103 protein-coding genes and 4 pseudogenes (1 of these 107 running past the window's edge) are annotated in these 113299 nt (G+C 62.8%); 45 read left to right on the plus strand and 62 right to left on the minus strand.

Annotated features, from left to right (window positions below):
• Positions 1–342 (minus strand): annotated as a pseudogene (locus AC0L3O_RS02120) (hydantoinase/oxoprolinase family protein); the annotation flags it as partial.
• Positions 343–398: 56 nt separating this feature from the next.
• On the opposite strand from AC0L3O_RS02120, the gene AC0L3O_RS02125 reads away from it, so the two are divergent.
• Positions 399–1097, plus strand: coding sequence for a HisA/HisF-related TIM barrel protein (locus tag AC0L3O_RS02125; RefSeq protein WP_128173316.1), 699 nt, complete (start codon positions 399–401; stop codon positions 1095–1097).
• Between the two features lie 265 nt (positions 1098–1362).
• Here the strand turns inward: AC0L3O_RS02125 and fae are convergent, their stop codons facing one another.
• From fae to AC0L3O_RS02160, 7 genes are all read right to left on the minus strand, one after another.
• Positions 1363–1869, minus strand: a complete 507-nt coding sequence (gene fae, locus AC0L3O_RS02130) for a formaldehyde-activating enzyme (RefSeq protein ID WP_023797737.1) — start codon at positions 1867–1869, stop codon at positions 1363–1365.
• 168 nt (positions 1870–2037) lie between these two features.
• The gene (locus AC0L3O_RS02135; RefSeq protein WP_473614642.1) at positions 2038–2907 is read right to left on the minus strand and encodes a triphosphoribosyl-dephospho-CoA synthase; all 870 of its coding nucleotides are present in this window, start codon (positions 2905–2907) and stop codon (positions 2038–2040) included.
• The gene (locus AC0L3O_RS02140) at positions 2904–3872 is read right to left on the minus strand and encodes an ATP-grasp domain-containing protein (RefSeq protein WP_128173315.1); all 969 of its coding nucleotides are present in this window, start codon (positions 3870–3872) and stop codon (positions 2904–2906) included. The genes AC0L3O_RS02135 and AC0L3O_RS02140 overlap by 4 nt, the downstream gene beginning before the upstream one ends.
• 86 nt (positions 3873–3958) lie before the next feature.
• Positions 3959–4915, minus strand: coding sequence for a methenyltetrahydromethanopterin cyclohydrolase (gene mch, locus AC0L3O_RS02145; RefSeq protein ID WP_473614643.1), 957 nt, complete (start codon positions 4913–4915; stop codon positions 3959–3961).
• Complete coding sequence (locus AC0L3O_RS02150; protein ID WP_287180476.1) at positions 4912–6048, minus strand: ATP-grasp domain-containing protein; 1137 nt, start codon at positions 6046–6048, stop codon at positions 4912–4914. The genes mch and AC0L3O_RS02150 overlap by 4 nt, the downstream gene beginning before the upstream one ends.
• Entirely contained in the window at positions 6038–6931 is an 894-nt protein-coding gene (locus AC0L3O_RS02155; protein WP_287238754.1) for an NAD(P)-dependent methylenetetrahydromethanopterin dehydrogenase, read from the minus strand. Before AC0L3O_RS02155 ends, AC0L3O_RS02150 begins: the two co-directional genes overlap by 11 nt.
• A gap of 41 nt (positions 6932–6972) precedes the next feature.
• Positions 6973–7941, minus strand: a complete 969-nt coding sequence (locus AC0L3O_RS02160) for a beta-ribofuranosylaminobenzene 5'-phosphate synthase family protein (protein ID WP_128173312.1) — start codon at positions 7939–7941, stop codon at positions 6973–6975.
• A gap of 159 nt (positions 7942–8100) precedes the next feature.
• On the opposite strand from AC0L3O_RS02160, the gene AC0L3O_RS02165 reads away from it, so the two are divergent.
• The 5 genes from AC0L3O_RS02165 to AC0L3O_RS02185 all read left to right on the plus strand — a co-directional run bounded on the left by AC0L3O_RS02165 (position 8101) and on the right by AC0L3O_RS02185 (position 13164).
• Entirely contained in the window at positions 8101–8481 is a 381-nt protein-coding gene (locus AC0L3O_RS02165) for a 4a-hydroxytetrahydrobiopterin dehydratase (RefSeq protein WP_128173311.1), read from the plus strand.
• Between the two features lie 264 nt (positions 8482–8745).
• Entirely contained in the window at positions 8746–9837 is a 1092-nt protein-coding gene (locus tag AC0L3O_RS02170; protein ID WP_287238751.1) for a molybdopterin-binding domain-containing protein, read from the plus strand.
• Positions 9831–11462 (plus strand): formylmethanofuran dehydrogenase subunit A, encoded by a 1632-nt coding sequence (locus tag AC0L3O_RS02175; RefSeq protein WP_287364401.1) that lies wholly within the window; start codon positions 9831–9833, stop codon positions 11460–11462. The genes AC0L3O_RS02170 and AC0L3O_RS02175 overlap by 7 nt, the downstream gene beginning before the upstream one ends.
• Positions 11450–12358 (plus strand): formylmethanofuran--tetrahydromethanopterin N-formyltransferase, encoded by a 909-nt coding sequence (gene fhcD, locus AC0L3O_RS02180; RefSeq protein WP_128173308.1) that lies wholly within the window; start codon positions 11450–11452, stop codon positions 12356–12358. Before AC0L3O_RS02175 ends, fhcD begins: the two co-directional genes overlap by 13 nt.
• The gene (locus AC0L3O_RS02185; protein ID WP_473614645.1) at positions 12355–13164 is read left to right on the plus strand and encodes a formylmethanofuran dehydrogenase subunit C; all 810 of its coding nucleotides are present in this window, start codon (positions 12355–12357) and stop codon (positions 13162–13164) included. Before fhcD ends, AC0L3O_RS02185 begins: the two co-directional genes overlap by 4 nt.
• A 61-nt stretch (positions 13165–13225) precedes the next feature.
• On the opposite strand, the gene AC0L3O_RS02190 is transcribed toward AC0L3O_RS02185, so the two are convergent.
• From AC0L3O_RS02190 to AC0L3O_RS02200, 3 genes are read right to left on the minus strand one after another with little or no spacing between them, the layout of a single operon-like run.
• Positions 13226–14050: an alpha/beta hydrolase gene (locus AC0L3O_RS02190; RefSeq protein ID WP_473614647.1), complete on the minus strand. Its 825-nt coding sequence runs from the start codon at positions 14048–14050 to the stop codon at positions 13226–13228.
• Positions 14051–14061: 11 nt separating this feature from the next.
• Complete coding sequence (locus AC0L3O_RS02195; RefSeq protein WP_473614648.1) at positions 14062–15549, minus strand: NAD-dependent succinate-semialdehyde dehydrogenase; 1488 nt, start codon at positions 15547–15549, stop codon at positions 14062–14064.
• An 18-nt stretch (positions 15550–15567) separates the two neighbouring features.
• Positions 15568–16794: an iron-containing alcohol dehydrogenase gene (locus AC0L3O_RS02200; protein WP_473614649.1), complete on the minus strand. Its 1227-nt coding sequence runs from the start codon at positions 16792–16794 to the stop codon at positions 15568–15570.
• A gap of 137 nt (positions 16795–16931) precedes the next feature.
• Here AC0L3O_RS02200 and AC0L3O_RS02205 point away from each other — a divergent pair.
• Together AC0L3O_RS02205 and AC0L3O_RS02210 are read left to right on the plus strand one after the other, a co-directional pair.
• Positions 16932–17633, plus strand: a pseudogene (locus AC0L3O_RS02205) (GntR family transcriptional regulator); the annotation flags it as partial.
• Between the two features lie 125 nt (positions 17634–17758).
• Positions 17759–18352, plus strand: coding sequence for a DJ-1/PfpI family protein (locus AC0L3O_RS02210; RefSeq protein ID WP_023797753.1), 594 nt, complete (start codon positions 17759–17761; stop codon positions 18350–18352).
• A gap of 87 nt (positions 18353–18439) precedes the next feature.
• Here AC0L3O_RS02210 and AC0L3O_RS02215 read toward each other — a convergent pair whose 3' ends face one another.
• From AC0L3O_RS02215 to AC0L3O_RS02225, 3 genes are all read right to left on the minus strand, one after another.
• A complete protein-coding gene (locus tag AC0L3O_RS02215; protein ID WP_473614651.1) occupies positions 18440–19963 on the minus strand; it encodes a xylulokinase in 1524 nt (507 codons plus the stop codon).
• A gap of 82 nt (positions 19964–20045) precedes the next feature.
• Positions 20046–21014, minus strand: coding sequence for a shikimate dehydrogenase (locus AC0L3O_RS02220; protein WP_473614652.1), 969 nt, complete (start codon positions 21012–21014; stop codon positions 20046–20048).
• A gap of 73 nt (positions 21015–21087) precedes the next feature.
• Entirely contained in the window at positions 21088–21729 is a 642-nt protein-coding gene (locus AC0L3O_RS02225; RefSeq protein WP_473614654.1) for a glucose-6-phosphate isomerase, read from the minus strand.
• Between the two features lie 105 nt (positions 21730–21834).
• Here AC0L3O_RS02225 and AC0L3O_RS02230 point away from each other — a divergent pair, with 105 nt between their 5' ends.
• From AC0L3O_RS02230 to AC0L3O_RS02255, 6 genes are all read left to right on the plus strand, one after another.
• The gene (locus tag AC0L3O_RS02230) at positions 21835–22608 is read left to right on the plus strand and encodes an orotidine 5'-phosphate decarboxylase / HUMPS family protein (RefSeq protein WP_419694065.1); all 774 of its coding nucleotides are present in this window, start codon (positions 21835–21837) and stop codon (positions 22606–22608) included.
• Positions 22593–23099 (plus strand): SIS domain-containing protein, encoded by a 507-nt coding sequence (locus AC0L3O_RS02235; protein WP_473614655.1) that lies wholly within the window; start codon positions 22593–22595, stop codon positions 23097–23099. The genes AC0L3O_RS02230 and AC0L3O_RS02235 overlap by 16 nt, the downstream gene beginning before the upstream one ends.
• A 307-nt stretch (positions 23100–23406) precedes the next feature.
• Positions 23407–24879: an ABC transporter substrate-binding protein gene (locus AC0L3O_RS02240; protein ID WP_091596667.1), complete on the plus strand. Its 1473-nt coding sequence runs from the start codon at positions 23407–23409 to the stop codon at positions 24877–24879.
• Between the two features lie 73 nt (positions 24880–24952).
• Complete coding sequence (locus tag AC0L3O_RS02245) at positions 24953–26089, plus strand: carbohydrate ABC transporter permease (protein WP_473614657.1); 1137 nt, start codon at positions 24953–24955, stop codon at positions 26087–26089.
• Positions 26086–27132, plus strand: a complete 1047-nt coding sequence (locus tag AC0L3O_RS02250; protein WP_023797762.1) for a carbohydrate ABC transporter permease — start codon at positions 26086–26088, stop codon at positions 27130–27132. The genes AC0L3O_RS02245 and AC0L3O_RS02250 overlap by 4 nt, the downstream gene beginning before the upstream one ends.
• A 2-nt stretch (positions 27133–27134) precedes the next feature.
• A complete protein-coding gene (locus tag AC0L3O_RS02255; RefSeq protein ID WP_473614736.1) occupies positions 27135–28214 on the plus strand; it encodes an ABC transporter ATP-binding protein in 1080 nt (359 codons plus the stop codon).
• A 90-nt stretch (positions 28215–28304) separates the two neighbouring features.
• Here AC0L3O_RS02255 and AC0L3O_RS02260 read toward each other — a convergent pair whose 3' ends face one another.
• The 6 genes from AC0L3O_RS02260 to AC0L3O_RS02285 form a co-directional block, all read right to left on the minus strand.
• A complete protein-coding gene (locus AC0L3O_RS02260; protein WP_027151366.1) occupies positions 28305–29813 on the minus strand; it encodes a tripartite tricarboxylate transporter permease in 1509 nt (502 codons plus the stop codon).
• A 10-nt stretch (positions 29814–29823) separates the two neighbouring features.
• Complete coding sequence (locus AC0L3O_RS02265) at positions 29824–30285, minus strand: tripartite tricarboxylate transporter TctB family protein (RefSeq protein ID WP_023797766.1); 462 nt, start codon at positions 30283–30285, stop codon at positions 29824–29826.
• 101 nt (positions 30286–30386) lie between these two features.
• Positions 30387–31361: a tripartite tricarboxylate transporter substrate-binding protein gene (locus tag AC0L3O_RS02270; protein ID WP_128246209.1), complete on the minus strand. Its 975-nt coding sequence runs from the start codon at positions 31359–31361 to the stop codon at positions 30387–30389.
• Positions 31362–31620: 259 nt separating this feature from the next.
• Positions 31621–32853 (minus strand): mannonate dehydratase, encoded by a 1233-nt coding sequence (uxuA, locus tag AC0L3O_RS02275; protein WP_473614658.1) that lies wholly within the window; start codon positions 32851–32853, stop codon positions 31621–31623.
• A 264-nt stretch (positions 32854–33117) separates the two neighbouring features.
• Complete coding sequence (locus AC0L3O_RS02280) at positions 33118–34224, minus strand: glycosyltransferase (protein ID WP_287259124.1); 1107 nt, start codon at positions 34222–34224, stop codon at positions 33118–33120.
• Between the two features lie 8 nt (positions 34225–34232).
• Positions 34233–35798, minus strand: a complete 1566-nt coding sequence (locus AC0L3O_RS02285) for a GumC family protein (protein WP_128173290.1) — start codon at positions 35796–35798, stop codon at positions 34233–34235.
• 171 nt (positions 35799–35969) lie between these two features.
• On the opposite strand from AC0L3O_RS02285, the gene AC0L3O_RS02290 reads away from it, so the two are divergent.
• Positions 35970–37346 (plus strand): VpsF family polysaccharide biosynthesis protein, encoded by a 1377-nt coding sequence (locus AC0L3O_RS02290; protein WP_287225747.1) that lies wholly within the window; start codon positions 35970–35972, stop codon positions 37344–37346.
• On the opposite strand, the gene AC0L3O_RS02295 is transcribed toward AC0L3O_RS02290, so the two are convergent.
• Complete coding sequence (locus AC0L3O_RS02295; protein ID WP_473614659.1) at positions 37295–38737, minus strand: glucosamine inositolphosphorylceramide transferase family protein; 1443 nt, start codon at positions 38735–38737, stop codon at positions 37295–37297. The genes AC0L3O_RS02290 and AC0L3O_RS02295 overlap by 52 nt on opposite strands.
• A 198-nt stretch (positions 38738–38935) precedes the next feature.
• Between AC0L3O_RS02295 and wecB the strand changes: the two genes are divergently transcribed.
• Genes wecB through AC0L3O_RS02310 form a run of 3 tightly spaced genes read left to right on the plus strand, consistent with a single transcriptional unit; the run spans position 38936 to position 42214 of the window.
• On the plus strand, positions 38936–40090 hold the full coding sequence (gene wecB, locus AC0L3O_RS02300) for a non-hydrolyzing UDP-N-acetylglucosamine 2-epimerase (protein WP_091596635.1): 1155 nt from the start codon (positions 38936–38938) through the stop codon (positions 40088–40090).
• Positions 40083–41414: a UDP-N-acetyl-D-mannosamine dehydrogenase gene (gene wecC / locus AC0L3O_RS02305; RefSeq protein ID WP_287342127.1), complete on the plus strand. Its 1332-nt coding sequence runs from the start codon at positions 40083–40085 to the stop codon at positions 41412–41414. Before wecB ends, wecC begins: the two co-directional genes overlap by 8 nt.
• Entirely contained in the window at positions 41411–42214 is an 804-nt protein-coding gene (locus AC0L3O_RS02310) for a WecB/TagA/CpsF family glycosyltransferase (protein WP_287395704.1), read from the plus strand. Before wecC ends, AC0L3O_RS02310 begins: the two co-directional genes overlap by 4 nt.
• Before the next feature lie 104 nt (positions 42215–42318).
• Here the strand turns inward: AC0L3O_RS02310 and AC0L3O_RS02315 are convergent, their stop codons facing one another.
• Positions 42319–43758, minus strand: coding sequence for a lipopolysaccharide biosynthesis protein (locus AC0L3O_RS02315; RefSeq protein WP_287342129.1), 1440 nt, complete (start codon positions 43756–43758; stop codon positions 42319–42321).
• 165 nt (positions 43759–43923) lie between these two features.
• On the opposite strand from AC0L3O_RS02315, the gene AC0L3O_RS02320 reads away from it, so the two are divergent.
• Both AC0L3O_RS02320 and AC0L3O_RS02325 read left to right on the plus strand, forming a co-directional pair.
• Positions 43924–45042, plus strand: a complete 1119-nt coding sequence (locus AC0L3O_RS02320; protein WP_287342130.1) for a glycosyltransferase family 4 protein — start codon at positions 43924–43926, stop codon at positions 45040–45042.
• Positions 45039–46457: a phenylacetate--CoA ligase family protein gene (locus AC0L3O_RS02325; RefSeq protein WP_287395706.1), complete on the plus strand. Its 1419-nt coding sequence runs from the start codon at positions 45039–45041 to the stop codon at positions 46455–46457. Before AC0L3O_RS02320 ends, AC0L3O_RS02325 begins: the two co-directional genes overlap by 4 nt.
• Here the strand turns inward: AC0L3O_RS02325 and AC0L3O_RS02330 are convergent.
• The gene (locus AC0L3O_RS02330) at positions 46451–47695 is read right to left on the minus strand and encodes a glycoside hydrolase family 5 protein (RefSeq protein WP_287342132.1); all 1245 of its coding nucleotides are present in this window, start codon (positions 47693–47695) and stop codon (positions 46451–46453) included. The genes AC0L3O_RS02325 and AC0L3O_RS02330 overlap by 7 nt on opposite strands.
• 117 nt (positions 47696–47812) lie before the next feature.
• Here AC0L3O_RS02330 and AC0L3O_RS02335 point away from each other — a divergent pair, with 117 nt between their 5' ends.
• The 3 genes from AC0L3O_RS02335 to AC0L3O_RS02345 all read left to right on the plus strand — a co-directional run bounded on the left by AC0L3O_RS02335 (position 47813) and on the right by AC0L3O_RS02345 (position 52075).
• On the plus strand, positions 47813–49717 hold the full coding sequence (locus AC0L3O_RS02335) for a heparinase II/III family protein (protein ID WP_287238713.1): 1905 nt from the start codon (positions 47813–47815) through the stop codon (positions 49715–49717).
• Positions 49718–49958: 241 nt separating this feature from the next.
• Entirely contained in the window at positions 49959–50948 is a 990-nt protein-coding gene (locus AC0L3O_RS02340; protein ID WP_287342133.1) for a sterol desaturase family protein, read from the plus strand.
• Positions 50945–52075 carry a GNAT family N-acetyltransferase gene (locus tag AC0L3O_RS02345; protein WP_287342134.1) on the plus strand — a complete coding sequence of 377 codons (1131 nt, stop codon included), beginning with the start codon at positions 50945–50947 and terminating at the stop codon, positions 52073–52075. Before AC0L3O_RS02340 ends, AC0L3O_RS02345 begins: the two co-directional genes overlap by 4 nt.
• Before the next feature lie 92 nt (positions 52076–52167).
• Here AC0L3O_RS02345 and AC0L3O_RS02350 read toward each other — a convergent pair whose 3' ends face one another.
• The 7 genes from AC0L3O_RS02350 to AC0L3O_RS02380 all read right to left on the minus strand — a co-directional run bounded on the left by AC0L3O_RS02350 (position 52168) and on the right by AC0L3O_RS02380 (position 59918).
• Positions 52168–53487, minus strand: a complete 1320-nt coding sequence (locus AC0L3O_RS02350; protein ID WP_473614737.1) for a PQQ-dependent sugar dehydrogenase — start codon at positions 53485–53487, stop codon at positions 52168–52170.
• Between the two features lie 64 nt (positions 53488–53551).
• Complete coding sequence (locus AC0L3O_RS02355) at positions 53552–54637, minus strand: c-type cytochrome (RefSeq protein WP_287171166.1); 1086 nt, start codon at positions 54635–54637, stop codon at positions 53552–53554.
• Positions 54637–55260: a cytochrome c oxidase assembly protein gene (locus AC0L3O_RS02360; protein ID WP_023797787.1), complete on the minus strand. Its 624-nt coding sequence runs from the start codon at positions 55258–55260 to the stop codon at positions 54637–54639. The genes AC0L3O_RS02355 and AC0L3O_RS02360 overlap by 1 nt, the downstream gene beginning before the upstream one ends.
• Entirely contained in the window at positions 55257–55637 is a 381-nt protein-coding gene (locus AC0L3O_RS02365; RefSeq protein WP_128166553.1) for a hypothetical protein, read from the minus strand. The genes AC0L3O_RS02360 and AC0L3O_RS02365 overlap by 4 nt, the downstream gene beginning before the upstream one ends.
• Positions 55638–55644: 7 nt before the next feature.
• Positions 55645–58161: a cytochrome c oxidase subunit I gene (gene ctaD, locus AC0L3O_RS02370; RefSeq protein ID WP_473614661.1), complete on the minus strand. Its 2517-nt coding sequence runs from the start codon at positions 58159–58161 to the stop codon at positions 55645–55647.
• Complete coding sequence (gene coxB / locus AC0L3O_RS02375; protein WP_473614662.1) at positions 58158–59147, minus strand: cytochrome c oxidase subunit II; 990 nt, start codon at positions 59145–59147, stop codon at positions 58158–58160. Before coxB ends, ctaD begins: the two co-directional genes overlap by 4 nt.
• 300 nt (positions 59148–59447) lie before the next feature.
• A complete protein-coding gene (locus AC0L3O_RS02380) occupies positions 59448–59918 on the minus strand; it encodes a nucleoside deaminase (RefSeq protein WP_473614664.1) in 471 nt (156 codons plus the stop codon).
• 164 nt (positions 59919–60082) lie between these two features.
• On the opposite strand from AC0L3O_RS02380, the gene AC0L3O_RS02385 reads away from it, so the two are divergent.
• Entirely contained in the window at positions 60083–60520 is a 438-nt protein-coding gene (locus AC0L3O_RS02385) for a DUF2267 domain-containing protein (protein WP_091596603.1), read from the plus strand.
• A 35-nt stretch (positions 60521–60555) separates the two neighbouring features.
• Here AC0L3O_RS02385 and AC0L3O_RS02390 read toward each other — a convergent pair whose 3' ends face one another.
• Complete coding sequence (locus tag AC0L3O_RS02390) at positions 60556–60735, minus strand: hypothetical protein (RefSeq protein ID WP_023797793.1); 180 nt, start codon at positions 60733–60735, stop codon at positions 60556–60558.
• 423 nt (positions 60736–61158) lie between these two features.
• Between AC0L3O_RS02390 and AC0L3O_RS02395 the strand changes: the two genes are divergently transcribed.
• The 4 genes from AC0L3O_RS02395 (at position 61159) to AC0L3O_RS02410 (ending at position 67209) form a co-directional block, all read left to right on the plus strand.
• Complete coding sequence (locus tag AC0L3O_RS02395) at positions 61159–63108, plus strand: PrkA family serine protein kinase (protein WP_023797794.1); 1950 nt, start codon at positions 61159–61161, stop codon at positions 63106–63108.
• A 19-nt stretch (positions 63109–63127) separates the two neighbouring features.
• Positions 63128–64438: a YeaH/YhbH family protein gene (locus AC0L3O_RS02400; RefSeq protein ID WP_023797795.1), complete on the plus strand. Its 1311-nt coding sequence runs from the start codon at positions 63128–63130 to the stop codon at positions 64436–64438.
• A 9-nt stretch (positions 64439–64447) separates the two neighbouring features.
• Complete coding sequence (locus AC0L3O_RS02405) at positions 64448–66070, plus strand: SpoVR family protein (RefSeq protein WP_128166565.1); 1623 nt, start codon at positions 64448–64450, stop codon at positions 66068–66070.
• A gap of 548 nt (positions 66071–66618) precedes the next feature.
• Positions 66619–67209: a DUF1772 domain-containing protein gene (locus AC0L3O_RS02410; RefSeq protein ID WP_287062108.1), complete on the plus strand. Its 591-nt coding sequence runs from the start codon at positions 66619–66621 to the stop codon at positions 67207–67209.
• Between the two features lie 21 nt (positions 67210–67230).
• Here the strand turns inward: AC0L3O_RS02410 and AC0L3O_RS02415 are convergent, their stop codons facing one another.
• Together AC0L3O_RS02415 and AC0L3O_RS02420 are read right to left on the minus strand one after the other, a co-directional pair.
• Positions 67231–67437: a hypothetical protein gene (locus tag AC0L3O_RS02415; RefSeq protein ID WP_023797798.1), complete on the minus strand. Its 207-nt coding sequence runs from the start codon at positions 67435–67437 to the stop codon at positions 67231–67233.
• 118 nt (positions 67438–67555) lie between these two features.
• Positions 67556–69550: a protein-L-isoaspartate(D-aspartate) O-methyltransferase gene (locus tag AC0L3O_RS02420; RefSeq protein WP_473614665.1), complete on the minus strand. Its 1995-nt coding sequence runs from the start codon at positions 69548–69550 to the stop codon at positions 67556–67558.
• 260 nt (positions 69551–69810) lie between these two features.
• On the opposite strand from AC0L3O_RS02420, the gene AC0L3O_RS02425 reads away from it, so the two are divergent.
• The 3 genes from AC0L3O_RS02425 to AC0L3O_RS02435 are packed head-to-tail and all read left to right on the plus strand — an operon-like array spanning position 69811 to position 73836.
• Positions 69811–72222 carry a phosphoketolase family protein gene (locus tag AC0L3O_RS02425; protein ID WP_473614667.1) on the plus strand — a complete coding sequence of 804 codons (2412 nt, stop codon included), beginning with the start codon at positions 69811–69813 and terminating at the stop codon, positions 72220–72222.
• Positions 72222–73394, plus strand: a complete 1173-nt coding sequence (locus AC0L3O_RS02430; RefSeq protein ID WP_473536817.1) for an acetate/propionate family kinase — start codon at positions 72222–72224, stop codon at positions 73392–73394. Before AC0L3O_RS02425 ends, AC0L3O_RS02430 begins: the two co-directional genes overlap by 1 nt.
• The gene (locus AC0L3O_RS02435) at positions 73360–73836 is read left to right on the plus strand and encodes a hypothetical protein (protein WP_473536816.1); all 477 of its coding nucleotides are present in this window, start codon (positions 73360–73362) and stop codon (positions 73834–73836) included. The genes AC0L3O_RS02430 and AC0L3O_RS02435 overlap by 35 nt, the downstream gene beginning before the upstream one ends.
• Positions 73837–74016: 180 nt before the next feature.
• On the opposite strand, the gene pdxR is transcribed toward AC0L3O_RS02435, so the two are convergent.
• The gene (pdxR, locus tag AC0L3O_RS02440; RefSeq protein ID WP_473536815.1) at positions 74017–75525 is read right to left on the minus strand and encodes a MocR-like pyridoxine biosynthesis transcription factor PdxR; all 1509 of its coding nucleotides are present in this window, start codon (positions 75523–75525) and stop codon (positions 74017–74019) included.
• Between the two features lie 170 nt (positions 75526–75695).
• On the opposite strand from pdxR, the gene AC0L3O_RS02445 reads away from it, so the two are divergent.
• From AC0L3O_RS02445 to AC0L3O_RS02455, 3 genes are read left to right on the plus strand one after another with little or no spacing between them, the layout of a single operon-like run.
• On the plus strand, positions 75696–76328 hold the full coding sequence (locus AC0L3O_RS02445; RefSeq protein WP_473614668.1) for a LysE family translocator: 633 nt from the start codon (positions 75696–75698) through the stop codon (positions 76326–76328).
• A 12-nt stretch (positions 76329–76340) separates the two neighbouring features.
• Positions 76341–77261 (plus strand): dihydrodipicolinate synthase family protein, encoded by a 921-nt coding sequence (locus AC0L3O_RS02450; protein ID WP_473614670.1) that lies wholly within the window; start codon positions 76341–76343, stop codon positions 77259–77261.
• A 23-nt stretch (positions 77262–77284) separates the two neighbouring features.
• Positions 77285–77926: a LysE family translocator gene (locus AC0L3O_RS02455; protein ID WP_473614671.1), complete on the plus strand. Its 642-nt coding sequence runs from the start codon at positions 77285–77287 to the stop codon at positions 77924–77926.
• A 68-nt stretch (positions 77927–77994) separates the two neighbouring features.
• Here the strand turns inward: AC0L3O_RS02455 and AC0L3O_RS02460 are convergent, their stop codons facing one another.
• From AC0L3O_RS02460 to AC0L3O_RS02490, 7 genes and pseudogenes are all read right to left on the minus strand, one after another.
• On the minus strand, positions 77995–78240 hold the full coding sequence (locus tag AC0L3O_RS02460; RefSeq protein ID WP_473614673.1) for a hypothetical protein: 246 nt from the start codon (positions 78238–78240) through the stop codon (positions 77995–77997).
• 46 nt (positions 78241–78286) lie between these two features.
• Positions 78287–78586, minus strand: a complete 300-nt coding sequence (locus tag AC0L3O_RS02465) for a methyltransferase (RefSeq protein ID WP_473614739.1) — start codon at positions 78584–78586, stop codon at positions 78287–78289.
• A complete protein-coding gene (locus AC0L3O_RS02470) occupies positions 78471–78713 on the minus strand; it encodes a hypothetical protein (protein ID WP_473614674.1) in 243 nt (80 codons plus the stop codon). The genes AC0L3O_RS02465 and AC0L3O_RS02470 overlap by 116 nt, the downstream gene beginning before the upstream one ends.
• A gap of 100 nt (positions 78714–78813) precedes the next feature.
• Positions 78814–79386 (minus strand): annotated as a pseudogene (locus tag AC0L3O_RS02475) (methyltransferase family protein); the annotation flags it as partial.
• Positions 79387–79584: 198 nt separating this feature from the next.
• Entirely contained in the window at positions 79585–80262 is a 678-nt protein-coding gene (locus AC0L3O_RS02480) for a DUF6064 family protein (protein WP_473614676.1), read from the minus strand.
• An 85-nt stretch (positions 80263–80347) separates the two neighbouring features.
• The gene (locus AC0L3O_RS02485) at positions 80348–81265 is read right to left on the minus strand and encodes an aldo/keto reductase (RefSeq protein WP_473614678.1); all 918 of its coding nucleotides are present in this window, start codon (positions 81263–81265) and stop codon (positions 80348–80350) included.
• 213 nt (positions 81266–81478) lie between these two features.
• The gene (locus AC0L3O_RS02490; protein WP_287225796.1) at positions 81479–81979 is read right to left on the minus strand and encodes a hypothetical protein; all 501 of its coding nucleotides are present in this window, start codon (positions 81977–81979) and stop codon (positions 81479–81481) included.
• Between the two features lie 238 nt (positions 81980–82217).
• Between AC0L3O_RS02490 and AC0L3O_RS02495 the strand changes: the two genes are divergently transcribed.
• A complete protein-coding gene (locus AC0L3O_RS02495; RefSeq protein ID WP_473614679.1) occupies positions 82218–83063 on the plus strand; it encodes an alpha/beta hydrolase in 846 nt (281 codons plus the stop codon).
• A 28-nt stretch (positions 83064–83091) separates the two neighbouring features.
• Positions 83092–84678, plus strand: coding sequence for an ABC transporter substrate-binding protein (locus AC0L3O_RS02500; RefSeq protein WP_084833638.1), 1587 nt, complete (start codon positions 83092–83094; stop codon positions 84676–84678).
• Positions 84679–84944: 266 nt separating this feature from the next.
• Here AC0L3O_RS02500 and AC0L3O_RS02505 read toward each other — a convergent pair whose 3' ends face one another.
• Together AC0L3O_RS02505 and AC0L3O_RS02510 are read right to left on the minus strand one after the other, a co-directional pair.
• Complete coding sequence (locus AC0L3O_RS02505; protein WP_287225802.1) at positions 84945–85112, minus strand: type 2 periplasmic-binding domain-containing protein; 168 nt, start codon at positions 85110–85112, stop codon at positions 84945–84947.
• Positions 85113–85220: 108 nt separating this feature from the next.
• Entirely contained in the window at positions 85221–85403 is a 183-nt protein-coding gene (locus AC0L3O_RS02510; protein WP_473614681.1) for a hypothetical protein, read from the minus strand.
• 249 nt (positions 85404–85652) lie between these two features.
• On the opposite strand from AC0L3O_RS02510, the gene AC0L3O_RS02515 reads away from it, so the two are divergent.
• On the plus strand, positions 85653–87590 hold the full coding sequence (locus AC0L3O_RS02515) for an adenylate/guanylate cyclase domain-containing protein (protein ID WP_473614682.1): 1938 nt from the start codon (positions 85653–85655) through the stop codon (positions 87588–87590).
• Positions 87591–87618: 28 nt separating this feature from the next.
• Positions 87619–87855, plus strand: coding sequence for a hypothetical protein (locus AC0L3O_RS02520; protein WP_128166583.1), 237 nt, complete (start codon positions 87619–87621; stop codon positions 87853–87855).
• A 225-nt stretch (positions 87856–88080) separates the two neighbouring features.
• Here the strand turns inward: AC0L3O_RS02520 and AC0L3O_RS02525 are convergent.
• The 6 genes and pseudogenes from AC0L3O_RS02525 to AC0L3O_RS02550 form a co-directional block, all read right to left on the minus strand.
• Positions 88081–89968: pseudogene (locus AC0L3O_RS02525) on the minus strand (adenylate/guanylate cyclase domain-containing protein).
• Between the two features lie 451 nt (positions 89969–90419).
• On the minus strand, positions 90420–91172 hold the full coding sequence (locus AC0L3O_RS02530; RefSeq protein ID WP_473614684.1) for an MOSC domain-containing protein: 753 nt from the start codon (positions 91170–91172) through the stop codon (positions 90420–90422).
• Positions 91173–91179: 7 nt separating this feature from the next.
• The gene (locus tag AC0L3O_RS02535; RefSeq protein ID WP_473614740.1) at positions 91180–92811 is read right to left on the minus strand and encodes an ABC transporter ATP-binding protein; all 1632 of its coding nucleotides are present in this window, start codon (positions 92809–92811) and stop codon (positions 91180–91182) included.
• A 41-nt stretch (positions 92812–92852) separates the two neighbouring features.
• The gene (locus AC0L3O_RS02540) at positions 92853–93680 is read right to left on the minus strand and encodes an ABC transporter permease (RefSeq protein ID WP_128173112.1); all 828 of its coding nucleotides are present in this window, start codon (positions 93678–93680) and stop codon (positions 92853–92855) included.
• Positions 93677–94618 carry an ABC transporter permease gene (locus AC0L3O_RS02545; protein ID WP_023797824.1) on the minus strand — a complete coding sequence of 314 codons (942 nt, stop codon included), beginning with the start codon at positions 94616–94618 and terminating at the stop codon, positions 93677–93679. Before AC0L3O_RS02545 ends, AC0L3O_RS02540 begins: the two co-directional genes overlap by 4 nt.
• Entirely contained in the window at positions 94600–95799 is a 1200-nt protein-coding gene (locus AC0L3O_RS02550; protein ID WP_023797825.1) for a C45 family autoproteolytic acyltransferase/hydolase, read from the minus strand. The genes AC0L3O_RS02545 and AC0L3O_RS02550 overlap by 19 nt, the downstream gene beginning before the upstream one ends.
• A gap of 140 nt (positions 95800–95939) precedes the next feature.
• Between AC0L3O_RS02550 and AC0L3O_RS02555 the strand changes: the two genes are divergently transcribed.
• Positions 95940–96872, plus strand: a complete 933-nt coding sequence (locus AC0L3O_RS02555; protein WP_023797826.1) for a GntR family transcriptional regulator — start codon at positions 95940–95942, stop codon at positions 96870–96872.
• Between the two features lie 181 nt (positions 96873–97053).
• Here the strand turns inward: AC0L3O_RS02555 and AC0L3O_RS02560 are convergent, their stop codons facing one another.
• The gene (locus AC0L3O_RS02560; RefSeq protein WP_084833640.1) at positions 97054–97233 is read right to left on the minus strand and encodes a hypothetical protein; all 180 of its coding nucleotides are present in this window, start codon (positions 97231–97233) and stop codon (positions 97054–97056) included.
• Positions 97234–97530: 297 nt separating this feature from the next.
• On the opposite strand from AC0L3O_RS02560, the gene AC0L3O_RS02565 reads away from it, so the two are divergent.
• The gene (locus tag AC0L3O_RS02565; RefSeq protein ID WP_084646611.1) at positions 97531–97965 is read left to right on the plus strand and encodes a hypothetical protein; all 435 of its coding nucleotides are present in this window, start codon (positions 97531–97533) and stop codon (positions 97963–97965) included.
• Positions 97966–98164: 199 nt separating this feature from the next.
• Here the strand turns inward: AC0L3O_RS02565 and AC0L3O_RS02570 are convergent, their stop codons facing one another.
• Together AC0L3O_RS02570 and AC0L3O_RS02575 are read right to left on the minus strand one after the other, a co-directional pair.
• Positions 98165–98329 carry a hypothetical protein gene (locus AC0L3O_RS02570; protein WP_023797828.1) on the minus strand — a complete coding sequence of 55 codons (165 nt, stop codon included), beginning with the start codon at positions 98327–98329 and terminating at the stop codon, positions 98165–98167.
• Between the two features lie 42 nt (positions 98330–98371).
• Positions 98372–98656: an acylphosphatase gene (locus AC0L3O_RS02575; RefSeq protein ID WP_023797829.1), complete on the minus strand. Its 285-nt coding sequence runs from the start codon at positions 98654–98656 to the stop codon at positions 98372–98374.
• A gap of 164 nt (positions 98657–98820) precedes the next feature.
• Between AC0L3O_RS02575 and AC0L3O_RS02580 the strand changes: the two genes are divergently transcribed.
• A complete protein-coding gene (locus AC0L3O_RS02580; protein WP_023797830.1) occupies positions 98821–99633 on the plus strand; it encodes a nucleotidyltransferase family protein in 813 nt (270 codons plus the stop codon).
• The gene (locus tag AC0L3O_RS02585) at positions 99626–100378 is read left to right on the plus strand and encodes a metallophosphoesterase family protein (protein WP_023797831.1); all 753 of its coding nucleotides are present in this window, start codon (positions 99626–99628) and stop codon (positions 100376–100378) included. Before AC0L3O_RS02580 ends, AC0L3O_RS02585 begins: the two co-directional genes overlap by 8 nt.
• A 16-nt stretch (positions 100379–100394) precedes the next feature.
• Here the strand turns inward: AC0L3O_RS02585 and AC0L3O_RS02590 are convergent, their stop codons facing one another.
• Both AC0L3O_RS02590 and AC0L3O_RS02595 read right to left on the minus strand, forming a co-directional pair.
• A complete protein-coding gene (locus AC0L3O_RS02590; protein WP_128166599.1) occupies positions 100395–101585 on the minus strand; it encodes an NADH-quinone oxidoreductase subunit D in 1191 nt (396 codons plus the stop codon).
• Between the two features lie 101 nt (positions 101586–101686).
• Positions 101687–102124, minus strand: coding sequence for a hypothetical protein (locus AC0L3O_RS02595; RefSeq protein ID WP_473614685.1), 438 nt, complete (start codon positions 102122–102124; stop codon positions 101687–101689).
• A gap of 221 nt (positions 102125–102345) precedes the next feature.
• On the opposite strand from AC0L3O_RS02595, the gene AC0L3O_RS02600 reads away from it, so the two are divergent.
• The gene (locus tag AC0L3O_RS02600) at positions 102346–102783 is read left to right on the plus strand and encodes a CBS domain-containing protein (RefSeq protein WP_023797834.1); all 438 of its coding nucleotides are present in this window, start codon (positions 102346–102348) and stop codon (positions 102781–102783) included.
• Between the two features lie 181 nt (positions 102784–102964).
• On the opposite strand, the gene AC0L3O_RS02605 is transcribed toward AC0L3O_RS02600, so the two are convergent.
• The 4 genes from AC0L3O_RS02605 to AC0L3O_RS02620 form a co-directional block, all read right to left on the minus strand.
• Complete coding sequence (locus AC0L3O_RS02605; RefSeq protein WP_473614687.1) at positions 102965–103324, minus strand: YybH family protein; 360 nt, start codon at positions 103322–103324, stop codon at positions 102965–102967.
• A 112-nt stretch (positions 103325–103436) separates the two neighbouring features.
• A complete protein-coding gene (locus tag AC0L3O_RS02610) occupies positions 103437–103661 on the minus strand; it encodes a hypothetical protein (protein WP_023797836.1) in 225 nt (74 codons plus the stop codon).
• Between the two features lie 72 nt (positions 103662–103733).
• Complete coding sequence (locus AC0L3O_RS02615; protein ID WP_473614688.1) at positions 103734–104897, minus strand: NAD(P)/FAD-dependent oxidoreductase; 1164 nt, start codon at positions 104895–104897, stop codon at positions 103734–103736.
• A gap of 2 nt (positions 104898–104899) precedes the next feature.
• Positions 104900–105025, minus strand: a complete 126-nt coding sequence (locus AC0L3O_RS02620; RefSeq protein ID WP_287249441.1) for a hypothetical protein — start codon at positions 105023–105025, stop codon at positions 104900–104902.
• Positions 105026–105169: 144 nt separating this feature from the next.
• On the opposite strand from AC0L3O_RS02620, the gene AC0L3O_RS02625 reads away from it, so the two are divergent.
• Positions 105170–106537 (plus strand): aspartate aminotransferase family protein, encoded by a 1368-nt coding sequence (locus AC0L3O_RS02625; protein ID WP_473614690.1) that lies wholly within the window; start codon positions 105170–105172, stop codon positions 106535–106537.
• Between the two features lie 641 nt (positions 106538–107178).
• Here the strand turns inward: AC0L3O_RS02625 and AC0L3O_RS02630 are convergent.
• The 4 genes from AC0L3O_RS02630 to AC0L3O_RS02645 form a co-directional block, all read right to left on the minus strand.
• Positions 107179–108276 (minus strand): alcohol dehydrogenase family protein, encoded by a 1098-nt coding sequence (locus tag AC0L3O_RS02630; protein ID WP_473614691.1) that lies wholly within the window; start codon positions 108274–108276, stop codon positions 107179–107181.
• 158 nt (positions 108277–108434) lie between these two features.
• A complete protein-coding gene (locus AC0L3O_RS02635) occupies positions 108435–109814 on the minus strand; it encodes an aminotransferase (RefSeq protein WP_473614692.1) in 1380 nt (459 codons plus the stop codon).
• A gap of 34 nt (positions 109815–109848) precedes the next feature.
• On the minus strand, positions 109849–111342 hold the full coding sequence (locus AC0L3O_RS02640) for an NAD-dependent succinate-semialdehyde dehydrogenase (RefSeq protein WP_473614694.1): 1494 nt from the start codon (positions 111340–111342) through the stop codon (positions 109849–109851).
• 306 nt (positions 111343–111648) lie between these two features.
• Positions 111649–112131 (minus strand): Lrp/AsnC family transcriptional regulator, encoded by a 483-nt coding sequence (locus tag AC0L3O_RS02645; RefSeq protein ID WP_236391383.1) that lies wholly within the window; start codon positions 112129–112131, stop codon positions 111649–111651.
• Positions 112132–112221: 90 nt separating this feature from the next.
• On the opposite strand from AC0L3O_RS02645, the gene ehuR reads away from it, so the two are divergent.
• Positions 112222–113299: the 5' portion of a MocR-like ectoine utilization transcription factor EhuR gene (ehuR, locus tag AC0L3O_RS02650; protein WP_023797845.1), read on the plus strand. The gene runs 308 nt beyond the window's last position; the window shows 1078 of its 1386 coding nt (coding positions 1–1078); its start codon is at positions 112222–112224; its stop codon lies beyond the right edge, outside the window.

A 113299-nucleotide genomic window follows, 5' to 3' on the forward strand; every position in this document is an offset into this window, starting at 1 on the left:
CCGCCGCGCTGCCTTCACCCCCCCAAAAACGCCGGACGGTCCGGCAAATATAATTTTTGCGCGGGGCCCCCGCGATAAACCCACACCCAGCTGGGCCGCGACGCGGGCGCCGCGAGACGGAAAGATATCAGCCAGTTCGCCGGTCATGGTGAATGCGTTGAGATCGGCGCCGGCATAGATCGGAGCGGTTTCCTCGAATGCCGAGGTCAGGGTATGGAGCCCTAGCCAAAGCGGCGTGGCGATCGTTACAGCCTCAACGATGCGGCCGTCTTGCGCACGCGTCACCTTCAGATGGGCGCCGCCAATATCGAAGCCGGCAACGATGCTCTTTCTTTTTTCCACACTTCAAGCTTTCATCATAGTTGGTCAGGGGCAGTTGGTCAGCGAGAAAAAGAGCGTTGCGTATCATTCCGGTTCTTGACCTGAAAGGCGGCGAGGTGGTGCGCGCCCAGCAAGGAAAACGCGATCGCTACAGGCCGATCGTCACGCCGCTTAGCCAAACTTCCGATGTCGTTGCGGTCACTGAGGGCCTGCGCCGGCTTTACCCTTTTCCGACCTTCTATATCGCCGATCTCGATGCCATCGAAGGCGGAACGCCAAACAGCGGCGCGCTTGCCCGGCTGAAGGCGATGGCGGAGCCGCCGGAGCTTTGGGTCGATGCCGGCGTCACCGACGAGAAAACACTTTCGGCGGCACTTGCCGAATCTTGGCTTTGCCCGGTCGTGGGGTCCGAATCGCAGCAGGACGACGCGCTGTTGCGGCGTTTTTGCGATCATCCGGAGCTTATCCTGTCGCTGGATTTCTTCGACGATGGGTTTCGCGGTCCGGCATCATTTCTCGACGAGCCGGCGCTTTGGCCGCAAAAGGTGATCGTCATGACATTGGCCAAGGTCGGTTCCGCCACCGGTCCCGATTTCACGCGGCTCAAGGCCATCAAGACGAAGGCTGGAAGCCGCTCCGTCATCGCGGCCGGCGGGGTGCGCAATGAGGCTGACATTCGCGCCCTTTCGTCACTCGGTATCGCCGCGGCGCTGGTTGCGACCTCGCTGCATGACGGCACGCTCACGCCGGGGCACCTCGCAGCGCTTGTCACCTGACAAACGCTGGGCACCTGACATTCGTGTGGCCTCGAACTTCGGCCGCGGAAACAGGGCCTTGTAGAGCGGCGGGCCGTCAAGTCGATCGTCTCGCCGCTCTATCTCTTTGCTGGAGCATCGGATTTCCCAAAACCGGTCCACCCTCGGGTCAGGCCCGAGGGCAGGCTCTTTGTCCGGTGCTCTAAAGGCCCAGAAGCTTTTTCAGGCGGCGCAACAGACCATCCGGCTCCGCGGAGGGTTTTGCCTGTGCGGGGCTGTCTCTTGTCTAAGCCGCGAACGGATGCTTCACTTGGTCCCGCTTATCCGTGGCTTCGGCGGCCGTTGGCGTTCCTGCAACGGCGCGTTGGATGGCTTCCTTCGTCGCTTCGTAATTGTACTTCTGGATCTTGGCGTCGTCGGCGGCGTCCCAATGGATGAAAACGCCGACGCAGATGAACAGGTCGTCCGCCTCATTGGCAGGAATGGTCCCATCGGCGACGCTGTCCTGCACGGCCTTTGCGACTGCATGCTGGGCCGGGCCGAACATCTGCACCGCCTGCTTGGCGCCCTTGATCGTGACCTTGTTGAACATCACGGTGTTGGGCTTGCACTGAAGATTGGGCGCGATCACCGCCAAAAGGGACGTAAAGCCGTCCTTGTTGTTGGTCAGCGCGTTGCAAAATGCTGTTTCGACTGCGCTCCCCCGTGGGCCGATGAGCAGGTCGACATGCGCCACTTCGTTGCCGTCTCCTACGAGCGATTCACCAACCATTACTTTCGAGATCTTTGCCATGCCAATTTTCCTCCAAGACACAGTTATGGTGTCCAAAGACGCCGCAAACCGAGCGAGCGCTCGATGGACAGCTATCCTTGTTGGCAGCGCCCGGGGATCCGGACCGGTTGGCTGGATAGCCGCGGAAGCCCAGCTTCCGCTCCTGAAAGTCAACCACCAACGTTGCGATTATGCAAGCTGAACGCCGAGAGTGTGGACTAAAAGAGTAGCCACGGTCAGGTCGGCCGAGGTGCCGGGGTTGACGTTGTTCGCTTTCAGCCGGCGGTCGAGCTCCATGAGCAGACGAATGCGTGACGCCTCGTCGTCATTGCCATGCAGTGCCGCCTCAACGGCAAGGGCTTGTTGCCGCGCCTGATTTGCGACTTCAGCGCCATGGTTGCGCACCACATGACTGTCCGGGAAGACGGCGAGAAACGCCATATAGGCGAACACCGTCGGCCACATGCCGCCTTCGCCGCGTGCCAAGGCCGCTTGCAGAGCCGCAAGCCCGACGCCGAACACGTCGCCGAAACCGGTAACATATTGGCGGGCGATCATGTCGCGGTCGGCCGCCTCCCACATGGCGTCGAGCAGATGAACCTTCGGCTCCTGCCGCACATCGTTCTCGGCCTCTCCGAGGCCGCCCGGCGCGGCGGCGACGATCGCCTCGAATACAGCCCTGGTATCGTCGATGCTCATCGCGCGCAGCACCGCGTCGAGATTATCGCGCAGGCGATTGTCGTGCAGTTGGGCGCCCGCCATTTCGGCGGCGCATAGCAGAGGCCCAGCAAGAAGGATGATGCCGAGATTGGTATTGGTCGCGACCGCCAGGCGCGTCGCGCGGACCGCTTCCAGCATGCGCTGTCCGACCGGCAGGCGCGGATCGGTCAGCGGGACGGACGAGACCTCGGCGCTGGTCATGAACTGGGCGGCGGACATGCCGTGCCCGTCGGCGAACAGATGGACGTTGCCCGGTTTCAGCGCCTCGATCTCCATCCGGCAGGCGTCCTTGTAGGCAGCCCGGAGGCGTTCTCGCGAATGCGCCATGCCGTCGGTCACGAATTCGCCGGCGCGGTGAGGCGGTAGGGTCGCGCCGCCGCCGCCTCTGGGTGATCAGCTGGGCGATCAGCCAGGAATTTCAGCAGGGCGTCGGCAATCGCATCGGCGATGTTGACCGCGACCACCGATTGAAGCCCGGACCAGGCGGGCATGCTGTTGACCTCCAGCACCAACAGCTTGCCGTCTGCCGCCGGCACGATATCGACGCCGGCGAAATCCGCTGAGATAGCGGCGGCGGCGGCCCGTGCCAGCGCCGCCAGTTCGGTTTCGCCATGCCCCGAAACCTGCCCCGAGACTTGCTCGGGCACCGCCCCGCGATTGACATTGGTGATCCAGTCGTCGCCACGGCGGCTCATCATCGCCAAAACCTCGCCGGCGCAGACGAAAACGCGAAAATCGCGGAAAGGAGGGCCAGAACGCGGCACGTAATGCTGGAGATAGTAGACGCCGTTCACCTCGTCCTCGGCGGGGAGGTCGGACAGTGTTTCGATCAGCCGGATGCCGCGGCCCTGGGCGCCGAAAAGCGGTTTTAGCACCAGTGGCGCGAACGGCAGTTCGCGTCTGGCGACCGCTTCGGCCATGGCAAGACCCTCGACCGCGAATGTCGGCGGCGTCGGCAGGCCGGCATTCTTCAGGAGGAAGGTCGTCATCGACTTGTCGACGCAGCGTTCTATCGCCTGCGCGGAATTCCACACCGGAATGGAAAGCTTGCCGAATGCGTGCAGCACGCCGAGACGCCGGGTGACCGCTTCGAACGATCCGGCGGCGATCGAACGGACAAGCACGGCGTCGGGCAGCGCGCCGTCGAAACCGGGGATCGACAGTCCGCTCGGGCTGCCGGTGTCGAACGCGATCGCCGCCAGCGGCACGGTTGCGACCACGGCGCCGCGCCGCTCCAGCCTTGCCGCCAGGCCCTTGGAGCGGGCGTCCGAGACGTCGCTGACGATCAGGATGCGAGGGATCATGTCACGCCTTGGATACCGGTATACGGAAAGCCGGAACGAATGCCCCGGCAGGCGGATGACAGACCGATCCATTGCAGCGCCATGGTCTAACCGAGGCTCCGTTCGAGCATCTGCAGATCACGCTCGCCGGCGCGGAACGTATCGCCGGTCTCGATCGCCGTGACGATCACTTCGGCCGGGCTGAACAGCAGCGGATCGATGGCATAGAAATCTCCCTTGAACCGCTTGAAGACTTCGGCGAAGGGGTGGCCGTGGTCGCGCGAGGCGCGGCTCGGCAATCGCTCCGCGAGTTCGCTGGCGTCTTTCGCCGAGCCTTTTACGAAGAGCTGGACGCTGCCGCCATAGATGATGGCGTCGTTGGTTCTGCCCATGGCGGTCAGAAAATCCGGATGCGGGGCGGGGATGGGCGCCGTGCCGATGCCGTCGACAACGTTCTCCAGCGGAAATTTGAGATCGTTGGTCTTGTGCAGGGCAACCTCGAGCGCGCGCGCAACGATCTGCACGCCGCCCGCCAGGCTTTGTGTCGGCGCATAGAGGAAGGTGAGCTTTTCGGGTGCCAGTCCGGTTGCCCTGCTGACCTTCTCGACGATCGCCTGGGGCGGCGGTTTTGCCGTCTCCAGGATCAGCACGGCGGACGACGCGGTGTCGCGATAGGAGAGTGTTTCGAACAGCGGTTCGACGCGGGCGCGCGCCCGCGCCGGTCCCGATCCCATGGCAAAATAATCCTGGCTCGACAGGTTCCAGCCCGCATACTGGCTGCCCAGGCAGGCAAGCACCGGCTGCGACGACCGCACTTCGATGGTGAACGGCCATTTTGGCGACGCACGGTCCATGCACACCGAAATGCTGCCGAGGCCGCCCATCGCGGCTTCCGCCATGCGCAGCCCGGCCTCGACGCCGCCGGCGGCCTTGGCGCCGGCGTCGATCAGGCACTCGCCCAATGGCCCGGTGGAAACGCCGATACGCAGGCGTTCGGCGTCGCCGATCATGCCGTCGATGATGCGCTGCGCATTGTCGTTGAGGAATGCCGAACCGTCTTTCATGTCCGGTCTCCTTCCCATTGGTGTTGCAATCGGCTGGCTTGTCCCTTGATCAGCCGCCTGGTCAGATCGGCGCTCGGACCGCGCGCGAAGATGGTGCAGACCGGATCGCCGGCGATCAGTCGGGTGCCGGGCGACTGATGGTCGGCAGTCCATTCAGGCCAGGCAATCGATGGAAAGCGGGCGATCGGCGCCGCCGCATAGGTCACCATCGACGCCATCGAATCGACGAAGCGCGGCAGACGGTATTTCTTGCCCGCCGCGGCGCGCAGATGCGCTTCGATCAATGGCGCGTCGGCATCGTCGAAAATGTCGAGCGTGGCGCCGGGCCGCGGATTGATCTCGATGAGCTTGTAGCCATCCGGTCCGCGAATGAGATCGGCGCTGCACAATCCAACCAGGCCGGCGCGACGCGCCAGACCTGAAAGCCAGCCGCGGATCATCGCCGCCCGTCTGCGATCGAAGCGCCTCAACCGCACGGCGCCGCCATAGCGATAGGGCGCTGCCGGGGCAGGCGACGCCCATTGTTGGCTGAAGCCGACGATGTCAGCGCTTTGGCCGTCGCCGACGAACAGGGCCGAGATGCTGCGACCGGCAACGAAACGCTGAAAATAGCGGCCGCTAGGAGCCTGACACTGTAATATCGGGGTTTCTCCGGCGGCCCGCCTGATATGCGCGCCGCCGGCGCCGCCTGCGGTCTTGACCACCCAGTTCTCCGGATCGGGCGGCGGGTCCCATCGGAAGTCCGGATGCGGGATGCCGAGTTCGGCGCAATCGGCGGCCAGCAATTGCGGGTCCTTGATCCTGCGGATCGCGGCGCCGCTGTTGCCGGCGAGCGGAAAATGGCGCGCGAACTCGTCGACGGTCTCCGTCATCCGCTCGAAGCCCGAGCCCAGGACAATGGCGACCGGCTGGTCGTCTCCGGCCAGTTGCCGAAGCGTCTCGATGATGCGCTCGCCGTCGATGCCGCCTTGCAGGTCGCCCGGCAGCATCGTCGCGCGCTCGGCAAGCGCGACCGTGTCGGTATCGCAAAAGAAATCGGCGACCAGCGGACGATAGCCGGCGCGGCGCGCAGCGGCAGCCAGCGCCCGGCCTGAAATCGCCGCGATCAGGAGAGATCCGGCGTTATTTGGCAATCTCGCGTGCAAGGGAAAATGCTTCCTGGAAATCGAGCGTGATGGTTTTTTCGGATTCGATCATTCTTTTGAAGAGGCCGAATTCGACCTTGTATTTCACGTTGCCGATGGCGAGCGGACCAATGCCGACAGCTTTTGCCGCTTCGAGCGGATCGCCATTGGCATTGACGGCCACGCCTTCGATGCCGGCCGGCGGGACCGCATTGACGTCGGCGGCAATGAGCAGGCCGTCGCCTTTCAACTGGGCTTTTGAGACCACCTGGACGCCGGCCTTGGCGCACGCCAGGATCACCTCGCTCGCCTCGACCAGCTTCGTCTTGCGGGCGTCGCTCGATCCGTCGGCCGCATCGACGGCGGTGTTGAACCGGCTTTTGATCTCGGCCGCGATCTGCTTGACCCTTTCGATGCCGTCATGGCCGACCAGGGTCACCCGGGCGCCTTCCCTGGCGGCGATCACGGCGGTGCAGAAGCCGACGACGCCGGTGGCGCCGAAAACAGCGATCCTGGTGTCTTTCAGCCCGCGCTCGAATTTCTTCTCCAGCGCTTTTTCGACCTTGGCCACCATCGCCGCGGCCGTGGTGAACGAGCCGGCCGGATCGGCGAATACCGAGACCTGGAAAGGCGGCACCATCGCTTTTCGCGCTGCCTCGAACATGTCAAGCGCCAGCGAGGCATCCTTGCCGGCGATAAAAATGCCGGTATCGACGCCCACATCGGGCGGGCGCGAAAAGATCGCGTCCTGCACGAGGCCTGTCACCTCTCCCAGGCTTACATCGACATAGGGGACGACGGCGTCGAAGCCTGCATCGAGCGCCATGTTCACGTCGAAAGGGCTCATATGCTTCAACGGCGTCAGCATGTGTAGGATATGTTTGCGGGCCATTTCTCGCCTTTCTTCTTGAACCTGATCGCGTTGCCCAGCCGTCAGCTGCCGACGAGGTCAAGTCTGGTCGAACTGATCTTCGCGCCGGAATTCCTGCCCTTGACGATCCTGATCTCGATGCCGTCTTCAACTGTCTGCCGAACCGCGTTGACGAAGCTGACTGCAGCGTCTTGCGATGGGGCAAAGGCAAACCCTGTCGGCCCCCACGAGCTCTGGCCGATGCCGACAGCGCCTGCTTCGTTGAGAGCGTGGGCCACGTTCTCGACCCGCCTGGAGGTGAACACGCCGCCTTGCGCCGGGGCGAAATGGGTGCCGATCAGCATCTGGATCGCGGTGACGGCGGCGCCGAAAGCCGGCAGGTCGTGCTCGACAAGAGCCGGCATGATGCCCATCAGCACCCGCCGGCAGATCTCGCCGCTGCCGGATGCCGGGAAGGGCGGCAGCGAACGAAATGCCGCGATCTCGGCATCGCCATGCAGTCCATGCCCGCTATGGTCGAGGATCAGGATAACGCGCCACTCTTCCGGAAACGGCAGTCGCGCCACGACCGGCGGCGGCCTGCCGCTGTCGTCCTTGCCAGCGTCGACAATGACGCCACCGCTTTCGAAGCTGGCGATGCCGATGCCGGATCGTCCGCCGCGATCGAGCAGGGTCGCATCGCTGCCGATATCGAGCGGCAGTTTGTGGAGCGTGCGCAACGCCGCGGCGACGGCAAGGGCGATCTGCGTGCCGGAGCCCAGGCCGGCATGGCTCGGGATCGACTGTTCGACCACCAGACGGTGCTGACCGCGAATGCCGAGATGGCTGCAGAGCGTCGACAGATGTTCGCCGGCGCGCCGACTCTCGGCACCTTCGACGATGGTCTCGCTGGACCGTGACAGGGTGACGATGGTTTCGGGTTCGCTCAGCGGCAGCCCGACGCTGCCAAAGCGACGCCCGGTATCGCCGTTGAGATCGAGGAAGCCAAGATGCAGGCGGGCGGGCACTTGTAAGGTGACAGAATTCGACATCTACCCCCCGATGGGTGCATCATAGACGCATCATGGAAGTTTAGGTGCCCGTCGCCATGATAGCTGTTTTCGTCGAAGGGGCAAGCCGCAGAGAGTGCATTCGTTTTATCTTCTTTTGGCTCGGGGCGAGAACGGACCGGGCAATTCGCGGAGGTCGAGATGAACGAGACGCCCAAGGAAAAGGTCTATTCGGAAGCCGAGATTGCCGACCGGCTCGAGAAGGAACTGCCGAAATGGTATTACGAGAACGGCTGGATCCGGCGCAAATATAAGACCCACAGCTGGAAATCGACACTGATGGTCATCAACACGGTCGGCCATCTCGCCGAGGCGGCATGGCACCATCCCGACATCACGGCTTCCTATGCCTGGGTCGAGGTGCGCCTGATGAACCATGCGGCCAAGGGCATCACCGACAAGGACTTCGAGCTGGCCAAAAAGATCGAGGAGGTCGTCCAGTGGCAGCCGGCCCGGGAAGGCGGCGCGCTGGAAGGCACTCCGCCGACCGATCAGCGCTTCGCTTACATCAAATATGATTAAGCGCGGTCGGAATTTGTTGATGGCGTATAAAAACATTCGCTAATCTGCTGAGAGACTGTTTGGAAACTCTACTCTGGCGGCCATCTGATGGCGTTTTCTGCGCTTCCGGTGCTCACGGATCCAAATGTCCGCTGCGCTCCGGTTCTCGAAACCACCACCATATGACTCACCAGAGCGAATTTCGAAACAGTCTCTGACAGGCGGGGTTCACGGCCGATCCAGTTTCGTCTAGGATCGGGCCGGCACCAGAAAGTAGCGTAGTGAATGGCGGTTGCTTGGATCGGCAACCGGGAAACGCTGGTCGAGCGCGCGGCCGCACATGCCGCCGCGCTGTTGGGGTCAAGCCGGTGCCCGGTTTTCAGCCTGGATACGGATATACACGGCACCAGGGCGGCGATCGCGCTGGCTGAGCGGGTTGGCGCGGCATACGATCATGCCGATGGCGCGGCAGTTTCCCGGGAGGCCGCGCTTTTTACCGACAAAGGCGCGATGACCGTCGCGCCCGGCGAAACGCGCCGGCGCGCCGATGTCGTGGTGATCGTCGGCGAACTCCCGCAGATCCATCATCAATTTGTCGGCGAGCTTGCCGAGACGGTTCCCGACCTCTCGGCCAAGAATCAGCGCGAGATCTTTCTGGTCGGGTCGAAAGAAACGTCTGCGCCGCGGTTGAGCAACGGGCGGACGGCGACGCTGCTGTCCTGCGGCGAGGCAGGCCTCGGCGCGACGCTGGCGGCACTGAGGGCGCAGTGGAGGGGGCGCCAGACATCGCAGCCGGTGTCGAATTTCGACGATTTCGCCAAAGCCCTGGAGGCTGCGCATTTTCCCGTCTTCCTGTTTTCAGGCGACGCAACCGAAGGGCTGGCGCTGGAGATGCTTCAGGGACTGGTCAGCGATCTCAACCGCAAATCACGCGCATCCGGCCTGCATCTGCCGGCGAGCGAAAATGGCTGGGGAAGCGCGCTCGCCTCGACCTGGATGACCGGTTTTCCGCTGCGCACCGGCTTTGCGCGCGGCTTCCCGGACTTCGATCCCTGGCGTTACGATGTCGCGCGCATGATCGCCGCCGGCGAAGCCGACCTGCACCTGCGGATCTCGTCCTCGATTGTCCAGCCGCAGAAGAAAAGGAACCGCATGGCGCTGATCGCCCTGGCGAAAACGCATGAGCCGGTCGCGGGTGCTGCGGTCACCATCGCCATCGGCGAAGCCGGCGTCGATCACCAGGCGGTGGCCTATTCCAGCCGCACCGGTTCGCTAAGGTCGGTCGCGGCGCGAGCGGCGTCGGAACTGCCCTCCGCTGCGACCGTTATCCGGCTGGTTGCCAGTCATGTCTCCGCCGAGGCGGCGTTGCCATGCTGACGAAAATCGCCGGCGGCGACATCATCGATCCGGTCAACGGCCGTCTCGGCAAGGGCGACCTGTGGATCAGCGACGACAAGATCGCTGCGGCGCCGGCGGCGGGCGCTGCCGACCGGACCATCGACGCAGCCGGCTGCATCGTGATGGCGGGCGCCATCGACATCCATTCCCACATCGGCGGCGGCAACGTGAATACGGCACGGCTGCTCCTGCCCGAGCAGCATGCGGCGCACCAGGCGCGACCGGCGACGACGCCGCTTTCCAATGCCGGCTGGTCGACCTTCCAGACCGGGTGCCTCTACGCCAAGATGGGTTTCACCACGGTGGTCGAGCCGGCGATGTCGCCGGGAGCCGCGCTTCACACCCATCTCGAACTGGCCGACATCCCGATCATCGACAAGGCGACGCTCGCCATTCTCGGCAACGACGATTTCCTGCTGTCGATGATCCGCGACGACGCCTCCTCAACGATGATCGAGGACTATGTCGCCTGGACGGTCGCCTCGACGCGGGCGCTTGGGGTCAAGGTGATCAATGCCGGCGCGGCGGCCGCCTTCAAGGAAAACGTCCGCACCTTCTCGCTGGACGATGTGGTGCCTTCCTATGGCGTCAGCTCGCGCAAGATCGTCAAGACGCTGCAGGCGGCCGTCGACAGCCTTGGCGTCCCGCATCCGCTGCATGTCCATTGCAACAATCTGGGCAGCCCCGGATCGGCGGACACGGCGGCCGCCACGATCGCAGCGGCGGAAGGATTGCCGCTGCACCTCGCCCATCTCCAGTTCTATGGCTACGGCACGGAAGGCAAGCGCAGGTTTTCCTCGGCCGCGGCGCGCCTTGCCGAACTGGTCAATGCGACGCCGGAAGTCACCATCGATATCGGCCAGGTGATGTTCGGCCAGACGGTCACCATCTCCTCCGACGTCATGCGGCAGTTTTCGGCGCGTGGCAGTGCGCAGCCGAAGAAATCCGTCATTCATGACGGCGACGGTAATGGCGGCGGCATCGTGCCCTACCGCTATGGCAAGGATTTCTATGGCACGATGCAGTGGGCGATCGGGCTCGAGCTTTTTCTCCTGATCGACGATCCGTGGCGTGTCTTCTTCACCACCGATCATCCCAACGGCGCGCCCTTTACCGCCTATCCGGCCCTGTTCGAGCTGCTGATGAGCCGGGAAGCGCGCACCGAAATGATTGCCGGACTTCCAAAATCCGCCATAGCGCTCTCCACCCTGGCCGCAATCGACCGCGAATACACGTTCGAGGAAATCGCCATCATGACGCGTGCTGCCCCGGCCAAGCTGCTCGGGCTGACGGATCGAGGCCATCTCGGCGCCGGCGCTATCGCCGATATCGCTGTCTACCGCAGGGAGGACAATATCGCGAAAATGCTGGGGCAGGCGGCGTATGTCTTCAAGGATGGCGATCTCGTCGTGCAGGACGGAGAGATCACCCATTACCGCTGGGGCAAGGCGCTCAGGCTCAATCCGCCGCCGGACAAGGCGATGCTGCGGCGCTTGGAGGATTATCACCAGCAGCGCTACGGCCTGTCGCTGGACTGGTTCAATTTCCCGGAATCGGCGATCGCGCGAGAACAGCCATTCGGCGAGGTTGCATGCCGAACGTGAGCGTAAATGGCATAGTGATCGACGATACCTTTGCCGAGGCCTTCGGCATGCGCGCGACCGCCATCATCATCACCGCGCCGAACCGGAAATGGGCGCGCCAGGCGGCGATCACCATGACCGGCTTTGCCACCTCGGTGATCGGCTGCGGCTGCGAAGCGGCAATCGATGTCGAACTGGCGCCATCGGCCACACCGGATGGCCGGCCCGGCTGCCGCGTGATGATCTTTGCGATGGGAACAGACGAACTGCAGAAACAACTGCTCAATCGCGTCGGCCAGTGTGTCTTGACCTCGCCGGGTTCCGCCTGCTTCGCCGGACTGCAGGGCAGCGCCGAGCTGAAGCTCGGTTCGGCGCTGCGTTATTTTGGCGACGGCTGGCAGATCTCCAAGAAAATCGGCGGCAGGCATTTTTGGCGCGTTCCCGTCATGGATGGCGAATTCCTGTGCGAAGCGACGACCGGGCTGACGAAGGGCGCCGTCGGCGGCGGCAATTTCTTCGTCATGGCTGAAAGCAGCGCCAGGGCCTTGGCTGCCGCCGAGGCCGCGGTTGCCGCGATCGGCCTGGTGCCGGGCGCGATCGTGCCGTTTCCGGGCGGCATCGCTCGTTCGGGTTCCAAGATCGGCGGTAAATACAAGGGCATGATCGCCTCGGCCAACGAAGCCTATGCGCCGACACTGCGCGGTGTCGTCAGGAGTGAGCTCGGTGCCGACATCAACGCCGTCCTGGAAATCGTCATCGACGGCGAGACCAACGATGCCGTTGCCGCCGCGATGAAGGCCGGCATCAAGGCCGTCATCGAGCTTGGGCCGAAGCGAGGCGCGGTTCGCATAAGCGCCGGCAATTACGGCGGCAAGCTCGGCAAGTTCATCTATTCGCTGAAGGATATGCTGCCGTGAAAGCGCTGACCTTCACCCTTGTCGCCGAGCCGCCCGAGCGCCTTGACCTGTCGGCGCTGACGCCGGAGCGGCTTGCCGGGATCGAAAGGCGCGATATCGAAAAGATCCAGATCGGCACGTCGAAGCATGGCTCGAAGGTCGGCGATATCTTTCGCGTCGCCGGCAACGATCCGCTGGACATCGTCTTCGAAGGCGGCAGCGCGCGCCTCGACCGTGTGGCGGAAGCCATGCGGGGCGGTTCGGTTCGCGTCGTCGGCAATGCCGGCGCCCAGGCCGGGCACGCCATGCGCGGCGGCATGCTCACGATCGAAGGCAATGCAGGCCCGCATGCCGGCTCCGGCATGCGCGGCGGCAGGCTTGAAATAACCGGCAACGCCGGTGATCACCTTGGGGCGCCGCTCGCCGGGGAACTGGCCGGCATGAATGGCGGCGTGCTGATCGTCAGGGGCAAAGCCGGCGCTTTTGCCGCCGACCGCATGCGGCGCGGCCTGATCGCGGTGCTGAAAGGCTCGGGCGACAATGCCGGCAGCCGCATGATCGCCGGCACGCTGGTGGTGGCCGGCGGCACCGGCGAGATGCCCGGCTATCTGATGCGTCGCGGTTCGATCCTGCTCGATCGCGCGCCGAAAAGCCTGTCGCCGAGCTTCGTCGAATGCGGCGCGCCGGAGAGCGTCTTCGCCGCCGTCATCGATCGCCATCTGATCGCAAGTGGTATTTTGAAACGGCCGCTGCTGGGCAACGCGCCGCAGAAATACGGCGGTGACAACGCGGTGCTTGGCATGGGTGAGGTTCTTTTCCCCCCCTGAGGCGTGCTGCTGACGCCCTTGCGGTAAGCCGCGATGGATGATGGCCGGCATGTCTGCTGGGTCAACGATCGTCGTTGGCAATCAGTTTCGTCAGGCAATCCCCCGCCTGGCTCTCCGGCAGGCCGAGATCTCTGACACTGTCCATGTGGTTGCGGTTGGCGAGAACAAGCGACGTTACCGGCAAACCCTGCTGCAGCAGGTGGACTTTGAATCGATCTGCTTGCTGATGGAAAGCCGGCGTCTCGTTGGCTCCGACCAGAACCATCGCCCTGGTTTGAGGGTCATGCCGATGGGCAAGCGGTGTAAACCTGGCGACTTCCTCATCGGTGATTGCAATCTCGTTGGCGAGAAAGGAGTTTTGGAGCGGTTTCAAATCGTAGAGCCCGCCGAGCAGAAGGGCGGCCCGCACATTCGAGGGGCTACGCTCGCTGTTGAACAGGAACGTTGCAAGATGGGCTCCAGCCGAATGACCGCTGACGGTGAGGTCTGCCGGGTTTCCGCCATGGTCGGCGATATGGGCCAGAACCCACTGCTTGGCGCGGCGCACCTGGTCGACGATCGTCGCCATCCTGACCTTGGGCATCAGAGCATAGTCGACGATGGCGGCAATCGCACCGGCCTGGGTAATCGTCGCCGCGACGTATGAGTAGTCGCGCTTGGAGAACATCCTCCAGTAGCCGCCATGGATAAACATGTGCACCGGCAGGCCGCTTGTTTTGCCCGGGGGAAAGAACAGGTCGATGGTTTCGGTCTGATCCGGCCCATAGGCAATGTCCGCTGTCATCGGGATGGTTGCGCGGACGGCCTGGCTGCGGTGAACGATGTCCTGGACGATTTTGTCAAAATCGGCGACATGGTTGCGGATGCGGAACGGATCGTTTTGCACTCTTCCTCCGCTCAGATGCTGATGGCGAGGTATTTCGCCTCCATGAACTCGGCAATGCCGTGATGCTGGCCGCCCTCGCGGCCGAGGCCGCTCTGCTTGACCCCGCCGAACGGTGCTGCCGGATCGGACATCAAGCCGCGGTTGAGAGCGACCATCCCAGCTTCGATCCTGGATGCCACCCGCATTCCACGCGCAAGATCGCGCGTGTAGATGTAGGCGGCAAGACCGTATTCGGTGTTGTTGGCACGCGCGATGATTTCGGCTTCCGTTTCGAAGCTCGAGATCGGCGCCACCGGCCCAAAAATTTCCTCGTGCGCCATCTCCGCCTCGGCCGGGACGTCGCAGAGCACGGTCGGCGGATAATAGTATCCCGTTCCGGAGCCTGCCTTGCCTCCGCACAGCACCCGCGCGCCACGGGCGACAGCATCGTTGACCAGGCGGTCGATCTTGTCGACTGCCTTCCTGGTGATCATCGGTCCGCACTCCGTGGCCGCGTCCGTGCCGGCGCCGATCGTGAGTGCCGACATCCGCCTGGTGAGGCTTTCGCAAAAGGCATCGTAAACGCCGGACTGGACATAGATGCGGTTTGCAGCCGTGCAGGCCTCGCCGGCGTTGCGCATCTTCGCTACCATCGCCCCATCGACCGCCGCGTCGAGATCCGCGTCATCGAACACCAGGAATGGCGCGTTGCCGCCAAGTTCCATCGAACACGAAACCACGTGCTTTGCGGCCTCGGCCAGCAGAACGCGCCCGACTCCGGTCGAGCCGGTGAAGGAGAGTTTGCGCACCCGCGGATCGGCCAGCATCGCGGCCGTCACCGGGCCGGGATTGGAGGTTGTCAGAACGTTGACAACCCCTGGCGGAACACCTGCTTCCTGGTAGAGCGCGGCGAGCGCGTAGGCGGTGAGCGGGGTCTCGCTGGCCGGCTTCAAAATCACCGTGCACCCGGCAGCCAGGGCGGGCGCGATCTTGCGCGTCGCCATGGCGGCAGGAAAATTCCAGGGTGTGACAAGGACGCAGATGCCGATCGGCTCGTAGTCGACGACGATGCGGTTGGTGCCGGAAGGCGCCATCCCGAATTCGCCGGTGATGCGAACGGCTTCCTCGGCATTCCAGCGAAAGAATTCCGCAGCATAGGCGATCTCGCCACGCGCGTCCCGCAGTGCCTTGCCGTTTTCCAGCGAGATCAGGGTGGCCAGCGTCTCGCAACGCTGCGTCATCAGCTCGAAGCAGCGTCTGAGGATTTCGGAGCGCTTGCGGGGCGCCGTCGTGCGCCAGCCATCGGCGGCCTTGGCTGCAGCCTCGACGGCGGCTGCGGCATCTTCGATCGTCGCATCGGGAACCGCAGCGATCACCGCTTCCGTGGAAGGGGCGACGACCTGGATTTCCCTGCCGTCGGCGGATTGCCGCCATTGGCCGCCAATATACAAGCCGTGGGAGAATCTATGGAAGCCGGCAGTGTCCTGCTCGTCCTCCAGCAGCTGATGAGATATGTTCATGGCCTGCTCCTCAATTGCTCACATGACACAGGCGGCGAGGTCGCCATCATAGGCGGCCTGGATCAGGCCGCGCATGGCTGCCGGATCGAAAGGACGCGGATTGTTCTTGATGAGACGGTCGATGCCGAGCGCCTGTTCTGCCGTCCAATCGAGCTTGTCGGCGGGAAGCCCGAGCCTGGCCAGCGTAGGCGTGATCCCGATCGCTGCAAACAGCCGGCCGATCTCGTCGATCGTCGCGTCGGCCATCTCGGCGGTGCTCCGGTCCTTGCCGTCGAGACCAAGGGCAAGGCCGATCTCGGTCATCTCGGCGGCCGCGGCGGCCCGGTTGTACTTCATGACATACGGCAGCATGGTGGCGACACCCAGCCCGTGAGCGGTGTGGGTAAGGGCGCCGACCGGATATTGCACCGCGTGCGCCGCCGCCGTTCCGGCCGTCCCGAACGCGCAGCCGGCTGCAAGCGCGCCCATCATCACATCGGCGCGAGCGTCCTCGTCGGCGGGGGCGCGGCAGGCCTTCTCGAGACTGCGGCCAAGCAGCTTGATCGCGAGCAGCGCAAAATGATCGGTCAGCGCGCTCTTGCCGATGAAGACATGCTGTTGCGGCAGGCTGGGGTCAGTGCCGCGCCTGGCGGCGGTAAAAGCCTCGACCGCATGGGTCAGCGCGTCTGCGCCGGCGATCGCCGTCAGTCCCGGGGGACATGTCATCGTCAGTTCCGGGTCGCAGATGGCGGCTGCCGCGATCAGATGCGGGCTGGAGATGCCTACTTTCATGGTGCGATCCGGATCAGAAATCACCGCGACAGGGGTCACTTCCGAGCCGGTGCCGGCTGTCGTTGGCACCGCGATCAGCGGCAGCGTTGGACCAGGCACCTTGAACTCGCCGTAGTAGTCCTGGAGCAGGCCGCCGTGACTGATGAGCAACGCGGCGCATTTGGCCATGTCGAGACAACTGCCGCCGCCGATGCCGATCACCATGTCGGGCGCAAAATCCCGCGCCTCCTCGACGCAGGCGGCAACCGTGTCGCGTGGCACATCGGGCTGCACACGGTCGTGCACCAGCACAGCGATCGATGCGCTCTTGAGCGCCGCGATGATCTCGGCGAAGGCGACGGTTGCGGCAAAGCGCTCGTCCGTGCAGACGAGAGCGCGCTGGCCGTGCCTGGCCGCAACGGTTGCAATGACATGGCGCTGGCCCTTCCCGAAGAGGATTTCACGCGGCAGCCTTATGGCAGCGAAAAGGCTCATGGTCTTGCGTCCCTCGATGATGGTGGAAAGGCGAAAGCTCGCCGAGCTCCCAAGGTATCCTCTATTAAATCGTATAGGATATAGGATTGTATTGAGCGAAGCATCGTGTTAGCCAGTGATCCTGTCAAGAGGCAAAGATGCAGGTCACGAACGCAACCAATGCCCGAGAAGTCGACCCCGCCAGCGGGCGCATCCAGCGATCCACCAGCCTGGTGGAGGACGTCTATGAAGCGATCTTCGCGCAACTCATGTCGCTGAAGATCGCGCCTGGCTCACGGATCACCGTCGACAGCCTGGTCAAGGAACTCGACGTATCGCACACGCCGATCCGTGAAGCGCTTGGCCGCCTCGAAGGCGAAGGCCTTGTGCTGAAGACACATTTGATCGGCTACCGCGCCGCGCCGCAGATAACCAGGCGCAGATTTGACGAACTCTATGAGCTTCGCCTGCTGCTCGAGCCGCATGCGGCGGCCAAGGCAGCCGCATTGATGGATGAGACGAAACTTGCGGTGCTTGAGGAGTCCGCAGGCGGCATGGCGCGCCGCGAAGGCAAGGATGAACGCCTGCGTTACTCCAACTTCGCGCGGCAGGACGCCATTTTCCACGACCGGATCATGGAATTTGCAAACAATGAACTGGTGCGCGAAACCCTCGCGTTCCAGCATACGCACTTCCATATCTTCCGCCTCATGTTCCATTCGCGCGTCACCGAGGAAGCGCTCGACGAGCATCAGGCCATCCTGGCCGCCTTCGCTGCCTCTGACCCCGCTGCGGCGGAACAGGCGATGCGCCGTCATATCGAGCATTCCCGTGATCGTTTGCTGCCGGCGTTCGATGAGGCTGGCACGATGTTTGCCACCGTCGGGAGCGGCGCCGTCAAGTTGAATTCACCGTTTATCAACGCGAGCAAACGTCCGGGAGATCCCGGATAAAACCCTTCCATCCAAAAAACGAGGAGCCGACCATGCCAGGCAAGAAAATACTGATGTTGACCGGTGAGTTTACCGAAGAATACGAGATCTTCGTCTATCAGCAGGCGATGGAGGCGGTCGGCCACATCGTCCATGTCGTCTGTCCTGACAAGAACGCTGGCGACCTGATCAAGACGTCGCTTCACGATTTCGAGGGTGACCAGACCTACACCGAAAAACCCGGCCACTACGCGTTGCTGAACAAGACCTTTTCGGAGGCGGAAAGACAGCTCGACCAGTATCATGCCGTCTATTGCGCCGGCGGCCGTGGCCCCGAGTACATCCGCACCGACAAGCGTGTGCAGGCGATGGTTCGCCATTTCCACGAGACCAGGAAGCCGATCTTTACCATCTGTCATGGCGTCCAGATCCTGATCGCGGTGGACGGCGTCGTGCGTGGCAAGAAGGTCGGTGCGCTGGCTGCCTGCGAGCCGGAAGTGACGCTGGCCGGCGGAACCTATATCGACCTGTCGCCGACCGAGGCCTATGTCGACGGGACGATGGTCTCGGCAAAGGGCTGGACCGCACTTGCCGCGTTCATCCGCGAGTGCCTGAAGGTGCTGGGAACGGAAATCCGCCACAGCTGAAGTCGATCGTCCGATGCATCCCAAACGGGATGCATCGTGATTGCCAGATCTGTCGCTGCAGTCAGGGCTCGGCAGGCCTGAGATGCGTTACGGCTGCTTCGGCCGCGTGGCGGCCGCCAGTGCGTCGATGTCGTCGTAGAGCGCCTGGCTGTGATGGTAGAGCTGCTCGAAAACCGGTTGGGTGCGGCTGTAGATCTCGACCCATCCGGGGTCCGGCAGGATTTCGGCGCCGTAGCTCACGAAGCGCTCGGCCGCCTGGTCGACGCGCGAGAAGCGGCCTGTCGCCGTCGCGGCCATCGCGGCACAGCCGACAATGCCGCATTCGGGCTCCCGCGGGACCAGGATCGGAATGTTGAAGGCACTGGCCTTGATCTTCAGCCAGAGTTCGGTGCGCGCCCCGCCACCGGCGGCGATAACGCGCTCCAGCGGCCTGTTTGACGCCTGTTCCATGATGCGGATGTGGCGGGTCATGGCAAAGGCGATGCCTTCCAGGATCGAGCGGTGCAAATGCTCCATGCCATGCCCGGCGCCCAATCCGAAGAACTGTGCGCGGGCGTTGCGATGGCGCCCCAGGCGTTCGCCGGTGAGAAAGGGCATGAAGAGCAGCGCGTCGCAACCGGCCGGCGTCTCGGCGGCGCGGGCGACGATCTCGTCATAGGACAGCGCGTTGCCGTGGAAGGCACGGCGTGCCCAGCGCATGCCGTCGCCGCCGGTCTCCAGCAGCACGAATTGCCCCCAGTTGCCTTCGACCGTCGCAACGTTCGAGATTTCCGGGTCAAGCAGCGGCTTCTCCGCGATAACAGTGATGATGGCGCCCGTGCCGGTGCTGTCGGAACCCATTCCCGGGCGACAGGCGCCTGAGCCGAGCAGTGCCACCGGATAGTCGGCGCCACCGACCAGCACCGGGGTTCCAGGGCGCAGGTCGGTGTCGAGCGCCGCCTGTTCGGTGACGTGGCCGACGACGTCCAGCGGGTTGCGGATCGGCGGCAGCTTGGCGGCGTCGAGACCCATGCGCTCAATCATCACCGGCGACCAGTCGAGCCGCTCTGGGTTCATCAGGAAGCTGCAGGACGCGTCGCCTGTATCCATGGCGACCTCGCCGGTCAGCCGGTAGTTGATGTAATCCTTCGGCATGATGGCGACTGCGCTGCGGGCGTATGCGGCGGGATCGTTGTCTCGGACCCATTGCAGTTTGAAGCCCGGCCATGCCGGGGTCGGCGTGTTGCCGCTTTCGGGCAGGTAGCTGTCCGGCTGGTTCGCTTGCTCGAAGCGACGGACGAGATGGACGGTGCGCTTGTCGTTCCAGAGCGGTGCCGTGTCGCGCGTCAGCGCTCCGTGCGCGTCGAGCAGGACCAGCCCGTGCATCTGCCCGCAGACGCAGATGGCGGAGATGTTTTCGCGGGCGCCTTCGACGCGGTCCAGCACCGTCTTGACGCTCGCTCGCGCACCCTCCCACCAGTCGAGTGGCCGCTGTTCGGCCCAGCCGAATTCCGGCACGATCTGGTCGTGCTCGCGCGACGCAAGCTCGAGGATCTTGCCGGCGACATCGATCAGTGCGGCGCGGACGCTGCCGGTGCCGACGTCGATGGCGAGGAAAAGCTCGCCGCTCATTTCGGAAGAGTCCTGAGATGGGCAAACATGTGATCCTCTGTCTATCGGTCAGAGTGAGCGCGGCGTGACGAGACCCACGGCATCAGCCTTTCGCCGCTTCGATGGCGATGCGCGACATCTCGTCGAAATCCGGTCCCGACACCGGGATCGCGATGTCGAAGACCTCTGCGATCACCTGCGTCCAGCCATGCAGGAAATATGTCCAACCATCCTCGATCTGCAACTGCTGTCGGGCCTGCTGCCGCCTTGCCTGGTCGAGGAAGATCAGGTCGCCGCGATAGTTGAGATCCCAGGCAATGCCGCGCTTGGGGAAAACGCCGTCACCGGTAATCGGCGAGCCAGGCGCGTCCTTGCCAAGTCCGGTCGCGTTGATCGCCAGCGAGCCTGGTTTCAGCGCCGCCAACGTCTCGTCATTGACCTCGGGTCGGTCTGCCAGGACATATTCGATCTCGACCGTCGACATCATGTCTTTGTGGATGCGCTCGATTTCATCGAGACGCGGCTGCCAACGGTCGCTGACAATGATGCGCGAAGGCAAGTCGGCGCCACGCTCCTTGCGCATCAGGTGCCAGGTGATCGCTATCGTCGATCCGCCGGCGCCCATCGACAGGACCTCCGCGCTGGTGTCCGCAAAATATCCCGCCGGAATGAAACCGTCTATCGCAAGGCCCGAAGAGATCGGATCCTTGGCATGGCAGACGAGTTTTCCGCCCCGCTTCGACAGGCAACTGGTCTCGTGCATCAGGCAGGCGTGCGGATCGATCACATCGAACAGGTCGCGCGCTGCGTTGAAAAGATCGATCTTGTGCGTGGTGACCAGCGCGCCAAGCGACTGCGGGTCGGATTTTATGAAGGAGACGACCTCACGGTAGGCCTCCGGATCGGCATGGAGTGGAAAGTCGATGCCCCTGAGAACCGCATCCTTGAGAACCGCTTCCTTCAGCCCGAGGTGGCGCGCCCATGCCGGGAAAACCCGCATGATCGAGCTGCTCCTCGTCGTGACGCCGATAAAATAGAATGTCGGCTGGGTGGCCGGCCGATAGCGGCTCATTTGCCATTCTCCCGGATTTTCTCCGCGCGCAGTGCAGCAATGCTAAATGAAGCAGCGATCTCGTAGCGAGCCTTCATGCCGGCGCCGTGCCGGATTGTTGCCCATAGAGGGCAGAGATCAGCTTTGCGTCACGCGGTCGCCAATCCGGGTTGTCGACTTGCCTCCAGCCTCCATCGCCGGCGACCACGCGCGAGCGCATGCCTCCCGATCTCGCGATGATCTCGTAGTCCTGCCCTGAATCGGCGGGGTAGCAGAACAGCATCACCAGATCGCCTTCCCCGACATTGATCGAGCGGTGGATCCAGAACGGCGGAACATAACAGACGGTCTGGGCGTCGATCGGCAGGATGCGAACCTCGCCCTCCGGCGACTCCATCAGCATGAGACCGTGTCCTTTCTGGCCATAGTAGATCTCGGGCCGGTCGGCCTGCCTGTGGATGTGACCGCGCGTCATGAAATATTCGTCGCCGACCTTGCCTGGCCCCATGTGCGTGACGCCGAAAATCAGGTCGCCCGACTGATCGGTTGGTCGGAACTCGGAGACCTCGTAGACGATGCGCTCACCCCATGTCACGCGCATGGCTTCGAACGCCGCGGCGTCAGCATAGAGCCCGTCCAGATCGCGGAAGCGCTTCTGGTAGCTGCCGGTTGCATTTGCCATCGCACCAGTCGACAGGTCGACCTTGCATCCAATGGGCTCAAACAGTCTCGTCAAAGGACTACCTCATACTGCATTGCAGGTGGCGTCGGCGCTGATCTGGCCCGCACCTCCTGCTATCGACAAGACCACTTGCTTTGCAGGGCACGATTTGCTCTCCCTGTGCAGACCAGCCTGGAGGTTGCTGGATTATGGCAGATTTCGACCACGAAGCACACGACAGTGGGTTGGGCGGCATGCCGCATCCGCTGTCTTAAGCAATCCGGGAGAGCCGCCTTGCTCCTCCAAGTCGCCTTCGACAAGCCTGAACACCTGGCTCTGCTCGCGCAGATGAAGGAATTTGCCGACATTATCGAGATCGGCACGCCATTGCTGAAACGCCTCGGCCTCTCGGCCATCACCACAGCGCGCGAGCTCTGCCCTGAAGTCATGGTGTTGGCTGATACCAAAACCGTCGACGCCGGCCGGTTCGAGGCTGATATGGTATTCGGCGCCGGCGCCGCATTCATGACGGTGCTGTCGTGTGCTTCGCCCGCCACGCATGAGGCGGTCGGAAAACGTGCCGCAGCCTTCGGCGCGACGGTCGTCGTCGACACCATCACCGAGGCGGGCAAGGCAGAATTGATTCCCTTGAATGCTGTCTTCCCCGAAAGCTTCGGCTACATCGCGGTCCACTCGCCAACCGATGCGCGGCTGGCAGGCAACACCTCCACCTCACATATCGACGCCGTGAGAAAGATGCATGATCGCGGCTTTCTGGTTTCGCTCGCCGGCGGGATCGGCCCCGACACGCTGGAAGCGGTGATCGCAGTCGAGCCTGAAATCCTCGTGGTTGGCAGCGCCATCACAGAATCCGCAAGCCCGAAAGAGGTAGCCCGATGGATTCGCGACAGATTGCCCAATCCAGGCCGTGGCTGGCCGTGGGACAGGAGATAACCGAAGTTCTTGGCCGGATCGACGCCGACGCCTTTGCATGGCTGGTGCAGGCGTTCGATGATCCCGATCAGCGATGGTTCTTTTCCGGGCAGGGACGCTCCGGCCTTGTCGCGCAGATGGGTGCGATGCGCTTCATGCATCTTGGCCGAACGGTGCATTTCGTCGGTGAGGTATCGGCGCCATCGATCCGCGAGGGCGATGCGCTGCTGATCATCTCCGGCTCCGGGGAAACGCCGGTCAGTACAGGCTTTGCCCGCATCGCCAAGGCGGAGGGCGCCAAGGTCGTTACGCTGACGCATCAGCCGGCCGGGACCCTGGCCGGCATTGCCGATGTCACGCTGCATGTCCCTGTCGAGGGTTCGAAACAGTTTGGCGGCAGCCTGTTCGAGCAGTCCTGCCTCATCCTGCTCGACAGCATTGTGCTCTTCATGGCCCAGCAGATACCCGACGCGCGCAGACTGATGCTGCACCGCCACACCAACTTGCAGTGACCATGCCGACGGTGGTGAGCATCGGTCACGGGGATTGTCGATGCGGTGGAATATTCCCCAGGCAAGATCGAGCGGTTTTCTGGCGACTCCGCGCTAAAACCGATGCGCGCTTTTGGGCGACATGCATTAGCCGGGAAGCCCGTGGGGCAGCTCACCTTCCGTCGCGGCAAGGCACTGGACTCGCTGCGCGATGCCGATATTGTGCTTGGCAAGCGTTGGTGCCGTGCTCTGGCGACGGCAACCGACGGGGAGATACCGGCGGCTTGGTTCGCAGGAACATGTCCCGGTCAACACGGGAGGAAGTCTGATGAGAATTGGGGTCTTTCTGGCCGGCTTTTCGGCTTTTGCCGCGCTGGTTGGCGCGCCTGCCTTCGCGCAGGACAAACCGTTTGCGGGCGTTACCGTGAACGTCATTACGCAGACCGGTGCGATTCAGGAGCCGCTACAGCGGCGCGCGCCCGAGTTCGAAGCGCTCACCGGCGCCAAGATCAATGTCATCGCGGTGCCATTCTCGGATCTCTATCAGAAGATTCTCACCGACTGGGCGAGCGGCACCAACTCGGTCGATGCCGGCGTGTTCGCCCCACAGTGGATGGTCGACTACATTGCCGGCGGCTATCTCGAGGACCTGACGCCGCGAGTCGAGGCCGACAAGGACATCCAGCAGGACGATGTGGGCGCGTTCTTCCGGGACTTCTCCGAGAAGTACAGCGGCAAGACCTACATGATCACGCTCGATGGTGACTTCCACATGATGTACTACCGCAAGGACGTGCTGGAAGCGGCCGGCCTGGCGGTGCCGAAAACCTGGGACGAGTATCTCGAGGTCGCCAAGGCCACGCATGGCAAGGACATGAGCGGCGATGGCACGCCGGATTTCGGCTCCTGCATCGCCAAGAAGCGCAACGCGCAGAGCTATTGGTTCGTCACCGATGTGGTCGGCTCGATGACCCAGTCCAAGGGAACCAGCCAGGGCACCTTCTTCAACACCAAGGACATGACGCCGCTCGTCAACAACGACGCCTTCCGCAAGGCGCTCGACTTCCTGTCTGAATCGACCAAGTACGGCCCGCCGGACGAGTTGAACCTCGACGTCAGCGATACAAGGCCGCTCTTTGCTTCCGGCCGCTGCGCGCTGAACCTCGACTGGGGTGATGTAGGCACGATCTCGATAGATCCGAAGCAGTCCAAGGTGATGGGCAAATGGGGCGCTGCGATCATGCCCGGATCCAAGGAGGTCCTGAACTGGGACACCGGCAAGCTAGAGGCCTGCACGGCAGAAAACTGCCCGCACGCGATCGACGGCGTGAACCATGCACCATTCGCCGCCTTTGGCGGCTGGGGCGGCGGCATCAACGCGGCGGCCGATCCGAAGGTGAAGGACGCCGCCTACGCCTACTTCTCGTTCATGACGCAGCCAGCGCAGTCGAATGCCGACGTTACCGTCGGCGGCACCGGGTTCAACCCGTACCGCACCTCGCAGCTCGGCTACAGCGACCTTTGGAAGAAGGCCGGGATGAGCGAGGAGGAGGCCAAAGTCTACCTGGGCGCGATCAACGACAGCATGAGCAGCCCGAACATGATCCTCGACCTGCGCATCCCACAAAATCAGAAGTACCAGCAGGTCGTGCTCGACGAGGCGGTCTCGCGCTTCCTCGCCGGCGAAATCGACAAGGAAGCGACCGTCGCGGCGGTCGAGGAAGGCTGGAATGAGCTGAACGAAGAGGTTGGCAAAGACGAGCAGCTCAAACTTTACAAGGCGACCATCGGCGCCAAATAGGCAGCCAAGCAAACAACCCGGCGTGGCATCGTCCGCGCCGGGTCTGATGCCTGCCCCACTTTCTCAGGGTATGATGACCGCAACCGACACGATGCCAGACGCTGCCGACCGCCGCAGCTGGGCCGAATGGCTGGACGGTCACTCAGGCCGGATCATGGTGCTGCCAGCAGTCGTCGTGCTTCTCTGCTTCGCAATTTTTCCGCTCATCATCTCGGCCTATCTCGCTCTTTCGCGCTTTGCGCTCGCGTCGGGCGGATTCACGTTGAAATTCATCGGACTTTTGAACTTCCGCAAGCTGCTGGTCGGCTCGCAGCAGTATCACCTGCTCGGCAAGTTTGGCACGTTCGGCTTTGTCCAATCCGCTTTGCTGGCCTTGATCGCGGCAGGGCTGTTTTTCCTCCTCGCCCGCTACTTGTTGCGTGGCAGGCCGACCGTCGTCGGCACGGTTGGTCGGCTTCTCGCGACCTCGATGGCGATGGGCCTGGCGGTTCTTGCGCTGGCCACCATGGCGCCGGGCGGCGTGCCGGGGACTGTCGTCAACACGCTTCTCTACGTGTTCGTCGGCGTGTCCGTGCAGTTCGCACTGGGGCTGGGCCTCGCGCTGCTGTGCGGCCAGCCGATCCGCGGCCGGAATTTCTTTCGCGTCCTCTTCTTCATCCCGCTGATGGTGACCCCGGTCGGCATCGCCTACACGTTCCGCATGCTCGCCGACATGCAGAAGGGGCCCTTCGCCCCGCTCGTGCGCGCTTTCGGCATCAGCGAGTGGTCGTGGGCCACGGAGGCCTGGTCGGCGCGGCTGATGGTGTTGGTCGGCGACACCTGGCAGTGGACGCCGTTCATGTTCATCGTGCTGCTGGCGGCCATCGAAAACCAGCCGCGCGATCAGGTCGAGGCGGCACGGCTCGACGGCGCCAACGGCTTCCAGATTTTTCGCGACATTACCTGGCCAGCGATCGCGCCGATTGCCGCTACCGTCGTGCTGATCCGGCTCATCGAGGCTTTCAAGATCATCGATCTGCCGAACGTGCTCACCGGCGGCGGCCCCGGCCTGGCGACGGAATCGATGACGCTCCATTCCTTCATTTCCTGGCGCACCCAGGATCTCGGCGGCTCGGCCGCTATCGGCTACATGCTGCTCTTCATCTCGACCATCGTATGCGTCTCGTTCTTCAACTTCGTGGTCCGGCCGGCGCGCCGGTTCGAAGCATGAGCACCGAGCCGCGCTCGCTGGCGCGCCGGCTGTTCGAGCCGGCCTCGATCGACAGCCAGGCGCCGGTCGCCAGGGTGCTGACCTATGTGCTGTTGTCCCTGTGGACGCTGGTTGTGGTGATTCCTCTCTACTGGGTGTTCATCACGTCCTTCAAGGGGCCTGGCGAGGTCGACAACGGGCCGTTCTATCTCCCGTTCGTCGACTTTGCTCCGTCGCTTCAGGCATGGGACTTCATGCTGGTGCAGAATTACACGCTGCGCCCTTACATGAATTCGGTCGTTGTCGCCGTCGCCAGCACGCTGCTCGCAGTCCTGATCGGCTCGCTGGCGGCCTACGCGCTCGTGCGTATCCGCTTCCAGGTGAAACTCGCCGCCGTTGCAATCTTCTTGATCCTGCTCACTGCAATCATCGTGGCGGTGGCCACTTTCGGCGTGCGGTGGGAGATCGCTATTGTCGTGGCGGCAGCCCTCTTCGTCATTGCGCTGTTCACGCTCGTTGGACGCACGAAGCTTGCGGTCGGCAACAGCGACATTGAGTTCTGGATCATCTCGAACCGTATCATGCCGCCGATCGTCGCCGTATTGCCGATCTACGTGATGTTCCAGCAGATGCGCCTGCTTGACACGCAGGTGGCGCTGATCGCCACCTACACCGCCATCAACCTGCCGATCGTCGTGTGGCTGACGCGCGATTTCTTCGCCGGCATCCCGCTCGACCTCGAGGAGAGCGCACAAATAGACGGCGCCTCCAAGTTCCGCGTTTTCTTCACCATCGCGCTGCCGCTGGTGCGGTCCGGCCTGGTCGCGACCTTCCTGCTGGTGCTGATCCTTGCCTGGAACGAGTATTTGCTGGCCCTCTTCCTCTCCAATGCCGATGCGCAGACCATGCCGGTGCTGGTATCGGCACAGAACACGACCCGCGGGCCGCAATGGTGGAACATGTCGGTGTTGATAACCGTGATGATCGCCCCCGTGATCATCATCTCAAGCATCCTGCAGAAGCATATCGCGCGCGGACTGCTGGTCGGCGCAGTGAAGGGCTAGTCATTATGCGGGTCACCCTGTCCGATATCTACAAGTCCTTCGGCGCGGTCGAGGTGGTCAAAGGGCTAGACCTGGAGATCGAGGACGGCGAGTTCCTGGTGCTGCTCGGCCCTTCAGGCTGCGGCAAGACGACAGCGCTGCGCATGGTGGCCGGGCTTGAATCGGTGAGTTCCGGCCGCGTCCTCATCGGCGACCGCGACGTCACCCATGTGCTGCCCAAATATCGCGACGTGGCGATGGTGTTCCAGTCCTACGCGCTCTATCCGCACATGACGGTTGCCGAGAACATCGCATATCCGCTGAAGCTGCGTGGCGTGCCGCGCACTGAACGCGACGCCGCCGTGCGCAGCGCCGCCGTCAAGGTGCATCTCGAGGAGTTCCTCGACCGCTATCCACGGCAGCTTTCCGGCGGTCAGCGGCAACGCATCGCGCTCGCCCGCGCCATGGTGCGGCGGCCGAGCGTCTTCCTGATGGACGAGCCGCTCTCCAATCTCGACGCCAAGCTGCGCGGCCACATGCGCTCGGAACTGAAGCGCCTGCAGGCCGATCTGGGCGTGACGACGATCTACGTCACCCACGATCAGATCGAGGCCATGACCCTGGCGCACCGTGTTGCCATCATGAACCGCGGCGTCGTGCAGCAGATCGCGACCCCCCGTCAGATCTACGACGATCCGGCGAACCTGTTCGTCGCCGGCTTCATCGGCTCGCCGCCGATGAATTTTCTCCACGGCGAGCTGGTCGAGGGTAGCTTCGCCTGCGCGGAAGGGCGATTTGCGACCAGCGTTGCCGAAAGCCGGAAAAAGGTCACTGCCGGGCTCCGGCCCGAGGATTGCCGGGTCACCGGCCCATCGGAGGGCGAGATTGCGGCGCGGGTCTATGCCGTGGAACTGATCGGCGATCATACCTTGATCACCTGCCAGTTCGGTGGGGCCACAGTAACCGTCAAGGCCGACAAATCGGCGCACTACGACATGGATGAGCCGATCGGCATCACCTTCCAGGATGCCGCCGTCTTTCTGTTCGATGCGGAAACTGGGGCCCGCATTCGCGGCCGCGCCGGTAGACAGGCGGCCGCGTGACTTAAGTTCTTGTTTTTATGGATGTCGTTATCGCAAAACCGCTGCGTACCCTCGGGTCAGGCCCAAGGGCATGCTTTTGCGCGACATACATTAATTCTCCTCCACGAACACCTCTTCGCGCTTCTTCTTGACCGCCGGCAGGAAGACGATGACGAGCACGGCGAAGGCGATGAACAGCAGGCCGGCGCTGATCGGCCTCGTCACGAAGGTGGTCGGGTCGCCGCGCGCGAGAATCATGGCGCGGCGCAGGTTTTCCTCGAGCAGCGGGCCGAGCACGAAGCCGAGCAGCAGCGGCGCCGGTTCGCAGCGCAGCTTTGTCAGGAGATAGCCGAGCAAGCCGAAGAAGGCGACGGCGTAGAGGTCGTAGATGTTGGTGTTGACGCTGTAAACGCCGATCGAGCAGAACGCCATGATGATCGGGAAGAGCACGTAGTAGGGGATCGTCAGGAGTTTCACCCAAAGCCCGATCAGCGGCAGGTTCAAGATGATCAGCATCAGATTGCCGATCCACATCGAGGCGATGATGCCCCAGAACAGCGCCGGCTGTTCGATCGCGACATTGGGGCCGGGCACGATGCCCTGGATGATCATCGCGCCGATCATCAGCGCCATGACCGGGTTGGCCGGAATGCCGAGCGTCAGCATCGGGATGAACGAGGTCTGCGCACCGGCATTGTTGGCCGATTCCGGTCCGGCGACGCCTTCGACGGCGCCCTTGCCGAATTCCCCGGGGTTTTTCGAGATGCGTTTTTCGACCGTGTAGGAGGCAAAGGCTGCAAGGATGGCGCCGCCTCCCGGCAGGATGCCTAGCGCCGAACCGATGATGGTTCCGCGCACGATCGGCGCCGCCATGCGGCGAAAGTCGTCGCGGGTGGGCATCAGGCCGGAGACGCTTCGGATCATCACCGAGCGCTCGTGCTCGTTTTCGAGGTTGCGCAGGATCTCGGCGACGCCGAAGACGCCGACCGCCACCGCGACGAAATTCAGCCCGTCGGCATATTCGCGGATGCCGAGCGTGAAGCGCGGCGTGCCGGTGTAGATGTCGGTGCCGACGATGCCGAGCAGCAGGCCAAGCACGACCATCGCCAGCGCCTTGACGATCGAGCCGTGGGCGAGCGCGACGGACGAGACGAGGCCGACGATCATCAGCGAGAAATACTCGGCCGCGCCGAATTCCAGCGCGATCGCCGTCAGCGGTGGGGCAAAGACGGCGACGAGGAAGGTCGACACCGTGCCAGCGAAGAACGAGCCTATCGCCGCGATGGCGAGTGCCGCCCCGGCGCGGCCGTTCTTGGCCATCTGGTAGCCGTCGATGGCGGTGACGGCCGACGAGGATTCGCCAGGCATGTTGATGAGGATGGCGGTGGTCGAGCCGCCATATTGCGCGCCGTAATAGATGCCGGCGAGCATGATAAGGGAGGAAACCGGGTCGCCGATCTGGAAGGTGATCGGCAACAGCATGGCGATGGTGGCGGTGGCGCCGATACCGGGCAAAACGCCGATCAGCGTGCCGAGAAGGACGCCGATCAGGCAGAAACCGAGATTTGCCAGCGACGAGGCCGTCGAAAAACCCAGCGCGAGGTTGTCGAGGAGTTCCATATTCATCTCCTCAAAACTGCAGCCACGGGCCGAACCGCCGGAACGGCAGGCCGAGCGCATAGCTGAAGACGAGGAACGCAAACAGCGTCAGGCCGGCGGAGAGCACGAGCGCGGTCAGCGGCCTCATGCGACCGCTGGCAAAGGATGCAATCAGCGCCGTCAGGAAGATCGAGGGGAGGAAGCCGAGGCCGCGCACGGTCAGGCCGAAGAAGATCGGGGCAGGCAGGATGAACAGCATGCCGCGCCAGGCTACATGGCCGATCGGCTCGCTCTCGAAGCGCACCGCTTCGACGAGGATGACGGCGCCAAGCAGGATCAAAACGATTGCCAGGACCAGCGGGAAATAGCCCGGTCCCATGCGGAAGGCGGTACCGATTTCGAGGTCGAGCGACTGCAGCGCGAAAAATCCGCCGAGAAAGATGAACAGCGCGGCGCATATGCCGTTGGTCGTGTCGATTGTGAAGGGTTTCATGACGTCCTCCCAGGCCCGCGCCGCGGGCGCGCCGATGCCGGTGTGAAAATGGGGCCGGTGTAAAAAAAAACGGGGCGCTGGTGGGCGCCCCGTTCAAAATCTCAGTCGGCGTACTGGCCGGCGGCTTCGATGATCGGCTTCCAGCGCGCGATCTCGCCCTCCAGCTTGGCCTTCAGCGCGGCCGGAGTCGCATCAGCTTCAGGCGATGGCTTGGTGCCGAGTTCGGCGAAGCGGGCGACGACATTCGGGTCCTTCAGCGCGACCTGAAGCGACTTCGACAGGCGTTCGGTGACCTCGGCCGGCGTGCCCTTGGGCGCGTAGAGGCCGTGCCAGATGCCGACCTGCACCTCCGGGAGACCGGCTTCCGTCGTCGTCGGGACGTCCGGCAGAACATCGAGGCGTTCAGCCGAGGTGACGGCGTAGACCTTGATCGTGCCGCCCTGGATCTGCTTGGTGGTGTTGGTCGACTGATCGCACATGATGTCGACCTGGCCGCCGAGAAGGTCGGTCATGGCCGGTCCGGTGCCCTTGTAGGGCACGGTGACCAGCGGCGTGCCGATCGCGCTCATGAACAGCATGCCGCACAGATGCGAGGCCGCGCCTATGCCGGCATTGGCGACGGTGACGGTATCCTTGTTGGCCTTGGCGTAGTCGACCAGCCCCTTCAGGTCGGTCGGCTCGAGGTCCTTGCGGCCGACGACGGTCATCGGCACCTCGGTGACGAGGCCGACATATTCGAAGCTGTTCAGCGTGTCGTATGCGAGCTTTCTGTACAGCGTGGCGCTTGTCGCCATGCCGATATGATGGAGGAGAAGCGTATAGCCGTCGGGCTCGGCGCTCGCGACGCGACCGGCGCCCAGCGTGCCGCCGGCGCCGCCGACATTCTCGACGATGATCTGCTGGCCGAGATCCTTCGACATGGCTTCCGCGACGAGGCGCGTGACCGTGTCGGTCGGGCCGCCGGCCGAAAACGGCACCACCACGGTGATGGTGCGTTCGGGATAGGTTTGCGCGCCCGCGGCGAACGAATACAGCGTGACGGCGGCGGCGGCCAGAGCGGCGGCGAATCTTCTCATCTCAACTTCCTCCCAGGATATGAATTCCCAACCGCCTCCTGGAGTTCTTCTCAACACCGGCTGCGGGTGGACCAATAACTAGCGTAACCTAGCGGATTGCAATCGGACTCAAGCCGCATGGTGCTATTATACACAAGTCCGCGCAAATGGGTGAAAAGGTGCCGTCAGGCCGGAGGCGGACTGCCGGACGCCCAGCGGTCGAAGATGGCATGTTTAACGAGCACAGGTCGCGGACCGGCCTGTGGCATTTCCCTCTGGATTATGCGGTGTAAGTGGAGATCGGCTCTCCTGATGTCGACCTGCGAATGGCATGTTCGACGCCGCGAAGCTCGGCCAATCCCTTGAGCCGGCCGATGGCCGGATAGCCGGGCTGCGCCCCGCGCGTCAGGTCATCGAGGATATCCTGGCCATGGTCGGGGCGCATCGGGATGATGGCGTCCGGGCGGCCCTTCACTTTGCGCCGCGCTTCCTCGTGAAGCAGCGCCGCCACCACCGCCACCATGTCGGTGTCGCCGGCAAGGTGCTCGTCCTCGTGGAACGAGCAGGGGGTGCCGGCCGCTTCCTTGCGCACATTGCGCAGATGGGCGAAGTGGATTTTTGGCCCCATCCGCTCGATCATGCCGGGCAGATCATTATCGGGTCTCGCGCCGAGCGATCCGGTGCACAGCGTCGCGCCGTTGGCCGGGCTGTCGACTGCGTCCAGAACGTAGCTGTAGTCGGCCTCGGTCGACATGATGCGCGGCAGGCCGAGCAGCGGAAACGGCGGGTCATCGGGGTGGCAGCAGAGTCGCAGGCCGAGGCGTTCGGCCGTGGGCACGACCTCCGCCAGGAAATCGACGAAATGCCGGCGCAGGGTTGTTGCGTCGATACGGTCATAGTTTGACAGTTGAGCCGCGAGGCCGTCGAGAGACGTGTCTTCGGTCGAGCCCGGCAGGCCGGAATTGACGCTTCTTGCCAGAATCTTGCGCGCATGGTCATCCATTTGCGCATTTCGGCGCGCCGCCTCGGCGGCGATCTCCGGTGTGTAGTCGCCGGGTGCCGCCTGGCGTTTCAGGATATGGATGTCGAATGCGGCGAAGTCGATCAGATCGAAGCGCATGGTGGTGCCGCCATGCGGCAGGCGCCAGGCAAGGTCGGTGCGGGTCCAATCGAGCACGGGCATGAAATTGTAGCAGATGACCGAAATGCCGGCTCGCGCCAGGTTTTCCAGCGATGTCCTGTAGTTGGCAAGATGGCTGCGCCATTCGCCGACCTGCGTCTTGATCGATTCGGAAACCGGCAGGCTTTCGACAATCTCCCAGGTCAGTTCGCTTGCGCTTCCATCCGGCAAGGATGCGACTTCGCGCTGACGCCTTTCGATTTCGGCGGGCAGCCAGACGGCGCCGTGAGGAACGTGGTGAAGGGCCGTGACGATGCCTTGCGCCCCGGCTTGACGCGCGTCCGCAATCGTCACCTTGTCGACCGGGCCGAACCAACGCCACACATGTCTCATTCGAACACTCCTTTAAAAAGAATCGCCGTGCGGCCCGCCCGCGCTCCTGCCGCGGTGTGACCGACCTGCTGCTTTTCTTCATTCGCTGCTATCAGATTCCGGTGTCGGCGCGAATGGCGATAGTGGCTGACGGCAATCGACGCCAGCGCGAAGTTCTAGGCTAAAGCGCGTCGTGTCTGAAGGGATTCATGCGACGCGCTTTAAGTCTTTGTTTTTGTGCATGTCGTTGACCCAAAACCGCTGCGCACTTTTGGGCGGCGTGCATTAGAGCAGCGCTTCGTACAGATCGCCGATCTTTTCAACTTCGAAATCCGCCGCCCTGCTTTTCAGGATGGCGGCAGAAGTGGGGTGGTCCAGCATGTCAGCCATCGCCTTTGCCATAGCCGCGGCATCGCCGACCGGCACCAAGGCGCCGAAACGGCCGTCACCGAGAATCTCGCGCGGGCCATGTGGCGCATCCGTGGAGACCACCGGGACGCCCGCAGCCATGGCCTCGACCAACACATTGCCAAAGCCTTCGCTCGTCGAGGAAAGCACGAACAGGTCGGCTGCGGCATAACAGGCGGCTGGGTCGTTGACGTAGCCAGCAAAGAGCACGTCCGCGCCGATACCGGTTCCCTCGGCATAGGCGCGCAATTCGACAGCCAGCGGACCTTCGCCGAAGATGATAAGCCGAGCGCGGCCGCCGGCGCGCAGGATGGCGAAAGCCCGCAGCAAGGTCCGATGGTCCTTGACTGGCACCAGGCGCCCGGCGGTCGCGATGACCGGGCCATCGCCCATCGTTGACAGCTGTGCCTGCCATGCTTGGGAATCTTGTTCGAGCGCCGCAACCGGCGGCAGCGGATTGTTGATGACGACAATTTTGGATTTGGGAAAACCGCGGGCCGCAAGGTCGCGGCCGACACCCGCTGAGACGGCGATGGCTTTGGTTGCGCGCGCTGCAACCAGTGCGGAAAGCCAGACCGCTATTCTCGCGCCGAGGCTGCTGGAAGGCAGTGAGGCGGCTGCGTGGAAGCTTGGAAAGAACCGCGCCCGGCTTCGAGCCAGGAGAAGCGCCAGCGCCACGACCAGATTGGCAAATTCCGGGGCGCTGTAGACCGCATGCGGACCAAGGCGGCTGAACAAACCTGCGCTTCGCACGATGCCTTTCAGCGTCTCCCACTTGCCGTAACCCTCGCCCTGGATGGGAAGGTCGAAATCGACCAGATGCACGGCGGGGGATCGCAGCGCGGCGTTGGGTCCTTGCGCGTTCCAGGTAAAAAGGGTGACATCGTGCCCACGCGATGCCAATTCATTTGCCATGAGGACGAAGACACGCTCGGCGCCGCCGCCCCTGAGACTGGCGATGTGAAAGACAATGCGCTTCGCCATGCCTGGATTCAGGCTCGGCTGACGCCGATGCCTGATCGGTTCGGCGGCTGGCGCATGTCGCGAACGATACCCATGGCAATGGCCAGCAGCATGCCCAGAGCAAAGCCGGCGAAAGCTCCCAGGCCTGCCGTCACAGGGGTGCGGGGCGGCCACGAGCGACCCGGTGGCGGCACGGCGGTGGAAATCACCTGCACATTGGTGGTGTCGATCTGCTCGCGCTCGGTGATTTGGCGCGCGCGAGACAGGAAGCTTTCATAGACCGCCCTTCTCGAGGCGGCGTCGCGTTCAAGCTCACGCAGGGCGACCTGGGACTCGCTGTCGGTGAAAACGTTGTTCTTCAGAGCGTTCATCCTGGCGGTGAGAGAAGCCAACGAGGCGTTGGCCTTGTCCAGGTTGGCTTTTGCCGTGCCGACCGTGCGGGAGAACTCCGCCCTGAGTTGAGAACTGACGGTTTCGAATTCTGTCCTGAGCCGGACGATCGTCGGGTGGCGCGGACCAAAGGTCATGGACTGAGAATCGATCTGCTGCCGCAAGCCATTCGCCTTGTCGCGCAGCACTGAGAGTGCTGCCGAAACCGCGGGGTCAGGATTGGCCCCATTGACACCGGAAGCAACCAAGGCGTCGTAACTTGCCTGCGCCGCGATAACGCGCGATTGCGCCTCGCCAATTTCGCTATTGAGCTGCGTCATCGTCTGCGAACTGACAAGCTGGCCATTGCTGGCCGACAAATTGTGGCTGCGCCTGTAGCTCTCGACCTTCTCTTCGGCTGCCTGCACGTCGCGCTTGAGTTGGCCGAGCCGGCCCTCAAGAGCAGCTGCGGCACGGCCGGCGCCAGCAGCTTCGGCCGTGGCCAGTTCTTCCTGGAAAGCCTTCACCATGGCTTGCGAGATCAGGATCGCCTTGCCGGTGGTTTCTGCCGATACCGCGAGGGTTGTGACGAACGAGGTTTCATCTGCAGCGACGCTGACCCGCTGCGCCAGGCTTTTCTGGGCGACAAGCTTCGGATCGGACTTGCCGCCACTCACTGCAGCACCAGAGGTGGAAGCGGTCTGGTCCGGATCGAAAAACTCCGGATCGTTGGCGAGACCGAGTTCGTCCACCACACGTGCAAGCACGTTGCCGGAGGTCAAGATGCGCTGCTTGCTGCGCGCGTTCAGTATTTGGCTGTCGACCTGGCCCGGTTGCGAGTAGACATCGTTTTCCACAACCTGCAAATTGGCAGGATTGATGAGGATTTCCGTCGTGACGGTATAACGCTGTTTGCTCAGCAATCCGTAGGCGGCGCCGATGACGCCGCCGGCCACCGCCAGCATCAATGCCAGGACGAGCCCGGCACGCAGCCAGACAAAAAGGCGTCGAAAATCGAGCTCGAGGAAATCGCCGATCTTGTCGAGCGTCACCGTCGGGACAGGCTCGGGCGTGGGCGGAGTGACAGGGGCGGAGGGGCGCGCCGTGACCGGAGCATCCTGTTGCAGCCTTGCCCTGCTGGCGCGCCGCGCATTGGCGATCCGCTCGAATGCGCTGATATTGGAATCCGCTGTAGGGGGAGGGGTTGTGCCGGAAGCGGCAGACATGGCGCTAACTCTGGTTATTCGCTACGCGGACCAGCACTACAGAAAGATCGTTAACATGTCATTTTCCAAGTTGGCATATTTTGCCGAGTCAGGCACCGCGTCTGTTCAGCGGTCCCTTGAATGGATCTCGTTGGCCAGAATGGCGTCTGAATACCCTCACTTGGATCGGCGATGAGCTATCCCGCCGCCGTATCGGAACGAACCAGCCAGGCGCGCCGTCAGAACGCGCTGTCGCTGCTGTTTTTCCTATGCGCGGCGTTGGCGTTCCTGCTCCGCTTCACGGTGTCGCCGCAGATCATGAACATGGTCGTCGACTATACCGCCGACGGCGGTTCATTCTACGAGAAACTGCATGTCGGCACCTATGCCATCTTCCTGCTGCTTCCTGTCGTTCTTTTCAGCCGACCGTTTCTGCTGCAGGGCGACGAAATTGGAATCTTCAAGGCCTTGCTGCTCTATTCTGCGGTGATTTTCGCGCTGGTGCCGTATCTGTTCATCACCGGCCGCGCCGGCTCCTCCGGGTTTATCATCGATACCTATCTGGTGGCGGGCGCCGCAGGCCTGTTGATGCTGGCCCTGAACGCGCAAGTGCGGCGTGCCTTGGGCGACCTCGTGCTTGGGATGGTGGTCCTCAGCGCTGTGATGGGCACGATCGAAGCGGTGACTCAACATCGGTTTCTGCCCTACGGTCTCAACGAACTGCAGTTCAGGCCGATCGGGCTATCGGCGCACCCGCTGGCCCTGGGCGCGCTCTGCGCCACAGTCATCGGGTTCGTACCGCTGACGAACTGGCGCATATGGGTTCGGGTGCTGGCGATCTTCGTATTGCTCGTCGGCTGTGCTGCATCAGGCGCGCGCGCCGCCCTGTTGCTCGCTGCCGCAGAAACCCTCATTCTGCTGATGTTCGTGCCTTGGCCGCGCCTGTCCCTCAAGCATCAGCGGCAGGCCAAGTCTGTCGTGCTGCTGTTCGCTGTGGCGGGCGGCGCAGTGCTGGTGGCCATACTGTTTTCGGGCGGGCTGCTGAACCGATTCGGCAACACGATCTTTGACGAAAATTTCATGGCGCGGGTGACGATCTACCAGGTGTTCGGACTTGTCAGCTGGAAAGACATCCTGTTTGGCATGAACGTCGACGACCTCCTGGCGATCGTCAACGAGAAGTTGCATCTGCCCTATATCGAGAGCGCGCCGGTGGTCATCATCATGCTGTTCGGCTTGCCGATCGCTGCGCTCTTCATCGGGCTGGTATTCTGGTTCATTTTCCGGTTGCTGCGCGGGGCGCTGCTGCCGGCATGGATCGGCACCATGACGTTCCTGCTTGCTGCGCTATCGAACAACGCGCTCTCGTCAAAATCGCCGGAGATCACCATTATCGTGGTGTTGCTGCTTGCCTATAGAAACGATCCGTTTCGAAACCGGCAGGGGAGCATATTGTCGACCGCGGCGGCATCCGAGCCGACACTGGACCGGCCTGGACAGCGCAGACTCCAGACGCGTCAGCCGGCGCTATCCACAACCTCGAGATTGCCTGCGCGGTTGAGCGTGTGAATGCCAGCGCGGACCCATGCCGGCCCCGGGCCGATCGGGCAGGGCGGCGCAAAACGGACCTCGAAATCGTCAAGCCGTTCCAATCGCATCAACCCGAGACCGCCGCCATAGGCTCTCGAGCCGTTTTGCACCGGCAGCACCGGGGCGTCACCGTGGCGGATGAAGGCGCCGCCGGGCCGAGCGGCCGAGTGATCGACGGCGATGGGATTGAGCGCGTGCGTAACCCACGGCCCGCGCAGCGAGGGTGCGGAATAGACCGCCATCGTGTCCGACGCGCTGCCATAACCGAACCGCTCCGTCCCCAATAGCCAGAAGCGGCCGGCCGATTCGAGCAGCGTGGCGTCATTGAAATCCTTGTCCGTCAACAGCACGGTGTCGCGTACCCAGCGATCTGGAAACTGCGCAGCGCGGTAGAGCACAAGCTCGCGGGCCGCCGCACTTTCAGGAATCATGAAAATCTCGCCGGCGTGAGCGAACACCTGCGGATACGACAAATGGTGGGTTTCCTCCAGCACCACCCTCGGCACGCCGAAGCTGCCGTCGTCACCCAGTTCGGCGACAGAAATCACGCCGCGACCGGTAGCGTAGGGAAATTCCTCGACAAAAAGATAGTGGCGGCCATCCCGCTCGAGGACGAACGGATCGGCATAGAATCGCTGGCCATCGTCCGCGAGGACGGTGAACGGCTTACCGTCGAGTTGCCCGGTTTCGGCGACACCTGGCCCGTCGATCAGCCGATAGGCAACCTGCCAATAGAAGGGACGCCGTCCAAGCCTGAGTTTTTGCACGGCGCGATCGAGCAACCCGCGGCAGAAAAAGGACAGATAGTGCCGGACAAAACCGGCGTTCCTCAGCATCGGCGCCGGACTATCGGCAATTGGCGCAAGTTCGCCCGCGGCAAAACGGGCGACGCTTTGCGCAACCAGCGAGATGGCCCCAGCGAGCAGGTCGTTGCAGCTGCGAGACAGCCAGAGCCGGTCGCCGAGCATCGGTCGGCCCCGGGCGACTGTGACGCCGTCGAGGCGCACGGCAAGTTCGGGCAATCGCCCGCTCGCCAGCGTCTCGGCCACACCGGCAGGGAAGCTGCTGCGGCCGCAAAATTCGAGCGTCAGAACCGGCGTGCCTCGCCGTGCGAAAGTGCCGGTAAGATCGACCACGAGTTCGGCCGGACCAGAACCGCCAGACGGCAACGGCTCGGAGCGGCTTGCCAATGAGGGACCGAAGCGCCGGCTCTCGATCGCCAGCACATTATCCAGGCCGCGTGCGATCGGCGCAGGCGTCGGCGCGCGGCCGCTCGAAACCACGTGACCGCCTGCGCTCAACCGCACCAGAAGCGCATTTTCCCAGCGCCGAGATCCGACCGTGTGGCCGATAATTAAAATATTAGTCAATCGAATATATTCTTTTTCAAGACTACTCTGCCAGGATACCTATCGGTTCAGGCTTTCACAAGAGTTACCGGGGCGAACGTGGGCTTGGTTGTTAATCATATATTAAGATTTAAGGTCACGGAGGCGGCTTCTGCCGCTATTATAGCTCGTGGCGAATAATCGGCAGGTCGCGACGCCTTCTGGCGACCAGGATCAGCAATGAACATCCTTTCACATCCAAAATTGCCGTCCAGGCAAAAACTGCTGATCGTGTTCGGCACCAGGCCTGAGGCGCTCAAATGCTTTCCGGTGGTGCGTGCCGCGCTTGCCCATCCAGGTTTCATCACCGAGACATGCATCACCGGCCAGCATCGCGAGATGGTCGACCAGGTCATCGAACTGACCGGCCTGCCGGTGCATCATGATCTCAACATCATGCAGCCCGGCCAGACATTGTTCGACGTGACCTCGCGCGTGCTGCTGGGCATGGCCGAAGTGCTGGAGCAGGCGAAGCCTGATATCGTCCTCGTGCAAGGCGACACGACCACGGCGATGACTGCGGCTTTGGCTGCCTTCTACAAGCGCATCCCGGTCGCCCATATCGAGGCCGGATTGCGCAGCCACAATATCAACTCTCCGTTTCCAGAGGAACTGAACCGCAAGATTGCCGGCGATATCGCGACCTGGCATTTCGCGCCGACCATCCAGGCGCGCGACAATCTCATCGCCGAAGGAAAGGCTGCGAGCACCATCTTCGTGACCGGCAACACGGTGATAGACACGCTGTTGCATTTTTCCGGCGCGATCGACGCCGACAGTCTGATGAGCGCAAAACTCGCCGCCGGTTTCCCGTTCCTCGATCCGGCCAAGAAAATGGTGCTCGTCACCGGTCATCGTCGTGAGAATTTCGACGGCGGCATCCATCGTATCTGCACGGCGCTGAAGGGGCTGGCAATGCGCGAGGACGTGCAGATCGTCTATCCGGTCCATCCCAACCCCAATGTGCGCTCGGTGGTGAACGCAGAACTGGGCGGCGTGCCGAACATCCACCTGGTCGACCCGCAGGACTATCTGCCGTTCCTGTTCCTCCAAAAGCAGAGCTATCTGGTGCTGACCGATAGCGGCGGCGTGCAGGAAGAAGCGCCTTCGCTCGGCAAGCCGGTGCTGGTGATGCGTGAGAATACCGAGCGGCCCGAGGGGATCGCGGCGGGCACCGCCCGTCTCGTCGGCACCGATATCCAAAAGATCCTGTTGAATGCCAACAGCCTGCTCGACGACCAGGCGGCCTATCGCGGCATGGCGGAACGACACAACCCCTATGGCGATGGCCGGGCCAGTAACCGGATCGTTGAGGAACTGCTGCATCATGGCTGAGATCAAGACCGTTTCCGTTATCGGCATGGGCTATATCGGCCTGCCGACCTGTGCCATCTTCGCCAGTCGCGGGCTCGACGTCATCGGCGTCGACGTCAACGAAGCGGTGGTCGAGAAGGTCAATCGCGGCGAGATCCACATCGTCGAGCCGGACCTCGATGGTCTGATCCAGAAGGTTGTGGCAAACGGCAAGCTCAGGGCTTTCAGCACGCCGCAGCCTGCGGACGCCTTTGTCATCGCCGTGCCGACCCCGATGACCGCGGACCACAAGCCTGACGTGAGCTATGTGCTCGCGGCGGCACGCAGCGTTGCCTCGGTGCTGAAGCGGGGAGATCTTGTGGTGCTGGAATCGACATCGCCGGTCGGCACGACGCGCATCATGACCGGACTGCTTGCCGAGTTGCGGCCCGATCTCAAATTTCCTCTCGCGCATGGCGAACAGGCCGATGTCCTGGTCGCCTACTCGCCCGAGCGGGTGTTGCCGGGAAAGGTCCTAACCGAGCTGATCAACAACGATCGCTCGATCGGCGGACTATCGCGCAAGTCGTCGGAACGCACCGCGGCACTCTATTCAACCTTTGTTGCCGGCGACCTGTTCACGACCCAGGCCGAAAGCGCGGAACTGGTGAAGCTGACCGAAAACGCGTTCCGCGACGTCAACATCGCCTTTGCCAACGAGCTTGCGGCGGTGTGCCAGGATCTGTCGCTCAACGTCTGGGAGGTGATCGATCTCGCCAACCGGCACCCCCGCGTGAACATCCTGCAGCCGAGCCCGGGCGTCGGCGGCCACTGCATTGCCGTCGATCCGTATTTTATCATCGATGCCGCGCCCAACAGCACGCGGCTGATGGCTTCGGCACGCCGGATCAATTCCGAGCGTCCGTTGTCGGTGGTCAGGGATATACAAGCCTTGCTCGACCCATCCCGCAAGCAGACGATCGCTTGCCTTGGCCTCAGCTTCAAACCCAATATCGACGATATGCGCGAGAGCCCGGCTGTCGAGGTGGTGAAGCTTTTGTCGGATATCCCCAACCTGAAGATCATTGCGGCTGAACCCAACGCACGCAGGCTGCCGCATGAGCTCGAGGGCAAGGGCATCGTCTTCACCGATGCGCTTTCCGCCATCGACCAGTGCGATATCGTCGTCCTGCTGGTCGACCATCGGCAGTTCAATCTGGTTGATCCCGAAGCGCTCAAGGACAAGAAGCTCATCGATACCAGGGGTTTGTGGACCTGGCGCAAGGCACGCAAGCCCGACGCCCGCATCGAAGGCAAGAAATCAGCGCTCGAGGCGCTTGCTGCAAGTGCAGAGGAGGCCGCATGAACGCGCACGACCCAGCCTGGGCACAGCATCGCCTGTTGGCGTCGCGGCGCCGGGAATTCCTCGGCGCGCCGATCCATGCGCTGACCATGGCCGAGACACTGGCCATCGCCGATGAGGCGATGACCCTGCGGCGGCCGCTGCATCATGTGGTGGTGAATGTCGCCAAGCTTGTGAACATGCGCAACAATAGCGAGCTGCGGGAGGATGTCGCGACGGCGGATGTGATCAACGTCGACGGCATCGGCGTGCTTTGGGGGGCGCGTCTTTGCGGCGTCGCGCTGCCGGAGCGGGTGGCCGGCGTCGACATCATGATCAATCTGCTGAGCCTCTGCGCGAAGCGTGGCTTCAGGCCCTTCCTCCTGGGCGCCGAACAATCCGTTCTCGATGCCGTTGGAATGCGACTTGCCAAGGATCATCCGGGTCTCGTCGTCGCCGGCATGCGCAATGGCTATTTCAAGCCGGAAGACGAGGCCGGCATCGTCGAGGCGATCAACGCCTCGGGGGCCAACTGCCTGTTGGTGGCGATGCCGACGCCGCGCAAGGAGCGCTTTATCAAGCGCTATCGTGACGAACTCACCCCGAGTTTCGTCATGGGCGTGGGCGGCAGTTTCGATGTCTATGGCGGCAAGGTTGCCCGGGCGCCAAAACTGGTTCAAGCGGCCGGTCTGGAGTGGTTGTTTCGCGTGGCGCAGGAGCCGCGACGCTTGTGGCGCCGCTACTATGACACCAACGCCGCCTACGCGGCGCTGCTGTGCCGGGAGTTATGGGGCCGTCGGGGACGCCGGAAGGTCGGTCCATAAATAGCGATTACCAGGGCGCCGACCCTGGGCTGCTGCGTCGGTCCGAAGTCGGAGCCGCCTTTTCCAGGACTATGGCACGGCAATTTGGCAAATGCCGTTGCGGCCTAGGCGAGCCTTAGCCGCGCCCTCAGCTTGGCTACGAATTGCATCGCGGCGGCAGGGTAGACCAGCCAGGTCAGCCCGAAGAAAACCACTGTGCCAGCGGCGGCGCCCGCGACGAGCGAGAAGATGGCCGGCATATCGCCGAACAGAGCGCTGGCAAGGCCGGCGGCCAGCCCCGTGCTGAGCGAGATGACGACCGACATGCCGATGTCGCGCCATGGCACCGGCACCGGGGTGAGCCGTTCGCTGATGATAATGCAGGCTAAAAGGCCGACCAGCGATCCGCCCGCCAGTGCCAAAGCAGCGCCGACCTCCGCCATCGGCGGGATCAACAGCACGGACAGTGCGATTGTCGCCACCGAGCCGAAGGAATTGGCGATGATCAGCAGCCACGGCCGCTTGTGCGCGTGCACCACGGTGCCATAGACGAAGCTGGCGAGATTGGCACACAGCACGCTGAAGGCGATGATCGGAAAGAGCAGACCGAAACGGCCGTGATATTCGGAGGGCAGCAGTAGCTGCGTGATATCGCTGCTGAGTGCGACCAGCATCGCTGCAACCGGCAGGCATAGGCGCATCATCAAGGCCATCAATTGCGACAGCAACCGGCCCGATGCCGCAGGCCCGTCGTCGTCGAACCGACTGACCACCTCGGGAAAGGCGCCCATGTTAATGGAATTGGCGACCATATCGATCGGCTGGCGGGCCAGTGCATAGGCTGCGGCGAAGATCGCCACTGCGCCGGCATCGTAATAGATCTTGAGGAACACACGCTCGGCGCTATGCAGGCCGAAGCCTACCAGCGCCATTATGACCAGGGGCACGCCGAGGACGAAGAACTCCTTTTGGGTGAAGCGTGGCGGACCGGCAACGACGCGTCGGGATGCCATGATGCCCGCCACGATACCGGCGATTAAAACACCAAGGCTCGAGCCGAGCGATACCGTCAGAAAGGAATCTTGAAACAGGACGATGGCGCCGATCGGCAGCGCCAGCTGCAGCAGGGCGCGCAGGAACTCGAGCATCGAATAGACCGAATGACGCTGCTGCATCTGCAGCACCGTCAACGCGTAGCGGCCGATGGAACCGGCAATCAGGTAGCTGCACACAGCGGTCGCGAACTCGACCCAGCGCTCCGGCACGATCACTGCGGAGGCGACCACGGATATGATTAGCGCCAGTGCCGTGCTGGCAAGCAACACCCGCCCGGCCAGCATCAGGCTGCCGCGGCTGACGTCGCCTTTGCCGCCAAGCCTGAGCAAAGCGATGCGCAGCCAGTTGGTGACTGCAATGTCGGTCATTTCGCCGACGGTCACCACTAGGGTCAGCAGGCCATACTCGGTCTGGTCGATCAGCCGCGTCACGATGACTAGCAGGAGCAGCGCCGAAATCCGCGTCAGCAGGATCGCCGGGGCATAGATGAGCGTGGAGCGCAGCAGCAAAGGGTCGTCCCCGGAAAATTCCACCTCGACTAGCCGTCGACTGGCGGAAAATCCAGCACGACAGCGGCGAAAGGTGAACAGATTCAGTTTGAACTAAAAAATTTGTCGTAAACTTACCGGGAACGTTTGCTTTGTGGTTACTCGGTCCGTGCTATCCAGAATACCATGCTGCAAAGTCTCTTACCCGATCGAAAAATCCATGTCCTGGTCGCGACCCCGTCGGGTGTGTCGGGGCAGGGCGGCATCGACCGCATCATGGCGGCGCTTGATCGCGAACTCCAACGGCAGGGAGTTGGAAAGATCGAAGCGAGGTTCCTTCCCAGTCGCGGTTCGGGCTCGGTCGCGCTGTCGGTCTTCTACATGATTGGCTTTTGCCTTCGGATGTTCATCGCGCGTATTGCCGGCCGTGCCGACGTCGTTCACATCAACGTATCGAGCTTTGGCAGTACCTACCGCAAGATGGTCATCGCGAGGTGCGCGCGATTGCTCGGCATCCCCTATGTGCTGCATTTGCATGGAGCTCAATACCAGACGTTCTGGAAGGAAAACCGCAGCTTCATGAGCCGCCACATCCGGCATATGTTCGAGCATGCCGATCGGATCGTGGTTCTGGGCCGTATCTGGCGCGACTTCGTCACGGCACGGGCACCAGGCGCGGCCGCGAACATAGTGATTGTGCCCAATGCTACCGAAGTGCCGTCGCTCGCCCATGTCGGTGGTGGAGACAGCGTTCACATCCTGTTCCTGGGCCGTATCGGCGACCGCAAGGGCGTGCCGCAATTGTTGGACGCACTGCATCGCATGAAGCCTGCCAGACAGTGGCGCGCCACAATCGCCGGTGATGGTGACGTCGAGGCCGTACGGGCAAGATCGGCCGGGCTGGGGCTTGCCGGATGTATTGCGTTTCCAGGCTGGGTGGGTCCGAACGAGGTTGCATCGCTGATCGCTTCGGCCGACATTCTGGCGCTTCCCTCATTCGCCGAAAACCTCCCGGTCTCGGTCATCGAGGGAATGGCCTCCGGCCTCGCGGTGGTAACCACGCCTGTCGGCGCCGTAGAGGACATCATCATCGACAAGAAGACCGGGTTGCTGGTGCCGCCCGGCGATGTGGCGGCGCTGACCGAGGCACTGACAGAACTGGTTGACGACACGGCGTTGCGCGCCCGTCTTGGCTCGGCTGCCATGGCGGTGCACCGGGAACGGCTGGAGCTTTCTTCGTTCGCGGCATCGATATGCCGTGTGTGGCATGAGGCGGCAAACGGCAGGTCCGGTGCAAAATCATGAATTTTCTTGACGTAGCGCGCGGTGCCTATGTGCGAAGCCCGACAGCGGTCAGGCGGCTGCTGGCGCCCGTGCTGGCGCTGGCGCCAACTCGGGTAAAATTTGGTGCGACCTATCGGTCGTGGCGGAGCCGGATCGCCATGGCCGCCGAGGATCCTGTCTATGCCGGGCAATTTCATCTGGCCGCGCTGCGCGCGCTGTTGCGGAAAGCCCATGCCGGCAGTCCGTTCTATCGCGAGTCGATCGACCAAGCCCTCGGTCCTGGCTTCGATCTGTCGACGCTGGGACTTGCCGACCTGCGCCGCCTCCCGGTTCTGTCCAAGGACATCCTGCGAAAGGCTGGAACTGCAGCGTTGGCGGTGCCGATTGCCCAACTGGATGAGGCCTCCGGCAACGGCTCCAGCACCGACAAGCCATTTCGCTTCTATCTCGATAAGGATCGGAGCGCCCGCGAGATGGCGTTCGTCTACCACGTCTGGTCGCGGATCGGTTTTGATGAAGGCACGGCGCGCGTCTGCTTCCGCGGCTTCAGCCTCGATGCCACCGGCAAGCGACGGCATGAATGGGACCCGGCACTCCGTGAACTGAGGCTCGCTGTCTTTCCAATGACCATCGACGACGCCGATGCCTATCTCGACCTGATCGACGCGCGGGGCATCACGTATTTTTATGGCTATCCCTCGGCCATAGAGCTGTTTTGCCGGCATATGCGCGTGCTTGACCGAGTACCAAAACGGCCCGTCAAGGGCATGATGATGATCTCAGAGCCAGTCCATCCCCATCAACGGGAGATCATCCGAAACGTTCTTGGCGACGTACCGCTGTCCTGCTTCTATGGGCTCAGCGAAAAGGTGCTGTTCGCCGAAGAAACGCCCGGAGCCCTCGGCAGCTACGAGTTCAATCCTCTCTACGGCCTCGCCGAATTGGTCGACGCGGCAGGCGAGCCGGTAACAGAGACAGGCAAGGAGGGAAGGCTCGTCGGCACTGGCTTCCTGTCGACCGGCATGCCTTTCATCCGCTACGATACCGGCGACTCTGCCCGGTTGGTGGAATTGCCGAATGAGGCAAACGGCCAGCGGCTTAGAGTCGAGGCTGTCATGCCGCGCCGAAACGTCGACTATCTGGTGACCGCCGACGGCGGCCGGGTGGTGACGACGCACCTCGTGCCCGACGGCCCCGCATTCTTCGACGGCATAGAGGAACTGCAATTCTACCAGGACCAGCCCGGCGAGGCATTGATTCGCTATATCCCGACCGCCGGGGCGGCACCTGCCTGCGCCGCGCGACTCGTCGAGTCGTTGGTCAACCGCACAAACGGTCGTATCCGGTTTTGCCTGAAAGCCGTGGACCGCATTGCCGCCGGGCGGGGCGGCAAGCGGGCGCTCATCAACCAGCAACTCGACATGTCGCGTTACTGAAACGCAAGACCCAGCGCTCGCACCAGTCCGCCATCAGCTACGGGCGGTCCGTCGGGGAGGATCAGCGACATCCCATGCGGATTGGCGAATTCCCAGACAGACCAGGGTATCGCGAAGCGTTCCGCCTGCTGGCGCACCGCCTCGAGATAGCGCAGACGGTCAGCGTCGAACGCGCCCATGCGGCCGTCCGCCGACATGAGGATGACGCCGAATTCGCCCATGAACAGCCGCCGGCTTGGAATGCCATGCGCCTGGCCCCAGTCGACCGCCTGACGGAAGCTCGCCTCGAGTTGGCTCGGCCCCCAATTCTGCTCGAAATACCGGGCGATTGCTTCACGCGCCGCGACCATGTTCATCACCTGCTCGACCGGGCTCAAGCCGGCGGCGTCCATTCGGGCCTTAAGGGTTTCGGTCACCTTTTCGGGCGTGCTGCTGTCGGCCGGCCAGGGCAGCCCCGAGGCGAAAGCGCCTGTACCGTCGGAGCGCTGGTGGGTGAAACTGTGCGGCTCGTACATATGGAAGCTGTAGTAGATGTTCGGATCGTCAAAGCCGGGGGCGAGATTGACCAGTCCGGCAATGCTGCCGCCACAGGCGCCTGTTGCGATGATGGTCAGTTCGCTGCTGACTGCGCGAATATCGCGGACCGTGTCTGCCATGATCCGCTGCCAGTCATCGCTGCCGCTCGGATCACAGGGATAGTATGCCGGCTCGTTGTAAGGCTCGAGGGCTGCCTTGTCGGTGCCAACCCTGGCCAGCATGGTGGCGACCGCCACAACCATTTGGCGATAGCTGGCAACGCCTTCGCTGTCGGCACCGTCATAGATCATCTCCATGCTGTAGGCCGGAACCTGGGTGACGCCGTGCAGGTCGAAAACCACCTTGAGGCCGGCCGACGTGACCCGCTCGACCGCGGCGGCAAGTATGTCCAGCGCCTGCTGGCGTTTGGCGCCCCGGCTGGCAAGCAGAGGGCCGGGATCGACGCTCAGCCGGACGAAGTCGAAGCCCATCGACCGAATGTGCGCAAACGCGTCGCCGGGCCAATCGGTGAGCGGGGTATGTGCAGCGCGCCACTCCTGCTCGCTGCGATAGGGCGGCCAACGGTAGGATCCATCGTTCTCCACCGGCGACCAGTTGAGCCATTCATGCACGCCAACGCCGCGCTGCAGCGGGATCGGGGCAGCGCTGGCGGCTATCGCCATGCCGAGCATCCATGCTGCAACAAGCGCCGTCCTTCTCATCGCCACTCTTTCCGTTTCATGGTCGGAGATATTAACCGCAGGATCGGAAAAGAGGATTGCGGTCGCGCGGCTTTTCGACAGCATGGTATACAAGAATCCAAACCTTGGCGGAGCGGTATGAGAATCGGCTGGTACATCAACCGGTTGCGCAGCATGGAGCCGGCTGAGGTGTTGCACCGGCTGGGCGAGCAGCGTCGAAGGATCGCTTCGCGCCGCCGCGACGGCGGCTGGCAGCGTTATGCTTCGCCCCGGTTGCATCCGGTGCTGCGCGGATTGCGCGATGCTGTGCTGGCTGCGACACCGGCACAACGGCAAGCCATAGCGGCGGCGGCGCAAAACACGCTTGGCGGCGAGTTTTCCGCACTTGGGCGGACATGGCCGCGGCGCGATCCCGATCGGCTGTTTCCTCCCGAGCTTTGGCGCCTTGATCCGGTGACCGGCAGGCTTTGGCCGGGTGCCGAGGCCCATACTTTCGATATCGATTTTCGCCATGGCGGCGGCCGCGGCGATGTAAAATACGTGTGGGAGATCAACCGGCTGCAGCGGTTGCCGCCACTGGCCGCCCACCTGCTTCTCGCCGGCGACGACCAGTCCCGGAGGGCCATACAGGCGGCGATCGACAGCTGGCATTCAGCCAACCCGCCGTTTCGGGGGGTTGGCTGGGCCTCCGGCATCGAAGTCGCGCTGCGGGCCATCAGCCTGATTGTCACCATGGACCTCGTCGGCGACCGACTGGGCGCGGCGACACGGCAGCAAGTGGGCGAAATACTGGCGGCAAGCGCCTATTGGCTGCCGCGGTTCCCCTCCCGGTTTTCCTCCGCCAACAATCATCTCGTCGCAGAACTGGCTGGCGAGTATCTGATCGGCCTGGCGTTGGGGGCTGCAGCCGACGCTGCACGCGGCGCCCTCCAGGCTGAGGCGGGCAAGCAGATTCTCGCCGATGGCGCCGGTGCCGAGCAGACCCCGACATACGCGGCCTTCACCGCCGAACTCATCTTGCTGTGCGCCGCTGCGGCACGCCAGGCCGGAACGCCGTTTGCCTCGCCCGTCGAAGCGCGCCTGGCCGCTTTTGCCAATTTCGTCGCCTGGCTGCCACCAGCCGCCGGCTTTGGCGACAATGACGAAGGTCGCGTGCTGACGCTCGGGGACGAGCCGGACTATGTCCGATCCGTCGCCGCCGCCATCCATGGCTTTCTACAGATGCCGGGCAAGGCAGCGGGACCCGACGATTTTCGGGCGCTTGTCTTTGGCACGCCGTTGGAGCCGGCACCGGTGTCGCGTGGGCTGCAAACGTTCACGCAGGGCGGGCTCTCGGTCTGGCGCGGCGAGATGAACGGCCGCAGCATCGATCTGACATTCGACCACGGCCCGCTCGGCTATCTCTCGATAGCGGCTCACGGCCATGCCGACGCGCTGTCGCTCACCTTGTGCATCGATGGCGAGCCGGTGCTGGTCGATCCCGGCACCTGGCTCTACGGTTCGGGAGGCGTCTGGCGCAACTGGTTTCGCTCGACACCGGCGCATAACACGCTGAATATCGAGGGCAAAAGCCAAAGCATCATCGCCGGGATGTTCAACTGGTCGCACAAGGCGATTGCGGAGTTGGTGGAGAGCGAGCCGGGAACGCACTGGAAGCTGCGCGCCCGCCATGACGGGTATAAAAGCCGCTTCGGCGTCGTGCATCAGCGCACCGTGACGCACCGGGCCGACGGCATCGTCGTGAGCGACCAACTGCTCGGCGGCAGGCGTGTGGCCGAGATCGTCTTTCAACTCGCAGCCGGCCTCGGCACTGACCGGGACGAAAATACGGTCACGGTGCAGCGCGGCGATGAGCCGCTGATAGCCATGCGCTTTCCGGACGCTGCGGTCGACATCCGTGCCGGCGGCGACGCACCGGGGCAGGGCGGCTGGGTTTCACCGCGTTTTGGCGTCAGGCAGCCGGCCGAACGCGTCGCCTGGCGTGGCGAAGTGGGCGAAGACGGAATTGAGATACACCTCGCGGCAATCCGCCGGCCGCTATGATAGCGACCGGCGCTGCAGCAGAGCGGCCTCTCCGGTGTTTCGGCCATGTTCGAGATTAATTGCTTTCGAACTTTTAGCGTTTTGTTACGGTTGAACTGCTAGTCTGGCGCAAATCCGGCATGCTTTTGCTTGTTGCAGCCGCAATAGCCATTTGGTTGCCGGCACATGCAGTGGGTTTGGCAAGTTTGTTGCTTCGCAATTCGCCGGACGGCCATTTTACGGCCCAGGAGCCACCGCACCGATGTTTTCTGAATTCGCCGGATTGATTGTGGAAAAGCTTTCGAACGTCGATCTGGTGACGCTCGGCCTCCTGCTTTTCACGGCACTGGGGAGCGCGGTGGTCGCTTACTGGCGGACTGTCGAGCATAAATCCCTCAGGGACTTCTTCGATTTCGCTTTTCCGGCGGAAGTCATCCTGCACCCGTCGGCGCGAGCGGATGTCCTATTTTGGGTCACCAAACGGGCGATAATGCCATTCCTGCTCATCCCTGCCGGCGCCACCTTCGTTGCCGCCGTCGGCTATGGGACGCACCACGCAATCGGCTGGCTGCTTGATATCGAGGCGCCGCTCATCAACGGCCCGGCCGGACCGGTGACGATCGTCATCTTCACCGCAACCATGCTGATCGCCTACGACATTTCGTACTATCTCTACCATGTCGCCCAGCACCACTTCCCGTTCCTGTGGGAATTGCACAAAGTGCATCATTCGGCCGAGGTGATGGTGGGAATCACCAAGGATCGGGTTCATCCGCTGGACGACCTGATGAACCGTATCTGGGATGGCGTCATCCCGGGGATCTGCTTCGGCATCTGGAGCCTGATCGCGCTCGATCCGGTAGAGATCGCCATCTTCGGCACCAACGTCTATGTCATCCGCAACATCCTGATGATGGACTTTGTTCGTCATACCCATTTCAAGATTTCCTTCGGCCCGTTGAACAACGTCATCTTGTGTCCGCACTGGCACCAGGTGCACCACAGCATCGACCCTCGCCACTACGACAAGAATTTTGGCCTGCTGTTTTCGTTCTGGGATCGCCTCTTCGGGACGCAGTTTGTCCCGGATCCGGATGAAGACCTCAAATTTGGCCTGATAGATCGCGATGTGCGCGACTATCAATCGCTCTTTGGGCTTTACGTCCTGCCGCTCAGGAAGATGGGAGGGCATCTTCGCAGACTGTTCCTGAGGCGTCCCGATGCCATCGCACAGGATCGTTCCCCTTCATGAACACCATTGTTTCGATTGACGCCTCGAGCGCAGAGCGCCTGGAAGTTGTCCGTTCGGCGGATCGCCTGGCTGCGATCGAAGCCGATTGGATGAATCTCTGGCATCGCACCGATGGGCTGGTCTTTCAGAGTCATGCCTGGATTTCGGCCTGGTGGAATACCGTAGCTGACCGTGACCAGCGCGCGCTGCGGATCGGCCTGGTCTGGAATGGTGACAAGCTCGTTGCTGTCCTTCCCATGGCGATCGGCAAGCGCAAAGGCCTGCGGTTTCTCGAATGGGCGGCCAACAGTTATACCGATTACGGCGATATTCTTGTTGCTCCGGAATGCTCGTTATCGGCCCTGCAGGACGTATGGGCCCGGATCTGTGATGCCGGTGGCTTCGACATTGCCTTTCTCAATCGTCTCTTGCCGGGTGCGGCGGTCCGCAAAATGCTCACTCCGGATACCTCCAGCGGGATCAGGCTTCGCCCCAATCACAGGGAGGAAGTCAGTTATCGCGTCGCCGGACAGTGGGCGAGCGGAGGAGCGTGGTTCGCGGAGCAGTCGAAAAAGACACGGCAGAATTATCGGCGCGGCGTCAAGACGTTGGAAGAAGCCGGCGAAATGAAATTTCGCCTGCTTGCGCCAGACGAGCCACTGCAGCCGGTACTCGACCGGCTCTCTGCCCTGAAGCGCAGATGGCTGGTCGAGCGCAAGCGTGAATCGCAACTTTTCGAAGAGGGAGCGCCGGTACTGGCCGCACTTGTTGACGCGCTGGCGCGTGCCGGCGTGCTGCACATTTTCGTACTTGAATGCGATGGCGCAATGGTCGCGGTTTCCATCAACTTCGTCCAGCACCACACCATGATGGCGTTCGTGACCACTTTCGATCCGGATTTCAGCCAGGCGTCGCCGGGCATGATCCTGATGATGGACTACATACAGTGGTCGTTCGATCACGGCTTGAGCACGGTCGATTTCCTGTGCGGCGCAGAGGCGTTCAAGCATAAATTCGCAACGCAGGGCGTTGTCCTGCAATCCGTCCTTGGGACGCGCACGGCGCAAGGCTCGCTCGCTTCCCTTGCCGATCGTATGCGTCAAAGGGTCCGGCACGCACGGGGGCGCGGATTGGCAACGACAGCTTGATTTTCGGCTTTGATCGGCGCCGGAACGCCCTGTCCGACCGGCAATGGCAAGCGGTGCCATATCGCTTCCGGGCCGCCGGCAGCACGAACTGCTCAAAGTGCCGATTGCGTCTGAGCTGGAACGACCCGCCAGATCTTGTTGCCGACATCATCCGCCACCAGCAGGGCGCCGCGCCGGTCTATCGCCACGCCCACGGGACGGCCAAAAGCCTTGTCGTCCTCGCTCAGGAAGCCGGTGAGGATGTCCTGGGGCGGGCCGGAGGGCCTGCCGCCTGAAAACGGCACGAAAATCACCTTGTAGCCGCTGTGCGGCCTGCGGTTCCACGAGCCATGCTGCCCGACGAAAGCGCCATTCCTGTATTGAGGACCGAACAGGTCGCCTGTGTTGAAGGTCAGTCCCAATGAAGCCGTGTGCGCCCCGAGCGCATAGTCCGGCTTGATCGCCTGGGCGACGAGGTCGGGCCGCTGCGGCTTGACGCGATTATCGACGTGCTGGCCAAAATAGCTGTAAGGCCAGCCATAGAAGCCGCCATCCTTCACCGAAGTCATGTAGTCCGGCACCAGATCGCTGCCGATCTCGTCGCGCTCGTTGACGACGACCCAGAGCTCACCGCTTTCCGGGTTCCACGACAGGCCGTTCGGATTGCGCAGGCCGGAGGCGAAGAGACGCGTCTGTCTCGAGGTGAGATCGATCTCCAGCACGGCGGCTCGGTTCTCTTCTTCCTCCAGGCCGTTCTCGCCGACATTGGAATTGGATCCGACCGTCGCATAGAGCTTCGTCCCGTCCTGCGAGGCGGTCACGTCCTTGGTCCAGTGGTGGTTCCTCCCCGCGGGCAGATCGACGATCTTCTCCGCTGGTGCGGTGATCTCGGTCGCACCCTCCTGGTAGGGAAAGGCCACAATTGCATTGGCGTTGGCGACGTAGAGCTTGCCGTTGAGCAGGGTCATGCCGAATGGCGAGAACAGCCCGGTGAGAAAGGCGGTTCTGGTTTCTGCCACCCCGTCGCCGTCCTGATCGCGCAGCAGCGTGATGCGATTGGCGCTATGCGTCCCCGCGCCGGCCTGGCTCTGGAAGAAATTGACGAAGAAGCGCCGTATGCTGAAGCCCTCCTCCGGCCTGCGCGGCGCATTGCTCTCGGCCACCAGCACGTCGCCGTTTGGCAACACATACAGCCAGCGCGGATGGTCGAGCCCGCGGGCATATTCGTTGACTGCAAATCCCTGGGCCGCTGTCGGCTTGGTGCCCTGCGGCCATGGCATGGCCTTGGCGACATGGACGGTCGGCAGCCAGGTCGGATTGGGCTCCGGCAGGGTCGGGTTGGGGCCATAGGTCTCCGCGATCGGAACGGTCGCTTGTTCGCGCGACAGGAAGAAGATCGCTCCTGCGGCGATTACGAGAACAATGATCAGCATGAGAAGGGCGGTAGCCAAGTTTTTCACCAGAACCTCGAAAAACGTCGAAAGGACGCAAACGCGCTTATCGCGTTGCGGTTGCCGACGCAGCGGCCGATCGGGAGAAGTAGGCCGCAAGCGCGCGGACGTCGTCGTCCGTCAGACCCTTCGCGGCATTTGCCATGAGATGGCCGAAGCGCGTTCCGCCACGCTTTCCCGCCCTGAACAACCCAAGCTGCGTCTCGATGTAGGGCGCCGGCTGGCCGGCGATCGAGGGATAGAGCGGGCTGCGGTCCTGTCTTCCGTGACAGCCGAGACAGGCGGGCACATTGGCCTGCCTGACGCCGCTCTCGGCAATTTCCTTGCCGCGCCGGACAAGTGCTGGATCGCCGCCGCCGCCGGGGTGCATCGCCGGCAGGGCAGCGAAATGCTTGGCCAGGTCCGGCCAGAGTTGAGGCCCTGCCGCAATGGCGGGCAGGCTCATCAACCCGCTTGCCCGGCCTTCCTCGGCATAGGCACGCAGGCTTTCAAGCAGATACGCCTCGCTCTGCCCGGCCAGAACGGGTATCGCAGGACCGCGTCCAAAACCGTCCTCGCCGTGGCAGCGGGCGCAATCCGCCAGCGCTTGCGGCAGGGTTCCGGCAGCGTCTGCAGGAGGCGCAGGCCTTTCGCCATAGGCGAGATCACGATAGCTGGCTTCGTCCATCGACGGCAGTTCGCGCAGCAAGGCGACCATCGCCCAGACCTCGTCGTCGCGTTCCTGCGTCGGCCAGGCCGGCATGCCGGTGAAACGCACGCCGTGCTTGACGATACGAAAAAGCTCCGCGTCCGACCATTCGCCGACGGCCCCGGCAAGGTCAGGCGGCTGCGGCAGCATTCTCATGACGACAGGAGATCGCGGCTCGCCCGGCGCGCCGTGACAGATGGCGCAGCCGCGTGCGAAATGCCCGGCAGCCGGCTGAATCGCATGGCGCGGCAGAGCCTCTGGAACGTCGACCGCCAGGGCATAGGTGCGCACAGCCGATCGCATGGCGAAATGGAGGAACCATTCCGTGATCTTCCAGTGGCCGCTCGAGGCACCGACATTGAAAAAGCCGATCCAGGCCGCCAGCACCACGACGAAGGGCAGAATGGCAAGCGCTATGGCGAGCTTCTTCCAGCTGATATGCATCAGACCGTCTTCCGCGGTGGTGTGGCGAGGATGCGCGCGAAAAGCGTCACGCCGCCGGCCAGGTAGACAGCGGCGCCGACCAGAAGCATGATGACGCCGCCAAGTTCCTGATCCTGCTGGGCGGAAAGCGCGATGCCGAAGCAGCTTGTCTCGCCGGTCCCATAAAGCGGCCGCGGGGTCAGCGCCAGCAGCGCGCCGAGCAAGGTCATGTGGATGGACGTCAGAAGCAGGGCGAAGGCGCCGGCGGCATAGCCTGTGGTGTCCGAGCCGCGGCGCGGCAGGCAGGCCAGCCACAGGAACAGCCCGGCGGCAAGGAACGTGACCTGCTCGACAGCGGTGACAAACAGCGAGCTTTGCGCCAGAGCCCGCAAGGCCGGTGCGTGCCAGGACCAGACGACGATGAGTTCGACGAGGGAGGCGGGGAGGGCGAGGGTGAACGCCCGGCTCGCACCTGGTGTCGGGCCGAGCGGGACCCCAATCGCCATCAGCGGCGCGGCGATCGCCACCACTCCCATATGCGCCAGCATGTGCGCCGAAAACGAATCCCGCAAGCCATCGAGCAGCGGCCCGAGCCAGACCAGGGCAAGGACGAGGATGCCGAGGATGAGGCAGGCGCGTCTCACCGGATACACTCCGTCAGGAACAATGCAGGCATCGCGGTGAAGATCACGGCGATGAAGCTGAGACCCGAGAGCAGCAGCGTCGCAAAGCCCTGGAACAGGGTCCGGTCGCGTCTCGTCGGATCGTCGTGCGGCGGATCGTCTGTGCCGAAGCCCCATTGCCGCCAGGCGAGCCATGCTGACAGCGCGATCAGCGAGAGGGCGATCACGGTGGCGGCGGCGATGCCGGCGCGCACAGCGCTGAAACTCAGCCCGACAAGCTCGGGCTTGGCGCAATAGATCGCCGCGCCGATGTAGCAAACAAGGAAATGCGCAGCCCACACCACCGGCGCAGTGAACAGCGTCCACAGTGTCTCGATCTGTTTTGGGACAAGCCACATCGGCGCCTCACATCGCAGCCGGAAAGAGGCCGATGATGGCGAAGGTGGTGACGGCGGCAATCAGCAGGAAATGCCAGTAGAGCACCACATTGCCTAGATCCAGGTCATGCTTCGGCGTCAGTCGGCCGGCCAGCGAGCGGGCCAGGCAATAGGCCTGCATGACTGTGCCGAGCGCTGCATGGGCGAGCACCCAGATCACCAGGATCCAGACGATTGCGGGATAGACGTGGCGCGTCGGGTCCATGCCTGGAGACAATGGCGCGGCCAGGCCTGTGGCGGACGCGGCAACGGTCGTTAGCAGGGACAGCACCAGCAAGCCGCGCATAGTGGCCGTAGCGCCGCGCCTGTTGACCGTGCGTGCCGCCACCATCAGGCCCCACGCCGCAGCGAACAGGCTGGCAGCCACCAGCGACCAGACCGCATCGGGCCCGGCAATCCCCGCGGTGAAGTCGGAATGGATCGTCCAGTAGAAGAAATAGCCGAAGACGAGGCTGGCGAACGCGGTGCCATCGCCCACCATGGTGATGAACATCGCCCACCAGCCGACCGAATCGGAGCCGGAGGCATAAAGCGGCAGGCTGAGGCCCAGGCCGACATCCTTTTCCGGCTTCTCGGGGATTTCGCCAGTGCCCGTCCAGAGCCAGTAGATGATGGCCCAAAAGCAGATGAATGCGGCCAGAGCCGTCGCGATCCACCAGTGGAAGGTAAGCGCGATGAAGGCGCCTCCGAGCGAAAGAGCCGAGACGATGGTGACATGGGAGGTGCCGCCGACGCGCAGCACCTGGACGGGTTCGGCGTCGAGCACGGTGGTGACCAGTCCCTCGCGCCATCCCTCTTCCGCGTCGGGCAGATAATAGCGGCCTTCATTGACTTTGCGGGCAAGGTCCTTCTGGTCCCACAAGGGGTAGCGGCTGCGCACGATGGGTATCGAGCGGACGCCCCAGTTCTCCTCCGGCTCGGAAATCCATTCCAGCGTGCCGGCATTCCACGGGTTGAATTCGCCGCGCGGCTGCCGGTGCTTTGGCCTGAGCACGTCGAAGACGACCACCAGCACGCCCGCGGCGAAAATGAAGGCTCCGGCCGTCGAGATCAGGTTCAGCCAGTTCCAGCCGATTTCGGCCGGATAGGTGAAGACGCGGCGGGGCATGCCGCGCAAGCCGCTCAGATGCATGGGGAAAAAGGCGATGTTGAAGCCGCAGAACATCAGCCAGAAGGCGAGCCGCCCCAACCGGTCTGAGAGCTTCTTCGCGTCGATCAGCGGGTAATAGTAATAGAGCCCGGCCACGACCGGGAAAAGCATGCCGCCGATCAGCACATAATGGAGATGCGCAACGACAAAATACGTGTCGTGGGCCTGCCAGTCGAAGGGTGCGAGCGCCACCATGACGCCCGTCAGGCCACCAATGACGAAGATGACCAGCCCTCCGGTGCCGAACAGCATCGGGGTCGAGAAGATCACCCGGCCGGCCAGCATGGTGGCGATGAAGACGAAGATCTGCACGCCCGTCGGGATCGCCACCGCCTCGGAGGCCGCCGAGAAGAAGGCCAGCGAGATCTGCGGCAGGCCTGTGGCAAACATATGGTGCACCCACAGGCCGAAGGAAAGGAACCCTGTCCCCACTGCCGCGAGCACGATCCAGGAGTAACCGACGATCGGACGCTGGGAAAAAGTCGGCACGATCATGGCCATCAGCGCGATCGCCGGCAGGAAGATGATGTAGACTTCCGGATGGCCGAATATCCAGAACAGATGCTGCCACAGCAGCGGGTCGCCGCCGCGCGCTGCGTCGAAGAACGGCCAATCGAACATCCGTTCCATCTCGAACAGGAGGTCGCCGGCGATCAGCGGGGGGAAGGCGAACAGGATCATTCCGGCAACGATCAGCAGGTACCAGGCGAAGAGCGGCATCAGGTTGATGCGCATGCCCGGCGCGCGGCATTTCATGATGCCGACGATGAGCTCGACGGCGGCCGCGATCGAGGCGACTTCGATGAAGGAAAGGCCGAGCAGCCAGATGTCGGCGCCAATGCCGGAGAACTCCTTGTCGGTGGCGAGCGGCGGATACATGAACCAGCCTGCCGACGGCGCCGCATTGAAGAAGATCGAGCCGCAGACGAAGATACCGCCGAGCAAAAAGCTCCAAAAACTGAAGGCTCCGAGGCGCGGAAACGGCATTTCGCGGGCGCCCAGCATCGGCGGCAGCAGGAAGATCGCGACCGCCTCGAAGATCGGCACCGCGAACAGGAACATCATCACCGTGCCGTGCAGGGTGAAAGCCTGGTTGAATAAGTCGGCCGAGAGGAGGTCGTTGTCGGGCACGGCGAGCTGCAGCCGCACCAGGAGCGCGAGCACGCCGGCAAACAGCATGAAGGCGAAGGCCGCCGAGCCGTACCAGAGGCCGATCTGGTAATTGTTCACCGAGGTCCAGTAGCGCCAGCCGGTTGGATTGGCCCAGACGGCGCGCAGCCGCTGTTCCTGCGCCTTGTATTCTTCCGGCGAACGCTCCTTGACAGCAGCGCTCATCGCAGGCCCCTCAGCCAGGCGGCTATGGCGCGAATGTCGCCCGGCGGCAACATGTCGAAGGCCGGCATCCCGGAACCAGGCTTGATCAGGTCGGGCCGGGCGATGAAGCGGGTGACGGCGTCTTCGGTGTTGGGCAGGATTCCGGCTGCGACGGTGGCGCGAGAACCGATATGCGAAAGGTCCGGGCCGATCAGGCCGCGCGCATCGGAGCCCGCGACGAAATGGCAGGACCCGCAGCCATGGCGCAGGAACAGCGCGCCGCCGCTTGCGCCGGCCCCTTCCGCGGGAATTGCCTGGGCGGCAAGCCAGGACCGGAAGGCTTCGGGCGCCATGGCGACGGCCGAGAGCGCCATCAGCGCGTGAGACGTGCCGCAATATTCCGCGCACGGGCCGCGGAATATACCAGCTTTGGTGGCCATGATCGAAAGCCTGTTGGTGCGGCCGGGGATCATGTCCATCTTGCCGCCGAGCGGTGGGATCCAGAAGGAATGGATCACATCGGCGCTTTTCACGGTCAATTCGACCCGCTCGCCGACCGGCAGCCTGATCTCGTTGGCGGAAGTGACCGGCGGTCCCTGAGGAGGGTGATAGACAACTTCCCACCAGAACTGCCTGCCGGTGACTTCGATCCGCAGGGCGGCGGGGCTCGCCTGGGCGAAGGGCCGAAGGCCAGGCATCAGCCACAGCGCATAGGCGAGCAGCGCACAAAGCGTGACCGAGGGGAAGACTACGCCGCCCCAAAGGATGATGCTGCTGGCAGATTTTTCGGCCAGCCTGCGGCGATTGACCAGGGCTGCATGAATAAGCAGGCCGACCACGCCCAGCCAGATGACGGCGCCGCTGCTTAGCATGACCCAAAACAGCATTTCTATCTGCTGCGCTTCCGCTCCCGCGGGCTCAAGTGCCGACTGAGTGCTCGACTGGGCGCCGGCAGAGCCGCTCGCGAGCAACAATGACGCAGCTGACAGGCTGAAATATCGACCCATTTGCAACCCCTCCGCGGTAAACCGGCGAGAGGGGAGGAAGGTTCCGGGCAACTGAGCTTTCCAACTGGTGGAATGAACGTGTCGGTCGAGTCCGAATGTAGGTTCCAGTCGGCGGTTTTGCGTGTCGGCGGTTTTGCGCGCGCGAGTCCTGAGATGCGCACCGGGATTTGCGATGAACGCGTCGATGGCTTTCTGCAACAAGACGCGGGCCTCGCGTGTCAAACCTTTGGGCCGGAAGTGGCCGGAGCTCGTGGCGCCGCAGAGGCTACGGATTCTTCACAGCAGTCCTTTTTGGTTCGGTCACCAGAAATCCTTGTGGTCGGTTACGATCTCTTCTTCGAGTTCAGGGAATGGGCCACGGATTGCTACATGGCGCCGTCCGGCGGCGAACACTTGGTGACAACTCAGATCGAGGGTCAGATTCTCCGAATTGTCTCCGGTCAGCTCGGCCAGCCGCCTTTCGCTGAGTCCGTAGACCACGGTGCCGATGCCAGCCCAGTAACAGGCCCCGGCGCACATGCAGCACGGCTCGACCGAGGTCACCAGAGTGCATCGCTCGAGAAAGGTCGGGTCGTATTGCTGCGCGGCCGCGCGGGCCACGTTTGCCTCTGCGTGGCCAACGCCGCGATCCCGGGCGTAGGTGTTGCCCGACGAAAGCAGCACGTCGCCTTCCGGCCCGACCAGGAGCGCCCCAAAAGGATGATTGCCACTCGCCCGGCTCTCGGCGGCGATCTCCACGGCGAGACGTAGATATTCGGTATCGCTCTTCATGGCCGCCTCCTTGGGGTGCCCGTTCGTAACTGTACGCGTAAAGAGCTCTTGGACAATTTTCAACGAGTGACGAAACAATTGCGCTCGATCGCCGTTTGCGCGTCATGGCGGGTATTTTGGGCGGGTGATTTGGGCGGGTGTTGGACTGCCCAGAGGAGGCGACGATGAGCGCAACCGGCTTGGAAGTTTTTGACAAAACCCTGCAGACGACAAACATCTGGCTGGACGAGATCATGGCCGATCACGGGCCCGACAGGCGCGTGGCCTGGCATATGCTGGGAGCCGTTCTACGCACCTTGCGGGATTGGCTGCAGATCGAACTGGCTGCCAATTTGGGGGCTGAACTGCCGCTTCTTGTGCGCGGAGCCTACTATGATCGGTATCGGCCGCGTGATCTGCCGACGAGCAGCCGTTCGTTGGAGGATTTTTTGCAGCGGGTGGCCGAGGAGATGAAATCCACTCGACCGGTGAATCCCGAGGATGCGACGAGATCCGTGTTCAAGGTACTCGCCAGGCATGTCGACCTCGGCCAGTCGGCCAAGGTGCGGGACGCGTTGCCGAAGCAGATCCGGGCGCTTTGGCCCGAAAGTGTTGGAGTCTAGCAGCAAGACCAAAGTCGGGCCTGCCGATGCGGTTCTCAACTGCCTCCGCCCGGGCGATCGTTTTCCTCGCGATACAGTCGCTCGGTGGCCCGATCGCTTTCTCTGCGCTCTGCAGGCCCACGGCGTCGCCACGTAAGGAGTGCGTAGGCGAGCACGATTGCCAGCAGTAGCGGGCCGCCAGCAACGACGATCAACCACATGCTGTTCTCGAACATGGAACATCTCCTTTCCCTCGTTTCGTTACCGAGCAGGAGCGAAACCGTTGCTCCCGGTGCAGGATTGGACACCGCAGTGCAACTCTCTTCGCCGAATGGCCAGTGATTCGCCATTCAACTGCTGAACGCGGGCAACTGCTGAACGCGGGCAACTGCTGAACGCGGGCGGTTTATTCCCTCAGAAAGGCAACTTGTACCCAGCGGGCTGTTGCGCTCGGCAAGCGCTGGTGGAAGAATGGACTTCCCTCGGAAACGTTCCATTGTGCGAGCCATTCGCTGGCTGACTTCCAGGCGTTCACGATATCTGTCTGGACCCCTAACATCCGGTCGCGGACGCACTACGTGTAATAGGGAACCACAAAGGCTTTCCGACAGTTGAGTGAAGAGGCGACAGCAACCAGACCGGCCGGGGCGAGGAATACCATGCGCGAGAACCACTCCGACGTCTTCGATCTGTTTTCGGAGATTTACACCAATGCGGCGCAGGAGGAGATAAGCATCCAGCAATATCTCCTTGCCTGCCGCGAGGATAAATCGATGTATGCTTCGGCGCCCGAGCGGATGGTCGAGGCGATCGGCGAGCCCACCCTGATCGACACCAGCATGGATGAGCGGCTCGGCCGCATTTTCTCGAACAGGACAATCAAGGTCTATCCCACCTTCGCCGAGTTCTATGGCATGGAGGACACGATCGAGCGCATAGCCGGCTATTTCCGCTATGCCTCTCAGGGGCTCGAGGAGCGCAAGCAGATTCTCTATCTGCTTGGCCCTGTCGGCGGCGGCAAGTCCTCGCTCGCCGAACGGCTGAAGAAGCTGATGGAGGAGCGTCCGATCTATACGCTGAAGGTCGGCGGCCAGATCAGTCCGGTTTTCGAATCGCCGCTCGGGCTTTTCAATCCTGACCGCATGGGCGACCTTTTGGAGGACAAATACGGCATCGCGCGGCGCCGGCTGAACGGTCTTATTTCGCCATGGGCGGCCAAGCGCCTCGACGAACTGTCCGGCGACATCTCCAAGTTCAGCGTCGTTAAGCTGATGCCTTCGCGGCTACGCCAGATCGGCATCTCCAAGACCGAGCCAGGCGATGAGAACAACCAGGACGTTTCGGCCCTGGTCGGCAAGGTCGACATAAGACAGCTCGAGCATTTCAGCCAATCCGATCCGGACGCCTATTCCTACAGCGGCGGCCTGAACCGGACCACGCAGGGGCTGCTCGAGTTCGTCGAGATGTTCAAAGCGCCGATCAAGGTCCTGCATCCGTTGCTGACCGCTACCCAGGAAGGCAGCTACAACGGTACGGAAAACTTCGGATCTTTCCCGTATCAGGGCATCGTCGTAGCCCACTCCAACGAATCGGAATGGCTGCAGTTCAAGAACAACAAGAACAACGAGGCATTCCTCGACCGTATCCTGGTGGTCAAGGTGCCGTATTGCCTGCGGGTCACCGAAGAAAGGCAGATCTACGAAAAGCTGCTGCGCGAAAGCGAATTGGCCTCCAGTTCCTGTGCACCGGAGGTTCTCGACATTCTCAGCCGGTTCACCGTCTCGACCCGTCTGGCCGAGCATGACAATTCGCCGCTCTACACCAAGATGCGCGTGTATGACGGCGAGAACCTCAAGGACATAGATCCCAAGGCGAAGTCGGTTCAGGAATACCGCGATGCCGCCGGGGTCGATGAAGGCATGACCGGCGTCAGCACGCGCTTTGCCTTCAAGATCCTGTCGCAGACCTTCAACTACGACACCAAGGAAGTGGCCGCCGATCCCGTGCACCTGATGTACATTCTGGAGGAGGCGATCAAGCGCGAGCAGTTCCCCAAGGAAACGGAAGCCGCCTATCTCGACTTCATAAAGTCGGAACTGGCCACGCGCTATGCCGAGTTCATCGGCCATGAAATTCAGAAGGCCTATCTGGAGTCCTACAGCGAATACGGCCAAAACCTGTTCGACCGCTACATCGCCTATGCCGATGCCTGGATCGAGGACCAGGACTACAAAGACCCCGATACCGGCCAGATCCTCAATCGCGAGGTGCTGGACAACGAACTGTCGCAAGTCGAAAAGCCGGCCGGCATTGCCAACCCCAAGGACTTCCGCAACGAGGTCGTGAAGTTCACGTTGCGCGCAAGGGCGAGGAACCATGGCCGCAACCCGTCGTGGACGAGCTATGAAAAGCTGCGCGAAGTCATCGAGAAGCGGATGTTCGGCCAGGTCGAGGATCTGCTCCCGGTGATCAGCTTCGGCTCCAAGCAGGACAGCGTAACGGAGAAGCGGCATACCGAGTTCGTGCATCGGATGGTCGGACGCGGTTACACCGAACGCCAGGTCCGCCGGCTGGTGGACTGGTACATGCGGGTGAACAAGGCGGGCTGAGTCCGGCCGGGATGGTTCCATGCCGATCTTTGTCGATCGCCGACTGAACCCAAAGGACAAGAGCCTCGGCAACCGCCAGCGCTTCCTGAAGCGTGCGCGCGAAGAGCTGAAGCGAAGCATCCGGGATCGGATCCGTACCGGCAAGATCGCCGATGTCGACAGCGAGCACACCGTTTCGATGCCGGCGAGGGGCACAGCAGAGCCGAGCTTCAGCGATGCCAAGGACAGCGGCCGGCGACAGCACATCCTGCCGGGCAACAAGCATTTCGCCCCTGGCGACCGGGTTCCCAAGCCCGGCCAGGGCGGCGGCGGCTCGTCTCCCGGCAAAACGGTCTCGGAGGACGATTTTCGTTTCGTGCTCTCGCGCGAGGAGGTGCTCGACCTCTTTTTCGAGGATCTCGAACTTCCCGACATGGTCAAGCTCAACCTCAAGGAGATACTATCCTTCAAACCGCGCCGCGCCGGGTTCGCTGCGACCGGTTCGCCCACCAACATCAATGTCGGGCGCACGATGCGAAACAGCCATGGTCGCCGGATTGCGCTAAGGCGCCCCAAGCAGGAGGAACTCGATGCGATTGCGGAGCAACTCGCAATCCTGGAGGCCGAGCCGCAGAGCGCGGCGCCGGCACGCCAGCGCATTGCAGCGTTGCGGGAGGAGCTTGAGCGACTTGAGCGCCGCCGCAAGCGGATCGCCTATGTCGATCCCGTCGACATCCGCTTCAACCGTTTCGACGCCCAGCCCGTGCCGAATGCCAATGCGGTCATGTTCTGTCTCATGGACGTATCCGGCTCGATGGGCGAACGCGAGAAGGATCTGGCCAAGCGCTTCTTCGTGCTGCTGCACCTGTTCCTGAAACGGCGCTACGACCGCACCGAAATCGTCTTCATCCGCCATACGCACGAGGCGCAGGAGGTGGACGAGGAAACCTTCTTCTACAATACGCAAAGCGGCGGCACGGTTGTTTCCACGGCACTCGAGGAAATGCACCGCATCATCGCGCAACGCTATCCCAGCAACGAGTGGAACATCTATGCCGCCCAAGCGTCGGACGGCGACAATTTCGTCACCGATTCCGAGCGCTGCATCGGCTTGATGGACGGCCAGGTCATGCGCCTGTGCCAGTATTTCGCCTATGTCGAGATCATCGACGAACGTGAGAGCCATATTTTCGGCACCACCGACAATGGGACCTCGCTCTGGCGCGCCTACAGCGTTGTCAACCAGCGATGGCCGAATTTCCAGATGAGCCGTATCGCCAACGCAGCCGACATCTATCCGGTCTTTCGCCAGCTCTTTGCCAGGCAGCCGGTCCTGCAGAAAAGCGCTTGAGGGGAGCCGATGGCGAACCAGACCAGCACGTCGGGCCAGACCAGCAAGTCGGGCCAAACCAGCAAATCAGGCCCAACCAGCAAACCAGGCCAAACCAGCAGATCAGGTTTGCTCTTTTCGGGGTCCGACTGGGATTTCAAGACACTGTCGCGCGCCTACGACGCGATCGAGGCGATCGCGATCGAAGAGCTTCACCTCGACATCTATCCGGTGCAGATGGAGATCATCTCGTCCCAGCAGATGCTCGACGCCTATTCCTCGGTCGGCATGCCGCTGATGTATCGCCACTGGTCCTTCGGCAAGCATTTCCTTTACCAGGAATTGCTCTATCGCAAAGGCGGGCGGGGGCTCGCCTATGAGCTGGTGATCAATTCCAATCCTTGCATCGTCTACCTGATGGAGGAAAACACAATGGCCCTGCAGGCCCTGGTGACAGCTCATGCAGCGCTTGGCCATAATCATTTTTTCAAGAACAATCATCTGTTCCGGCAATGGACGGACGCCAGCGCGATCCTGAGCTATCTGGACTTTGCCAAGGGTTACATTGCCCGTTGCGAGGAGCGGCACGGCGTTGCCGCGGTGGAGGCGATCCTCGATGCGGCCCACGCGCTGATGGAACAGGGGGTCTTCAGATATCGCCGGCCGCCGAAGCTGTCGTCGGAGCGGCAGCGTGTAGGCGTTCGTGAGCGCCTGGAGTACGAAGAGCGTTCTTACAACGATCTGTGGCGCACGCTGCCGCCTTCGAAGGGCGGAGACAATGTTGGGGCAAAGGATTCCAACATCGCGGAGCGAAAGAAAACGCTCAAGCTGCCCGAGGAGAACCTGCTTTACTTCCTGGAAAAAAACAGCTTGGTCCTGGAGCCCTGGCAGCGTGAAATCGTCAGGATCGTCCGCGTCGTCGCGCAATACTTTTATCCGCAGCGGCAAACACAGGTGATGAACGAAGGCTGCGCCACCTTCGTGCACTACACGCTGATGAACATGCTGTTCGATCGTGGCCTGATCAGCGAAGGCGCGATGCTGGAAATCCTGCGCAACCATTCGAACGTGATCTTTCAGCCAGGCTTCGACGACCCGCGGTTTTCCGGTATCAATCCTTATGCGTTGGGCCTCGACATGATGCAGGACATCCAGCGCATAGCGACCGAGCCGACCGCCGAGGATCGTGACTGGTTCCCCGATATCGCCGGCAACGGCAATTGGCGCGAAACCCTGCTCGACGCGTGGGCGAACCATCGCGACGAATCTTTCATCCGCCAGTATCTGAGCCCCGCCCTGATGCGGAAATGGCGGTTCTTTGTCCTCGCCGACGCCGCCAGCGAGCCGCATTACGAAGTCGCGTCGATACACAATGAGCGTGGCTACGAAAAGATACGCGCCGGGCTCGCCCAGAGCTACGACATCGGCGCGAGCCGGCCGGATATCCAGGTTGTGGATGTCGATCTGCTCGGCGACCGGCAGTTGCGACTGGAGCACAAGGTGAAGAACGGCATCATGCTGGAGGAGGCCGGTCGCGACGCGACGCTGCGCCATATCCGGACCCTGTGGGGCTATGAGGTCAGCCTGGCGGCGATCGATGCGCAAACCGGCGCGACGCTCAACGAACGTTCGACCAGCCAAATCGGGGAATGACCAAAACCGGAATGGCCGGCGACGGCGTCGTTCTACCGCCGGGTTTTTACTCCTGGGTCCAATGCTCCGGGTCCAATGCCCTGGCCGTCGGACCCGGGAAGGTCGGTTCCGTGGGGATCTCCGGTGGTATATCGGGAGGAATTTCGACGGGCTGCCTTTCGGGGCTGGGAACGGGATCAGGCGAAGGCGGAGGAACGCCCGGAGGCTCACCAGGCGGAGTCTCCGGCGGAGCAGGCGGCCGGGCCGGCTCAGGATTGGGATTATCCGGTATCGGCACGGGATTGTTCGGGTCTGGATCAGGATCGGTCATCGGAGACTCCCCGAAGCTTGCTTCACATCTCCTCGGCGCCAATGTGTTTCCACTCAACAGCTCCGGCGCCAATGAATGGCTCGTTCTCGCTGTCGACCCCGGCCTAGACGTGGGTCGTTCACAGCGGCATGTGTCTCCTTCCGTTTCCTCGGAGGAGGATCATCCAGGGTGACAACCATCGCGCCGAACGATGGTTCCATGGCTTGGCGGTGGGGCTCAATGCCGGCGGCGTTGAATAATGGAGCGGCGGCTCCACCTTCGTCGCCTTTACCGTGTCGGCGAGCACGCTATGTACGCCGCGTATTGCCAAGACGGTTCAGGGAGGAACAGCATGCGCGCGTTCATGATTGTCACCCTTCTTCTGGTCGCAATCGCAATGGCGCTGTCGCTCGCACACGCGTTGGAGTTGCCCGGCAAGTTGCGCCTCAAGGAGGCCACCTACAAATCTGTGCAGGAGATCTACTATCCCGGCTTCACGATCGGCGGGTTTGCCGAGATCGGCGGCATCATTGCACTCGCCATCCTGCTTTACCTCACGCCCTATCCAGGCGGTCGATTCTGGTGGACTTTGGCGGCCCTTGTCTTCCTGGTGGCGGAACATGCGACCTATTGGCTGGTAACACATCCCGTCAACAATTTCTGGGTGCAGGACGTCGCAGTGTCGAAACCAGCCGCGACGTTTTTTTCAATGCTCCGCCGGAAGCAAAGCGGCGACTGGAAAGACTTGCGCGATGTTTGGGAAGCCTCGCACGTCGCCAGGGCAGGCCTGGCGATGCTGAGCCTGATCTCGATTGCTGTCGCCGCGACATTTTATGCTGGGAGTGAATAGCGCGTGGGATGCGCAGCGACGCTACTTGTTCGTCCGCATCTTTTGCCTTGGATTGATCCCGCCAAGGGCGTTCGTGTCGTTCTCGACGTCGCCTTCAATGGTGTTTTCGCCTTCGAGCAAGAGTTCGTCGCCTTCCTTGATCGTGCCCTTGGAGCTGCCGATGCCGGGATTGTTCCTCAGATCGGCATCGCTCGGCTTTTTCCACTTTGGATGTTTGGTTCCGCTCATGGCACAGCTCCTTCGAAAAGGGTCCTGTTCTAGAAAAAGGGTCCTGTCCTAGAAACAGCACGGCGCGATGAATGTTCCGCCCGAAACTCACCTTGACGCGGCCTTGTCAGAGAGGCGTCTAAACCCCGAACGGATAGGTGTCGGGAACGCCGGTTCCGACATGCTCCGGCCCAAGCGGCGTCACCGCGACGGTTTCGTCAAACCAGACGAACGCGTCAAACTGCTGGGCAAGAGAGGCATTCGCGTAATGGCTGCGCAGTTCGGTTTCCGGCCGATAGATCACGCCGATGAAGCGCTCCAGCCGACGCTCCAGAAGCCGCTCGCGCAACGTATCGTCGCGCTTGATGTCGAGCAGGAAACGCGAGACGCCGCTATCATGGCAAAGCCGCTCGTAGCTATCGCTATGGGAAGGCCGCACCCGCTTGATCTCCATCTCGCTGTCCCAGTCGGAGGCCGCGGCGACTGTCCCGGAATGCGTGCTGAGCCCGATCAAGGCTGCCTCGTCGCCGAAGCGCTGGCGGCAGAACTGGCCGATGTTCACTTCGTCCCTGACAATCCCCATTTCGGTGTAGCGGGCATCGCCGATATGGGAATTATGCGCCCACACGACTGCCTTGGCGTTGGGGCCGCGAGCTTCCAGCAGATGCTCGAGCGTCTCGAACATATGGGTATCGCGTAAATTCCAGGACTGCGCGCCGCGATAGTACATGATCCGGTAGTATCGTTCCGCGGAAGCGATCAGCCGGGCATTCTGGGTGGCATCCATGAAATCGGCGCCGTCCTGCTGGGCATAGTCGAGTTGCCTGGCAAGCAGTTCGCGGCATTGTTCGAGCACGGCCTGCTCGCATTTCTCGTAGCCGGAGGTGAGCGCGACACGGCCGTAGGTGGATGGTTCATGCTGCCAAGGCGTCAGGCAGCCATAGCGTTCACGCGCGATCTTTGCTGCCTGCGGATCGACCCGGTCGAGGTATTGCAGAACCGCGGCGATCGATCCGCTCATATTGTAGATGTCGAGGCCATAGAACCCGGCTAGCCGGGACGATAGCCTGATGCGCTCGTTGTGATGTCGCATCCAGTCGACGAACGCCGCAACGTCGGTGTTGCGCCACATCCAGGTGGGAAACCGCTGGAACGGCGGATCGGCGTTGGCGCGTGGCGGCCGATGGCGGAGGTAGCGGTCGATCGCCGCTGCATCAGGCCAGTCGGCCTCGACAGCGACAATGGTGAAGCCGTGCTTCTCGATGAGCCTGCGGGTGATCGCGGCGCGGGCCCGGTAGAACTCCGACGTGCCGTGGCTCGCTTCACCGAGCAGGACGACGCGCCGGTCGCCAAACCGATCGAACAATTCGCCGAACGCCGGATCGTCGAAATCCGGCAGCGGTTCGGCCGCCGCCGCGATCATCTCCGGCAGGCTGCGCGTGCGTGCGCGTCCGGACGGGCGATCATTCGCGATACGGTTGCCGTTCTCGGGCCAGCCCTGCTCGCCAATGAGCGGGACAAACCGCACGCCGCCGAAATCCTCCTCGCTGTAAGTTGCAGCGCCGGTTCGGGTGACCTTGAGAAGGCGCTGATCATGCGGATCGTCGCCGACCGGGATGACGAGCCTGCCACCGACGTCGAGCTGTTCCTGAAGCGCGAGCGGCGCACCGGGTCCGCCGGCGGCGACCAGAATGGCGTCGAAGGGCGCTGCGTCGGGCCAGCCTTTGGTGCCATCGCCGGTGCGGACTTCGATATTGTCGTAGCCAAGCTCTTGGAACCGCTGTCTCGCCGTTTCGGCCAACCCGGCGTGGCGCTCGATCGTGTAGACGCGTTCGACGATCCGGCTCATCACGGCAGCCGCGTAGCCCGAACCGGTGCCAACCTCGAGGACATGGTCGCCCGTTCCGATTTCCGCCATCTCGATCATCAAGGCGACGATGTAGGGCTGCGATATCGTCTGACCCTCAGCGATCGGCAACGGCCCGTCCTCGTAGGCGAATTCTTCAAAGCCGGGAGCGACGAAAGCCTCGCGCGGAACCTCGCGCATCGCTTCCAGCACTTCGCGGTCATGGATGCCACGGCGGCTGAGATGGATTTCGACCATTCGGTTGCGTGCGTGGGAAAGATCGAGCATCTTTTTGCTCCTCTTGCGAGCAGACTGCCCCCGATTGTCCCCTAATCGTGCCCGACGGCTCATCGGGTATGCGCTCGGCCTCGGCAACTCATGGCCGGCGGCTAGTCTCCTTAACCATTGGCGAGCTTTCAGGTTCCTGCAAAAGAGCGATTGGCGGGCGCAAATGGCGGCTCCAGCCGAACTTATTTCCGTGAAAATCCTTTCTCCAGAGCGATGTCACTCCAGATATCGACGGGCGAACGCATTCTGGAGAATTTTCGATGAACGACGAGGCTCAGAAAGCTGCGACCACAACGGGCCTTTATCAGGTCGATCTCATGGACCGTTATTGGCGGGCCGCGAACTACATTTCGGTTGGCCAGATCTATCTGATGGACAATCCGCTGCTGCGCGAGCCGCTGAAAGCCGAACACGTCAAGCCGCGGCTGCTTGGCCATTGGGGCACGACGCCTGGCCTCAACTTCATCTACGTCCACCTGAACCGCGTCATCCGTCAACGCGGTCTCGACGTTCTGTTTATCTGCGGCCCAGGTCATGGCGGCCCGGCGATGGTCGCAAACACCTGGCTCGAGGGCAGCTACAGCGAAATCTATCCCGAAATCGGCCAAGGCGAAGACGGCCTGAGGAAACTTTTTCGGCAATTCTCGTTCCCCGGAGGAGTGCCGAGCCACGCTGCTCCGGAAACGCCCGGCTCGATCCATGAAGGCGGAGAACTGGGATATGCGCTGGTCCATGCTTTCGGCGCGGCCTTCGACAATCCCGATCTGGTGGTCGCCTGCGTCGTCGGCGACGGCGAAGCGGAAACCGGTCCGCTCGCGGCGGCATGGCACTCCAACAAGTTCCTCAACCCGGCATCCGACGGCGCTGTCCTGCCGATCCTGCATCTCAACGGCTACAAGATCGCCAACCCGACGATCCTTGCCCGCATGGATGACGTGGAATTGCGCGCCCTGTTCGCCGGCTATGGCTACGAACCCTTTTTCGTCGAAGGTCACGAGCCGGCTCGCATGCATCGGTTGATGGCCACCAAGCTGGACACCGTGCTCGACAGAATCCGTTCGATCCAGGAGCGCGCCCGTACGCCGTTCTGGCAAGGAGAGCGTCCGCTGTGGCCGATGATCGTGCTGCGCAGCCCGAAGGGGTGGACCGGCCCGAAGGAGGTCGATGGCGAGAAGGTCGAGGATTTCTGGCGCTCGCATCAAGTGCCGGTGTCGAACGCCCGCAGCAATGCGGGACACCGCAAGATCCTCGAAGACTGGATGCGGAGCTACGAACCGGAAAAGCTGTTCGACGACAGCGGGCATCTTCTTCCAGAGCTGGCGGCGCTTGCGCCAACCGGATCCAAGCGCATGGGCGCAACCCCCTATGCCAACGGCGGACTGCTGAAGCGCGACCTCGTGCTTCCCGATTGGAAAAACCTGGCGCTCGATGTGCCGCGTCCGGGTGGCGCCAAGGCCGAGGCGACGCGGGTTCTCGGGGGCTATCTTCGCGACGTCATGAGCCTGAATGCGCAGGCCGGGAATTTCCGGCTGATGGGGCCGGACGAGACATCCTCCAACCGGCTTGACGAGGTATTCGAGGTTACCGACCGGGTCTGGATGCAGCGGATAGAGCCCTATGACGTAAAACTCTCCCGGGACGGCCGCGTCATGGAAGTGCTCAGCGAGCATCTCTGCCAGGGATGGCTGGAGGGCTATCTGCTGACCGGCCGCCATGGCCTGTTCTCCTGTTACGAGGCGTTCATCCACATCGTCGATTCCATGGTCAACCAGCATGCGAAATGGCTGAAGACATCCCGCGAACTTGCCTGGCGCCAGCCGATCGCTTCCCTCAATTACCTGCTGACCTCGCATGTCTGGCGGCAGGATCACAACGGCTTCAGCCACCAGGATCCGGGCTTTGCCGATTTCGTCGCCAACAAGAAGGCCGACACGGTCAGGCTCTATTTCCCGCCGGATGCCAACACGCTGCTGTGGATCACCGACCATTGCCTGAGAACCTATAACCGCATCAACGTCATCACCGCCGGCAAGCAGCCGGCGCCGCAATTTCTGTCTGTCGAAGCCGCGGAAGGGCATTGCAGGGCGGGGGCGGGGATCTGGGAGTGGGCCGGGACGGTTGCCAAGGGCGAGGATCCGGATGTGGTCATGGCCTGCGCCGGCGACGTGCCGACACTGGAGACGCTCGCGGCCGCCGACATTCTGCGTTCGGCGCTTCCCGACCTGAAGGTACGCGTCGTCAACGTGGTCGACCTGATGACGCTGCAGTCGAATTCAGAGCATCCGCATGGCCTGGCGGACGAGGATTTCGACGCGCTGTTCACGAAGGCCAGGCCGGTCATCTTCGCCTATCACGGCTATCCCTATCTCATCCACCGCCTGACCTACCGGCGCGCCAACCATGACAACATGCACGTGCACGGCTTTCGCGAGGAAGGCACCACGACGACGCCGTTCGACATGGTCGTGCTCAATGAGCTCGACCGCTACCACCTGGCGCTCGCGGCGGTCGAACGCGTGCCTGGGCTCGCCGAACGGGCGAAAGACCTTGCCGCCGAGCTTCACGGGAAGCTTGCCGAACACAAGGCTTACGTCCGCGAGCATGGCGAAGACATGCCCGAGATCCAGGAGTGGAACTGGCCCGAGAACAGCGCGACGAAGGCTGGCGATTGATGCGACAGGCAATTCTTGCACTGAACGCCGGCTCCTCCAGCATCAAGTTCGGACTATACGATCTCGAGCCGTCCGCCGAACTGCAACTTGTCTCGCGTGGCACGCTGGATCTGGGCGATGCGCCGCGGCTCAGCGCGAAAGCGGCCGACGGAACAGCGCAATGTGATCGGCGGCTTGCCGGAGACGCTCGGGATACGGGCATCGGCGATTTGCTCCGCTGGATCGAGAGCGAACTTGGCGGCAGGAAACTGGTCTGCGCCGGTCACCGCATCGTGCATGGCGGGCGCGAGTTCGTCGAACCCGTCCGCCTGACGCCGGTCGTGATCGAGGCCCTGGACAGGCTGACGCCGCTTGCGCCGCTGCACCAGCCCCGCAGTCTCGCGCCGATCCGCACACTTGCGGCGCTGCGGCCGGATCTGCCGCAGATCGGCTGCTTCGACACCGCCTTCCATCAGGCGATCGATCCGATCGTCAGCCGCTTCGCGCTGCCGCGCAAATACGATGCGGACGGAATCCGCCGCTACGGGTTTCATGGTCTTTCCTACGAGTACATCGCCGGGCGGCTCAAGGCGATATCGCCGGCGCTTGCAGCGAAGCGGACGATCGTCGCCCATCTCGGCAACGGGGCGAGCCTGTGCGCCATGCGCGACGGGAGAAGCTTCGACACGACGATGGGCTTTTCCGCGCTTGACGGGCTGGTCATGGGCACGCGTTGCGGCGCCATCGATCCGGGCGTGCTTTTGTACCTCGTCCTGGAACGAGGCATCGCCGGAGAGGCTCTGCAGCATATGCTCTATGAGCAATCCGGGCTGCTTGGAATATCCGGCATCTCGGGCGACATGCGCACGCTGGAAGCGAGCGACGACCCCCACGCCCGCGAAGCGGTAGAGCTTTTTGCCTTCCGGGCGGCACGGGAAGCTGCCGCGCTCGCCAACACGCTGGGCGGCCTCGAATGCCTGGTGTTCACCGCCGGCATCGGCGAGCGCTCGGCGCCGGTCCGCAAGGCAATATGCGAAAGGCTTGATTGGCTTGGCGTGGCGATCGACGAGCCATCCAATGCCGCCCATGCCGGGATCATAAGCCGACCTGACAGCAAGGTCGAAATACGCGTCGTCGCGACCGACGAGGAGAGCATCATTGCCCGCCACGCGCGGGTGCGAGGGGATGCTTGATAATGCAGTCAGCGGCGCGTTTTCGGGGCAAGGAACCCTGCGCGTCCGCGACCGTTTCCCCTATCTGATGACCATGGGGGATATGATTACCAAAGGGAGAAATCCAATGGCGGAGACCACCAATATGGCAGGCACCTCAAAGGCGGCAAACGACGCGCAGGAAACGATGAAGAAACAGATCGCCGAGCTTCGTCGCGAAATCGCCAAAATAAATCGGACCCTTTCCGACCGTGCCGAGGAGGCACAGGGCTGGTACGAGAGCGCCGCCGAACGGGCCTCGCGCGCAGCCCGGCAATTGCGTAGCCAGGCACACACCGTGACCGAAACCGTCCAGCAGAACCCAGGCACGATCTCTACGGCGATGATGCTTGGCGGCGTGCTCGGCGTTCTCTTGGGAATTGTGATTGCAAAGAGCTCCGAGCCTGAACGGCGGTGGTTCTAGAGCATTTTGCAGCCAAAAAATCTTGGTTTGGCGTCCAACAAAATGCGTAAAACAAGGAGTTAGAGCGCGGTTTTGGTCCACCAAAACGCAAAGCGCTCTAGCGGCAGATCACCACCCGCGCGGTGCCGAGGCTGCCTTAGGCGTCGCGCGCGCCTGTTCCCTCAGCAGGCCGTAAAGCACCTACGATACATCGCCGCAGCCTGTTGCCTCCTCGTAAGCACGTCGAAGGAGCTTTAGTCCTCTGTGGATCTGGCCCTCGGTCAGACTTGCGTATCCCATAACCAGGCCGAGGCAGCTGCGATCCAATGTCTGGTCGAAATCCAATGTCTGGTCGAAGTAATGCGGCGATATCGAATAGATGCCAACTCCGAGCGCGGCGGCTTTATTGATGAACGATGCCGCCATGGAGGGCGGCGTGTCGTGAAACCAGACGACGACGTGCAGACCGGCCTCTGCGCCTTCGACCCGAACGAGATCGCGGAATTCCGCCTGCAGAGCGTCCAGGAGCGCTGCACGTCGGCGGGCATTTTGACGCCGGGCCTTGCGCACGTGGCTTTCGTAGGCGCCGGTTTCCATCAGGGTCGCAAGCGCCTCCTGTTCGAGGCTGGGGGCATGCCTGTCCGTCAGCCGCTTGGCATGGGCAAAAACCTCCTGCAACTCACGCGGAACGACGACGTAGCCGATCCGCAGCAACGGCGACAATGTCTTCGAGACCGTACCGATATAGATGACGTTCGACGCGCCTCCCAGCGCGCGAAGCGGCGGTATCGGGTTCATGTCGAAACGATATTCGCTGTCGTAGTCGTCCTCGACGATGTAGGCCCTCTTCTCTTTCGCCCATCCTAGCAGTTGCTGGCGTCGACCCATCGACATTACGCTTCCCAGAGGAAACTGATGTGAAGGCGTGACGTAAGCCAGCCGCGCGTCAACATCCGCCAGCAAGTCCGCCCTGATGCCTTCGGCGTCGACCTCCACCGGGGCGGCGATGGCTCCTGTCATCTCGAAGACGCTCCGTGCCATCGGGTAGCAGGGCTCTTCGATGGCGAAGCCGTCGCCCTCATCGAGAAGCAGGCGGGCGCAGAGATCCAGTCCCTGCTGAGAGCCGTTGACGACGACGATCTCGCTCACCTCGCACCGGATGCTGCGCGCTCGCCATAGATAGCCCTGCAGGGCGGCACGCAGGCGGATCAAGCCACAGGGGTCGCCATAGGACAGCTTGAGCGGCCGTCCCAGCGCAGCATCGTTCATGGCCTTTCGCCAGGCAAGGGTCGGGAAGTCAGAGGCCGACATGTCGCCGTAGCGGAAGTCGGCGACGAGCTTCTCCGACGCAACCCGCATCGGGATGGCTCGGGATCGAAGCCTTTCTGCGAAAGCGGAGAGGCTGTGTGGCTCTGCGGCTGTATCAACGAGGTCTCCCGGCTCGCTGTGCGCGACCTTGATGGCCACCCGTGGCCGAGCGCCATGTCGAATGACCACGAACCCCTCGGCGGCGAGCTGTTCGTAAGCGGACGTCACAGTCGTTCGCGAGACGCCAAGCTCGACCGCCAGTGCACGAGCCGACGGAAGCACGTCTCCGCGGCCGTAGACCTCCGCCACGATCTGTTCCCGCAGGTTCTCATAGATCCCGCGCGCGCCCAATCCCGACGACGAACTTCCCGACGACGAATTCTGCTTGCTGGACTGGACCATTCGCGATTACCCAAATGAAGACGTTTCGTTAATCCAGACATTACCGGGAAAATCAGCCAGGCAAAGGCCTGAGGCCAACTGGACCAGCGCTTTTTATTCAAAACTGGTTCTAGGTCAGGGCCAGTTGTGCTTGTATTGATGACGCCAGATTGCACCTCCTGGGAAGTAAAATGCTGGCCGAGTTCCACCAATTCATCATCGTCTTTACCGCCTACGTCATCGCTGCCGGCAGTCCCGGGCCGAGCAATATGCGCATCATGGCCGTCGCCATGAACGACGGCCGCGGGGCCGCACTGGCAATCGCGTCCGGCGTCGTCAGTGGCTCGATCTTTCGGGGCCTGATGGCAGCGACAGGTGTCTCGGCGATCCTCAGCCGATACGCGCAGGCACTCGTGGTCCTGCAGCTGGTTGGAGGCCTGTATCTTCTCTATCTCGCCTTCAAAGCGGGCAAGGCTGCGCTTTCTTCACACAAGGATCAGCTTCGCCCGACCAACGAACGGAAGGCGACGGCGGCCACTCTCTACCAGCGCGGACTGCTGATGCATCTCACCAATCCGAAATCGATCCTGGCATGGATCGCGCTGATGACGCTGGGACTCGGGCCCGGGTCGTCGTCGCATACGGTTCTGGTGATCCTCGCTGGCTGCGCGGTGCTGAGCGTCACCATCTTCTGCGGCTACGCGATCGTCTTTTCGACCGCTCCCATGGTCGCCCTGTATCGGCGGGCGCGGCGCTGGATCGAAGGCACGCTGGCGGTATTCTTCGGATTTGCCGGGCTAAAGCTTCTCCTGACCCGCATCTGAAAAGGTTCCTTCATGTCACTCTTCCAAGGCCTTTCAGCATTCCCGATCACCCCGGCGGACGCTTCCGGCAGGCTCGACCCCGTCGCCCTCGCGCGGCTTCTGAGGAACATCGAGGAGGCGAGAGCGGACTCCATCGGACTGCTCGGCAGTACCGGCGCCTATGCTTTCCTCACGCGACAAGAGCGTCGACGGGCGGTCGAAACGGCAATGGACACGGTCGGCGGCAAAATCCCGGTTATTGTCGGCGTCGGAGCGATCCGGACCAGCGATGCCGTGGACCTTGCCCGTGACGCGAAGGCTGCGGGCGCCGACGGCCTGCTCCTCGCTCCGGTTGCCTATACGCCGCTCGTCGACGACGAGGTCTTCGAACACTTCACCGCAGTCGCCGACGCGGGGCAACTCCCGCTTTGCATCTACAACAATCCCGGCACAACCAGGTTCACCTTCAGCCTGGACCTCATTTCCCGCTTGTCGAAGGTGGTCAACATCGAAGCCGTGAAGATGCCTTTGCCGTCCGGTGGTGACTTCGCGTCCGAACTCGCCTCCCTCCGGTCTGCGACCGGGTCGGCATTCAGGATCGGCTACAGCGGCGACTGGGGCGGCGCGCCTGCGCTGCTCGCCGGGAGCGGCGCCTGGTATTCCGTCGTCGCAGGACTTCTGCCGTTACCGGCCCTGGCCCTGACGCGAGCGGCGCAAGCCGGGGACGCTGCGGCCGTCGAGCGACTTGACGCCGCCTTCGGACCGCTTTGGGCGCTGTTCAAGGAATTCGGCAGTTTCAGGGTGATGTATGTCGTCGCCAGTCTTCTGAACCTCTGCGACGTCGATCCGCCACGCCCTGTCCTCCCGCTGAAGGACCAGGCACGGCAGCGTGTCGCCGCCGCTCTCGACCATCTCGATGCGGTTTTCTCCGCTGGTTATATGCAAGCTCGATAGACAGTCTTAATCAGGACATTTCCATGCTGGAATCCAACGCCTTCACCGTCTACCTGTTCACGGCATTCCTGCTGGCGATTACTCCGGGTCCGGGGATTTTTTATGTCGCCGCCCGAACCCTTTCCGGCGGTCGCTCGGAAGGAATCGCTTCGAGCCTTGGCAATGGTCTCGGCGGGCTGTTTCATGTCGTGGCCGGCAGCCTTGGCGTCTCGGCGATCGTGCTGGCAAGCGCCGAATTGTTCACGGCGCTCAAGGTGGTCGGCGCGCTCTATCTGGTCTGGATGGGATACCGAACCATTCGCCATGCCAGGCTCGACTACAAGTCGCTGGGTCATTCGGAGCCGCCGGTCGGCACGATGCGGGCCTTCAGGGATGGCGTTCTTGTCGAAGTGATGAACCCGAAGACGGCCGCATTCTTCCTCGCCTTCACTCCCCAGTTTGTCGATACATCGTCGGATCACGTCGTTCTGCAGTTCCTGATCCTCGGCGCCATCTCGGTTGCCCTCAACACGCTCGCCGATATTGTCGTGGCGTTTGCAGCCGGAAGACTTCGCGATGGCGCGGCGTCGCGTGGGAATCTCGTTCGCCGTCTTCGTGAAGGCTCGGGCGGTGCCATGATCATGCTTGGATGCGGGCTGCTGCTGGCAAGGCGCCCAGTTGCTTGAGCTTGTGAGAAGGAGCAAAAATGCATGACGGCCGCTGGCCGTGTACCTGCGATGACGGCCGAATTCACTTACCTCATCGACATCAGGTTCGTGACCAGACCTGCCTTGACCTCAAGCACAGGCGCGGGTGCCTCGGCATGACCGATGTCCCGCAACCGCTCGGGGGTCAAACCAGCTATTGCCCGACGTCTTGAGACGGTCTGTTGCCAGGTCTTGAGCGCCGCGATTGCGGTTGCTGTGGTTTTCAGCACAAGTCCAAGCAGACGGTGACGATCGACGCGGGTTTGCGTGTGAGCCATTTCGGCCTCCATCATCATTGTCGCGCAGGGTTGAACTGCGGGGCGCCTGTTCCACTGCGCCTTACGGCTTGCGGCCGATCACGGCGCCGTTCGCGCCGGGTGCCTCGAACCAGACCGTCTCGATGTGCCGGAATCCGGCTTCCTCGAGCCACGCCGAATATTCGGCCTGCGTGTAGTTTCGTCCTTCCGTCTCGATCAGCATGTTGAGGCTCATCAGCGCCGCCGGCGCCGGTCCGGTCTTTTCGTCATTGACGAGAAGCTCGCTGATGACGACTGCGCCGCCGCTCGGCAAAGCCCCGAACGACCGGCGCAGCAGGGCGCGGTTCTTCGCCTCGTCCCAATCGTGCAGGATCATCGACAGGAGATGCAAATCGTGATCCCGGAAGCTGCTCGAAGAAGTTGCCGCCTGCGGTCTCGATCCGGTCGGTCAAACCGGCCTCGGCAATCTTTCCCGCGGCGATCGCGGCGACATGCGGCAAGTCGAACACGGTCGCACGCAGCGCCCCATACTGTTTGCAAAGCTCGATGTCGTACGCCCCCGATCCCGCCGCCGATGTCCACGAGGCGGCGGAAATGTCCGAAATCCATCGCTTCGCCGAGCTTGCGCGCGGTCATCGTGGAGACCGAATGCATCGCCTCCCAGAACAGCGCCAGCATCATCGGATCTTCGCCGTCGAACGCCGAGGATCGCACAGCCGGGTCCCACGTGGTCGGCCGGTTCGTGCGCAGCGCCTCGGTAAGCCTGCCCCAGCCGGGATAGAGCCGCTTGTCGAGCATCTGCACAAAGCCGCCGAAGTAATACGGTTTTCCGCGCACGAGATAGGTTTCGCTTAACGGCGTGTTGCGATAGCGGCCGCCCGTTTTCTCCAGGAGCCCGAGTGCAGCGCAGCCGGTCAACAGCATCTCGGCCGGGCGTTGATGCAGGCCGAGCGCTTCGGCCAGCTCGGCAACCGTGGTGCCGGCGCCGCCCGCAAGGCGGCTGAAGAGGTCCAACTCATGCGCAGCGGCCAGAGTCTTGAAGGCCCAGAAACCGGTCGAAAGCGCCATCAGCGGGACGGCGGAAGGAAGTTCCGGCGTGGCGGCAATCGGTTGGACGGTTGCATCTTTGGCCGGAGGCGCTGTCCGCGAAAGTTGACTGGCCATGATCACCTCCTCTTTCATAGCAAGTCACGACTGCAACCGGCTGGCGCAACCGGCTGGCTTGTGACAATCCACGCGGCGAGCGTGTGGTTGCGGTCTGCTGAAGTGCGAATCTGGCGGTGCGGCGTTACGCTACGATTTCAGAAGGAGAAAATTCGGTTACATCTGAAACTTGTATTATTTGGCCGGAGCCGGCTGACTTTCTCGATCGTGCCGGCATCACCGGGCGATACGGCGCAGGGTCAAGGCAGCGACAGTGCTGGCCGCTGCCAGAAGCGGCAGCCAGGCTTGCGGATCGCCCATGGCATGGAGCGTCAGGCCGCTGAGCAGCAGCCACAGCAGCGGGATCGCCAACAGCAGCGGCACAAGCCCGCCGCTCGCGGCAAGCAGGACACCGAGCGCTGCGATCGCCGTCGGGTCCGGCGCGATGCCGAAGACCTCGGCGCTCGCCCATGGCCGCCCGAAGAGCGGCGGCAGCAGGGGATAGACGACGAGGCCAGCGACCGCGGTCAGCAGCCCGAGCCGCTCTGCGAGGTCCCGCCGATCAAAGGCGAGGCCGCCGCGCGCACCGCCGATCACCAGCAGCAGCGCCTGCAGGCCGAAGGCCGGCGCGACATAGGCGATCGCCCAGTTGATCGCGGCGTAGCGGTTCCACAGCAAGGACCAGCCGACGAAGGCAAAGAGCGCCGCGAGGACGAGCGCTATCCACAGACCATGGCGACGCGGCCGCCTAAGCACGAGCAGGACAATGGCGAGGCCGGCGGCGAGCGTCAGGAGATGCAGCGGCCAGAACGCGGTATTGGCCAATTCGAACATGCGCCAATAGACGCGCGGCGAGAAGAGCAGGAAATCCTCCAGCCGGTAGGTCCACCATTCCGACATCCAAGCAGGTTCCACAAAAGCCTCCACGGTTTTGCGACATGAACCTGCGACAAACAACAAATCCAGGCAGGCATTCGTGGGCCAGCCGACGAATGCCTGCCTAGAGGTCCCGGACATAGGCCGCCATCCGCTCGCGCATGGCCGTGTCGGGGAGGGGACCGGTCGCTGCCAACAGGTTCTCGCGCACGTGGTCGACGCGGGTGGTGGCGGGGATGGCGACGGTGACGGCGGGATGCGAAACGATGAATTTCAGTATGAACTGCGCCCAAGTCTCGGCACCGATCCCGGCCGCCCAGTCCGGCAGCGACTCGCCCTGAAACTGACGCGTCAGCGCGCCTTGCCGAAACGGCCGGTTGACGATGACAGCCATGCCGCGCTCGGCCGCCAGCGGCAGCAGCCGTTCCTCAGCTTCACGGTCGACGACGTTATAGGTGAACTGCACGAAGTCGAGTGGATGTGCGCGCATGATCTGTTCGAACAAATCGTGCCGCCGTCCTTCGGACGTCGTGATGCCGACATAGCGGATCCGCCCGTCCGCCTTCATGGCGAACAGGGTTTCGAGATGCGTCTCCCAGGCGACGAGGTTGTGGACCTGCACGAGGTCGAAACGCGGCACCCCCCAGAAGCGACGCGACTGCTCGATCTGCGCGGGCCCGTCGGCGGCGGAGGAGGTCCAGACCTTCTCGGCGGAAAACAGCGCTTCGGGCCGGCCGAGCTTTTCGAGGCCATAGCCGATCACGGGCTGCGAGGAGCCGTACATCGGCGAGGAATCGATCATGCGGCCGCCTGCCCCGAAGAAGGCCGCCATCACCTCGGCGCACTCGTCGCGCAGCACCGGATCGTCGCCGATATTGAAGGTGATCCAGGTGCCCAGGCCGACAGCGGGAAGCATCTCTCCCGAGGAGGGCACGGTCCGCATCACCGGCGCGGGCGGCGCGCCGGGCGCGGTTGCCGGCAACACCAGAGCCGCGCCGGAAGTGGCGGCAGCCTTAACGAATGTCCTGCGGGTGATGATCATCGTCTGCCATCCCTGTCCTTTCGACCTCTTGTACTCCCGACCCCAAGAATGGTTCCGGCCGACCGGCTTTCCGCAAGGCCGATCGGCGGGGAGCCGGCGGTCGTCTCTGGCAACGGTTCGGATATGGAACGTCTGCCTGAAACAGGAACGAATGCTGCAGGGCCTGGGTTGCGCCAGCCAGCCTGTTAGCTGGAACCCGATTTGCTGGCCGGGTTACCTGGGGCTGGCTCTTGTCCTGACTTGATGGCGCTGGCGGGCATATGCCACGCAGCCGTCTACCGTGCTGACGCAGAGCGCATCGCGGTGGTTCGGCGTGTTGTTGTCGCCGGCGTAGGCAACCTCGGCAACACGGCCATCGACCATTCGGATTTGCGTGTTGCAATAGCCGCCAGGATCGACATTGAGCGATCCTCCAACCGTCGGGATCGCACCCACGGCCAAGGTTGGAATCACCACGTTGAGATTGCCGCGTTGAACGGTACGCTGATAGGTCCAGATCTGGCTTCCCCCCGCATCAGCGGTGGCAGTCGGAAAGCCGGCGCACATTCGAACGTCCGCCTCGCTGAGACCGACCATCTCCTTGCGGGCCGCCGCCGTTGTGGCGTCTTCCTTCGGGTGGTTCGACGTGTCGTCAGGCGCGACGCAGGAGGACACGATCGAACTGCCGGCCAGGAGAACAAGAGGGACAAGCTTGCGGATGCGGGAAAATATCATGTGACCGCGAAGTTAGGCGAGCAGACAACCGAGTCAACCTGCACAACTTCACGATGTCGTTGGTCGTGCCGCTCGGCTGGACTTGATGCGCGACGGCCCGGATAGCTGCTCATGCTTGCCCGATGATGTCAGGCGTTACGCGATGTAAAATACGTACTTTCCTGACGATGTGGATAAACAAATGCTTTTCAGTCACACAAAATGATGAAACAATGAAATTGAGATCGGGGAAAATTCGATGCGCAACGTCAGCGGACATGGCAAGCGCCTGTCCTATTACGATTTCGGGCACACGACGGTGTACGCCTCCCGCTTCGACCAGCGCTTCCCCTATTGCGCCTATGTCCCCGACGACTATGACGAGGACGGCAACAAGACCTATCCGCTGGCGGTGATCGTGCATGGCACCGAGCGCGGCATGCTCGCCTACCGGGACGCCTTCGCCGACTTCGCCGAACAGAACGGCGTGATCGTGCTCGCCCCGCTGTTCCCGGCGAATATCTGTTCTCCGGGCGATCTTTCCTCTTACAAGATGTTGCGCCAGGGCGACCTCCATTACGATGCCGTGCTGCTCGACATGGTCGAGGAGATGCGCGAGCGCTATCGCATCCGCGGCGACCGCGTGCTGATGTACGGCTTCTCCGGCGGCGGCCATTTCACCCATCGTTTCCTGTTCCTCCATCCGGAACGTCTGCTGGCGGCATCGATCGGTGCGCCGGGCGTCGTGACCCTGCTCGACTTCGATCACGATTTCTGGGTCGGGGTGCGCGACTTCGAGAAAGTGTTCGGCAAGACCATCGACCTCGACGCCATGCGCACGGTCGCCGTGCAGATGGTGATCGGTGGTGACGATCTCCAAACTTGGGAGATCACCATCAAACCGGAGGATGACTGGTGGATGCCCGGCGCCGATCTCGCCGGCGCGACCCGCAACGACCGGATCAGATCGTTGAAGGGCAGCCTGGAGAGACATGGCGTCGAGGTGCAGTTGGATGTCGTGCCTGCCATCGCTCACAACGACGGCGCGCTCATCGCCAAGGTCAAGGAGTTCTTTGCGCGGACATTGAATGCCGCGCCCGGCTGAAAAACTGCGGTCAAACTGGAGATAAAAAATGGGAACAGGATTGATGATGGGAAGACGATTGTTTCAGGTGCTGGCGACAATCGCGGTGATGATTTGTGCACTGCCGGCGATGGCGCAGGAGCAGCCGAAAACCGGCGGCACGCTCAAGGTCCGCATCAACGCAGACATCCGCGCCACCGACGGTCTCAATCGCGACGCAAACACCGACACTGTGCTGCACCATATCTTTGAGACGCTGGTGGCTTATCGCGCCGATCTCACGGTCGGCCCGGCATTGGCCGAATCCTGGACAGTATCGGACGACGGCAAGACCTATGCTTTCACGTTGCGCGACGGCGCGGTTTTCCACAATGGCGACGCCGTGACCTCGTCCGACGTCAAATGGAACTGGGACCGCCGCATGGACCCGGCCAATCAGTGGTTCTGCATTCCCTTCTTCGACGGCAGCCAGGGCCTCAAGGTCGAGCAAGTGGCGACGCCTGATCCACGCACCGTGGTCTTCACGCTCAAGGCGCCGAATGCGCTCTTTCTGGCGCAACTCGCCAGTGTCCAATGCAATGGCTGGGTCGCCAGCCCGAAGAATGTCGGCGCCGACGGCAAGTGGCTCGCCGATTCCGCCATCGGCACCGGCCCGTTCACGCTGAAGGAATGGGTCAAGGGCCAGTATCTGGTGCTTGAGCGCTTTGCAGACTACAAGCCGGTGAAGGAGGCGCCGAGCGGCTTTGCCGGCAGCCGTGAGGCTTATGTCGACGAGGTGCGCTTCATGGTCATCCCCGACACGGCGGCGGCGGAAACCGCGCTGTTTGCCGGCGAACTCGATGTCCTGCCCGATCTTGAATCATCGCGTGCCGAGGAAGCCAAGTCGCGCGGCATGACGGTGCTGTCGACGCAAGGCCTGTCGTGGACGGTGATCCTGCTGCAGACCAAGGACCCGCTGCTGTCGAACGTCAAAATACGGGAGGCGCTGGCGCATGCCGCCGACATCAACCAGATCGCCGCCGCCAGCACCAGCGGTGCCGCCACTGGAGGTCCCTCGGCCGTCGCCCAGGCGAGCTCGTTCTTCGACGACGATTTCCTCAAATGGCCGGAATACGACCCGGCCAAGGCCAAGGCCCTGCTGGACGAAGCCGGTTACAAGGGCGAGCCGATCAAGATCCAGACCAACACCCGCTACCAGGGCATGTACGAGAACGCCGTGCTGCTGCAGGCGATGCTGACGGCCGCAGGCTTCAACGCCCAGCTCGAAGTGCTGGATTGGGCGGCACAGCTCGACAACTACCTTGTCGGCAAATTCCAGATCCAGTCCTTTGGCTATTCGGCTCGTCTCGATCCGTCGCTGATGTATGGCGTCATCCTTGGCGACAAAGCGACCGACCCGACGGCGCAGTGGGACAGCAAGGAGGCTCTCGATCTCTACACGAAGTCGATGGCCACGACCGACGCCGGGCAACGCAAGGCACTGTTCAAGCAGCTCCATGCACTCATGGCAAAGGATGTGCCGATCCTTGGCCTCTATTACGAGCCGTCCCTCGATGCCGTGTCGCCGAAAGTAAAGGGCTATTCGGTATGGCCCGCGGCAAACCCCCATGTATGGGGTGTCTGGAAAAGCGAATAGGCCGGCGGTTCTCCTGTCGCCAAAAGATCGGAGGCGTGTTGCCCTCCGATCTTTCGTTTGAAGGTACCTGGTGGTGAAAACCTGACGGTTGGTACCCGTCGTGGAAGACCTCTCTGGGTAGGATTTTGCGTTCACGTTCGCAATTAGAACGAGCAACCAGCGCCAATTCCAGTCATTCGTAGCCCTCCTCCAAACCTGACGTTCGCGCTACAGCTCGGCGATCCTGAGCCGACTGTCGGACGGTATGGCTGCCCGGATCCGCCTGGTCAGATCATATGCACGAGGTAGGGTTTTGCCATCTCTTCCTGCACATAGGTTATTCCCTGTTCGGCCAGCGCCGCGTGCAACGTTTGCGCCGTGGTTTTGAAGATGAGTTGGCCTTCGACGCAAACCTTGTCTTCGCGCGCCCTTCTCCGGAACCACAGTGCCTGCATATGGCACGCTGCGCCTTAGGCCGACTTGCCGAAAGCTTTTCAGGATAAACCGAATCTGCTCACGCAGGGCCGCGTCGGTGTCTTCGCCGTGTTGAACGCAGTGCTCGATCAGAATCGGGTGGAAGAACGGCGTGAACGCGGTGTTGACCGCACAGGCCGCTTCTGCCGGTCCTCGACCTTGAGTTCGCCCGCCTCGGTGCCCTCGCGAATGATCGGCTCAAAGATCGTCACCATTCGCTCGATATGCGACTTGATGATCGCCCGGTTCTCCTGCATGGCGGCGACGATCATGTCGTGCATGCGCCTTTGCGGGAGTTGACACTCTCGACACTGCGCGAGAAAGGGGCGCATCTTCGAGGCGCCCGCGTCCGCGACTGAGGCGGGCGCTCTTCCATATTTACGAAAGGAACACCCCTATGAGGATCGGAATCATCGGCGCTGGAAACATCGGCGCCACATTGGTGCGAATGCTTCGGCGCGTCCTCTCCTTAAAACCGTCACCGGGCTTGCAATGCGGTGGCGCATTATGACGTTGGCTGCATGAGCACGTCCGCACAACCAGTGCGTCTGGTCCGCCCCGAAAAGAAGCGGCGTCGCGTCCCCATTGCAGTCATCATGGCGATGAGTTTCGGCAGCCTCGTGTTCCTGTCGGTCGGCGGCGTGCTCGCATTGTCGGTCGGCGCCAACCTTCGCAACACTTTCGACCTGCTCGGCGCCCAGTCGACGCTCCTGATCGATGCGATGGAGGATTTGCTGCGCGCCGAGATGGGGCGCGCCGAGAGCGCCGTGGACGGCGTCGCGCAGCTCTACAAGCAGGGCGAGTTCCAGATCGACGACGAGGCGATGTCGGCGGCACTTGCCAGTGCGCTGGCGGCAGCGCCGGGGGTGAACGCAATGTTGATCTGCACACCCGACCTGATTTGCAGGGGGGCGGCGGTGACCGGGGACAACGACGCCAAATATCCTGCCGGAACGATCCGGAAACTCCCCGCCGAGACCGAGAAATCGCCGCAAGTGCGCGCCGTTCTTGAAGAGCGCCAGCAGGTCGACGGACGCAGGTGGGGCGCCTTCGTGGCCAACGAATATGGCTTGTTCGCCAACGTCTCGGCGCCGCTGTCACGCGATGGCGCCACGAAGGCCTGGGTGATCGCCGCGGTGGAACTGCAGAACTTGTCCAAAATCACGCAGGAACTGTCGTCGCGCTTCGGCACGCATGCCTTCATTTTGGATGGCGACGGATCCATCCTGGCGGACCAGCGGCTGGCTTCCCCGGATGCGCTGAAGAACGGCATCCTGCCGCTGACGCCGCTCGCCAATTTCGGCGATCCGGTTCTCGCCGGATATGAGGCGCGCAAACCGGAAGCGGAGTTCAGCACGCAGCGTACCCGCGATATCGAGGTTGCCGAAATCCAGGTTGACGACAAGGACGGTTCGACGTCATGGGACGGAGAGAACACTTACGTCGCTATTACCCGTGAGATCACCGGCTATGGCGACCGGCCCTGGACGCTCGGCGCATATTTCAAGACCAGTCAGATCGGTGACGAAATCGAGCGCGTCATGGGATCGGCCATGCTTGGACTTGGCGCGATGGCGGTGGCGGTCATCGTCGCGATTCTTCTCGGCAAGCGCCTGTCGCGCCCGATCCAGGCGATTGCCGGCCAGGCCACGCGCGTCGCCGATTTCGATCTCGACGGCGTGACCCCCCTGCCGCGCAGCAGGGTGCTGGAGTTGGACAACCAGGCTTCGGCCTTCAATGCCATGCTGATCGGTCTGCGTGCATTCTCGACCTATATTCCGCGCTCGCTGGTGGCCAAGCTGGTGCGCACCGGAGAGATCGGCATCGCCGAACCGCGCGAAGCGGTCGTCACCGTCATGTTCACCGACATCGCCGGCTTCACCACCCTGTCGGAGCAGATGGACGCCGCCGCCGCGGCCAGGCTGCTGAACCACCACTTCGCGATCCTGTGCGGCGCGGTCGATGCACATGGCGGTACTGTCGACAAGTTCCTGGGCGACGGCATGCTGGCGTTCTTCGGCGCGCCGGATCGTCTGAAGGGCCATGCCGCCGCGGCCGTCCGCGCAGCCGCGGCGATCCGCGAGGAGCTGGACAAGGACAATCTGGAAGCGGCTGGCGAAGGCCGGCCTCCACTTCATGTCCGCATCGGCATCCACACGGGCTCCGTCATCGTCGGCAATATCGGCGCATCCGACCGCGTCAACTATACGATCGTCGGCGACACCGTGAACGTCAGCCAGCGGCTGCAGGACCTCGGCAAGCAGCTCGAACCGGGCGCCACCGCCGCAATCGCCATTTCCGGCGAGACCGCGTCGCGGCTCGACGAAAGGTTCGAAAGGATCCCGGCGGGCAAGCACCGGCTGCGCGGCCGCGGCGAGGCGACGGAGGTCTTCCAGCTTGGCAAAGTCGCGACGTCAGCATCGCCCCCTATGGACGTTCACCGCGCCCAAGCGGGCTGAGTAACATGGCGACAAGGCGACCGACCCGATGGCGCAGTGGGACAGCAAGGAGGCCCTCGATCTCTACACGAAGTCGATGGCCACGACCGACGCCGGGCAACGCAAGGCACTGTTCAAGCAGCTCCATGCACTCATGGCAAAGGATGTGCCGATCCTTGGCCTCTATTACGAGCCGTCCCTCGATGCCGTGTCGCCGAAAGTAAAGGGCTATTCGGTATGGCCCGCGGCAAACCCCCATGTATGGGGTGTCTGGAAAAGCGAATAGGCCGGCGGTTCATCTGTCGCCGAAAGATCGGAGGCGTGTTGCTCTCCGATCGTTCGATTGAAGGTACCTTCGCAATTAGAACGAGCAACCAGCGCCAGAAGCGGCCAATCAGACACACTTCGGACATGACGGCAATGGGCCGGTTGCGGTGTTGAGCAGATACATCTGAAATTTACGCCACTGCGACACGAGCTATTTCGGTCGTCAGGGAAGCTCGCTGAAGGGCTACTTCAGGCACTCGGGAAGACGTTTTGGAACAGTCATCTTAGCCAGTTGCTCGTCGGATGCACACAGCGGGAAACCGGTCAGGACCAAGGTTTCCAAGTAGCGCTCGCGCTCGGTGGGGCTTATCCCCGGCGCGTTGACCATACCTTCGACGGTCATGTCCGGGTAGTGCTTGAGCGCCTCCTTGACTGAGGCTTGCGCTTCTTCCATCCGGCCCGCGCCTGCGAGCGAACCGCTGCGCACCATCCATCTCCACTGGTTGTAGTTGTCAGGTGTCAGGCCTTCCATCATTTTCAGCGCATCGTCGTATCGCCCCACCATAAAGTAAGCGTTTAGAGAAGAGGCCGGTGGCCCACATCGGGTAGTTAGGATCGAGCCGGATCACCCGATCGACCAATTCGGCACCTCGTTCTGGTTCACCGAAGGACGCGGCCCAGCCGGCATAGAAGGTCAGGATTTCAGCCGAACCGGGCGCGAGGCTCAGGGCTATTTGCAGCTCAGCTTTCGCGCGCGAAAGCTCGCCCCGCTCGCCTAAGCTCATGCCCAGCGCGGCGTGAGCTTCAGCGTCGCTCGGATCAAGTCGCACGGCGCGTTCGGCTGCATCGGCAGCCGCCTTTGCTTCTGTCTCGGGATTGACGCCGAAGTTCGCCAATAGCGAGTGAGAGTGGTAAAGTTCGACCCAGGCGCGGGCCAAGCCGGGATCCAGCTCGACGGCGCGGTTGAGCAGCACGATGGCCTGCTGAATATCGTCTTTGGTGACCCGCGCAAGCTTCTCGGTGCCAAGCAGATAAAGCTCGTATGCGCTAAGGTTCTCTGGCGGCTTGCGCTTGGCCGCAGCTCGGCCAGCTTTCTGGATCAGCCCCTCGCCGCCGCCTAGCCGGTTGGTGACTTGCTCAGATATCTCAGTCTGGACTGCGAACACATCTTCGGTGGGCCGGTCCCAGCGCTCCGACCACAGATGATTGCCGGATTGGGCATCGATCAGTTGCGCGGTGATCCGGACGCGGCCGCCCTGGTGCTGGATCGAGCCTTCGAGCACGTAGCCGACATGGAGCGCTTTAGCGACTTCGCGCACATCCACCGGCTTGCCCTTGTAGACCTGCGTCGAATTGCGAGCCACCACCTCCAATTCCGGGAAGCGTGCAAGGTCAGTGATGATGTCCTCTGTGAGGCCGTCGGCCAGCCGTCCAGTAGCCTCGTCGCCGCCATAATTTTCAAACGGCAGCACCGCTACCGATGGCCTGGCACTCACCGGCGCCGCCGGCCAGAATTGCCAAGCCGCTGCGGCGGCAAGCAGAAGGGCCACGGCCACCGCCATCCCCTCTAGCGCCCACCGCGGAGGAGACCGTATTGAGCGATGGCGGATGCCCTGTTTTTCAAGCGTTATGCGGAAAACCTGCACGGGTTCGGTGACGTTCTTGACCTTCTTCTCGCCCAAAGGTTCGAAACCGAAGGCAAGCTTTTTCTCGACCTCCTTGGCCACCTTACCGGAGACACAGATGCCGCCGGATTCCGCCAATTGTTGGAGCCGGGCGGCAATATTGACCCCGTCGCCGTAACGGTCGTCACCGTCGATTATCACCTCGCCAAGATTTATTCCGATCCTGACCAAGATCTGCTCGGCCTCGGGAAGCGACGCATTGCGCTCGGTTAGGCCACGCTGCAGCGAGACTGCACATTCCACCGCATCGACCACGCTGGCAAACTCGGCCAGTAAGCCGTCGCCCATGAGCTTGAAAATGCGACCGTGGTGCCGCGCAATCTCTGGTTCGAAAAGCTCTGCGCGACCAGCTTTCAGCCGTGCAAAAGTCCCCGCTTCATCACGCTCCATTTGAGCGGAATAGCCGACCACATCAGCAGCCAGAATGGCAGCAAGCTTGCGGTCCATGTCTAAGACCCTGCCTTCAGCTGAATAGTAGACGGCTTCCGACTAAGCGTAAAGGCGCTCGAAATTGCGCAGGGAGGGGGCAGTTCGCTAGGCTGACGCTGGTCTCTGGTCCGAGCTCATCATGGCAATGCTCCGATGATGGTTAGGCTGATCTTCAAGGCGGTGATTTTGCCAAGGTCCACAATTGGGCACAACCGCGGCTGTCACTGTGGTCGCTGGGACGTCGGCTTCAGGAAGCGGTCAAACCGATCGCAGCGTCCGAGATCGGCGCGAGGCCGACATCTTTTATGGCATCACGACCGTCTGCTTCGGGTCACCACTTCCCCTTCGGACTCTCCCGCGGAGGGGAGAAAAGTGATCGTGAGCTGTATTCGCCCCCGGCGCCAAGCGTTGGATGTTCACCACCAGCGTCACGACGTGCCGCCGTCCGGCGTCGAAAGCTGGACAAAGGTCAGGCTTCGTTCAAGGTGACCTGGTCGCCCAGCCTGATCTTGCCCGGTTCGATGATTTGGCAGAGCGCGCCGAAGCCGCCCTCGCCATGGCGCGCTATGGTTTGCAGCACTGCCGGCTCGAAGGCGAGATCGCCTTGCGCCAGCGCTGTGAAGGTGCAGCGCGCGCACGGTTCCGAGATCACGATCCGCGCCTTGCCGATCGCCAGCACTTTCCCGATGATCTGCTGCTCGACGAAACCTTCCCGCGAAGCGTCGGTTTCGATCACGATGTTGGGCCGGAACCGCCTGGAATCCACTTGCGAAGGACCCTCAAGCAGGCCGGCAAGCCTGTTCATCGAGGCTGACGTGACGATGTGGAGGTCGGCGCGCTGATAGCGTGGCGCGATATGATCCTGGGCTTCCGAGCCGAAGCGGACATGTGGGTGCAGCGCCGCCGGGAAATCGAGGAAGGCCGAAACCAGCTCGCCTGCGAGGCTGGAGCCGGCATCGATCCAGGAGCCGTTCAAGCCGATTTCTGGCCGGTCACCCTTCAGCCTTGCAACAAGGTTGGGCAGCGGTCGCCAGTATTTTCGCTTCTCCGGCGCGGCAACAGCGCCGTCGCGCCGGTCGATGATGCCCCAGATCCGATCGCCCGGAATCCCGCCCTCCGCAAGCTCGGTCCCGTCCAGCCGTTCGCCGCCCATCGAACTGATGGGGTATCGCCAGATCTCCGTGATACGGCCAAACGCTGTCATGATGCGGCGACGAGCCATGCCGTCCTCATCGAGCCACTGTCCTGCGTGCGCCCGCGCCATCGGCGAAATGGCGATCGATCAGCATCGCCGCATCGAGAAGGGCGCGTGTGTAGGCGTGGCGCGGTCGATCGAAGACGTCGTCGCGGTCGCCGATCTCGACAATCCTTCCGTCCTGCATGACGGCGACCCGATCGGCAACCTGCTCCACCGCACCCAGATCATGCGAGACGAACAGGCAGGCGAACCCGTAGCGTTCCTGCAACGACCGGATCAGAAGCAGGATCTGTTTCTGCACCGTCATGTCGAGCGCCGAGACCGGCTCGTCGGCGACGACGAAGGCCGGTCGCCTGACGATCGCCCGGGCGATCGCGACGCGCTGGCGCTGGCCACCCGAAAGCTGATGCGGGAAACGCTCGAGAAGGTCGCGCGTCAGCCCCACTTCCTCGATGACCTCATTCATGCGCGCGGTCCGCCGCTTGCGGTCCAATTCGGTGTCGAGCTTCAGCGGCTCGGTGATGATCTCGGCAATCGACTGGCGAGGGTCGAGCGACGAATAGGGGTCCTGGAAGACGATCTGCATGTCACGACGCTGCGCACGCGCGTCAGCGGATCGATCGTTTGCAATCGCGGTGCCAAGAAACGAGATCGTACCACTGGCCGGCCTGACGAGACCGACAATGGCGCGCCCGAGGGTCGTCTTGCCGGAGCCCGACGCGCCGACCAGCGCCAGGGTCTCGCCGCGCCGGATGGTCAGGTCGACGCCGTCGACGGCGCGCTTCGGCTGCGCGCGCCCAAACAGCCTGGGACGGCCCGGATAGTCGATGACGACATTGCTGATCTCGACGAGGGGCGGGCCGTCGACGGTTTTTCTCGATCCACCGGCGCTGCGCTTGGGAAGCGCATCCACCAACCGCTTCGTGTAATCGTGCTGCGGTGCGTGAAGCACTTGGGTGCTGCTTCCCTGTTCGACCGCCTTGCCTTCGCACATCACCGTCACGTTGTTCACATAGTGCGACACCATGCCGAGGTCGTGGCTGATCAGCAGGACGGCGGTTCCGTTCTCCCGCGTCAGCTCGACCATCAGGTCAAGCACGTCGCGCTGCACCAGCGTGTCGAGCGCGGTGGTCGGCTCGTCGGCGATCAGCAGGCGCGGCTTGAGCAGCATGACCGATGCGAGCATGATGCGTTGGCGCATGCCGCCGGAGAATTCGTGCGGATAGGCCGCAAGGCATTTGCCGGGATCCTTGATCTGGATCCTCTCCAGCATTGCCAGCGAGCGGTCCTTTATCTCGGCGCGCGACATGGCGCTATGCAGGCGCAGACCCTCCGCCATCTGCTCGCCGATGGTGACGGCGGGATTGAGCGAGACCATCGGCTCCTGGAAAACCATGCCGATCCGCGCACCGCGTATCTGGCGCAGCGCCTTTGGAGCGAGGCCGGTGAGCTCTTGTCCTTCGAAGTGGATGCCGCTGTCCGGCGTCGTGACCAGCGGGGCAGGGAGCAAGCTCACGATCGAGCGGGCCGCCATCGTCTTGCCCGAACCGGATTCGCCGACCAGCGCCAGCATGTCACTGGGGGCGAGGTCGAAATTCAGCCCGTCGACGATCCGCTTTCCCGATGGCCCGACCGAGATCGACAGATTGCGCACTGAAAGCATCGTGTTGTTGTCCGCGGTCGGCACGAGCATGTTTCCAGGACCTACATTTTCGGGTCGAGCCAGTCGCGCACCGCGTCGCCCAGCATGTTGATGCCGAGCAGCGTGATCGAGATGCAGAGACCCGGCAGGATGATCAGATGCGGCGCCTGGCCGATATAGGGCCGAGCCGTCGACAGCATGTTGCCCCAGCTCGGCGCTGGAGGCGGGACGCCCAGTCCAAGAAAGCTCAGCGCGCTTTCCGACAGGATGATCCAGCCGAACATGGTGGTGGCGAGCACGATGATCGGGGCGACGCAGTTGGGCAGCACGTGCCGCGCCATGGTGATGATCTCGCTGTTGCCCATCACCCGCGAGGCCTCGACATATTCCCGCTCGCGAATGGACATCACCGAGGCCCGCACCACGCGCACCACGATCGGCATGTAGGCAAGGCCGAGCGCAACGATGATACCCTCGCGGCTGGCGCCGATCACCGCCATCAGGCCGAGCGCCAGAAGCAGGCCGGGGAAGGCGAGGAAGGCGTCGTTGACCATCATGACGACGCGATCGACCCAGCCGCGCAGGAAACCGGCGAGAACGCCGAACACGATGCCGAGGATCAAGGCGAAGGCGACTGTCGCAAAAGCGATCCAGGCGCTGGTCCGCGCGCCGCTGGCGAGGCGGCTGAGCACGTCGCGCCCGAACTCGTCGGCACCGAGCAGGTGCTGGGGCGACGGCCCGCTGAGGCGCGACGGCAGATCAAGCTTGAGCGGATCGTAGGGGGCGATCCATGGACCGAACACAGCCAGAAGGATCAATGCCCCGGTGACGGCGATCCCGAAGATCGCATTGAATTTCAGGCCGGGCCGGCCGAGCGCACGGGCGATCATGCGGCGACCCTCGGATCGAGCAGCGGATAGACGAGGTCGACGAGAAGGTTGACCACGACATAGATGAAGGCGATGAACAGCATCGTTCCCTGAATCACCGGATAGTCGCGGGCATAGATGGCGTCGACCAGCAGCCGGCCGAGGCCGGGAATGGTGAAGACGGTCTCGATGACGACGATGCTGGAAAGCAGGCTGCCGAGCACCAAGCCGATCAGGGTCAAGGTGGGCGCGAAGGCGTTCTTGAAAGCATGGCGCCACATCACAGCGCTTTCGGAAAGTCCCTTTGCCCGCGCATGGGTGATGTATTCCAGCCGCGCCACCTCGATCGTGCTGGCCCTGGCCATGCGCGCGATCGGGCCGGACTCGACGAGCACCAGGGTGACCACGGGCAGGATCACATAGAGAGCGGCTTGCGCGAAGTCGCGGCTGAAGGGCACGTAGCCGACGATCGGCAGCCAGCCGAGATAGAGGCCGAAGATCAGCATCAGCATCAACCCCAGCCAGAAACTGGGGATCGAGAGCAGGATGGTCGAGGTGGCGACGACGGTGATGTCGCCAAGACTGTCCTGTCTCCAGGCGGCCAGCATGCCGGCCGGCACGGCGATGACGGAGGCGACAAGCACGGCCAGGAGGACGATGATCGAGGAGACGGCAAAACGGTCGAGGATCAGCGGCAGCACCTCTTGCCCGCTGCCGATCGAGCGCCCGAAATCGCCTGTAAGGACGTTGCCGGCCCAGATCAGATATTGCACCACCACGGGCTGGTCGAGCCCCATCTGATGCCGCATGGCTTCGACCTGTCCGGGCTGTGCGAGGTCTCCCAGCATCAGCGTCGCAGGATCACCCGGGATGAAGCGCATCATCACGAAGACCGCAACCGACACCAGGATCAGGGTCGGTATGGCGCTGGCGATGCGGGTCAGGACAAAGCGGACCATCGTTTCTCCTGTGCTGATATCGAAGGTCGCCCCCGTGCCAGCATCGCCTTCTCGGCGCGCTCGCGGACCTCGTCGTCGAGGGTAAGTTCGTAGCGGGTGAATTCGCGGTTCTCGGCCGGCAACGGTGCGATCTCCATGACGCCGGCGGCTGGTTCGAAGACGATCATCGCCACCGTCGCCGAGAGATTGCCGCCTTTCTTCCTGATCCGCGGACGACAGACGCTGAACGGCGAAGCGAAATCGTCGAAGAGGGCTTCCTTCAAATCGTCGATCGTGACGTCCCCATGCCGCGCCGACAGGCGACGGCGCACGCGCTGGTCGCGATAGAGACTGTCCGGCACGTCGCGAAGCCCGGTTTCGCGCAGCTTCGACAACGCCACCGGGCTCTGCCAGTGATTGGCGTGGACGATCATGTCGTCGTCCGGATAGATGGCGAAGGCCTCGTCCGGCGCGCATTCGAAATCGACCGCGAAGCCCTCGGCGGTGCTCAGGATCATGTTGTTGGAGCCGGATTTCGGTGTCGTCGCCACCACCTTGATGGCGTCCGCGAAATGCTGCGCTTCAAGCGCCCGGCGCCGGATGAAGGGCAGCGGAATTCCGATCTCGCGATAGTCGCGGTCCGATTCGAGATAGTTCGCGGTGATGCCGATGCCGGCCGCGTTGAAGCCGCTGCGCGCCAGTCCGCCGGCTTCGGTGAAGGTGAGGAGGTCCGGCCCGTCCGTTCGCCGGATGCGCAGCACCACCGAGGTCTCGGCGCATTCGGCCTTCCAGTCCCAGTTCTGGCCATGGATGAGCCTGCCGTTGCGGGTCGCCTCCGGCAAGATCACAGCGCCCGTGCAGCCGTCGGGCTCGTCGTCGGAAATGCCTTTCTCGCGCCGGGCGAGCTGCAGGATTTCGGTACGCGCGTTGACCAGGACGATCGAGGACAGGTCGAGATTGGCGCCTGACGCGATCCCTTCCATTTCCTCGACGAGATCGGGCGCCCGTTGCCGCAAGCGAGGCAGGAAGATTTCGGAAAACCGCGCGACATCGTCCCGCCCGAAGCCGAACCGGTCGAGCTGCCCTGCGTAGAGCGCCACCGAAGCGCCGATGCGACCGCGCGCCTGTTCGCCATAGGCCATGCCGCGCGCTTTCGGCGCTCCTTCGATCTCGACAAGCGGAAAAGGTGCGACTGTTGTCATCAAGGGAAGCCTCAACTCGTTGAGTTCGGATACTAATGCATTTTGATTGAATGAAAAGCAGGAAAATTCGATAGATTGCCAGTTCGAACTGCGTGGCGCATATCTATAATGCGAAGATGCGAACGCCTGAGGAAGTGCCTATGAATGAAACGATCATCGACCGGCCGGCACGCGGCGAGACGGCCAGTCCGCTGCAGATCGATCTGGCGCGGCGGATCCTGGAGCGGATCAGGGATTCGGGCTGGACGGTTGGAACCCGCGTCTCGGTGCCCGACCTTGCCCGCACCTTCGGCGTCTCGCGTTCTCCGATCAGCGCGGCGTTGGAGCTGCTGGTCGCCCAGGGCATCTTGAGCCCGTTCGAGACGAGGGGGCTGCAATTGGCGCGCGAGGTCGCCGACCTCGACCCTGAGGATATCCTGCCCAGTTCACCGCTCGAGGAGCTTTACCGCAGGATGATGCGTGAGCGCGCGCTCGGCCAGCTGCCGCAAGAGGTGTCCGAGGCGGAACTGATGCCGCGCTATCAGGTGTCGCGCGGCGTCGTGCGCAAGCTTTTGCTCCGCTTTGCCGCCGAAGGGCTGGTGCAGCGCCTGCCGGGGCATGGCTGGCGTTTCGCCGACACGCTGGTCGGCGAGGACGCCTACCGGGAAAGCTATGAATTCCGGACGGCCGTCGAATGCGCGGCGCTGCGGTCCCCCATGTTCAATGCGGATCCTCAGCAACTGGCGCCGGTCCGCCGCGCTCACCAGCGCATCCTGGCGATCGTGTCGACGGGCAAGACGCTGATCGGCGGCGACGAATGGTTCCGGATCAACGCATCCTTTCACGAAGGGCTTGCGGCCTGTTCCGGCAACCGGTTCCTGGCGGATGCGGTGCGCCAGCAGAACAATCTGCGCCGGTTGCAGGAGTCGGCGGGTTTCGAGGAACTGCCGGCGGAACGCATCGAGCAGTCCTGCCGGGAACATCTGGCCATCCTCGATGCCGTCGAGGCGGGCGAGATCGAATGGGCCGAGGCGCTGCTGCGCCAGCATCTAAGGCAGGCATCCGAGTTCGCTTCGCCGCAGCGCTCGATCTGATGCCTGCTATGTCCGCGACGATGAGCATTTCCGTCGTCATTTTCCGCGCCTGATCACCACTGACAGGACCGAGACGACGGCGACGCAGCCCGCATGCTGGCCGCTCAGTGAGCCAACGCGCCGACGCCATCTCGGATCCATGCGGGGATCTGGGCGATCTGGAACGAGCGTCTCCGCTCCGTCAACTCCCGGGAACTTTGGGACTGATTTTCAGCGGCGCATCATTCTCATCCGGATTGGGGACAGGAGCTTCGTCGGGAAGTCTGTCCGGGTCCGGCTCACGCACCGGCTTCGGTTCAGGAAACGGCGGCGGTGTGGGCGCGGGAGTGGGCGTTGGTTCGGGAGTGGGAAGAATGGCCATGGTGTGATTTCCTTCCGCTCGCACTCTGCCTTGGCGGGTCACCGACGTCGGCTGGGATTTTTGAAGCCACCCGTTTCGATCGGTTTTCGCTCGGGCTGACGCACGCAGAACGACCACGCATGCCTATGGTTCCGACGCGAGCCTCCGATGATCCCGCAGGCATCGGCATTCGTGGCCGGACGGGGCCGTCAGAAAAGTGATCGATTGGTCCGCGCATGAGGGCCTTGCCGGCGTCGTGGAGCGCCATAATTTCCATTTCAGGGTGGGACGAACTCACCTGCTGAATAGGAGGCGGCCGTGAAGCACCAAACACTTGACCAACTGCATACCGTTGCCGACGTTCACGCTGAAGCAACAGACCTCGTAGCGACTCGAAGCCAGCGTCTCGAACGTTGGGCGAAACTGCTGGAGAAAAACCCCGATCGACGTCTCGAAGCGTTGACCGGCACCGAATACAAGTCCCCTGAGATACGCGAGAAAATGCGTTACAACGACTCGCCTCTCACGGTTGCCTTCGAGGACCCGATCTTTCGCGCGCAAGGCTTGAGAGATGACACCTACGGTGAAGCCAAGCGCTTCTTCGAACTGACCGACTGGCAGCTGCACGAAATCGTCTGCCATTGCCATGTCGGCGCCTCGATACGAGCGCGATGGGCTGCCTCTCGCGTCCGTTCGGCAATGTCCGAAAGGTTTGGTTTCTTCGCCTGGCTGCGAGGAATATTCATGCACTGACGCTTCGGGCACTGACGCTACGGGCATTGACGCTGCCGGCATTTATGTTGGGGGGCCGGCATGTTCGGGTGATGGGGCGGCGAAGTGATTTCCACGCCTCGCATCAGCGGTCGTTGATGAGCGGATAGGCCGTTTCGACGGCGATCCGCCATCGGCGAAGCTCGAACCATAGGCTCGATACCACAGGGATGCGCGGATTTCAGTCGGCGGGCGCCGTGTAGCGACGATGGACTGCTTCCGCAATGGCGGCGCGGCTTTCCATGAGGATCGAGCTATCGTCATCCTCGATGACAGCCGCTGCCTCCGCAAGCGCCTTTTCCTTGACCTGTTGCGGAACCGCTGGCTGTCGATTGCTCCCGCGCAAGGCAACGTCGCGGAGGCTTGGCCTTCAAGCCGGTACACACTCCTAGCCGATGATCCTGAATCCGTTCGGCTCCTGGCCGGCATCGACGTCCTGGGATGTCACGCTGGAGACCGACGCTCCGGTCGGCCCTTTCCACAACCGGTCCAACATGGTCGAAACCGCGCCTTCGGCTCCGACGATCAGTGCCGTTACGGATCCATCCTCCTCATTGCGAACCCACCCGGACAGACCGAGCCTCTCGGCCTCGGTCCGTGTCCACACGCGAAACGAGACGCCTTGCACCCTTCCCCTCAGTCTGACGCGTACCGCCTTGCGCCCGTCCTCCATGGTCGCCTCCGTGCAGTTGGTTTGTTCACACCTTCAACTCACCAGCGGCGAGAAAGGCTCCGCCATCACATTTTACGCTTTATGACGGCAACGGAACCATGCGGCGGCGGCTTTGTTTAAAAGACGGACAGCTGCAGGTTGCTGGGCCTCGGAGCCACGATTTCATGACCAACGATTCTCCAACGGGAGGCGCCATCCCGGCATCCGTTCCGACGATCGATCCGAAAGCGGCGCCGACGCTTCAACACGCCGAGGCCGAGGTCTTTTATACAGAGGCGATCCGCGAACTCGCCGCAACGGACATCCCCTTTCTTGTCGCCGGCACCTACGCGGTGAGCGCCTATACGGGCGTCACGCGCCAGACCAAAGACCTCGACATTTTCTGCAAGGCCGGCGACTACGCGCGCATTCTGGCGCATTTCAAGCAAGCCGGCTATGCGGTCGAGATCGTGGACGACCGGTGGCTTGGAAAGGTCTTCAAGAGCACGCATTTTTTTGACGTCATATTCGCATCGGCGAACGGCACCATGCCGGTCGGCGATCAGTGGCTGGAGCATGCGCGGCAAATCGAGCTGCTGGGCAGTCAGGTGCGGATCGTCGGTCCGACCGAGCTTATCTGGTCCAAATGCTTCATCCAGGACAGAAGCCGCCACGACGGCGCCGACATCGCTCATACCATCCTCAAGGCGCAGGATCAGATCGATTGGCGCCGGCTGCTTTCCTACCTCGAAGTCCACTGGGAGGTGCTGCTGATGCAGCTTCTCAATTTCCGCTGGATTTATCCGAGCGAGCGCGATCACGTTCCCGCCTGGCTGCTCGACGAATTGCTTGACCGGCTCGCCAAGCAGCGGGAGTTGCCTACGCCCCGAATGAAAATCTGCCGCGGGCGCCTGCTTTCGCCGACCGACTACGAGATCGACGTCAAGGAGTGGGGTTTTGCCGGCGTCGGCGGAACAGGAGAATTTCGTGATGGCTGAGAGGAACGAGGCTGCTACGGCAAGGGTTGGGAACGGCGGCACCGTGAGGATTGCGGCTATCGGCGACCTGCATGTGCGGGAAGACGCCCAGGCCTCCTGCCGTGATCTCTTCGGCGAAGTTTCGCGCGAAGCGGACGTCCTCGTGCTCACTGGCGACCTCACCAATCTCGGCAAGCCGCGTGAGGCCGAAATCCTTGCGGAGGATTTGCGCGCCTGCGCAATCCCGGTCGTCGCCGTGCTCGGCAACCATGACTATGAATCCGGCGCGGTCGAGGACGTCGCCCACATCCTTCGGCAGGCGGGCGTCCATCTTCTTGACGGCCAGACCACGGAAATCAAGGACGTCGGCTTTGTCGGCGTGAAGGGGTTCATTGGCGGTTTTGGATCACGCATGCTCGGCTCCTTCGGCGAGCCGGCGATCAAGGCGATGGTCGCCGAAAGCGTCAGCGAATCGATGCGGCTCGAAAACGCAATGCGGCAGGTTCGCACCAATCGTACGCTTGTCGTCCTGCACTACGCTCCGGTGGTCGAGACGGTCGCTGGCGAGCCATTGGAGATTTTTCCGTTCCTGGGCTCGTCGCGGCTGGCGGAGACGATCGATCGGTTCAAGGTCAGCGCCGTGGTGCATGGCCACGCGCATCGCGGCATCTATGAAGGTCGCACGCCCGGCGGTGCCCCGGTCTACAACGTCGCCATGCACGTGGCGAAGCCGACCGGCCGTCCCTACGCCCTGCTCGAAATCTGAAACACCCCGCGCCTCGTCAGCGATCGATCTCGCCGAACACGATATCGAGCGAGCCGATGATCGCGGCGACATCGGCGAGCATGTGCCCGCGCGACAGAAAATCCATCGCCTGCAGATGGGCAAAGGACGGCGCGCGGATCTTGCACCGATAGGGAGTATTGCCGCCGTTCGAAACCAGATAGACGCCGAACTCGCCCTTCGGCGCCTCCACCGCGGCGTAGACTTCTCCGGCGGGCACGCGAATACCCTCCGTGTAGAGTTTGAAATGGTGGATGGTCGCTTCCATCGAGCGTTTCATCGTCGCCCGCGGCGGCGGCGTGATCTTTTGGTTCGGAATTGCCACCGGCCCTTGGCCTTCGGGCGATCGCAATTTCTCCAGGCATTGCCTCATGATCCGCACCGACTGGCGCATTTCCTCCATGCGGACGAGATAGCGGTCGTAACAGTCGCCGTTCTTGCCGATGGGAATGTCGAAATCCATCTCGGGGTAGCATTCATATGGCTGTGCCTTGCGCAAGTCCCACGCCGCGCCCGACCCGCGCACCATGGGGCCGGAGAAGCCCCAGGCCCAGGCGTCGTCGAGGCCGATCACGCCGACATCGACGTTGCGCTGCTTGAAGATACGGTTTTCGGTGAGCAACTCGTCGAGGTTGCCGCAAACCTTGAGGAACGGATCGCAGAAAGCCCAGATGTCGTCCAGGAGCTTCGGAGGCAGGTCCTGGTGCACGCCACCGACCCTGAAATAATTCGCATGCATGCGGGCGCCGGAGGCGCGCTCGTAAAACACCATCAGCTTCTCGCGCTCGGCAAAACCCCAGAGCGGAGGCGTCAGCGCGCCGATATCCATGGCCTGTGTCGTGACGTTGAGGAGATGCGACAAGAGCCGGCCGATTTCGCAAAACAGAACACGGATGAGCTGTCCTCGCTTCGGGACCGAGATTTCCAACAACTTCTCGGCGGCGAGGCAGAACGCATGCTCCTGGTTCATCGGCGCGACATAGTCGAGCCGGTCGAAATAGGGCAGAGCCTGCAGATAGTTCTTGTACTCGATCAGTTTTTCGGTGCCGCGGTGGAGCAGGCCGATATGGGGATCGGCGCGATCGACGACCTCGCCGTCCAGTTCGAGCACCAGGCGCAGCACGCCGTGAGCAGAGGGATGCTGCGGTCCGAAGTTGATGGTGAAGTTGCGAACTGCGGCTTCGACCATGACGCTGCTCCGCTGTACCGGGTTTCAGGGCCGAAGCCCAGTGCTCCGGCCCGCCACGCCCGGACCACCGATCAGGTGCCCGCCAATCACGTGCCCGCCAATCACGTGGTTGTCTGGATGATCAGAGTCAGCATGCCGTCGCCGTCGATTTTGGCGGCAACAACCTGCGACGAATCCAGCCCGTTCGCCGCCAGCACCGATGCTGCCTGTGGCGAGGCATCGATCGAGCTCTGCAGAGTAAGCAGATCTTCAACGCTGGTCTGGGTGATCACGGCCTCGGCTTGCGTCTTGAGTTCCGGCGGCAAATCCTCGAGGGCGACAATGGCAATGCCAGTAAAATTCTGGTCGGTGAAACCTTGATCCGGCAGGGCTTGGTCAGGCAGGGCCTGGTCAGGCGTTTGGTTGGGCAAGCTTGGATCGGGCAGGGCTTCCGGAGCCGGGGGTGCGATTTGGGGAAGCTGCGGGTCGGTGGATTGCGCGTGGATCGGCTGCGCCAGGGCCAATCCCGAAAGGGCGGCAATTGTCGTCAATATGCGCATGATCGTTCCTTCCGTTTTCCGTTTTGCTCGAGGAGGATCACCTGGTGACCACACAACCATTGTCCCGGATTATGGTTCCCGTCCGTCACGGATATGGCCATGGTGGAGCCTATCCTGGCGCGAGCGGTCGAAAGATAGAACGATTCCGACAGGCGTTCATTCTCCCCTGATCACACCTTCATCACAGGATCGGCGGGGCGCTGCAGCTCAAGGAGAAAGCCATGAGAATCAGCGAGTGCATGACACGGAAAGTTCAGGTCGCCAGTCCGGACCAGTCCTTGCGGGATGCCGCACGAGCCATGGCCGATCTTGACGCCGGTGTTCTGCCCGTGGGTGAGAATGAGCGGCTGGTCGGCATGATCACGGACCGCGACATTGCCGTCCGTGGCATCGCGGAGGGTAGAGGTCCCGACACCAAGATCAGGGATGTGATGAGCGCGGAGGTACAGTGCTGCTTTGACGACCAGGAAGTCGGCGATGTCCTTCAGAATATGCGCGATCTCAAACTGCGGCGAATGCCGGTGATCAGCCGCGACCGGCGGTTGGTTGGCATTGTCTCGCTCGGCGACCTCGCCACGAACGGCGAGCCCGCCTGGGCCGGCGAAGCGCTGGGCGGCATTTCGCAGCCGGGCGGCGACCATTCTCAGACGGCGCACTGATGCATCATAAACAGATTTGAAGTTCCTGCTCGATCGACGGCATCGGCGTTCAGGACTTCGAATCCACAACCGTACTGGAGTCACTCCTTTGCGCTACAGGGCCGCACGCCCGGACGCGCGAGCACTTGGTTTGCGCATGATTCCCAGCGAAAATCGATTTCCGGGATCATCCGGGCCGACGCTACGCTACGGAGAATCGATCGATGACCCACAGCCATGTCCCGTCGCCCTGGCGGCGGGCGACCTCGGCGGTTACGGTGCGATCGGGAAGATGGGTTGACGTCAGTGCCAAATCTCCGCTGACAACAGCCGGAGCCTGATTTCCGGCGGCATATTTTCGGCCCGTTGCGGTGATGTCGGCGAAGAGTGCCCGGATCGCTTCGCGGCCACGCGTCAGTCGCCCGTCACCGCTGTCGACGACGGCATGCGGCTCAAAAAGCGCGGCCATGCCGTCGATGTCTCCCACCCACTGCCGGGAGATCAGCAGACGCTCCAGATCCTGGGGATCACGCGCCGGCTCGCGGCTTGCTTCATCGGTCATGGCGAAACTCCTCCGACGCTCGGTAGCAAAGCGTTCGATCCTGCGCCAAGTTTCGTTGGAAGACGAGCCGCAAGCTCCGCCATGCTGATCGCAAGGTGGAGCAGCCTGGCGATCATCCTCCCCAGCCGAGATCGCGATCCGCAACGCGCCATTCGGCGGTGCGGGCGCGGCGCCGGTGGCTGCGGCTGTCGTTGAGGAAGTCGGCGATCCTTGCCGCCGACTTCGCCGAGGCGAAAGTCAGCAGCCGATCGTGATGGACGACGGGCTCGCCGGTCTCATTGTCCCAGATCTCGAACCGGCAGCTTGGGTTCGGTATGGCTTCGAAACGGATCTTCATATCGATGGTCCCGGTGATCGTCGGACCGAGGTTCCGCGATCCCGGCTTATGGATGGCTTACGGGCGTTTGGATTATGCCTTTGGCAGCGGGCGCGCTCGCGCGGGTCGCCCTCGGCTAGCCGCCTTCGGCGCGAGGCGCTGGGCGACATGGTCGGCGATCGCCAGGCTTGAGGTCAGGCCGGGGCTCTCGATGCCGAACAGATTGACCAGGCCCTCCACGCCATGCACCGCCGCGTCCTGGATGACGAAGTCGGCATTGGCTTCGCCGGGACCGGAGAGCTTCGGCCGGATGCCGCTATAGGCCGGCCGCAGGCTGCCATCGGCCAGGTCCGGCCAGTATTTGCGGATCTCGTCGTAGAAGCGCTCGCCACGTATTGGATCGACGCGATAGTCGAGTTGATCGGTCCATTCGACGTCAGGCCCGAAGCGGGCGACGCCGTCGAGGTCGAGCGTCAGATGGACGCCGAGCCCGCCGGGTTCGGGCACGGGATAGACCAGCCGCGAGAACGGCGCCCGGCCGGCGACCGAAAAGTAATTGCCCTTGGCGTAGCGAAGTTCTGGCACGAATTGCCGGTCGAGCCCGTCAAGCGAGCCGGCAAGTGCCGCGGCGCCAAGCCCGGCGGCGTTGATGAAGCGCTTGGTGGCGATTTCAAAGCGCTCGCCGCTGGTGCTGTCGACCGTGTCGAGCACGATGCGCTCGCCCTCGATGCGGCCCGAGACGATGCGGGTGTTGAGGCTGAGCGCCGCCCCGTGCTCCTCGGCGTCGCCCAGCAGTGCAAGCATCAGCGCATGGCTGTCGATGATGCCGGTGGCGGGTGACAGCAGCGCGGCCGTGCCGCGCAGCTTGGGTTCCAGCCTGCGCGCCTCTGCTGCGGTCAAGGACGTCAAATCGCCCGCGCCGCAAGCAGCGGCGTTGGCCAGGATCGAAGCGAGCACCGGCTCCTGTTCGGCATTTGTGGCGACGATGAGCTTGCCGCAGCGCGCATGCGGCACCGCCCGCTCCTCGCAATAACGGTAGAGCCTTTCGCGGCCTGCCACGCAGAGCCGGGCCTTCAGCGATCCGGCCGGATAGTAGATGCCGGCATGGATGACCTCGGAATTGCGCGAACTGGTCCCGGTGCCGATCGCGTTCTCGGCCTCGAGGATCAGGGTGTCCATGCCGCGCCGCGCCGTCTCTCGCGCGATCGCGAGGCCGATGACGCCGGCGCCGGCGACGATGCAGTCGACATGGTCCACGATCAGGCCACCTCAGCCTTGTTGTTGTGCCTGCTGGTGACCTGTTCGGGAATCAAGTCTTGGCCACGCGCACCGCCGGCTTGGCGCAGGTTCTCGCGTTCAGCAGCCTCGAAGCTGAAATTCTGCATGTCTTCCGTCCATCCGCCTGCCCTTCCAAAAGGGCTTGACACCCTTACAAGAAACGGATGCAGCAAACAGCATTAATCCAGAGGCCGATGCGCGCGCCGAACGGCGGCAGGACGCACGTCCCGGCATGCAGGACAGGAGCCATCATGGACGCTCGACCGAATTCTCCCGAAGCCCGCGACATCAGCTACCACATGCACGGCTATACCAATGCCCGCAAGCACGAGGAAGCAGGGCCACTGGTCATCGAGAAGGGCGACGGCATCTATGTCGAGGATCTCGCCGGCAACCGCTATATCGAGGCGATGGCCGGGCTTTGGAGCGTCGCGGTCGGCTTCTCCGAGAAGCGGCTGGTCGACGCTGCGGTGCGCCAGATGTCCAAGTTGCCTTACTATCACGACTTCGGCTCCAAATCGCATTCGCCGCTGATCGATCTCGCCGAGAAGCTGGTGCAGATGGCGCCGGTGCCGATGAGCAAGGCGTATTTCACCAATTCCGGCTCCGAGGCCAACGATACGGCCATGAAGATGATCTGGTACCGGTCGAATGCGCTCGGCCAGCCGGCGCGCAAGAAGATCATCAGCCGCATTCGCGGCTATCACGGCGTCACCATTGCCTCGGCGAGCCTGACCGGGCTGCCCAACAACCACAATTCCTTCGACCTGCCGATCGCCAATGTGCTGCACACCTCGACGCCGCACCACTGGCGCGAGGCGCTGCCAAATGAGAGCGAAGGAAAGTTTTCGAGCCGGCTTGCCGACGATCTGGAAAAGCTGATCCTGGCCGAAGGACCGGAAACCGTCGCTGCCTTCTTCGGCGAGCCGATCATGGGCGCCGGCGGCGTCATCGTGCCGCCGGCAGGCTACTGGGAGAAGATCCAGGCGGTGCTGTCGAAATACGACATCCTGCTCGTCGCCGACGAGGTGATCTGCGGCTTTGGCCGAACCGGCGAAATGTTCGGCTCGCAGACCTTCGGCATCAGGCCCGACATCATGGTGCTGTCGAAGCAGATCTCTTCGTCCTACCTGCCGATCTCGGCCTTGCTGATCAATGAGAAGGTTTTCGAGCCGATTGCCGACGAAAGCAATCGCATCGGCACCTTCGGCCACGGCTTCACCGGCGGCGGCCATCCCGTTGCGGCGGCGGTCGCGCTGGAGAACCTGAAGCTGATCGAGGAGCGTGATCTCGTCGGCAATGCGCGCACGGTCGGCGCGCATATGCAGAAGCGGCTGCGCAAGCTCGCTTCGCACCCGCTTGTCGGCGAGGTGCGCGGCGTCGGCCTGATCGCGGCGGTCGAACTGGTCGGCGACAAGGCGAACAAGACGCCGTGGGAGACGGCCGGCGCACTGGGCGGGCTCGTCAACGGTTTCATGCAGCAGAACGGCGTCATCTCGCGCAACATGGGCGATGCACTGGCCTTCTGCCCGCCGCTGATTATCACCGAGCCCCAGGTCGATGAGGTGATCGACGCGTTTGAAAGATCGCTTGAAGCCGCGGTCAAGCAGGTCCTGTAGTGGCGCCCGTCGCTCGAGATCATGCCGTTATAAGAGAACCGAATTTTTCTTATAACTGGAGCCGCTAACTGGAGCCGCCTGACATGAAGACGGTCGACCGCAAGCGGCGTTATAAGAAAATTGCGAAAAACTTATAACGCCGCAGGAGAGGTTCAGGAATCCTTGTTGCCGTCGTGCGGCCAAATCAGAATGGTTTTGCGCGCAGACCCTGGGACCCATTCCGTTACCTCGGAGCGCTGCTGCGGTGCAGGACCTTTGATCGTGGAGGGACAGCGCCCCCCTCTGTCCTGCCGGACATCTCCCCCACAAGGAGGGAGATTGGCCTTCATCACCTGATTTCGCCAACCACCAACCTTGCAAAAAGGGACGCTGTCCGCGAAGTTGCCAATCTCCCCCCAAGTGGGGGAGATGCCGAGTTTTGGCAAAAGAGGGCAGGACAGAGGGGGGCGCGAAGGATCGCTACAGAGCGCTTTTATTCTGAGCCCGCAGCATTATGGACGGAAACTAGCTGGAATGCGAAGGCTTATGCCAATCGCCAGCGTTGGAGATCGGCTGCAGTGGTCGGGCAGCGAACATCCACAGGCCTTTTCAGGCTCAGTCAAAGAACCAAATCCTCTATGCAGAGGACTAGGTGCTTCATCTTATCGGCGATCCGAGACGGCATCAGGCACGACAACCAGCTTGCCGACAAAGTCCTTGGCGATGAAATCCGCCTGGGCGCGATGGAAATCGGAGAGCTTGTAGACAACGCCGACCAGCGGCCGGATTTTCTTCTCCTCGATGTAGCGGACGATACGACGGAAATCGTGTCGCGTGCCCTGGCTGGAGCCGTGCAGCTGCAATTGCTTGAGATACATGGTGCGCAGATCGAGCTGCACGACCGGGCCGGCAATCGCGCCGGCGGTGGTGTAGCGGCCTTCGGGCCGAAGGATGCGCAACAGGTCATTGAAGATGCCGCCGCCGACGAGGTCGGCAACCACGTCGATCGGCTGGCCGCCGGTCGCGTTATTCACGGCGGCGGGCAGATCGGCGACGCCACGGGTGATCACCGCCTCGGCGCCGATGTCGAGCACCGCCTGTTCCTTGCCCTTGCCGACGACGGCATAGGGAATGGCGCCGCGCGCCCGCGCCAACTGCACGATGCCGGAGCCGACGCCGCCCGACGCGCCGGTGACCAGCACACGCTCGCCGGCCTTCAATGCGGCGCGTTCGAGCATCTGTTCGCCGGTAAGATAAGCGCAGCAGAAGGTGGCGAGTTCGACGTCGGTCAGGTCGGTGGCGACGACATGGGCATTCTCGGCCGGCACGGTCTGGTACTCGGCATAGCCGCCGTCGCGGCCATGGCCCATATAGTCGATGTCGGCGAGTGAATCATCGTCGCGGTTGTAGATCGAGAAATCGACCATCACCCGCTCACCGATGCGGGCCGAAGAAACACCTTCGCCGACGGCAACGATGTTGCCGACCGTGTCGGTGCCCTGGATACGCGGGAAGGTCAGCGTATTGCCCTGACGCCGCCAGGTCGACACGGCGGCAGCATCTTCCTCCGTGCCGTAGGCGCCCTGGCGCACCCAGACATCGGTGTTGTTCATGCCGCAAGCGGTGACCTTGACCAGAACCTCGCCCGGGGCGGGCGAGGGCACTTTCACATCGGTGCGATAGACAAGCTTTTCCGGCCCGCCGTGACCGGTCAGAAGCACGGCTGCCATGGTGGCGGGGAGGGAGGGTTTTGCGGTCATCGATGTTGCTTCCAGATATTCCAGGTTGGCGCTGCCCCTCACCCTTACCCTCTCCCCGTGAAAAACGGGGAGAGGAGGTCAGCCGGCGCCGAGTGCTTGACCCTTCTCCACCGAGAAGGTGCCGGCAGGCGGATGAGGGGCGGCGCCAAGGTCGATAATTAGATGCTGGCAAACACGCTCTTCACCGCATCGGCCGTCTTCGACACGACGATGTCGGCCTCTTCACGGGTGAGGCACAGCGGCGGCGCGAAGCCGAGGATGTCGCCTTGCGGCATGGCGCGGCCGATGACGCCAAGCTCGGCAAGCGCGGTCGCGACCTGCGGCCCGATTTTTTGCGCGGCATCGAAGAACACGCGGTCGTCCCGGTCGGCGACGAATTCGATTGCCGCCAGCATGCCGTCGCCGCGCACCTCGCCGACATTTTTGTGGCCGCCGACGGCTTTCGCCAGTTCGGCGCGGAAATAGGCGCCGGTCTCACCGGCGTTGGTCACCAGGTCCATCTCGTCGATCAGTTCCAGGTTGGCCACACCGGCGGCGACGCAGATCGGATGCGCCGAATAGGTCCAGCCATGGCCTATGCTGCCGAGTTTGTCCGAACCCTGGACCAGCACCTGCCAGACCTTATCCGAGACGATGACGCCCGACAGCGGCGCATAGGCCGAGGTCAGTCCCTTGGCGATGGTGATCAGGTCGGGCTTGATGCCGTAGTGGTCGGAGCCGAACATGGTGCCCAGCCGGCCGAAGCCGGTGACCACTTCGTCGGCGACCAGCAGCACATCATATTTGTTCAGAACCGCCTGGATCTTTTCCCAGTACAGAGCGGGCGGCGGCACGATGCCGCCGGTGCCGAGGATCGGCTCGCCGATGAAGGCGGCGACCGTGTCCGGGCCCTCGGCCAGGATCATCTCTTCGAGCTTGTCGGCACAGTGTTGGGAAAACTGTTCCTCGCTCATCGAGCGGTCGGCGCGGCGGAAATAGTAGGGCGCCTCGGTGTGCAGGATCGGCGCACGCGGCAGGTCGAAGGCGTTGTGGAACAGGTCGAGCCCGGTCAGCGATCCGGTCATGACGCCGGAGCCGTGATAGCCGCGCCAGCGTGAGATGATCTTCTTCTTCTCGGGACGGCCGAGCACGTTGTTGTAGTACCAGATCAGCTTGATGTTGGTTTCGTTGGCGTCGGAGCCGGAGAGGCCGAAATAGACCCTCGACATGCCTTGCGGCGCCCGGTCGATGATCATCTTGGAAAGCGTGATCGAGGCCTCGGTGCCGTGGCCGACATAGGCATGGTAATAGGCAAGGTTCTTGGCCTGGGCGGCGATGGCGTCTGATATCTTCTGGCGGCCATAGCCGACATTGACGCAATAAAGCCCGGCGAAGGCATCGATACTCTTGCGCCCGTTATTGTCCCAGATGGTGACGCCTTCGCCGCCGGCGATCACGCGGGTCGGCGATTCACCCCGCGCATGCGTGCCCATATGGGTCGAGGGATGGAAGAAGTGGTCGCGGTCCCAGGCGGCGAGTTCGTTGGACTGGTCGAGCATTTTTTTACTCCTAAGGAAATGTCTCCGGCGCGGCTTACGCTACGTCCAGGCAGAGATATTTAAGATCGGTAAAGGCTTCGAGCCCGTGGCGCGAGCCCTCGCGACCGATGCCGGACTGCTTGACGCCGCCGAACGGAATCGGCGCGCCGGTGATCTTGACGCGGTTGATGGCGACCATACCGTAGTCGAGTGCACGGCCCATGCGCAATTGGCGGCCGCCGTTCTCGGTGACGACATAGGCGACGAGCCCGTATTCGGTGGCGTTGGCGCGGGCGATGACCTCGTCCTCGCTGTCGAAGGGCGTCACCGCGGCGACCGGACCAAAAGTTTCCTCGCGCATGATCAGCGCATCGTCGGTGACATCGGCGAGCAGGGTCGGCCGGTAGAACAGCGGTCCGGCCGGATGTCTGCCGCCGCCGGTTAGGCAGCGCGCGCCATGGGCGAGCGCATCGGCGACCTGCTCCTCGACCTTCTTGACGCCGCGCTCGTGCATCAACGGCCCGATGTCGATGTCATCGGCCAGGCCATTGCCGGTCCGCAGTGCCTCGATGCGCCTGGCGAAGGCGGCGCAGAAACGATCATAAATCGGGCGCTGGACATAGATGCGGTTGGCGGCAAGGCAATCCTGGCCGGAAGTGGCGAATTTGGCGTCGACGGCGATGGTCACCGCCTTGTCGAGATCGGCGTCGGCAAAGACGATCAGCGGCGCGTGGCCGCCAAGCTCCATGACCAGCCGCTTCATCGTCGGCGCACTTTGCGCGGCGATAAGCCTGCCGATCTCGGTCGAGCCGGTGAAGCTCATGGCGCGGACGCGCGGATCTTCGCACATCCGCCCAACGATGGTCGAGGCCTTGCCGGTGAGAACGTTGAAGACGCCAGCCGGCAGGCCGGCGCGTTCGCCGAGCTCGGCCAGCGCCAGTGCCGACAGCGGCGTTTCCGACGAAGGATGCGCGATGATGGTGCAGCCGGCGGCAAGGGCGGCCGCCGCCTTGCGGGTCAGCATGGCTGCGGGAAAATTCCACGGCGTGACGACGCCGACGACGCCGAGCGGTTCGCGCCGCACCATCATCTCAGCGTTTGGCAAATGGCTGGTGACGCTTTCGGCGTTGAGGCGCTTTGCCTCCTCGGCGTACCATTCGACGAAGGAGGCGGCGTAGTCGATCTCGCCAAGCGATTCCTTGAGAGGCTTGCCCTGTTCGAGCGTCATCAACAGCGCCAGATCGTCCTTGGCGGCGATGATCAGATCGAACCATTTTCGCAGGATTCTTGCGCGTTCCTGTGGGAGAGCCGCGCGCCAGGCGGGAAAGGCGCGCGACGCCGCGTCGATCGCCTTGCTCGTCTGCCTGGCATCGAGCGCGGCAACCCAGGCAACGGTGGCGCCTGTAGCAGGGTCGGCCACCCCAAAACTCTCGGCGGCTTCACTCGCCGTCCAGTGGCCGTCGACATAGGCGAGTTGGCGCAGCAGCCGGCGGTCGGCGAGCCGGTCAAGCGCTTCGTGGCGTTGTGGGCGGGCAAAATGCGCGGACATGTTCGAGGTCTCCCGGTTTCGGAGTGATGCGGAGAGATTATGCGCGCGGCGCAGACAGAGAGGCTGTTTCGGAGCGCACGCGTAGAGAGATTGTCTCTATTGGACCGAAACACAGGACAGTCTCTCCGAGGCTGTAGCAAACAGTGGAGATTGGCTGAACCTCCTCCAACTTCGTCATCCCCGGGCGAAGCAGGAGCGAAGCTCCGTCACGAAGACCCTGGGATCCATTCCATGACCTTCGCCGAGGAATGCAGCGGAGCAGAATTCCGCATCGTCGCGGCGACCTGATGTCAGTTTCCCTAGACCTCACGACGGCGTCGGCAACAGATCGGCCACCGGCAAGGCGACCTCCTCCTTCACCGTCTTGGTGACGATGTAGGTGAAATAACGGTCGATGCCGATCTCGCGTTCGAGCAGGGCGTCGACCAGCCGCTGATAGGCGTCGATGTCGCGCGCCATCACTTTCAGCAGATAGTCGACGCCGCCGCCCACCGACCAGCAGGCGACGATTTCGGGGACGTCGCGGATGACGCGCTCAAAACGGTCGAAATCGGCTTGGCGGTGGCTGGCCAGCGTCACCTCCATCAGGACGGTGGCGACCGGCGCGACGGCGCGCATTGCAACCCGGGCGTGATAGCCGGAGACGATGCCGGCCTTTTCCAGCTTGCGCAACCGCATCCAGCACGGCGTCGGCGACAGGCCGACCTTGTCGGCGAGCGCCAGCTTGGTGATGCGCCCGTCGCGCTGAACCGCGTCGAGGATTTTCAGGTCGATCTGATCCAGTTTCAATGCGGCCATAAGCGTCCACTATTTTCCGCGACACCATGACGGCGCATCATTTCGATTGTCAATTGCACTGATTTCGATCTCTAATATGTCATGACATTGTGGCGTCCAGATCCCGCGCTTATCCGGCGGCCGGCCTATCAATCGCTCGCCGACCAGTTCGCGCGCGCCATTCATGACGGACGGCTGGCCAACGGCGCGCGGCTGCCGACGCATCGCCGGCTGGCCGACGATTTGAAGCTTTCGGTGCAGACAGTCAGCCGCGCCTATGAGGAACTGATCCGCCGGGGCCTGGTCTCCGGCGAGATCGGCCGCGGCAGCTTCGTGCAGACGCAGCGCCGCGAGCCGGAGCCGCCCTATCTGCCGGAGCGCCTTGGCGAGGTCATCGATCTGTCGATCCTGAAGCCGGTCTGCGAGCCGATGCATCTGGAGAGGCTGAAGCAGGCGCTGGGCTGGCTCGCCGAGAACCTGCCGTCGACCTCGGCGCTGTCGTTCCGGCCGAACATGGTGTTTCCGCGCCACCGTGCAGTGGCGGTCGAATGGCTGCGGCTGTGCGGTCTCGACGTGTCGGCGCAGAATGTCAGCCTGACCAACGGCGCCACGGCCGGCATGACGGTGGCGCTGATGAGTGTGGCGCCGCCGGGTTCGACCGTCGCCACCGAGGCGATCGGCCATCACACGCTGATCCCGCTGGCGCGCTATCTCGGCTTCAACCTCGAGGGTCTGCCGATCGACGACAACGGCCTGATCCCGGAGGCGCTCGACGAGGCGTGCCGGCTTTCCGACATCCGCGCCGTGTTCGTGCAGCCCTCGGTGATCAATCCGACTGCAACATTGATGAATGCCGCGCGGCGCGAGCAGATCGCTGCGGTGGCGCGCAGGCACGACATCGCCATCATCGAGAACGACGTGCTCGGGCCGCTGGTCGAGGGCCGTCCGCCGCCGGTCGCCGCCTTCGCGCCCGAGCGCACGCTCTACGTCACCTCCTTCACCAAGATCGTGCTGCCAGGCCTGCGCATCGGTTATCTCGCGGCGCCCGACCGCTATGTCGCTGCCGTCGCCAACCGGCATCTCGTCTCCAACTGGATGGCGACGCCGATGGTGGCGGAGATCGCGACAAAATGGGTGACCGACGGCACGGCGATGGAACTCGTCCGCTGGCAACGGTCGG

This window comes from Mesorhizobium sp. WSM4810 (genome assembly GCF_055811235.1).

What these genes read in the sequence shown, in the direction of transcription:
- fae (WP_023797737.1), bottom strand. Translation starts at nt 1,869, where the DNA reads ATGGCAAAGATCTCGAAAGTAATGGTTGGTGAATCGCTCGTAGGAGAC.
- AC0L3O_RS02140 (WP_128173315.1), bottom strand. Translation starts at nt 3,872, where the DNA reads ATGATCCCTCGCATCCTGATCGTCAGCGACGTCTCGGACGCCCGCTCC.
- mch (WP_473614643.1), bottom strand. Translation starts at nt 4,915, where the DNA reads ATGAAAGACGGTTCGGCATTCCTCAACGACAATGCGCAGCGCATCATC.
- AC0L3O_RS02155 (WP_287238754.1), bottom strand. Translation starts at nt 6,931, where the DNA reads ATGGCCCGCAAACATATCCTACACATGCTGACGCCGTTGAAGCATATG.
- AC0L3O_RS02160 (WP_128173312.1), bottom strand. Translation starts at nt 7,941, where the DNA reads ATGTCGAATTCTGTCACCTTACAAGTGCCCGCCCGCCTGCATCTTGGC.
- AC0L3O_RS02165 (WP_128173311.1), top strand. Translation starts at nt 8,101, where the DNA reads ATGAACGAGACGCCCAAGGAAAAGGTCTATTCGGAAGCCGAGATTGCC.
- AC0L3O_RS02170 (WP_287238751.1), top strand. Translation starts at nt 8,746, where the DNA reads ATGGCGGTTGCTTGGATCGGCAACCGGGAAACGCTGGTCGAGCGCGCG.
- AC0L3O_RS02175 (WP_287364401.1), top strand. Translation starts at nt 9,831, where the DNA reads ATGCTGACGAAAATCGCCGGCGGCGACATCATCGATCCGGTCAACGGC.
- fhcD (WP_128173308.1), top strand. Translation starts at nt 11,450, where the DNA reads ATGCCGAACGTGAGCGTAAATGGCATAGTGATCGACGATACCTTTGCC.
- AC0L3O_RS02195 (WP_473614648.1), bottom strand. Translation starts at nt 15,549, where the DNA reads ATGAACATATCTCATCAGCTGCTGGAGGACGAGCAGGACACTGCCGGC.
- AC0L3O_RS02200 (WP_473614649.1), bottom strand. Translation starts at nt 16,794, where the DNA reads ATGAGCCTTTTCGCTGCCATAAGGCTGCCGCGTGAAATCCTCTTCGGG.
- AC0L3O_RS02210 (WP_023797753.1), top strand. Translation starts at nt 17,759, where the DNA reads ATGCCAGGCAAGAAAATACTGATGTTGACCGGTGAGTTTACCGAAGAA.
- AC0L3O_RS02215 (WP_473614651.1), bottom strand. Translation starts at nt 19,963, where the DNA reads ATGAGCGGCGAGCTTTTCCTCGCCATCGACGTCGGCACCGGCAGCGTC.
- AC0L3O_RS02220 (WP_473614652.1), bottom strand. Translation starts at nt 21,014, where the DNA reads ATGAGCCGCTATCGGCCGGCCACCCAGCCGACATTCTATTTTATCGGC.
- AC0L3O_RS02240 (WP_091596667.1), top strand. Translation starts at nt 23,407, where the DNA reads ATGAGAATTGGGGTCTTTCTGGCCGGCTTTTCGGCTTTTGCCGCGCTG.
- AC0L3O_RS02245 (WP_473614657.1), top strand. Translation starts at nt 24,953, where the DNA reads ATGACCGCAACCGACACGATGCCAGACGCTGCCGACCGCCGCAGCTGG.
- AC0L3O_RS02250 (WP_023797762.1), top strand. Translation starts at nt 26,086, where the DNA reads ATGAGCACCGAGCCGCGCTCGCTGGCGCGCCGGCTGTTCGAGCCGGCC.
- AC0L3O_RS02260 (WP_027151366.1), bottom strand. Translation starts at nt 29,813, where the DNA reads ATGGAACTCCTCGACAACCTCGCGCTGGGTTTTTCGACGGCCTCGTCG.
- AC0L3O_RS02265 (WP_023797766.1), bottom strand. Translation starts at nt 30,285, where the DNA reads ATGAAACCCTTCACAATCGACACGACCAACGGCATATGCGCCGCGCTG.
- AC0L3O_RS02270 (WP_128246209.1), bottom strand. Translation starts at nt 31,361, where the DNA reads ATGAGAAGATTCGCCGCCGCTCTGGCCGCCGCCGCCGTCACGCTGTAT.
- uxuA (WP_473614658.1), bottom strand. Translation starts at nt 32,853, where the DNA reads ATGAGACATGTGTGGCGTTGGTTCGGCCCGGTCGACAAGGTGACGATT.
- AC0L3O_RS02280 (WP_287259124.1), bottom strand. Translation starts at nt 34,224, where the DNA reads ATGGCGAAGCGCATTGTCTTTCACATCGCCAGTCTCAGGGGCGGCGGC.
- AC0L3O_RS02285 (WP_128173290.1), bottom strand. Translation starts at nt 35,798, where the DNA reads ATGTCTGCCGCTTCCGGCACAACCCCTCCCCCTACAGCGGATTCCAAT.
- AC0L3O_RS02290 (WP_287225747.1), top strand. Translation starts at nt 35,970, where the DNA reads ATGAGCTATCCCGCCGCCGTATCGGAACGAACCAGCCAGGCGCGCCGT.
- wecB (WP_091596635.1), top strand. Translation starts at nt 38,936, where the DNA reads ATGAACATCCTTTCACATCCAAAATTGCCGTCCAGGCAAAAACTGCTG.
- wecC (WP_287342127.1), top strand. Translation starts at nt 40,083, where the DNA reads ATGGCTGAGATCAAGACCGTTTCCGTTATCGGCATGGGCTATATCGGC.
- AC0L3O_RS02310 (WP_287395704.1), top strand. Translation starts at nt 41,411, where the DNA reads ATGAACGCGCACGACCCAGCCTGGGCACAGCATCGCCTGTTGGCGTCG.
- AC0L3O_RS02320 (WP_287342130.1), top strand. Translation starts at nt 43,924, where the DNA reads ATGCTGCAAAGTCTCTTACCCGATCGAAAAATCCATGTCCTGGTCGCG.
- AC0L3O_RS02325 (WP_287395706.1), top strand. Translation starts at nt 45,039, where the DNA reads ATGAATTTTCTTGACGTAGCGCGCGGTGCCTATGTGCGAAGCCCGACA.
- AC0L3O_RS02330 (WP_287342132.1), bottom strand. Translation starts at nt 47,695, where the DNA reads ATGAGAAGGACGGCGCTTGTTGCAGCATGGATGCTCGGCATGGCGATA.
- AC0L3O_RS02335 (WP_287238713.1), top strand. Translation starts at nt 47,813, where the DNA reads ATGAGAATCGGCTGGTACATCAACCGGTTGCGCAGCATGGAGCCGGCT.
- AC0L3O_RS02340 (WP_287342133.1), top strand. Translation starts at nt 49,959, where the DNA reads ATGTTTTCTGAATTCGCCGGATTGATTGTGGAAAAGCTTTCGAACGTC.
- AC0L3O_RS02345 (WP_287342134.1), top strand. Translation starts at nt 50,945, where the DNA reads ATGAACACCATTGTTTCGATTGACGCCTCGAGCGCAGAGCGCCTGGAA.
- AC0L3O_RS02350 (WP_473614737.1), bottom strand. Translation starts at nt 53,487, where the DNA reads ATGCTGATCATTGTTCTCGTAATCGCCGCAGGAGCGATCTTCTTCCTG.
- AC0L3O_RS02355 (WP_287171166.1), bottom strand. Translation starts at nt 54,637, where the DNA reads ATGCATATCAGCTGGAAGAAGCTCGCCATAGCGCTTGCCATTCTGCCC.
- AC0L3O_RS02365 (WP_128166553.1), bottom strand. Translation starts at nt 55,637, where the DNA reads ATGTGGCTTGTCCCAAAACAGATCGAGACACTGTGGACGCTGTTCACT.
- ctaD (WP_473614661.1), bottom strand. Translation starts at nt 58,161, where the DNA reads ATGAGCGCTGCTGTCAAGGAGCGTTCGCCGGAAGAATACAAGGCGCAG.
- coxB (WP_473614662.1), bottom strand. Translation starts at nt 59,147, where the DNA reads ATGGGTCGATATTTCAGCCTGTCAGCTGCGTCATTGTTGCTCGCGAGC.
- AC0L3O_RS02380 (WP_473614664.1), bottom strand. Translation starts at nt 59,918, where the DNA reads ATGAAGAGCGATACCGAATATCTACGTCTCGCCGTGGAGATCGCCGCC.
- AC0L3O_RS02385 (WP_091596603.1), top strand. Translation starts at nt 60,083, where the DNA reads ATGAGCGCAACCGGCTTGGAAGTTTTTGACAAAACCCTGCAGACGACA.
- AC0L3O_RS02390 (WP_023797793.1), bottom strand. Translation starts at nt 60,735, where the DNA reads ATGTTCGAGAACAGCATGTGGTTGATCGTCGTTGCTGGCGGCCCGCTA.
- AC0L3O_RS02395 (WP_023797794.1), top strand. Translation starts at nt 61,159, where the DNA reads ATGCGCGAGAACCACTCCGACGTCTTCGATCTGTTTTCGGAGATTTAC.
- AC0L3O_RS02400 (WP_023797795.1), top strand. Translation starts at nt 63,128, where the DNA reads ATGCCGATCTTTGTCGATCGCCGACTGAACCCAAAGGACAAGAGCCTC.
- AC0L3O_RS02405 (WP_128166565.1), top strand. Translation starts at nt 64,448, where the DNA reads ATGGCGAACCAGACCAGCACGTCGGGCCAGACCAGCAAGTCGGGCCAA.
- AC0L3O_RS02410 (WP_287062108.1), top strand. Translation starts at nt 66,619, where the DNA reads ATGGAGCGGCGGCTCCACCTTCGTCGCCTTTACCGTGTCGGCGAGCAC.
- AC0L3O_RS02415 (WP_023797798.1), bottom strand. Translation starts at nt 67,437, where the DNA reads ATGAGCGGAACCAAACATCCAAAGTGGAAAAAGCCGAGCGATGCCGAT.
- AC0L3O_RS02420 (WP_473614665.1), bottom strand. Translation starts at nt 69,550, where the DNA reads ATGCTCGATCTTTCCCACGCACGCAACCGAATGGTCGAAATCCATCTC.
- AC0L3O_RS02425 (WP_473614667.1), top strand. Translation starts at nt 69,811, where the DNA reads ATGAACGACGAGGCTCAGAAAGCTGCGACCACAACGGGCCTTTATCAG.
- AC0L3O_RS02430 (WP_473536817.1), top strand. Translation starts at nt 72,222, where the DNA reads ATGCGACAGGCAATTCTTGCACTGAACGCCGGCTCCTCCAGCATCAAG.
- pdxR (WP_473536815.1), bottom strand. Translation starts at nt 75,525, where the DNA reads ATGGTCCAGTCCAGCAAGCAGAATTCGTCGTCGGGAAGTTCGTCGTCG.
- AC0L3O_RS02445 (WP_473614668.1), top strand. Translation starts at nt 75,696, where the DNA reads ATGCTGGCCGAGTTCCACCAATTCATCATCGTCTTTACCGCCTACGTC.
- AC0L3O_RS02450 (WP_473614670.1), top strand. Translation starts at nt 76,341, where the DNA reads ATGTCACTCTTCCAAGGCCTTTCAGCATTCCCGATCACCCCGGCGGAC.
- AC0L3O_RS02455 (WP_473614671.1), top strand. Translation starts at nt 77,285, where the DNA reads ATGCTGGAATCCAACGCCTTCACCGTCTACCTGTTCACGGCATTCCTG.
- AC0L3O_RS02460 (WP_473614673.1), bottom strand. Translation starts at nt 78,240, where the DNA reads ATGATGGAGGCCGAAATGGCTCACACGCAAACCCGCGTCGATCGTCAC.
- AC0L3O_RS02485 (WP_473614678.1), bottom strand. Translation starts at nt 81,265, where the DNA reads ATGATCATCACCCGCAGGACATTCGTTAAGGCTGCCGCCACTTCCGGC.
- AC0L3O_RS02490 (WP_287225796.1), bottom strand. Translation starts at nt 81,979, where the DNA reads ATGATATTTTCCCGCATCCGCAAGCTTGTCCCTCTTGTTCTCCTGGCC.
- AC0L3O_RS02495 (WP_473614679.1), top strand. Translation starts at nt 82,218, where the DNA reads ATGCGCAACGTCAGCGGACATGGCAAGCGCCTGTCCTATTACGATTTC.
- AC0L3O_RS02500 (WP_084833638.1), top strand. Translation starts at nt 83,092, where the DNA reads ATGGGAACAGGATTGATGATGGGAAGACGATTGTTTCAGGTGCTGGCG.
- AC0L3O_RS02505 (WP_287225802.1), bottom strand. Translation starts at nt 85,112, where the DNA reads ATGCAGGCACTGTGGTTCCGGAGAAGGGCGCGCGAAGACAAGGTTTGC.
- AC0L3O_RS02510 (WP_473614681.1), bottom strand. Translation starts at nt 85,403, where the DNA reads ATGATCGTCGCCGCCATGCAGGAGAACCGGGCGATCATCAAGTCGCAT.
- AC0L3O_RS02515 (WP_473614682.1), top strand. Translation starts at nt 85,653, where the DNA reads ATGAGCACGTCCGCACAACCAGTGCGTCTGGTCCGCCCCGAAAAGAAG.
- AC0L3O_RS02520 (WP_128166583.1), top strand. Translation starts at nt 87,619, where the DNA reads ATGGCGCAGTGGGACAGCAAGGAGGCCCTCGATCTCTACACGAAGTCG.
- AC0L3O_RS02530 (WP_473614684.1), bottom strand. Translation starts at nt 91,172, where the DNA reads ATGGCTCGTCGCCGCATCATGACAGCGTTTGGCCGTATCACGGAGATC.
- AC0L3O_RS02535 (WP_473614740.1), bottom strand. Translation starts at nt 92,811, where the DNA reads ATGCTTTCAGTGCGCAATCTGTCGATCTCGGTCGGGCCATCGGGAAAG.
- AC0L3O_RS02540 (WP_128173112.1), bottom strand. Translation starts at nt 93,680, where the DNA reads ATGATCGCCCGTGCGCTCGGCCGGCCCGGCCTGAAATTCAATGCGATC.
- AC0L3O_RS02545 (WP_023797824.1), bottom strand. Translation starts at nt 94,618, where the DNA reads ATGGTCCGCTTTGTCCTGACCCGCATCGCCAGCGCCATACCGACCCTG.
- AC0L3O_RS02550 (WP_023797825.1), bottom strand. Translation starts at nt 95,799, where the DNA reads ATGACAACAGTCGCACCTTTTCCGCTTGTCGAGATCGAAGGAGCGCCG.
- AC0L3O_RS02555 (WP_023797826.1), top strand. Translation starts at nt 95,940, where the DNA reads ATGAATGAAACGATCATCGACCGGCCGGCACGCGGCGAGACGGCCAGT.
- AC0L3O_RS02560 (WP_084833640.1), bottom strand. Translation starts at nt 97,233, where the DNA reads ATGGCCATTCTTCCCACTCCCGAACCAACGCCCACTCCCGCGCCCACA.
- AC0L3O_RS02575 (WP_023797829.1), bottom strand. Translation starts at nt 98,656, where the DNA reads ATGGAGGACGGGCGCAAGGCGGTACGCGTCAGACTGAGGGGAAGGGTG.
- AC0L3O_RS02580 (WP_023797830.1), top strand. Translation starts at nt 98,821, where the DNA reads ATGACCAACGATTCTCCAACGGGAGGCGCCATCCCGGCATCCGTTCCG.
- AC0L3O_RS02585 (WP_023797831.1), top strand. Translation starts at nt 99,626, where the DNA reads ATGGCTGAGAGGAACGAGGCTGCTACGGCAAGGGTTGGGAACGGCGGC.
- AC0L3O_RS02590 (WP_128166599.1), bottom strand. Translation starts at nt 101,585, where the DNA reads ATGGTCGAAGCCGCAGTTCGCAACTTCACCATCAACTTCGGACCGCAG.
- AC0L3O_RS02595 (WP_473614685.1), bottom strand. Translation starts at nt 102,124, where the DNA reads ATGCGCATATTGACGACAATTGCCGCCCTTTCGGGATTGGCCCTGGCG.
- AC0L3O_RS02600 (WP_023797834.1), top strand. Translation starts at nt 102,346, where the DNA reads ATGAGAATCAGCGAGTGCATGACACGGAAAGTTCAGGTCGCCAGTCCG.
- AC0L3O_RS02605 (WP_473614687.1), bottom strand. Translation starts at nt 103,324, where the DNA reads ATGACCGATGAAGCAAGCCGCGAGCCGGCGCGTGATCCCCAGGATCTG.
- AC0L3O_RS02610 (WP_023797836.1), bottom strand. Translation starts at nt 103,661, where the DNA reads ATGAAGATCCGTTTCGAAGCCATACCGAACCCAAGCTGCCGGTTCGAG.
- AC0L3O_RS02620 (WP_287249441.1), bottom strand. Translation starts at nt 105,025, where the DNA reads ATGCAGAATTTCAGCTTCGAGGCTGCTGAACGCGAGAACCTGCGCCAA.
- AC0L3O_RS02625 (WP_473614690.1), top strand. Translation starts at nt 105,170, where the DNA reads ATGGACGCTCGACCGAATTCTCCCGAAGCCCGCGACATCAGCTACCAC.
- AC0L3O_RS02630 (WP_473614691.1), bottom strand. Translation starts at nt 108,276, where the DNA reads ATGACCGCAAAACCCTCCCTCCCCGCCACCATGGCAGCCGTGCTTCTG.
- AC0L3O_RS02635 (WP_473614692.1), bottom strand. Translation starts at nt 109,814, where the DNA reads ATGCTCGACCAGTCCAACGAACTCGCCGCCTGGGACCGCGACCACTTC.
- AC0L3O_RS02640 (WP_473614694.1), bottom strand. Translation starts at nt 111,342, where the DNA reads ATGTCCGCGCATTTTGCCCGCCCACAACGCCACGAAGCGCTTGACCGG.